Below are 109,600 nucleotides of genomic sequence, written 5' to 3'. Positions count from 1 at the left end.
GGGCTGTTGAAGGCGGCGACGTCGATCATCCAGCCGTCGGGGCTGCAGATCGCGGCCCAATTGCCCATGAAGCCGCTGGTGTCGGAGCCGTCGCCGCCGTCGCCGGAGCGCGGCCACAGCCAGGACCCGTCGGGGAGCTGACGGCCGTCGGGCCCACAGTCCCTCTTCGGCGAGTACGCCGTCCGCTCGGCCAGACAGACCGGGTCGACGGCGCACTTCTGCTCGCGCTTTCGAGAGACCCACGAGATGCAGGCCATCTCGGGGGTGACCTTGGGGCTCGGTGCCACGTTGCGGATGGCCTGGTTCCACGTCGCCTTGTCCGCGTCGACCAGGGACGCATCGCAGCCCTCGGGCTTCAGACCCGGATCCAGGGACCGCGCCCAGGCCTCGGGGTCGACGCTCCCGTCACTGATGCTGACCTGCACCGCCGCGCCGTCCAGGAGAAGGCTGATCTCCAGCCCGGGCTGGACGGGCGAGTCCGGCTCGTCGGCGCGCGGCATCGTCGTGACATCGGTGACCTCGCCGTCGGGCAGGTGGTCGAGCAGGCGCTGCACCAGCACGTCGTCAGGGGGGAGGGGGCGCTGGTTCTCCGGCGTGAGCGCGCCGGGCGACGTCGTCGCCACGGCCGGGTCACGACCGGTCCGGTCGCCGGTGCCGAGCCCGGACTGCCAGGCGAGGCCTCCCACGGTGAGGGCGGTGACGGTGCCGAGGGTCGCGGCGGTCAGCATGCGGCGCCGCCGCAGTCGTCGGTGGCCACGGCGCGCCCCGTCGGCGACCAGGGCGGCGGTGTCGGGGTCGAGCCGGTCGGCGGCTCGTTCCAGCACGGTCGTGAGGTCGTGCTCGTTCATCGCAGTGCCTCCTTCCGCATCCGCGCGAGTGCGCGCATGCTCCGATTGCGGACAGCTCCGGGGGTGAGGCCGAGGGCGTCGGCCACCTGCTCGACGGACAGGTCGTCGAGATAGCGCAGCACCACGACGGCCCGGTCGGTCGGCGACAGGTCTGCCAGCGCTTCGACGAGCGCGACCCTCAGGTCGGTCGTCGCGGCGTGGTCGCCGCCGGCCGCCTCGAGGCCCGGCAGGTCGGCGTACGGCGTCTCGGTGCTGCTGCGCCGCCGGCGCCCGCTGATGAAGGTGCGGGTCAGCACGGTCTGCGCGTACGCCGCCGGGTTGTCGAGGCGCGGCCCGATCCGGCGGTGCATCCGCACGTACACCTTCGCCAGCGTCTCCTGGACCAGGTCCTCGGCCTCCGCACGGTGGCCGCAGAGCAGCCACGCCGCGCGGTAGAGCGGCGCCGCCTCGGCGCGGGCGAAGGCGTCGAAGGACTCGGGCACGGGCTCGATCATGTCTCTCCCGGGGGAACGGTGTGCTTTCCCGGTACGACGCAGCCCGCGCTCGTCGTGTCACAGCCGCGACACGCGGGCCCGGCTCCGACCTCTCGGTCCGGCGTGGGTCAGACTTGCCGCGTGCGTCCTTCGATCCTCCGCAGTGCCCTGCCCGCCTCGCTCGTCGTGCTGAGCCTCGTGCTCGCCGGGTGCGGGGGCGGTGACGACGGCGAGAAGAAGTCGAGCGGGGAGCCGACGGCGGAGGTGACGCCGGAGGAGCCGGCGACCTGGCCGCTGACCGGGCTGGAGGCGGAGGACGGGCAGTCCGTCGCGCTGGACCACCCCGTGGTCGTGACCAAGATCGACAACTCGCCGGCGAGCTCGCCGCAGATCGGGCTCAGCAAGGCCGACCTCGTGGTCGAGGAGCTCGTGGAGGGCGGGATCACCCGCCTCGCGGCGTTCTACTACTCGCAGCTGCCCGGCGACATCGGACCGGTCCGATCGATGCGGGCCAGCGACATCGGCATCGTGTCGCCGGCGGGCGGCGTGATCGCGACGAGCGGCGCCGCGGCCCCGACGATCGAGCGGATCAACCGCAACAAGATCAAGTACTTCAGCGAGGGCGGCCCCGGCTTCTACCGCAAGAGCGGCCGGCACGCGCCGTACAACCTCTTCACCGACCTCGAGAAGGTCGGCAAGGCGGCCGAGGACGGCAAGGACGAGCGGCCGGTGGACTACCTGCCGTGGGGGACCGCGGAGGACTTCGCCGGGGGTACGCCGGCGCCGACCCTCTCGGCGCACTTCGGCAGCCGCACGACCAACTGGCGCTTCGAGAACGGCACGTACACCAACACCAACTCCAACGCCGCCGAGGGCGACCACTTCGTGCCCGACACCGTGCTGGTGCTGCGGGTCAAGGTCGTCGACGCGGGCTACCGCGACCCGGCGGGCAACTTCGTGCCGGAGAGCAAGTTCGAGGGCACGGGCGCGGCGCAGGTGTTCCACAACGGCGAGGTCGTCGAGGGCACCTGGTCCAAGGACAAGATCGACTCCCCACTGACCCTGGCCACCGCGGACGGCGCCGAGCTGAAGGTCCCCGCGGGCAAGGTCTGGATCGAGCTGGTGCCGGTCGACGCCGACAACGGCTCGGTCACCGTCGGCGAGTAGCCGCTACTCGCCCTCCTCGGCGGCGTCGGTCCCGTCGGCGCCGAGGAAGGCGCTCGGCATCGAGATGCCCTGCTCGACCAGGCTCTGGACGCCGGCGAGCAGGAAGCCGATCGCGCCCTCCACCCGGCGGGCGGCGGCCTCCGGGTCGTCGGCCGTGGCGACGGACTCGCCGGCCGACGACATGGCGCCGAAGAAGATCCGCGCGAAGGTCTGCAGCATGTCCTCGTCGAGGTCCCACGAGCCCGCGTCCAGCGTGGCGCGGACGATCTCGACGATATTGGCGAAGGTCGAGCGCTCCTCCTGCTCGCGGTACCGCTCGTAGCCGAGCACCGCCGGGCCGTCCTGGATCACGATCCGGCGGTACCGCACCTCCTGGACGACGTCGAGGAAGGAGCGCAGCCCCTCGAGGGCCTTGCGCCACGGGTCCTTCTCGCCGCGCAGCGACTTCTGGATCCGCTTGGCGGCCTCCTGCTCGACCCGCTCGAAGACCGACTCGAACAGCGCCTGCTTGCCCGAGAAGTGGTGGTAGAGCGCGCCCTTGGTGACGCGCGCACCGGACACGATCGCGTCGAGCGAGGTCGCGGCGTACCCCTTCTCGGCGAACAGCTGCTCGGCGACGTCGACGAGGGCTCGCTTGGTCGAGGCGGAGTACGCCGCCCGCCGGGACGCCCCGGGAACGCCGGGGACGGGGACCTTGGGGACGAGTTTCGACACCGATGCCTTCGCCACCGGTTCAGCATAGGCGCGCCGTGACACCGGTCACGTCGGCGGGTGGGCGGGATCACGGTGTCGCACCGTTGGGCATACCGCCGGTCTGGTCCATACTCGTAGTACGTACCAGCGGTATGTGGAATACCCCGAGTTCACAGCCGCCGATCGAACGAGGAGTGCTGACCATGACCTGGAAGGCCTTTCACAACCGGGGCGAGACCCTCCGCTCCGTCATCGCGACCTCCGCGGTCCGCCGCGACGGCATCCTGCCCATGGACGTCGACGGCGTGTCCGCGACGTTCCGCGACGAGCTCGACCTGCTCGCCGCCCTGATCCTGAAGTGGCACACCCGCCTGTCCGGCCAGATCGAGCGGATGCTCGCGCACCAGCCGATGGACCTCCACGAGGCCGTCGCGATCGCGTGGAGCAACACCGCCCACGAGCTGCCCGGCGTCCGGATGATCATCGACCACTACCGCGCCCACCCCGTCGACGACGCGATGGCGTCGGCGATGGCCGCCTCCAGCTTCAAGGAGCACTACCTGCTCGCCGTGATGGCCGGCCGCACCAGCCTCGGGGACGACGCCGCCGACCGGATCGGCGCCGAGATCGAGGAGCGGGCCCGCCTGCTCCACCGCGGCATCCCCGTCATCGCCCCCGACACGGCGTACGCCGAGCCCGAGGCGCCCCGCGGCTCGCTGCTCGAGCGGCTCCGCGCGGTCGTCGCCGCCTGATCCTCTCTGAGTGCGGCCCCGGCCCGACGCGACTCCCTCCCATCTCGCGTCGGGCGGGGGCCGCTTTGCCCTTTCAGGGGGATGATGGGGGCATGTCCAGCGAGCTGACCGCCGGACGCCTCCTGCTGGCGTCGCCCGACCTGCTCGACCCCAACTTCGTCGACACCGTCGTGCTCCTCCTCGACGTCAACGAGGAGGGTGCCCTCGGCGTCGTCCTCAACCGGCCCACGGCGCTGCCGGTCTCGGAGGTGCTGGGGGAGTGGGGCGAGGTGGTCGAGGAGCCCGAGGTGCTCTTCCAGGGCGGACCCGTCGCGACCGACGGCGCGCTGGCGGTCGCCCTCGCCGCGCCGGGCGGCGAGCAGGCCGCGGGCTTCCGGCCGGTCTGGGACCGGCTCGGCCTGCTCGACCTCGACACCCCACGCGAGCTCGTCGACGGCAGCGTCGACCGGCTGCGGATCTTCGCGGGGTACGCCGGCTGGGGTGCCGGCCAGCTCCAGGCGGAGATCGCGGAGGGCAGCTGGTACGTCGTGCCGGGGCGGGTCGAGGACGTCTTCGGCGAGGACAGCCGCGACCTGCGCCGCCAGGTGCTCCGCCGCCAGCCCGGCGATCTCGCGCTCCACGCCACCCGGCCGGCCGACCCGGAGCTGAACTGAGCCCGAGCCTGAAGCGCCTGAGCCTGAGGCCGGGGTGCCGCCACCGCCCCGGCGGTCCATGAAGGTTCTCTCATCTCGCTCTCACCGGCCTGTCATCCCTGCCCGGGAGCCTCGGTCCGTACCCGGATCAGGAAGGAGGGGAAGGACATGGCCCGTTCAGGACTCCTCAAGGCCGTCGCGCCGGCCAGGATCTCGGCCCGCCGCGGCAGCGACAGCTCCGACGACCGCCGCCGCCGTCGCAAGAAGCGCCGTCGCCGTCGTCGCAACCGGCGCACCAGCCGCAGCAGCTAGGGCGCGGGCCCGGAGCGCTCCCACACGCTCCGGGCCCGGCCCAGGTCCGCCCATCGTGAGAGAGGCGAGGGATGTCCGCGGGGAGCGAGCAGGCCGACATCGGCCTGAGGCGGCGCATCGGCGCGTCGTTGCGGCCGGAGGAGGACGCGGCGCCGCTGGTCGAGCACGCCCGGGGGATGACCCTGCGCCAGGTGGTCCGGCGGTTCTGGCCGCGCCTGCGGCCGCTGCGCGGGTGGCTGCTGCTCGGCGTGGTCCTGATGATGGTCGTCCCCCTCGTCGAGATCGCCGAGATCCTGCTGTTCGAGCGGCTGGTGGACGACGTGCTGGTGCCCGCCGAGTGGCGCCCGCTGCTCTGGCTCGCGGTCGTGTACGTCGGCCTCAACCTGGCGTCGGCGGTGGCCTCGGGTCTCGACGACATCGTCGCGACCTGGGTCTCGCAGCGCTTCCTGCTCGACCTGCGGACCGACTCCTTCCGCCACGTCCTCTCCCTCCCGCTCCACGTCCACGAGCGCCGCCGCCTCGGCGACGTCCTCTCGCGGCTGACCTCCGACGTCGCCGCGGTCGAGGCCTTCCTCGTGGGCAACCTGAGCGCCGCCCTCGACTCCGGGCTGCGCCTGGTCCTCTTCACCGGCGCCCTCGTCCACCTGCAGTGGGAGCTGGCACTGGCCTCGTTCGTGGTGGTCCCCGCCCTGTGGTGGATCTCGACCCGCTTCGCGGCCTTCGTACGACGTCTCGCCCGGGAGCGCCGCCGCCGCGCGGGCTCGCTCTCGGCGGTCACCGAGGAGCACCTCGCCCACGGCGCGCTGGTCCAGGCCTACAACCGCGAGGAGCAGACGGTCGCGGCGTACCACCGGCAGAACCGGGCCATCTTCGGCGCGGAGATGGCGGGCGCCCGGGTCCGCAGCCTCTTCCTGCCGCTCGTCGACCTGACCGAGCTCGCCGGGACCCTGGTCGTGGTCGCCCTCGGGTCTGGGCGCTGCACACCGACCGGCTCACCCTCGGCGGCCTGCTGGCGTTCCTGGCCCTGCTCGCCCAGTGCCACAAGCCGGTCCGCGAGCTCGCCGACCTGATCCCCTCCCTGTACGCCGCCTCGGCGGGCGTGGAGCGCATCGTGGAGCTGCTCGACGAGCCGCCGCCCACCGACCGTCCCGGCGCCCGGCCGCTCTCCGCGCCGGTCGGCCGGGTCCGGCTGGACCGGGTGAGCGTGACCTACCCGGGCGCGGCCGCGCCGGCGCTGCGCGAGGTCAGCCTGGACGTCGAGCCCGGCGAGATCGTCGCGCTGTCCGGCCCCAGCGGCGCGGGCAAGTCGACCGTCGTACGGCTGCTGACCCGGCACCTCGACGCCGACGAGGGGCAGGTGCTGCTGGACGGCCACCCGGTCGAGGAGCTCACCATCGCGTCGGTGCGCGACGCGATCACGGTCGTGCTCCAGGAGACCCTGCTGATGGACGCCACCATCCACGACAACGTCGCCTTCGGCCGTCCGGGTGCGAGTCGCGCGGAGGTGGAGGCCGCGGCGCGCGCGGCCGACGCCCACGAGTTCGTCTCGGCCCTTCCCGGCGGGTACGACGCCCGCGTGGGCCAGCGGGGGCGGTCGCTGTCCGGCGGTCAGCGCCAACGGGTCGCGTTGGCGCGGGCGCTGCTGCGGGGCTCGCCGGTCCTGGTGCTCGACGAGCCGACGACCGGACTGGACGCGGCGACCGCGCGGCGGGTGCTGGAGCCGGTGCGCGCCGCGGCGACGGGCCGCAGCGTGCTCCTGGTCAGCCACGACCCGGTGGCCCTGGCCTTCGCGGACCGGGTCGTGCATCTCGAGGGTGGCAAGGTTCTCGACGAGGAGGTGGCGCGATGAGCCGCTGGGGGAGCGGGCGTGGCCGGGGCTCGGCGGGCGTCGTACCGGTGGGCGAGGAGGTGCTGCCCGGCTACCCGGTCGTCGCCCTGCTCGCGCACGGGCGCCGGGTCGACACCTACGACGTGCACTCGCGGGAGCGGGACTGCCGGTGCGTGGTGAAGATCCTGCGCCCCGACCGACGCGGCGACCAGCGCGTGCGGGACGCGGTGATCCAGGAGGGCCGGCTGGTCTGCGCGCTGACCCATCCGCACCTGGTCCGCGGCTACGAGGTCCACGAGGAGCCGCCCGCCGTGGTCCTCGAGACCCTGGGCGGCGCGACCCTGGCGGCCCTGGTCGACGACGGACCGCTCACGGTCGGCGACGCCTCGCTCCTCGGGCTGCAGCTGATCTCCGCGCTGTCGTACCTCCACGGGAGGGGCTGGCTCCACCTCGACGTCAAGCCGGCCAACGTCGTGATCGACAACGGGCGCGCGGTCCTGATCGACCTCTCCCTGGCCGGGCGTCCCGGCGTCGGCCGCCGTGGTGCGGGCACGCGGGGCTACCTGGCCCCGGAGCAGGCGCGCGGCGTCGGCCTGGGGCCGGCCACCGACGTCTGGGGCTTGGGCATCACCCTGGTGGAGGCGCTCACCGAGCTGATGCCGTACGGCGACGAGGCGACCTGGGACTCCCGGCGCCGGATCCCGGTCCTGCACCGCCGCGCTGCCCGGCTCCCGCGCCGGCTCCTCGCGGACGTGCCCGGCCTGCCGGCGGAGACGGATGCGGCGCTGCGCGGCTGCCTCGCCGAGGACCCGGCCGACCGGCCGACGCTGGCGGAGCTCCGGGGCTGCCTCGCGGCGACGTCGCCAGTTTGAGACATTGATGTCTCATGTGAGACAGTGAAGTCTCACTCAAGGAGGCCTCATGTCCACCCGGGACACGGTGCTGGTCGCAGCCCAGCGCCTGCTCACCACCCAGCCCACCGCCTCGATGGCGGAGATCGCGGCGGCCGCCGGCGTCGGCCGGGCGACGGTGCACCGCCACTTCGCCAACCGCGAGGAGCTGCTGCACGAGATCGGCGCCCGCTCCCTCGACCGCTGGGCGGAGAGCCTGGTGGCGGCCGGCGTCGCCGAGGCCGCGGCCTCGGCCGACCCGGCGCGGATCCGCGCCGGCCTGGACGACGTCCTCGCGCGCTTCGTCGCCGACCTCGAGGACTTCGGCGTCGCGCTGACCGACCCGACCGTCGTCAACTCGCCCGCCCTGCAGGAGCGCTGCCAGGCGCTGTTCGCCGAGGAGGTCGCCCTGTACGCCGCCGCGCAGGCCGCGGGCGTGCTGCGCGCCGACGTGCCGGCCCGCTGGCTGGGCCACTCCGTCTACGGCCTGCTGGTCGCCGTCCGCGACGCCCTCCTCGCCGGGGACATCGCCCGCCGCGACGCCGAGGCCCTGGTCCGCTCCACCTTCCTCGACGGTGGTGCCGCGCGATGACCGCCACCCTGCCCACGCAGGCTGCCGTGACCGGCGGCGACCGCCGGCGCTGGGGCGGCCTGGCCGTGCTCGCGGCCAGCCTGCTCGTGGTCGTGATGGACATGACCGTCCTCAACGTCGCGCTGCCCGACCTCACCGAGGACCTCCACGCCGGGGCGCTGGCCCAGCTGTGGATCGTCGACGTCTACTCCCTGGTCCTCGCGGGCCTGCTCGTCCCCGTCGCGGCGCTCGCCGACCGCTGGGGCCGGCGCCGGATGCTGCTCACCGGCTTCGCCATCTTCGCCGTCGCCTCGCTCGCCGCGCTGATCGCGCAGAGCCCGGGCGACGTCATCGCGGTCCGCGCGCTGCTCGGCATCGGCGGCGCGATGATCATGCCGGCCACGCTCTCCCTGATCCGCGCGCTGTTCCCGGACGCCCGCGAGCGCGCCTTCGCGCTCGGCCTCTGGGCCGCGACCGCCGCGGTCGGCGGCGCCGTGGGCCCGATCGTCGGCGGCGCGCTGCTCAGCGCGTTCAGCTGGCACGCCGCCTTCCTCGTCAACGTGCCGCTGATGGTGGTCGCGCTCGTGGCCGGCGTCCTGTTGCTGCCGGAGAGCCGCTCGGATCGGCCCGGCCGGGTCGACGCGCTCGGCGTGCTGCTCTCGGTCGGCGGCATGGTGGCCGCGGTCTACGGCGTCAAGCACCTCGGCAAGGGCGACCTCGACGTCCCCACGCTGCTCGTGCTGGGCGCCGGCCTCGCGCTGCTCACCGGCTTCGTGCGGCGCTGCCTGGCGCAGGACGAGCCGATGCTCGCCGTACGCCTGTTCGCGAACCCGGTCTTCCGCTCCGGCGTCGCCACCGCACTGGTGAGCAGCACCGCGATGATCGCGCTGCTGTTCGTCGGCTCGCAGTGGCTGCAGCTGGTCCAGGGCTGGAGCCCGCTCCTCGCGGGCGTCGCGCTGCTCCCCATGGCCGTCGGCGGCCTGATCGGCCCGCCGCTGGCGCCCGCCGTCGCGGCCCGCCTCGGCGCGCGGAACGTCATCGTCGCCGGGCTCGTCGTGCTCGCCGCCGGCCTGCTCACGCTCTGGCTGCTCCCGCGCCCGATGCCGTACGCCGGCATCGCGCTCGCCCTGCTCCTCGTCGGCTTCGGCACGGCCGCCCTCGGCCTCGCCTCCGCCCTCATCATGGGCGCCGCCCCGGCCCACCACGCCGGCTCGGCGGCCGCGGTCGAGGAGATGTCGTACGAGATCGGCGGCGTGCTCGGCATCGCCGTGCTCGGCAGCCTCGCCGGCGTCGTCTACCGCCACGGCCTGCCCGCCGGTGCGCCGGACGCCGCCGTGGAGTCGATCGCCGGTGCCCTCGGCACCCCCGTCGAGCCGGCCGCGCTCGCGTCGTACACCGACGCGTTCGGGATGGTCGGCCTCGCCGGGGCCGTCGTCACCCTGCTCGTCGCGGTCCTGGTGTGGCGGGGGCTTCCTGCGGACGTCGACGTGTCGGGTGGGCACTGACGGACGCGGTAGCCTCCCGGGCGGCGGCCTCGGCCTCCTCCTTGGCGACCTCCTCTTCCTCGGTCACCACGGGCACCCCGAGCGACGCGGCGAGGTGGTCGACGACCCTCTGCTGTGCGGCGGGAGCGCCCTCGTGGTCGAGGGAGACCATGACCGAGTAGGCGGGCAGGAAGCGATGCGGGTAGACGTCGACCAGGACGTCGTCGCCGAGCTCGAGCGCGTCGAGAGCGGACTCGACGTCCGCCACGCTGGCGCCGCCTCCGACCAGGACGTACCGCTCGTTCAGGCTCATGCCCACCACGATATCGCGGTCGTGCCCGTGGCCGAGCCGACGAGGACGACCAGCTGGTCGAGGTCCACGCCGAGGCGCGTGACGACCAGTGTGATGTTCTCGGCGGCGTCGTCGGCCGTGAGGTCGGTTCGCCGGGCGTCTCGCTGCCGCCGACGAGCGCATCCGGGGCCTTGCGCTTCCTGAGCGGACGCAGCGAGACGACCGGGCCGGCGCCGCGCTCGACGAGCCAGTCGGCGATGGCGACCTCGTGCGGCTCGAAGAACTCGTAGGGGTCGCCCTCGGGGCGCAGCCGGAGCGTCGTGGCGTCCGCGGCCGTGATGAGCTCGCCCTGGACGGACTCTCCGCCCGGCGTGGCCAGGACGCGCCGGTCGAAGGGGAGGACCGGATGGTCCACGGGCTCGGCGGACGCCATGGCGCCACCCTGCCGGGAACGCCCGACTCGTGTCGGGCTCATCCACAGGCACCCGCACGCCGGGGCAGGCCGGAGCGAGGCCAGCGACTAGACTGCGCCACGTGACCACGATCGGCTTCTCGACAGAAACGGACGTCCGCGAGGACCGCCGTACCGTCCCGACCGACGAGGGCGACCACGAGCGTTTCTCCCACTACGTGGAGAAGGACAAGCTCACCGAGGCGATGGTCATGGGCACGCCGGTCGTGGCCCTGTGCGGGAAGGTCTGGGTGCCGAGCCGGGCGCCGGAGAAGTTCCCGGTCTGCCCGGAGTGCAAGGAGATCTGGGAGGGCCTCGGCGACGACAAGCCGGGCGACGGCTCGGGCGGCTCGGGCGGCTCCGGCGGAGGGTCCGGTCCCGACGCATGAGCTCGCTCGGTCCGGCGTGGCCGGAGCGGGCAGCCTGGGGCACGGCGCCGTCGCTGCGTGCCTGGCAGTCCGCTGCGCTCACCGACTACCTCGCCCGCAACCCGCGTGACTTCCTCACCGTGGCGACGCCCGGCGCGGGCAAGACCACCTTCGCGCTGACGGTCGCCGCGGAGCTGCTCGGGCGGCGGATGGTCGACCGGCTGATCATCGTCGCGCCCACCGAGCACCTCAAGCTGCAGTGGGCCGAGGCGGCGGCGCGCGCGGGCCTGCCGATCGACCCGACGTACTCCGCCGGCTCGGGCAAGATCTCCAGCGACTACGTCGGCGTCGCGGTGACCTACGCCGGCGTCGGCGTCAACCCGCTCGCGATGCGGATCCGCACCGAGCGGTTCAAGACCCTGGTGATCCTCGACGAGGTCCACCACGCCGGCGACTCGCTGAGCTGGGGCGAGGGGGTGCGGGAGGCCTTCGAGCCGGCGGCGCGCCGCCTGGCGCTGACGGGCACGCCGTTCCGCTCCGACATCAACCCGATCCCGTTCGTCACCTACGCGCCCGGCGAGGGCGGCGTGCCGACGTCGGTGGCCGACTACACCTACGGGTACGCCGAGGCGCTGGCCGACCACGTCGTGCGGCCGGTGCTCTTCCTCGCCTACTCCGGCCAGATGAGCTGGCGCACCCGCGCGGGCGACGAGGTCGCCGCGTCGCTGGGGGAGCCGCTCACCAAGGACATGACCTCGCAGGCGCTGCGCACCGCGCTCGACCCCAGCGGCTCGTGGATCCCGTCGGTCCTCGCCGCCGCCGACAAGCGGCTGGAGGAGGTGCGCCGCCACATCCCCGACGCGGGCGGGCTGGTGATCGCCTCCGACCAGGACGGCGCCCGCGCCTACGCCAAGCTGCTCAAGGCGATCACCGGCGAGCCCGCGACCGTCGTGCTCTCCGACGAGAAGGCGTCGTCGAAGAAGATCTCGGAGTTCAGCGAGAACGACCGGCGCTGGATGGTCGCGGTCCGGATGGTGTCCGAGGGCGTCGACGTCCCGCGGCTCGCGGTCGGGGTGTGGGCGACCACCACCTCGACGCCGCTGTTCTTCGCGCAGGCGGTCGGCCGCTTCGTGCGGGCCCGCAAGCGCGGCGAGATCGCGTCGGTGTTCCTGCCGTCGGTGCCGAACCTGCTCACCTTCGCCGCCGAGCTCGAGGCCCAGCGCGACCACGTGCTCAAGCGCAAGGTGAGCAGCGACGGCGACATCTTCGCGGCCGAGGACGACCTGCTCGCCCAGGCCAACGCCGGGGAGGCCGCGTCCGACGAGCTGGAGGCGCTGCCCTTCGAGGCGCTCGGCTCCGAGGCCCGCTTCGACCACGCCCTGTACGACGGCGCGCAGTTCGGCCACGAGGGCGAGGTCCACGTGGGCTCCGACGAGGAGATGGACTTCCTCGGCATCCCCGGCCTGCTCGAGCCGGACCAGGTCAGCGCGCTGCTCCAGCAGCGGCAGGCCGACCGTCGTCGTACCCGGCGCCCGGAGGCCGGAGCCGGCGAGCGGGCGGCCGACACGGTCGCCGAGGTGACCACCCACGAGCACCTCGGCCTGCTGCGGCGCGAGCTGAACTCGCTCGTCGCGTCCTGGCACCACCGCACCGGGCAGGCGCACGGCATCACCCATGCCGCCCTGCGCAAGGAGTGCGGGGGACCGGCCGCCGCGGTCGCGAACGCCGACCAGCTGCAGAAGCGGATCGACCGGATCCGCGAGTGGGCGGTGCGGAAGACGTCCTGACCCGACGGGTCTATGCGCCCGTCAGGCCGGTGGCCGCGAGCCGGTCGGCGAGCCAGGCCTCGACATCGTCGAGAGCCGCGCGGGCCATCGGCGTCGGATGGGCCGTGAAGCCGTGGGGCGAGGCCGGGTAGACGCGCAGGTCGACGTCGACCCCGGCACCCGAGAGGCGCGCGGCCATGGCGAGGTTGTCGTGCAGCAGGACGTCCTCGGCGCCGACGACCATGAGGAGCGGAGGCAGCCCGGCGAGCTCGGCGTAGACCGGGGAGAGGTCCGGGTGGGTGCGATCGGGAGCGGTCCCCGCGTAGGCCCGGAGGAAGTACTCGTCGGCGATCAGGCGGCCCGCGGGGGTCCGGGCGCTGAGGTCGTAGGTGCCGAACTGAAGGACGGCGCCGGCGACCGCGCGGACGCCTCGGTCGCGCAGGCGCAGCAGGGTGGTGACGGCCAGGGTCGCGCCGGCGGAGAAGCCGGACACGGCCAGCCGGGTGGTGCCGAACCGCTCCGCCGCGTGGTCGACCAGCCAGCGCGCCGCGGTCTCGCAGTCGTCGGGCGCGGCGGGCCAGGGATGCTCCGGGGCCAGGCGGTGGTCCACGCCGACGACCACGACGCCCAGTGCCTCGGCGAGGGCGCGAGCGCGGGCATCGTCGGCCTCGCCCGATCCCAGGTAGAAGCCGCCGCCATGGAGATGGAGGAGGACGCCCGCGGCCGGCCCGCCGCTGGGAACGTGCAGCCGCACCGGCACCTCGTGATCGTCCACCCGGACGACCTCCGTGACCGCGGCGTGCCGCGATGGTGCGGGTGCCGCACGGCCCGCGCGGAGCGCACGCAGCTCCTCCTCGCTGCGGGGACCGCGCCCGGGCTCCCGCTGGGCGTAGAAGGCGCGCGAGGCGTCGACGAGCGGCAGCAGGCGCGGGTCGATCAGGTGGGCGAGGCCGAGCCTCATGCCGGGCGGCCGGCCTCGAACGGCTTCACGCCCGGACCCGGTCGCGTGGCGACCCGGCGCGGGTCGTCGACGTGGTGGCCCGCGGCGCAGCGGACCTCGACGTGCACCGGCTCCTCGCAGTCGCGGTGGACGAACACCGTCGGCGGGCCGCCGGGGTCGGCGAGGTGGCGGTCGCCCCAGTGGCTGATGGCCAGCAGGACCGGCTGGAGCTCGAGGCCCTTCGCGGTGAGCCGGTACTCGTGGCGCGTCCGGGCGCCGTCCTCGCGGTAGGGCACCTTGCGCAGGATGCCCTGCTCGACCAGCGTCGCGAGCCGGTCGGCCAGCATCTGGCGGGGGATCGCGGCGTGCCGGCGGATGTCGTCGAAGCGTCGTACGCCGAGGAAGACCTCGCGCAGCACCACGACCGTCCACCGCTCGCCCAGGATCGCCATCGCCCGACCGAGGGTGCAGTTGTCGACCGACCAGGCGAGCGCCGACGGGGTGTCCATCGGACCAGCATAGGCGACCCAGGTCTCATTGACAGACCCAGCCTGGCGCTGGTCTGATGGCCCCATGACTGAGTCCGCGACCAAGACCCAGCCCGTCGACCCTGCTGCGCTCGACGGGTTCGAGCAGCTCCGGGCGATCCGCGACGGCCTGATCCCCGGGGCGCCGATCGCGGAGACGCTCGGCTTCGCCGCCATGGACGTCCCCGAGCGCGGGACGGCGGTCTTCGAGCTGGACCCCGAGCTGCGCCACTACAACCCGATCGGCAGCGTCCACGGCGGCGTCTACGCCACCCTGCTCGACTCCGCCTGCGGTTGCGCCGTCCACTCCACGCTCGCCGTGGGCGAGGGCTACACCTCCCTCGACCTCACGGTGAAGTTCCTCAAGGCGGTCACCGTCGACTCCGGCCGGCTGCGGGCGGTCGGGACGGTGCTGCAGCGCGGCCGCCGTACCGCCCTCGCCGAGGCGAAGCTGTACGACGGCCGCGGGACGCTGGTCGCCTACGCGTCCAGCAGCTGCATGATCTTCGCCTGACCCCGACCCGGCGCAAACTTCCCCCGAATCTACGCCGACCCGGCGCGTCCTTACCTCGGGCTAGGTAAGGACGCGACGGGTCGACGCGACTTACGGGTCAGGATGCGCCGGGTCGGTCAGGACAGGTCCCCGAGCGCCTCGGCCTCCGCCTCCTCGGGGGAGTGGGCGGCCGGGGTGCCGTGCAGGGCCCGGCCGATGGTCGCGGCGCCGGCGACCAGGATCGCGACGCCGACGACGACCGCGATCCCGCCGAACCAGAACGGCGCCGCGGAGCCCTGGTGCTCGGCGAGCTTGAGGGCGACGTACGGCCCGACGGCGCCGCCGGTGAACCGCACGAAGGAGTACGCCGCCGAGGCGACCGGCCGCTCCACCGGCGCCGCGCCCATCACGGCCTCGGTGACCAGGGTGTTGATGACGCCGAGGAAGGCGCCGGCGACGACGATCCCGACGATGACGACGGTCGAGGTGGAGGCGCCGATCGCCATCATGATCAGGTCGAGTGCGAACAGGGTGAGCGCGCCGATCAGCGCGGGCACGGTACCGACCTTGCGCTGCACCCACGGCGCGAGCGCGACCGACGCGACCGCGAGGAGCACGCCCCAGCCGAAGAAGATCCAGCCGATCTGCATGATCCCGGCCTCGGGCAGCGCGAACGGGCCCGCGGCGAGCAGCGAGAAGAAGCCGAGGTTGTAGCAGACCGCGACCGCCGCGATCACGGCGAGCGCGGGGTAGGCGAGGGCACGGAACGGGTCGGCGAGCGTCGTACGTCGCGGCGCGGGCGGCGTCGCGGGCAGGAAGACCGCCGTCGCGACGAGCGCCATCGTCATCAGCACCGAGACGCCGAAGAACGGGCCGCGCCAGGAGTGCTCGCCGAGCAGCCCGCCGACGAGCGGCCCGGACGCGATGCCGAGGCCGAGCGCCGCCTCGAACAGGATGATCGCCTGGGCGAGCGAGCCCTTCGAGGCGCTCACGATGGTCGACAGCGCGGTGGCGATGAAGAGTGCATTGCCGAGGCCCCAGCCGGCGCGGAAGCCGATCACGGCGCCGACCGAGCCGGACATGCCGGCGAGCCCGGCGAAGACGATGATCAGGACCAGGCCGGTGAGCAGGGTCCGTTTGGCGCCGATCCGCGTGGAGACGACGCCGGTGACCAGCATCGCCACGCCCATCACCGCCATGTAGCTGGTGAACAGCAGCGACACCTGGCTCGGCGTCGCCTCGAGCTTGGCCGCGATCTCCTTGAGGATCGGGTCGACCAGGCCGATGCCCATGAACGCGATGACGCAGGCGAAGGCGACGGCCCACACCGCGCGCGGCTGGCGCAGGAACGAGCCGCCCTCGGCGGCGTGGGAGGGGTGTGGGTGCCGGGATCGGCGGTGGCGGTCACGAGGTTCTTTCCGAGGTGGGTTCGAGGACGGCCTGGAGCACGGCCACGGCGGTCGCGAGGTCGTCGACGGAGAGATCGGTACGACGGGCGAGCCGCTCCGACACGAGGCCGGCGCTGAGGCGCCGTACCCGCGCGAGCTCGGTGCGCCCGGCATCGGTGAGCACGACCAGGCTGCTGCGCGCGTCGTCGGGGTTCGCCTGGCGCGCGACCCAGCCCTGGTCGACGAGCTGGTTGACCTGGCCGGTCATCGTCGGCTGCGAGCAGCGGTCGGCCTGGGCGAGGGCGGTCACGCCCTGCGGGCCCGACTCGTCGAGGATCGACAGCACGCGGACGCCCGCCGAGGAGGCATGCGAGCGGCGGATCAGCCGGACCAGCCGGGCGGCGTACACCGTGAGGTCGCCACTGAGGGCGTCGACATCGGGAGTGCTCACGTCCGACCAATTTACATCGGAAAACTATGCATGTCGCGCGACGGTGGCGCACGCCACACCGCCGCCATACTGGGGCCATGCCGACCTACGTCGCGTTCCTGCGCGCCATCAACCTCGGGCCGACCCGGAAGTTCCCCAAGGCCGAGATCGTCGCCGCGACCGAGGCCGCCGGCGGCCGCGACGTGCTGACCCACATCAACACCGGCAACGTCCGGCTCACCACCGGCATGCGCTCGCGCGCCAAGGTCGAGGCAGCGCTCGAGAGGGCCTACCTCGAGCAGACCGGGTTCGAGGTGCCGACGATCGCCTACACGCCGGCCGAGCTGGCCGCGATCGCCGCGGACGCCCGCGAGCTGAGCGCCGCCCGCCCCGACCGGCAGCGGCACTATGTCTACCTGCTCAAGGACGAGCCCGACGCCGAGGTGGTCGCCGAGGTCGAGGCGCGCAGCGACGACCTCAACGCGGTGGTCGTCCGTGGGCGTGCGGCGCACATCCTGATGGGGCCCGGCTACCAGGCGGGCAACGTCGACCCGTTCAAGACCGAGCGCTCGCTGGGCGTCGCGACCAACCGCAACTTCAATGTCGTCGTCACCCTGGCCGACAAGTGGTGCTCCTGACCGCCCTGAACCGCTGTGACACGATGGGGCTCGTGACGACCGCGAGCCCGGAGAAGGTCGATCCGGGAGTCCAGCAGGACCTCACCCCGGACGACATCACCCTCGCCGACACCCCCTGGGTGACGGTGGTGTGGAACGACCCCGTCAACCTCATGTCGTACGTCACCTTCGTCTTCCAGAAGCACTTCGGCTACGGCAGGAAGAAGGCCGAGAAGCTGATGATGGAGGTCCACGAGGACGGGAGGTCCGTCGTCAGCAGCGGCACCCGCGAGGAGATGGAGCGCGACGTGCAGGCGATGCACGAGTACGGCCTGTGGGCCACCCTGTCGAAGGCCGAGTGAGCGCCCACCGTCATGACCTCTGGATTCGTCCGGCACCGCCGGAGCAAGCGCGTCATCGCGACGTTCTCGGTCTTCGAGGCCGACCTGCTGCGCTCACTGGCCGCCCAGCTCGTCGAGCTGCTGCACAACGAGTCGGCCGTCGCCGCCACCGAGCGCGACCCGCTGGAGGCGCTGCTCGACTTCTCCGGCCCGACCACCGAGCCCGAGGACCCGGTGCTGCGGCGGCTCTTCCCCAACGCCTACCGCGACGACGCCGAGTCGGCTGGCGAGTTCCGCCGGTTCACCGAGGGCACCCTGCGCGACGGGAAGGCCCGGGCCGCGGCGACGGTCATCGACGTCCTGGAGGAGGCCGGGCTTCCGCCCGAGCCGACCGGCGAGGACCTCACCATCGACGTCGAGCTCGACCCCGAGACCGCGCTGGTCTGGATGCGCTCCTTCACCGACCTGCGGCTGGCCCTCGGCACCCGGCTCGAGGTCGCGGAGGGCGACGAGGGCTACTGGTACGGGCTGCCCGAGGACGACCCGCGCGCCCAGGCCCACCACATCTACGAGTGGCTCGGCTTCCTCCAGGAGACGCTGGTCAGCTCGGTGGCTTGACCGCCAGCACGGGGCAGTGCGCCTCGAGGATGATCCGCTGGGCGACGCTGCCGAGGAGGAGCTTGCCGACCGGGGTGCGGTGCCGGATGCCGACGACGACCAGGGAGGCCTGCTCCTCGTCGGCGGCGGCGATCACGGCGTCGGCGACGTCGCTCACCACGTCGTGCCGTACGACGACGTCGAGCCCCTCGCCCGTGAGCCGCTCCTGCAGCGCGGCGATGTCCGCGTCGTGCGCGAACCTGCTGTCGACCAGGCTGCTGCCGAGTGTCGCGTTGACGACGACCAGGCGGGCCCGGTCCTTGCGGGCGAGACCGGCGGCGTGCTCGAGGGCGGCCGCGCCGTACCGGTCCGCGCTGTAGGCGACCACGATGCTCCCGGTGTTGCTCATCGCTCGACCAGCTCCTTCTCGTCATCGGTGGGGGACTGCTCCGGGGTGGCGGGACGTCGCGCCGCGCCAACGGCCATGGCGACCAGCAGCAGCGCCATGACGGCGTACACGGCGACGGCGACCGGCTCGCTCCACAGCGTGCTGACGTCGCCTTGGGAGATCTTCAGCGCGGTGGTCAGCTGCTCCTCGAGCAGCGGGCCGAGGATGACGCCGATGATCAGCGGCAGCACCGGGACGCCGAAGCGCCGCATCGCGAAGCCCAGCACGCCGATCGCCAGCAGCAGGGCCAGGTCGAAGGCCTGGAAGTTGACGCTGTAGGCGCCCAGCGAGGCGAAGAAGAGGATGCCGGCGTACAGATAGGGCCGGGGGATCTGCAGCAGCTTGGCCCACAGCGGCGCCATCGGCAGGTTGAGGATCAGCAGCAGCGTGTTGGCCACGAACAGGCTGGCCAGCAGCGCCCACACCAGCTCGGGGTGGTCGTCCATCAGGGTCGGCCCGGTCTGGAAGCCGTAGCCCTGTAGGGCGACCAGCATGATCGCGGCGGTCGCGGTGGTCGGCAGGCCGAGCGCGAGCAGCGGCACCAGGGTGCCGGCGGCGGAGGCGTTGTTGGCGGCCTCCGGGCCGGCGACGCCCTCGATCGCGCCCTTGCCGAACTCCTCGGGGTGCTTGGAGAGCTTCCGCTCGGTGGCGTACGACAGGAAGGTCGGCAGCTCGGCGCCGCCGGCGGGCATCGCGCCGAACGGGAACCCGAAGGCGGTGCCGCGCAGCCACGGCTTCCACGAGCGGCGCCAGTCCTCCCTGCTCATCCACGGCTGGCCGACCGGGATGATCTCCAGGGGCTTGCGGCGCAGGTGGGCGGCGACCCAGAGCGCCTCGCCGATCGCGAACAGCGCCACCGCGACGACCACGATGTCGATGCCGTCGGCCAGCAGCGGCTCGCCGAAGGTGAGCCGGGCCTGCCCGGTGTTGGTGCCGACCAGGCCGATGGCCAGGCCGAGGAAGAGCGCGATGAACCCGCGCAGCTTGGAGGCGCCGAGGACCGCGGTGACCGCGAACAGGGCGAGCACCATCAGGGCGAAGTACGACGGCGAGCCGAGCGTCACGACCAGGTCGGCGACGTACGGCGTGACGATCCACAGCAGCACCGTGGCGATGGACCCGGCGACGAACGACCCGATCGCGGCGGTCGCCAGGGCCTGCGCGGCGCGCCCGGCCTTGGCCATCTTGTTGCCCTCGATCGCGGTGATGACCGAGGAGGACTCGCCGGGTGTGTTGAGCAGGATCGAGGTGGTCGACCCGCCGTACATGCCGCCGTAGTAGATGCCGGCGAACATGATGATCGCGCTGTCGGCGCCGACGCTGTAGGTCACCGGCAGCAGCAGGGCCAGGGTCATCGCGGGCCCGATGCCGGGCAGGACGCCGACGGCGGTGCCGAGCAGCACGCCGATGGTGGCGAAGAGCAGGTTCTGGGGGGAGAGGGCGGCCTGGAAGCCGTCGAGCAGCAGGTCCATCAGAGCACTCCGTCCAGGATGCCGGCCGGGATCGGCACGCCGAGCCCGACGTAGAAGCCGTACCAGCTGCCCACCGAGAGGGCGACGCCGACGGCGAGGTCGCGGACCCAGGTGCGGCTGCCGAGGGCGGCGGCCGAGCCGGCGAAGAGCAGCGCGCCGGTGATCGCCCAGCCCAGCAGGTCGATCAGCGCGATATTGGCCACCAGCACCGCGGCCAGGATGCCCACGGTGCGCACGTCGGTGCCCTGGGTGAGGTCGATGTCCTCGCCCTCCTCGGCCTCGGGCCGGTCGCCGCGTGCCGTGGCGACGGCGAGCAGGATGCCGAGCAGGACCAGGACCGCGCCGACGACGTACGGGAGGGTGTAGGGCTGGACCGGCTGGTCGGCGAAGCCGTCCTCCAGGCCGGCGGCGTCCAGCAGCACGTAGCCGCCGGCGACGACCAGGAAGCCGGCGAGGCCGTACTGCGCCCTGTCGATGGTCCGGGTCACGGTGGTGTCGTTCATGCGAGTCCCAGCTCCTTGAGGGTGTCGGCGACGCGGTCGTCCTGCTCGGCGAGGAAGTCCTCGAACTCCTTGCCGGTGGCGAAGTTGTCGGTCCAGCCGTTGGCGGCGAGCGCTTCCTTCCACTCCTCGGTCCCGTGCATCTCGGTGAGGAGGTCGGTCAGGTAGTCGCGCTGCTCGTCGGTGATGCCGGGCGGAGCGAGCACCCCGCGCCAGTTGGTGAAGACGAGGTCGACGCCGGACTCGGTGAGGGTGGGGGCGTCGATGCCCTCGAGGCGCTCGTCGCCGGACACCGCCAGCACGCGCAGCTTGCCCTCCTCGATCTGGCCCTCGAACTCGCCGAGACCGGACATGCCGACGTCGATCTTCGCGCCGAGGAGCGCGGTCGTGAGGGGGCCGCCGCCGTCGTACGAGATGTAGTTGACCTTCCTCGGGTCGATGCCGATGGTGTCGGCCAGCTGCATCGGGAAGAGGTGGTCGGGGCCGCCGTTGCCGGAGCCGCCGCCCACGGTGAGGCCGCTGGGGTCCCCGCGCCACGCCTCGACCAGGTCGCCGACCGTCTCGAACGGCGAGTCGGCGGGGACCAGGATGCCCTCCTGCTCCTCGACCAGCCGGGCGATCGGCGTCATCTTCAGCGGTGTGGCGCTGGACTTGTTCGTGTAGACCGCGCCCACGACGCCGAGCCCCATGAGCATCATGAGGTCGTCGGCGCCCTTCTCGTTGATCAGCCGCTGCATGGCGACGGTGCCGCTGGCGCCCTGCACGTTGGTGATCTCGAAGCGGCCGGTGAGGTCGTTGTCCTCCAGCGCCCGCGCGGCCGCGCGGCCGGTGAGGTCGTAGCCGCCGCCGACGCTGTTGGGGATCATCATCCGCAGCCGCCGGTTGCTGGGGTCGTCCGAGCCGCGGGTGACGCCGCAGCCGCTGACGAGTGCGCCGAGCGCCAGTGCGACGACGAGCGCCACGAGGCGATGCAGGCGATGCATGGGAACCTCCGGGGTTGGGTCGTGACCGCCGTCACGTGAGATCCGTGCCAGCATGTCGGTGGGCTGTGGCGGTCGTCACGCTTGCGGACGTAGAGGAGGTTGTGGTCGTTGTGGTCGCGACCGGGAGACTGCTGAGGTGGCGCCGCGGCGAGCTCACCCTCGCGGCGAAGGTGCTGCTGCTCCAGCTGGCCGTGATCGCGGTGCTGCTGACCGCCGTCGGTGTGCTCAGCATCCGGCAGTCCAACGCCGACTTCGCCGAGGAGCGGGGCGCGCAGATGCGCTCGGTGGCGGAGTACGTCGCCGTGCAGGACCTGGTCCGCACCGAGCTCGAGGACGTGCGCGGCGGTGCGGAGCTGTGGCAGGTGGCGGCCGACCTGACGTCGTACGCCGAGCGCGGGGTGCGCCTCTCCGGCGCGACCGACGTCCTCGTCGTCGGTCCCGAGGGCACCGTCCTCGCGGCGACCGATGCCGGCAGGGTGGGCGAGCGGGCCGATCTCGGGGGCGGCGAGGTCGGCAGCGGTCGCGGCGGCACGACCGACGTCCACGCGGGCGGGGAGCGGCGGGTGGCCGCCTACGCCCCGGTCATCGCGGACACGCCGGGGGACAACCGGGCCGTGGGCGCCGTCGTCGCCGAGGCCGCCTACCCCTCGCTGGCCGACCAGCTCGCCGAGGCGGTGCCCGACCTCGGCCTGTTCCTCGGCCTCGGCGCGCTGCTCGGCGTGGCCGGCACCTGGCTGGTCGCGCGCGTCGTACGCCGCTCCACCCGGGGCCTCGGCACCACCGAGCTCGCCAACCTCGCCGACCACCGGGAGGCGCTGCTGCACGCCATCCGCGAGGGCGTCGTGGGCGTCGGCACCGATGGCCGGGTGACCGCGATGAACGACGCCGCCCGCGCCACCCTCGGCCTGGACGGCGGTCCCGACCCGGTCGGCCGGCGGGTCGACGACCTCGGCCTGGACCCGCACGTCGTCGCGCTGCTGACCGGCGAGGGCGCCGACGTCCGCGACGCACTGGCGCTGGTCGGCACCCGGGTCGTGGTGTTCAACCGCGGCGACGCCTCCTCGGGCGGCCGCGGCATCGGCACCGTCACCACGCTCCGCGACCGCACCGAGCTGGTGTCGCTGCAGAGCCAGCTCAGCTCCAACCTCTCCATCACCGACACCCTGCGCGCGCAGACCCACGAGTTCGACAACCGGCTGCACACCATCTCCGGGCTGGTCCAGCTCGGGGAGTACGACGAGGTGGCCGCCCTCGTCGGCACGCTCACCCGGCACCGGGCCGAGGTGGGGGAGCAGGTCGCGAAGCGGCTCGCCGACCCGGCCGTCGCCGCGCTCGTCGTCGCCAAGCACGCCGTTGCCGAGGAGCGCGGCGTGACCCTCGAGCTCGACCCGGGCTCGCGGCTCCCCGCCCTCGCCTCCGACGAGAGCGCCGACCTCACCACGGTGCTCGGCAACCTGGTCGACAACGCCGTCGACGCCTGCGCCGGCCGGCCGGACGCGCTGGTCGAGCTGTGGGTGCTCGCCGACGACACGGCGGTCCACGTCCGGGTCCGCGACAACGGTCCGGGCATCCCCGGCGACCTGCGCGACGCCATCTTCGTGCGCGGCTTCTCCACCAAGCAGGAGGTGCTCGGCGGGCGGGGGATCGGGCTGCCGCTGGTCCGGCTGATCTGCGCCCAGCGCGGTGGCGAGGTGGTCGTCGACGACGCCCTCTCGGAGGGTGGCGGGGGAGCGGAGTTCCGCGTGGTGCTGCCCATCGGCGGCGATGTCGGCCAGGATGGGCGACCGTGAGCCGGAGCCTGCGCGTGCTGGTCGTCGACGACGATTTCATGGTCGCGCGCATCCACGGGCGGTTCGTCGAGCGGACCGACGGCTTCGAGGTCGCCGGCACCGCCCGTACCGGCGCCGAGGCGCTGGAGCTCGCCGCCGCCCTGCAGCCCGACCTGGTCCTCCTCGACGTCCACCTGCCCGACCTCTCCGGCCTCGAGGTGCTCGAGCGGCTGCGCGGCGGCGGCCGGGACGTCGCCGTCGTGATGGTCACCGCCGAGCGCGGCGCCGCCGCCGTCCGCGCCGCCCTCCACGGCGGCGCGATGCAGTACCTCGTCAAGCCCTTCGAGTACGACGATCTGGCCGACCGCCTGCGCCGGGTCGCCGCCACCCTCGCCACCCTGACCGGCCCCGGCGGCGACCGGGCCGAGGAGGCCGACCCGGAGGTCGACCAGGCCACGATCGACCGGGCCTTCGGCGCGGGCCGGCCTGTCGACGTACCGGCGTCGTTGCCGAAGGGGCTGAGCCCGGAGACCGCCGACCTCGTGCTCGACGCCGCGCGGGCCGCGGGCGAGATCTCCGCGTCGGAGACCGCGGAGGCGCTCGGCCTGTCCCGGGTGACCGCCCGCCGCTATCTCGAGCACTTCGTCGACACCGGCACGGCCGAGGTCCGGCTGCGGTATGGCGGCACCGGGCGTCCGGAACGGCGCTACCGGGTCGCTCCCTGACCGCCGTCCGCTTAGGCTTGCCTTCGTGACCGCGATCGAGGACCGCCCCGAACCGCAGGCCCCCAAGGCGACCATGGGTGACGACACCCAGGGATTCTGGGAACGGTTCGCGCTCGCGCTCTTCATCGCCGTCCCGTTCGTCGCCTTCCTCGCCGCGATCCCGGTGGCGTGGGGCGGCTGGCTCGGCTGGAGCGACGTGGCCATCACGTTCGTGATGTACGGGCTGACGCTGCACGGCGTGACGGTCGGCTACCACCGGCTCTTCACCCACAAGTCCTTCAAGCCCAACCGGGCGGTGAAGATCACCTTCGCGATCCTCGGCTCGATGGCGGTCGAGGGGCCGGTGATCCGCTGGGTCGCCGACCACCGCAAGCACCACAAGTTCTCCGACAAGGAGGGCGACCCGCACTCGCCGTGGCGCTACGGCAACAGCATGCGCGGGCTGACGAAGGGCTTCGTCTGGGCCCACGTCGGCTGGCTGTTCGACCCCGAGCAGACGCCGATCGACAAGTACGCGCCGGACCTCGCCAAGGACCGCGACCTGGTCCGGATCTCGCGGCTGTTCTGGCTGTGGGTGCTGACGTCGATCCTCCTCCCGCCGCTGCTCGGCCTGCTGCTCACCTGGTCGTGGCAGGGCGCGCTGACCGCGTTCTTCTGGGGCACCGTGGTCCGGATCGGCCTGATCCACCACGTCACCTGGTCGATCAACTCGATCTGCCACACCCTCGGCGAGCGGCCCTTCGCCTCCCGGGACTTCTCCGGCAACGTCTGGTGGCTGGCGATCCCGTCGGGCGGCGAGTCCTGGCACAACCTCCACCACGCCGACCCCACCTCCGCCCGGCACGGCGTGAAGCGCTTCCAGCTCGACACCTCGGCCCGGGTGATCTGGGTGCTGGAGAAGCTCGGCTGGGTGGGCGACGTCCGCTGGCCCACGCCCGAGCGGATCCGGGCCAAGTCGGTCACGCCCGCCGCTTGAGTCGCCCGCGCTCGGCCTCGTCCGGGGTTGGCGACGACTGCTGTAACACGTAGTTCGCTGACCTATCAGCCACAAGACCTCGCTGAATCGGGTCTGTATGAGGCTGCAACAGCAGGCGCGCGGCTGCCAGGTGGGCGATCAACGTGTTACAGCGGACGCCGGGCTGCCAGGTGGGCGATCAACGTGTTACAGCGTTCAGGCCCGCCCAGCCGCCCCGGCCCCGGCGGGCGTTTCCCGCCCTCGGGCCGATTCCGGACCACACCGCCCGACGCCCTACCCTGGACGCGTGTTGCGCATCGACCAGGCGACGTACGACGCCATCGTGGAGCACGCCAAGCGGGACCACCCGGTCGAGGCGTGCGGGATGGTCGCGGGCCCCCTCGGCAGCGATCGTCCCGCCCGGCTGATCGAGATGGTCAACGCCGCCGGCAGCCCGACGTTCTACGAGTACGACTCGACGGATCTGCTCCGCCTCTACCGGGAGCTGGACGACCGCGACGAGGAGCCGGTGGTGATCTACCACTCGCACTCCGCGACCGAGGCGTACCCCAGCGTCACCGACATCGACCTGGCGAGCGAGCCCGGCGCCCACTACGTGCTCGTCAGCACGCGTGAGCACGGGAATAACCCGGGGCCCGTGGAGTTCAGGTCGTACAGAATCGTCGACGGCGTCGTGACCGAGGAAGAGGTCGTCGTCGCCGCCCATGACACCGCAGAGGAGACCAGCTGACATGGCCATCGAGGTCCGGATCCCGACCATCCTGCGCACCTACACGGGTGGCGAGAAGGCGGTCACCGCCGACGGTGCCACGCTGAGCGCGCTGATCGACTCCCTCGAGGCCGGCCACCCCGGCATCAAGGACCGCCTGATCGAGGGCGGCGACCTGCGGCGGTTCGTCAACATCTACATCAACGACGAGGACGTGCGCTTCATCGGCAGCCTCGAGGCCGAGCTCTCCGACGGCGACCAGGTCGTCATCCTGCCGGCCGTCGCCGGCGGCGCGCGCTGATCCGATGACCCGCTACGACAGCCTGCTCGCCTCCGTCGGCAGTACGCCGCTGGTGGGCCTTCCGCGGCTGTCGGCGCCGTTCAACACCGCGGGCGCGCCGGAGGTGCGGATCTGGGCGAAGCTGGAGGACCGCAACCCCACCGGCTCGATCAAGGACCGCCCGGCCCTGAAGATGATCGAGGACGCCGAGAAGGACGGCGTGCTCCGTCCCGGCTGCACGATCCTCGAGCCGACGTCCGGCAACACCGGCATCTCGATCGCGATGGCGGCCAAGCTCAAGGGCTACCGCACCGTCTTCGTGATGCCGGAGAACACCTCCGAGGAGCGGCGCCAGCTGCTGCGGATGTGGGGCGCCGAGATCGTCTCCTCGCCCGCGGCCGGCGGCTCCAACGAGGCCGTCCGCGTCGCCAAGCAGATCGCCGCCGAGCATCCCGACTGGGTGATGCTCTACCAGTACGGCAACGCCGCCAACGCGCTCGCCCACGAGGAGGGCACCGGTCCCGAGATCCTCGCCGACCTGCCCTCGATCACCCACTTCGTCGCCGGTCTCGGCACGACCGGGACGCTGATGGGCGTCTCCCGCTTCTTCCGCCGCGCGAAGCCCGAGGTCCGCATCGTCGCCGCCGAGCCGCGCTACGGCGAGCTCGTCTACGGCCTGCGCAATCTCGACGAGGGCTTCGTCCCGGAGCTGTACGACGCCGAGCTGATCGACAGCCGCTTCTCGGTCGGCCCCCGCGACGCCGTACGCCGGGTGCGGGAGCTGCTCGAGCTCGAGGGCATCTTCGCCGGCATCTCCACCGGCGCGATCCTGCACGCCGCGCTCGGCCAGGCCGCGAAGGCGGCGAAGGCCGGCGAGAGCGCCGACATCGCGTTCGTGGTGGCCGACGGCGGCTGGAAGTATCTCTCCACCGGCGCCTACGAGGGCACCATCGACGAGGCCGAGGACCGGCTGGAAGGCCAGCTCTGGGCGTGAGGCTCCTCCTCGGTCTCCTGCTGGCGCTCACCGGCGTCCTCGCCGTCCCGGCGGCGGCCGACGAGCTGCCGCCGCTGACCCAGGTCCAGCCGCCGTCGTTCCAGGGGAAGCGGACGTACGGCAAGGTCCTCAAGGCGCGGCCCGGTGCGTGGGCGCCGGCGCCGGAGCGGGTGAGCTACCAGTGGCTGCGCGACGGCGTCCCCATCCCGGGGGAGGTCCGCCGCAAGCACGAGGTCGCGCCCGAGGACGTCGGGCACCGGCTCGACGTCGTGGTGGTCGTCGGCGCGACCGGGTACGCCGACACCGCGACCCAGGTGCGGGTCGGGAAGGTCAAGCACCGGGTGAAGGTGCGCCGGACCGTCCGCTACAGCGTCCGCACCCGCGGCGGCGTCGGCGGCGTGGACGTCGCCGACTTCCGGCGCCTCGCCCAGGAGACGTACGACGATCCGCGGGGCTGGCGCGCCAAGGGTGTGCGGTTCAAGCAGGTCAAGCACGGCGGCGCGTTCACGCTCTGGCTCAGCGAGGCGCGGCTGGTGCCGTCCTTCTCCCGCTCGTGCAGCACCCAGTGGTCGTGCCGGGTCGGCCGCAACGTCGTGATCAACGTCGACCGCTGGCGCGGCGCGTCACCGGCCTGGAACCGGGCCGACCGCTCGCTGCGGGACTACCGCCACATGGTCGTCAACCACGAGACCGGCCACTGGCTCGGCTACGGCCACGCTTCGTGCCCCCGCCGCGGCGCGCCCGCGCCGGTGATGATGCAGCAGTCGAAGGGCACCGGCGGCTGCCGCTTCAATCCCTGGCCGACGCCCGCGGAGCTCCGCCGCCGCTGACCTCGTCACTTCCAGGCGAGGTCCTGGGCGGCGTCCCACAGGCTGCCGGGGACGGCGTCGACGCCGAGGATGTCGAGGCTGACGTTGGCGACCTCGCCGTTGCGGATCGGCTGGGGGTCCGCCTTGGCGTTGGGGCGGCTGCGGCCGGGGGCGGCGCGGTGGGGGTTGATGGCGTACAGGTCGGCCCGGTCGACGCCCGCGCCCCAGATCGCGAACGGCACGCGGTAGTCCTCGCGGTTCTTCTTCCACACGTGGTTCTTCGTGCCGGGTACGCCGCCGTGGTCGGAGGTCAGCACGATCACGGTCGACGTGCGCAGCGACGGCGAGGACTCGACCTGGGCGATGATCGTGCCGATCAGCTTGTCCATCTTCGCCACGGCGCGCAGGTACTTCGGCGTCATCCAGCCGAACTTGTGGCCCATCTGGTCGGGTTTGCCGAGGTGGACGAACGAGAACGACGCGGGGCTGGTGGCGAGGTCGTCGCGCAGCGCCTTGACGACGGCGCCGTTCTTCTCGACCTGGATGACGTTCTTGTCGACCGCCTTGGGCCAGGACCGCTCGAACAGCCAGAACTTCGACTTGGTGGCGTACACGGCGGTCGTGCCGCCCGCGGCGTGGACCTGCGTGAACACCGAGTCGACGTCGTGGCCGGCGGCCTGCTGCACGGTCTTGGTCACCGTGTCGTCGTTCCAGGTCACGCCGTGCCCGCCCTTGCCGGCCTTGATCCGGCGGCCCGTGACCATGCTGGTGTGGTTGGGCAGGGTGATCGTCAGCTCCAGCTGGGCGCGGGCGTTGACCGTGCCGGCGCCCTCGTCCTTGATCAGCCGGTGCAGGTTCGGCGTACCCGCCCGGCCCAGCTTCTTCAGCGCGCGCGGGTTGAGCCCGTCGACCGAGATCGCGATCACGTGCTTGTCGTTGATCGTGCGGGCCGCGACGTCGGCCGAGACCGGACGGGTCGGGTCGGTCGGGGCCAGCAGGAAGCCGGCCAGCACCGCGGCGAGCACGACGACGGCGGCCAGGACGGGACGAACACGAAGCGAGGTCACCCGCTCACCCTACGACGTGATCTGGGTCCCGGAATGACGACCACGACCACCCCGACGCCGTACGCTGAGCGGGTGCGGCACCTGGACCACCCCGACCTCCGCGTCGACGTCGACGCCCCGATCGGGATCTTCGACTCGGGCTTCGGGGGTCTCACCGTGGCTCGCTCGGTCATCGACCAGCTGCCCCACGAGTCGATCACGTACGTCGGCGACACGGCCCGCCAGCCCTACGGCCCGAAGCCGATCGGCGAGGTCCGCGAGTACGCCCTCGAGTGCCTCGACCACCTCGTCCACCAGGGCGTGAAGGCCCTCGTCATCGCCTGCAACTCCGCGAGCGCGGCGATGCTCCGCGACGCCCGCGAGCGGTACGACGTCCCCGTGGTCGAGGTGATCTACCCGGCCACCCGGCGCGCCGTCGCCGCCACCCGCAACGGCCGGATCGGCGTCATCTGCACCCGCTCGACCGCCGAGTCGATGGCCTACGACGACGCCTTCGCCGCCGCTCCCCAGCTCTCCCTCACCACGCGGGCCTGCCCGCGCTTCGTCGACTTCGTGGAGGCGGGGGTGACCGGCGGCGACGAGCTCATCGCCGTCGCCCACGAGTACCTCGACCCGCTCACCGAGCTCGACGTCGACACCCTGATCCTCGGCTGCACCCACTACCCGCTGCTGACCGGCGTCATCTCCTACGTGATGGGCGACGACGTCACGCTGGTGAGCAGTGCGGAGGAGTGCGCCAAGGACGTGTACCGGATGCTGGCCGACACCGGCCTCATGCGGCCGACCGGCGTGCCGTCGTACTCCTTCGCGACGACGGGCTCGCCGGCGGAGTTCGAGACGATCGGGCGACGGTTCCTCGGGCCCGAGCTCGTGGCGGCAGGACAGTTCGCAGGGGGTGTGCGTTGACAGGTGACAGCATCGACGCCGGGGTCGCGCCGGCGACGACGGCGCTGCGGGTGCCGCCGGCGGAGCGCTCGGTGAAGGTGACGGTCGTCGGCTGCTCGGGCTCCTATCCCGGCCCCGACTCGCCCGCGAGCTGCTATCTGGTCCAGGCCACCGACGCGCTGCGCACCTGGAGCCTCGTGCTCGACATGGGCAACGGCGCGCTGGGCGCCCTGCAGCGCTACGTCGACCCGCTCCAGGTCGACGCCGTCTTCATCAGCCACCTGCACGCCGACCACTGTGTCGACATGACCAGCTACTACGTGCTCCGCAAGTACCATCCCACCGGCACCCAGCCGAAGATCCCCGTCTGGGGGCCCAAGGGCACCGCCAAGCGGCTCGCCAAGGCCTACGACCTGCCCCGCAAGCCCGGCATGCGCGAGGAGTTCTCGTTCCGCGTCTACGGCGACCCGATCGAGATCGGACCCTTCCGCGTCGAGCCTTACGAGGTCGACCACCCGGTGCCGGCGTACGGCCTGCGGGTCTCGGCCTTCGACAAGGTCCTCGCCTATAGCGGCGACACCGGCCCCACGCCGGCTCTGCTCGACATCGCCGCTGACGCCGACCTGTTCCTCTGCGAGGCGTCCTTCCGCTCCTGCGACGAGAACCCCCCGAGCCTCCACCTCACCGGCGCCGAGGCCGGCGAGGTCGCGACCAAGGCCGGCGTGAAGCGCCTCGTCGTCACCCACGTGCCGCCGTGGCACGACGCCCAGACCATGCTCACCGAGGCCGCCGCGGCGTACGACGGGCCGACCGAGCTCGCCGCGCAGGGGACGGTCTACGAGCTCTGAGGCTCGTCACGGTACGACGATGGTCGCGGTCGTGTGCCTCGTTGCGCCCTTGCGCAGACGGTCGTCGCAGGTCACCAGGGTGGCGTCGAGGCTCTCTGCCAAGGCCAGGTAGGTCGCGTCGTAGGCAGTCAGGTTGTCGCGGAGCGCCCACATCCGGGGCAGCAGGTCGTCGATCGCCCAGCGCCGCGCCGGGAACACCGCGAGATCCTCGAGCGCGGCGACAGCACGTTGCGGGTCAATCTGCTGGCTGCGTGCCCAGCCGCGCAGCACGGACGCCGTCTCGACTACGGCCAGATGGGGGAGATGCAGGTCGCCGGCATGCGGTGAGAGCTGGCCGTCGATCGCAGCCGCCCGTGGCGTGTTCGCGACCAGCTCGGCGAGAGCCGACGCATCGACGACAGCGGTCACCGGTCGCGGTCGGCCCGGACCAGGTCGGCTGCGCTCACGTCGGGTGACGTGGCGCCGCGCAGCCGGACGCGGTCGAGCCATTCCTCGTAGGTCGGCTGTGCGGCGGTCCGCGCGAGCTCCGACCGCACATAGTCGGACAGGCTCATTCCCTTCCGTGCGGCGCGCTCCTTGAGGATGCGGCGCAGGTCGTCGGACACATTGCGGACCTGAAGCGTCGACATGCGATTCAGTCTACCTGCATGTCGATTGCATGTGCTCCGCGGTCGGCAGCCGTACCGTCACGTGGAGTCCGCCGCCGGTTCGCGGCTCCAGCGCCAGCGTGCCGTCGTGCGCCTCGGCGATGCTGCGGACGATGGCCAGCCCGAGGCCGACGCCGGCGTGGTCGGCGCGGACCCGGCCGGTGCCGCGCTGGAAGGGCTCGACGAGCGTGGGGACCAGTTGCGGTGGGAGCTCCTTGCCAGTGTTCTCGACGATCACGGTGGGCGGGTCGACGCTGGTCGTAACCCGGACGGCACCGCCGGCGGGCAGGTTGTGGACGATCGCGTTGTGCACGAGGTTGGTGATCAGCTGCAGCAGGAGGGCGTACGAACCGGTGGCTACGGCCTGCTCGCCGGCGGTCTCGACGGTGGTGCCGCGCTTCTCGGCGAGGGGAAGGAGTGTCTCGGTGGCCTCCTCGGCGACCAGTGACAGGTCGACGGGCTCGCGGGCGAAGGAGCGCTGGTCCGCCTTGCTGAGCAGGAGCAGTGCCTCGGTGAGGTCGATAGCGCGGGTGTTGACGGCGTGGAGTCGCTCGATGAGCTCGCCGTCGTCGTGGTTCGGGTCGCTGCGCGCGACCTCGAGCAGGGTCTGCGTGACCGCGAGTGGGGTGCGCAGCTCGTGGGAGGCGTTGGCCGCGAACCGCTGCTGCTCGGCGACCTGCGCCTCGAGCTTTCCCAGCATGGTGTCGAAGGCGTCGGCGAGTTCGCGGAACTCGTCCTTGCGGCCCTCCAGGTGGATCCGATGGGCGAGGGATCCGCGGCCGGCTCGGCGGGTGGCGTCGGTGATCCGGGTCAGGGGAGCGAGCATCCGCCCGGCCAGCGCCCAGCCGCCGACCAGGCCGAACAGCAGCACGAAGCCCAGCATGAGGGCGGCCTTCGGCACGAAGGCGGCCTCGAGATCGGACCGGCTGGGGACGTTGGGACCGGGGCGGCCGTCCTGCCCGGGCAAGAAGACGTTCTCCGGCACATAGCGCAGGAGGAACACCCACACGACGGCCAGGAGCAGGAACGCGGCCACCACGAGGAAGCCGGCGTAGCTGAGGGTGAGCTTGAGGCGGACGCTCAGTCCGGGCGGCCTAGCCACGCCGGTCCTCGGCAGGCGGTCCGGCGTCGATGCGGTAGCCCACGCCCGGGACGGTCGCGATCACCCAGGGCTCGCCGAGCCGCTTGCGCAGCGCCGAGACGGTGATGCGGACGGCGTTCGTGAACGGGTCGGCGTTCTCGTCCCACGCCCGCTCCAGCAGCTCCTCGGCGCTGACGACCCCGCCCTCGGCGGCGACGAGGACCTCCAGGACGGCGAACTGCTTGCGGGTGAGAGCGACGTACCGGCCGTCGCGGTAGACCTCGCGACGGAACGGGTCGACGCGCAGCCCGGCGATCTCCCGCACCGGCGGCCTGCTGTGGGCGCGCCGGCGGTCCAGGGCGCGTAGCCGCAGCACGAGCTCGCGCAGCTCGAACGGCTTGGTGAGGTAGTCGTCGGCGCCGAGCTCGAACCCGGACTCCTTGTCGTCGAGGCGGTCGGCGGCGGTGAGCATGAGGATCGGCATGCCGCTGCCGGACGCCACGATCCGCTCGGCGACCTCGTCGCCGGACGGGCCGGGGATGTCACGGTCCAGGACCGCGATGTCGTAGACGTTGACGCCGAGCAGCTCCAGCGCCGTGTCCCGTCGCCGGCGATGTCGGCCGCGATCGCCTCGAGGCGCAGGCCGTCGCGGATGGCGTCGGCCAGGTAGGGCTCGTCCTCGACGATCAGCACACGCATGGTGACCACGATGCTAGGCGGCCGGCGCATATCGCGGACGTATCGAAAACCGCATACGGCCCGGCAACGCCGCGCTTCCTTGACTGGTCGCATGTCCCCGAGCACCGCGACCCGCACCGCCGTACGCCGACCGCGACCGTCGTCCCCACGGTCGTTCCCGTCGCTGTCCCCGCCGTCGGCGCTGGCGGTCCTGGCCGTCGTGGCCGTCGTGGCCGTCGTGGCCGTGCTGCTCGCCGCGGTGATCGGCCTGCAGTCCACGACGGGACACTCCGCCGGGTCCCCCTACGACGACGACCCCGCGATCGCCCGGCTCGACCCGGCCCTGCGCGACGCGCTGCGGCGGGCGACCACGGCCGCGGCCGGCGACGGCGTCGTGCTCCACGTCAACAGCGGCTGGCGGTCCCCGGAGCACCAGGCGCGGCTGCTACGCGAGGCCGTGAAGGAGTACGGCTCCGCGGAGGAGGCCGCGCGCTGGGTCGCCACGCCCGCGACCTCCCCGCACGTCGCGGGCGACGCGGTGGACATCGGCGGGAGCGGCGCCACGGCATGGCTGTCGGCCCACGGTGCGGCGTACGGGCTGTGCCAGATCTACGACAACGAGCCCTGGCACTACGAGCTGCGGCCCGCGGCCGTCGCCGGCGGCTGCCCCGAGCGGTACGCCGACCCCACCCACGACCCGCGGGTGACCTCGTGACGGGCGCCGCCATCACGGCGTACGGATGCGAGCCGGACGAGGCGGCGCTGTTCCGCCGGCTGGCGCCGCGCCACGGCCTGACCCCGACCATCACCGCCGCCGCGGTGTCCGAGGCGACGGCCGCGCTCGCGAAGGGGCGCCGCTGCGTCAGCGTCGGGCATCGCACGCCCGTCACACCGCCCGTGCTGCGCGCGCTGGAGCGGGCCGGCGTCCGGTACGTCTCGACGCGCAGCGTCGGATACGACCACATCGACGTCGACTACGCCGCGAGCCTCGGCATCACCGTCGGGAACGTCGACTACGCGCCCGACGGCGTGGCCGACTACACGCTGATGCTGATCCTGATGGTGCTGCGCCACGCGCGATCCACCGTCCGTCGTGCCGACGTCCACGACTACCGCCTCGCCGACGGGCGCGGCCGCGAGCTGCGCGACCTGACCGTCGGGGTGGTCGGGACCGGACGGATCGGGTCGGCCGTGATCACCCGGCTGCGCGGGTTCGGCTGCCGCGTGCTGACCCACGACCACCGCCCGGCGAGCGGCACCGAGCACACCTCGCTCGACGACCTGCTCCGCCGCAGCGACGTGGTCACCCTGCACACGCCGCTGGAGGCCGGCACCCACCACCTCCTGGACCGGCGTCGGATCGCCCGGCTCAAGGAGGGCGCCTGCGTCGTCAACACCGGGCGCGGGCCGCTCGTCGACACCGCCGCGCTCCTCGCCGCCCTGGAGGCCGGGCGCCTCGGCGGTGCCGCGCTGGACGTCCTCGAAGGGGAGCAGGGCGTCTTCTACGCGGACTGCCGGGACCGGGTCCTGGACGACGCGCTGGTGCGGCTCCAGCGCCTGCCGAACGTCCTCGTCACACCCCACACCGCCTACTACACCGATCGCGCGCTGAGCGACACGGTCGAGCACTCGCTCATCAACTGCAGGGAATTCGAGAGGCAGGAGTCAGCATGGATCGGCTGAAGGTCGGCATCCTCTTCGGGGACTGTCCGAGGAGCACCCCATCTCCGTGAAGTCCGCCCAGGAGGTGCTGGCCCACCTCGACCGGGAGCGGTACGAGCCGATCCTCGTCGGGATCACCGAGGACGGCGGCTGGCGGCTGTGCGAGAGCCCGGCAGGCGTCTGGGACGCGGGACCGTCCCGGCCCGTCGTGCTGTCCCCGGACCGGGACGTCCACGGCCTGCTGCTGCTCGAGGACGGACGCCACGAGGCGCTCCGGCTGGACGTCGTCCTGCCGGTGCTGCACGGCAGGTTCGGCGAGGACGGCGCGATCCAGGGCCTGCTCGAGCTCGCCGGCATCCCCTACGCCGGCTGCGACATCCAGAGCTCGGCGCTGTGCATGGACAAGTCGCTCGCCTACGTCGTCGCCGGCCACGCGGGGATCGCGACGCCGGCGTTCCGGGTCGTCGACGCGGGGGAGGAGATCGACCCGGACCTCCTCTCGTACCCGGTCTTCGTCAAGCCCGCCCGCTCGGGATCGTCCTTCGGCGTCAGCAAGGTCGAGGGTCGCGCGGAGCTGGCCGCCGCGATCGCCACGGCCCGGCGGTACGACGCGAAGGTGCTGGTCGAGGAGGCCGTCGCCGGCAGCGAGGTGGGCTGCGCGATCCTCGGCACCGGCACCGACCTGATCGCCGGCGAGATCGACCAGATCGGCCTGTCGCACGGCTTCTTCCGGATCCACCAGGAGAGCGAGCCGGAGCGCGGGTCCGACAACGCCACCGTCACCGTCCCCGCCGCTGTCCCCGCCGCGACCAGGCAGCGGATCCGGGACCGTGCGAAGGACGTGTACCGGGCCCTGGGCTGCCGCGGCCTGGCACGGGTGGACCTGTTCCTGCAGGACGACGGGACGATCGTGCTCAACGAGGTCAACACCTTCCCCGGGCTGACGTCGTACAGCCGCTACCCGCGGATGATGGCGGCCGCCGGGCTGTCCCTGTCCGAGGTGATCGACCGGACCATCGCGCTGGCCCTGGCCGGGAGCGGGCGATGACGGGCGAGTTCGTCTTCGTCGACGAGCACGTGCCCGGGATCCGCTGGGACGCCAAGTACGCCACCTGGGACAACTTCACCGGCCGCCCCGTCGACGGCTACCTGGTGAACCGGATCGTCGGCACCCGAGCGTTGTGCACCGCCCTCGGCCGCGCGCAGCGAGAGGCGGCACGCCTCGGGTTCGGCCTGCTCCTGTGGGACGGCTACCGCCCCCAGCGCGCCGTCGACCGCTTCCTGCGCTGGTCGACCGAGCCCGAGGACGGCCGCACCAAGGCGCGCCACTACCCGCGCCTGGACCGCGTCGCGATGTTCGAGCAGGGCTACGTCGCGACCCGGTCGGGGCACAGCCGCGGGAGCACCGTCGACCTCACCCTCTACGACCTGGCCACCGGCGAGCTCGCGCCCATGGGCGGTGGCCACGACCTGATGGACGCCGTCTCCCACCACGGGGCGAGCGGTGTCTCCGGGGTCGCGGCCGAGAACCGCCGGCACCTGCGCTCCGTCATGGAGTCCTGCGGGTTCGGCTCCTACGAGTGCGAGTGGTGGCACTACACGCTGACCGACGAGCCCTACCCGAGCACGTACTTCGACTTCCCGGTCGGCCGGCTCACTCCGCAGGGTGACCCGCGTCCCGGATCGTCAGCGCGATCTGGACCCGATTGGTGGTCTCCAGCTTCTCGAACAGCTTCGACACGTGCCCCTTGACCGTGGGGACCGACAGGTGGAGCTCGGCGGCGATCTCGGCGTTCGACAGCCCCCGGCCGACGGCGCCGGCGACGTCGAGCTCGCGCTCGGTCAGCCGGTCCAGGCGGCGCTGCGCCTCGGCGGCGCGGCCGTCGCCGGACTCGGTGCGGACCCGCTGGATCAGGGTGCGGGTGACCGACGGGGACAGCATCGGGTCGCCGGCGGCGACCTTGCGGAGGGCGGCGACGATCTCCGAGGGAGCGGTGTCCTTGAGCAGGAAGCCGTCGGCGCCGGCGGCGAGCGCGCCCACGACGTAGTCGTCGGCGTCGAAGGTGGTCAGCACGATCACCCGCGGGGGATGGGGGTCCGCGTGCAGCAGGCGGGTCGCGGCGAGGCCGTCGAGGACGGGCATCCGGATGTCCATCAGCACGACGTCCGGCGTCAGCTCGCGGGCGAGGGCGATGCCCGCGCGGCCGTCCGCCGCCTCGCCGACGACCGCGATGTCGGCCTGCCCGCCGAGCATGAGGGTCAGCGCGGAGCGCACCAGCGGGTCGTCGTCGACGACGATGACGCGGATCTGCTCGGTCATGAGGCCTCCTCCTGCTCGGTCGCCCACGGTAGCCAGGCGCGCAGCACGAACAGGTCGGCCCCCGAGCGGTCGGAGGCCTGCTCGATGCCGTGGGCCAGGGTGCCGCCGCGCAGCTCGGTCCGCTCGGCGAGGCCCACCAGGCCCAGGCCGGCGCCGGGCGTGCGGGTCGGGCCGAAGCCGAGGGCGTTGCGCAGCACGACGTCGACGCCGTCGTCGGGGGAGCCGCCGACCCGGATCCGCAGCGTGGCCGCGGGAGCGTGCTTGCCGGCGTTGGTGATGCCCTCCTGCACGATCCGGTACACCGTCCGGCCCACCGCGTCGGGGAGCTCCTCGCCGGCGGCCAGCGCATCGTCGTACTCGATCGCGGCGCCGGCCGCGCGGGCGTCGGCGACGAGCGCGCCGAGGTCGCGGTACGTCGGCTGCGGGCCCGTGAGCGGACCGGCTCCGTCGGCGTCCCGGAGCACCCCCAGCACCTCGCGCAGGTCGGTGAGCGCCTCGTGGGCCTTGGCCTGGATGACCGCGACGCTGCTGCGCATCTGGTCGGCGGAGAGGTCCTCGCGGAAGGTCAGGGCGCCGGCGTGCATGGAGATCTGGGAGATCCGGTGGGCGAGCACGTCGTGCATCTCGCGGGCGATCCGGGCCCGCTCGTTGGAGCGGGCCTGCGAGGCGCGCAGGTCGCGCTCGGCCTCGGCGTTCTCGGCGCGCTGGCGCAGCGTCCACAGCAGCTCGCGACGGGAGCCGATGTACATGCCCCACGCGAGGATCGCGGCGACGACGACGACGGTGAAGGTGGCGGTCAGCCACCAGGGGTCGACGTCCTGGCTCGGCTGGATGAGGTAGTAGAACCAGCTCAGGACGATATTGAGCAGGCCGATCGTGATGATCTGCCCCCAGCGGCGACGGGTGGCCAGGGACACCGTGGCGAGGGAGGCGGGACCGGCCGAGAGCGAGCTGAACGGGGCCATCAGGACGGTGACCACCGCGACCGCGAACGGCCATCGGCGGCGGAAGGCCACCAGGACGAAGGAGAGCAGGCCGAGCACGAGGTCGGCCCAGAACAGCGACGGGTGCCGCTCGATCTGGGCATCCATGATCGGGACCCACACCACCAGGCCGATGGCGGCGGCGAGGAGGTAGCGCCAGACCTGGCTGTACCAGCGCAGGCGCGGCTGGTAGTCGTCGGGCGTGGGCGCGTGCATGATCCGAGGCTAGGGCCTGGCGAGGAGGCCTCGGCAGCGCCCCGGGACCGGAGCGACACCTACTTTGGTCGGGTCGACTCGCGACGCGGGTTCGATGTGCGGAGGCGTCTCGTGGGGCAGGCTGGGGGTCATGATCACAGTCGATCGACTCACCGTCTCCTACGGCGCGTTCACCGCCGTCGACGACGTCAGCTTCGTCGCCCAGCCCGGCCGGGTCACCGGCTTCCTCGGGCCGAACGGCGCTGGCAAGTCGACCACCATGCGAGTCATGGTGGGGCTCACGCCGCCCACGCACGGCCGGGTCACCATCGGTGGCCTGGACTACCACGACATCCCCAACCCCGGGCGCCACGTCGGCGTACTGCTGGACGCCTCGGCGCAGCACGCCGGCCGCACCGGCCGGGAGATCCTCACCATCGGCGCGAAGACGATGGGCCTGCCGGACACCCGGGTCGACGAGCTCCTCGAGCTCGTCGGGCTGACCTCCTCGGAGGCCAAGCGCCGGCTGCGCAACTACTCCCTCGGCATGAAGCAGCGCCTCGGCATCGCCCACGCGCTGCTCGGCGACCCCTCCGTCCTCATCCTCGACGAGCCCGCCAACGGCCTGGACCCGGCCGGCATCCGCTGGATGCGCGGCCTGCTCAAGGGGTACGCCGACCGCGGCGGCACCGTGCTGCTGTCCAGCCACCTGCTGCACGAGGTGGAGCTGATCGCCGACGAGATGATCCTCATCGGCCACGGCCGGATCGTCGCCCAGGGCGACAAGAAGACGCTGCTGGCCGCGGCCGGCGACGGCGCCGCGATCACGATGGTGACCTCCCTCGACAACGCCACGCTCGGCGCCGCCCTCGAGCGGGCCGGTCACGTGGTCGAGGCCGCCGGGGACGGACTCAAGGTGAACGCCACGACCGAGCAGGTCGGCCGGGCCTCGCTCGAGGCGGGGGTCGTGCTGACCGACCTCCGCTCCGGCGGCGCCGGCCTGGAGGATCTCTTCCTCGAGCTGACCTCCGCCACGGCCCGCGAGGGCGTGGCGGCTTCCACGACGACCCAGGAGGTGCAGTGATGACTGCTCCCGCCCAGCCCGCCCTCACCCTGGACGTCAGCGACACGCCCCGGACCCCGTTCCTGCGCCTGGTCGGCGTCGAGGTCCGCAAGACCTGGGACACCCGGGCCGGCGTCTGGCTGCTCGGCACCATCGTCGCCATCACCGCGATCGCCATGGTGATCTTCTTCGCCATCGCGGACGCCGACGACCGGATCTTCGGCAACTTCGTCGGCTTCTCCGCGACGCCGCAGAGCTTCCTGCTCCCGGTGCTCGGCATCCTCCTGGTGACCACCGAGTGGTCGCAGCGCACCGCGATGGTCACCTTCGCCCTGGAGCCGTCGCGCACCCGGGTGATCGCCTCCAAGGTGGTGGCCGCGCTCATCTGGGGGACCGGAGCCTTCGTGGCGGCGATCGTGATCGCGACCCTCTTCACCCTGGTGGGAGGGGCCGACGACAAGTTCGCCGACGCGACGCTGACCGTCTTCCTGCTCTTCTTCGTCCTCCAGCTGATGACCATCCTGCAGGGCCTCGCCTACGGCCTGATCCTGCTGAACACGCCCGCGGCCATCGTGGTGTTCTTCGTGCTCCCGATCGCGTCGTCGATCATCTTCGGATCGATCAGCGGTCTGCACGACGCCGCTCCCTGGCTCGACCTGGGGACCGCGCAGAGCCCGCTGCTCGAGGGTGACTTCGACCTGAGCGGGCAGGACTACGCGCAGCTCGGCACCGCGATGCTGATCTGGATCGTGCTGCCGTTCGTCGCCGGCTGGTTCCGGGTGATGCGCGCCGAGGTGAAGTAGCACCCACCCCGGCCGTAGAACGCACGCCCACAGGTGGTGCCTGCTGTGCGCGCACGTTCTTCACCGAAGGTTGCCGGACACGTCACCGTGGCGGAGCCTGCCCGTAGCCGGCTCCGCCACGGTTGCGTCGTGGGCAACGGATACCTGCGGTTCGCCGCCCTCGGCGACAGCACCACCGTCGGCCTCGGGGACCCGGTCCCCGGAGGCGGCTGGCGGGGGTGGGCCCGGCTGCTGGCCGAGTCGCTGCGGGCGTCGTACGACGTCTCCTTCTGCAATGTCGCCAGCTCCGGCGCGACCGCGACGGTCGTCCGCGAGCGGCAGCTCGACGAGGCCCTGGCCCACCGGCCGGACCTCGCGTCCCTGCTCGTCGGCGTCAACGACACGCTCCGCTCCACCTGGGACCCCGACCGGCTGCACGCCGACCTCGACCGGGTCGCCGGCGCCCTGGTCGCCGGCGGCGCCACGCTGATGACCGTCCGCTGGCACGACCACGCCGCCCTGCTCGGGCTGCCGCGGGTGCTCGTCCGGCCGATGGCGGAGCGGATCGCCGTCGTCAACGAGGTGTACGACGACCTCCACACGGCGTACGGCGGTCTCCGGCTCGACCTCGCGCTGATGCCCGAGGTGCTGGACCGCGCCTGCTGGTCCATCGACCGCTTCCACCCCTCCGAGGTCGGGCACCGCGCGCTGGCCCGCGCGTGGGGGGAGCGGCTGCAGGCGGCCGGCCTCGACTTCCCGCTGCCGAGCCTCGAGCCAGGCGGCGGCTGCCCGCCGAGCTGGCGCCGCGACGTCGCCTGGATGGTCACTGAGGGCGCGCCGTGGTTCGGGCGCCGGGCCCGCGACCTGGGCCCGTGGGCGGTACGGCGGGCGTGGGCGGTCGCTCGGTAGGTTGCTCCCCATGAACACCCGTGAGGACGGCCGCGCCGACGACGACCTGCGCCCGATCAAGATCACCCGCCACTGGCTCGACCACCCCGCCGGCTCGGTGCTGGTGGAGTTCGGCCGGACCCGCGTGCTGTGCGCGGCGTCGGCCTCCGAGGGGGTGCCGCGGTGGCGCAAGGGCTCCGGGCTCGGCTGGGTCACCGCCGAGTACGCCATGCTCCCCGCCTCCACCAACACCCGCTCCGACCGCGAGTCGGTCAAGGGCCGGATCGGCGGCCGCACCCACGAGATCAGCCGCCTGATCGGCCGCTCGCTGCGCGCGATCATCGACGACAAGGCGCTCGGCGAGAACACCATCCAGATCGACTGCGACGTCCTCCAGGCCGACGGCGGCACCCGCACCGCCGCCATCACCGGCGCCTACGTCGCCCTCGCCGACGCGTGCGCCAAGCTCGGCGTCCCCCGCGCGCTCACCGGCTCGGTGGCCGCCGTCAGCGTCGGCATCATCGACGGCGTACCCCGCCTCGACCTGCCCTACGTCGAGGACGTGCGCGCCGAGACCGACATGAACGTCGTGATGACCGGCGAGGGCACGTTCGTCGAGGTCCAGGGCACCGCCGAGGGCGCCGCCTTCGACCGGGCCGAGCTCGACGCGCTGCTCGCGCTCGCCGAGAAGGGCTGCGCCGACCTCACCCGCCTGCAGCGGGAGGCCCTGTCCTCGTGAGGGTGCTCGTCGCGTCCCGCAACGCCAAGAAGCTGGAGGAGATGCGCCGGATCCTCGCCGAGCACCTGTCCTCGGTCGAGGTGGTCGGCCTCGACGACGTCACGCCCTTCGACGAGCCGGTCGAGGACCAGCCGACCTTCGAGGGCAACGCCCTGCTCAAGGCCCGGGCCGGCGTCGCCGCCACCGGCCTGCCCACCCTCGCCGACGACTCCGGCCTGTGCGTCGACGCCCTCAACGGCATGCCCGGCGTGCTCTCCGCCCGCTGGTCCGGCCCACCACTGGGCTCGAAAGAGGGGCAGGACGAGCGCAACAACGAGCTGCTGCTCGCCCAGCTGCACGACGTCCCCGACGAGCGCCGTACCGCCCACTTCGCCTGCGCCGTCGCCGTCGTCCACCCCGACGGCCGTGAGCTCGTCGTCGAGGGCCGGATGGACGGCCGCGTCATCCGCGAGGTGCGGGGCACCGGCGGCTTCGGGTACGACGTCCTCTTCGTCGCCGACGAGCGCCCCGGGCTCACGACCGCCGAGCTGACCCGCGAGGACAAGGACGCGATCTCCCACCGCGGCCGGGCGCTGCGCGAGGTGGCGCCGCTGGTCGCGCAGCTGCTGGGCTGAGTGCAGCAGACATCGGTGCGCCCGGCGGGATTCGAACTCGCACTGAACAGGACCTAAACCTGCCGCCTCTACCGTTGGGCTACGGGCGCTCGGCCGTGAGTCTAGTGACCGCGCTCCCCGGGCCGTTGCCCAAGACCGCCGGCAGCGCGAGGATGCGCTCATGTCCCTGACCCTCGACGAGCTGGTCCCGATCTACGAGGACCTCCACCGCCACCCCGAGCTCGGCCGCCAGGAGCACCGCACGGCCGGCATCGTCGCCGACCACCTCCGCGCCCTCGGGTACGACGTCACGACCGGCGTGGGCGGGACGGGTGTCGTGGCCACGCTCGAGCGGGGCGCGGGGCCGACGGTGCTGCTGCGGGCCGACATGGACGCACTGCCCGTGGAGGAGGCGACCGGGCTGCCGTACGCCAGCACCGCCACGGCGACCGGCGCCGACGGGACCGAGACGCCGGTGATGCACGCGTGCGGCCACGACATGCACACGACCTGCCTGCTCGGCGCGGCGGCCGCGCTCGCCGGGGACGGCCGTTGGGAGGGCCGGCTGCTGCTGGTGTTCCAGCCCGACGAGGAGGGCGGGGGCGGTGCTCGCGAGATGGTCGCGGACGGGCTGTTCGAGCGGTTCGGGACGCCGGACGTCGTGCTCGGCCAGCATGTCGCGCCGGTGCCGGTCGGGGTCCTCGGCGTCCGCCCGGGGGCCGCGTTCGCGGCGTCGGACACGCTGCGGGTCACGCTCCACGGCGCGGGCGGCCACGGGTCGCGGCCGGAGGCCACGGTCGACCCGGTGGTGCTGGGCGCCGCGGTGGTCCAGCGCCTGCAGACCGTGGTGTCCCGCGAGGTGGCCGCCGCCGAGACCGTGGTCGTCACCGTCGGCTCCTTCCACGCCGGCACGGCCGCCAACGTCATCCCGGACCGCGCGGTCCTCGGCCTGAGCATCCGCACGGCCGACCCGGACGTGCGGGCGAAGGTGCTGGCCGCCGTCGAGCGGATCGTCCGCGGGGAGGCCGCGGCCGCCGGGGCGCCGAGGGAGCCGGAGATCGAGGTCGTCAACACCTTCCCGGCCGTCGTCAACGACGCCGCCGCGTGCGAGCGGATCCGCGAGGCGTTCGCGGAGGAGGGCCGCTGGGTCGTGGTCGACCCGGGACCGGTCACCGGCAGCGAGGACGTCGGCATCCTGGCCGAGGCGGCCGGCGCGCCGTGCGCCTACTGGCTGCTCGGCGGCGCCGACCCGGCGCTGTTCGCGAGCGCCACCTCGGTCGAGGAGATCCGCCGCGTGGTCGACGACCTGCCGTCGAACCACTCGCCCCGCTACGCGCCGCTCGCCGGCCCCACGCTGGAGTCGGGGGTGGCGGCGCTGGTCGCGGCCGCGCGCTCGTTCCTCGCCGCCGACCGCTCGACCGCCCCGGCGTAGGCGTAGACGCACAGCAGCGCCACGAGCGGCCACACGAAGCCGAGCACGACCGAGGGCACCACGTTCAGCACCACGAACGGCAGCGGCACGACGACGAACAGCAGCGCCGCGACCACGGCGCCGATCGTGGTCAGCAGGAGCAGTCCGAGCGCCAGGACCGGGACCAGCGTGCCGAGGGAGTGCCGGACCAGCCGGATGCTGCGGGGGAGGCCGGCGAGGCCGGCCCGCTGCTCGAGCACCACCACCGGCACCAGCAGCACCGCGGCGGCCAGCACGACCAGCGCGAGCGGGGCCAGCACGATCGAGCCGCTGAGCAGGACGATCAGCACGGCGGCCACCACCACCGCGGGCGCGCCGGCCGCGAGCCGCCGCACGCTCTCGGCGTACGCCGACCGGAGGTCGACGCGCGCCTCGAGCCCCTCGGCGTCGAGGGTCCGCAGCAGCACCGCCAGCGCGCCCGCCGAGACCGGCAGGGACAGCACGCCGAGCAGCAGCGCGATGCCCCCGACCCAGCCCGGCACGGCCGTGGCGACGGTGACGCCCTGCAGCACCGCGGCCAGGACGTTCAGCACGGCGGGTGGCGCGATCGCCCGCGCGAGGAGGGCGGGCCGCTCCCGCAGCAGCGCCAGCGACGCGGCCACGACCTGGCCGCTGGACCGCTGCCTCCGCAGGGGAAGGCTGGTCGTCGCCCAGGACGTGCGCCGGACCAGCCAGCCCACCACCAGCAGCGCCGCGACCAGGACGGCGATGCCGCGCCACGGGTTGTCGACGTAGCGGCGGAACAGGTCGCTGCCGTCGCCGACCAGGCCGCAGTAGGTCTCGGCGACCGCACTGCCGCTGACCGCGGCACCGGGCACGGTGATCGAGGACGCGCGGGCCGTCGCCGACCAGGTGAACGGCTTGGTCCACGCCTGCTTGCGGTTGGGCCCCGTGGGGCCGTCGTAGAACCGCTTCGCGCCGAGCTCGCCGTAGTGGCCCTCGTAGGCGATCCAGGGGTAGGCCTCGCGCGCCAGCGCCGGGTCGGAGGGGATCGACCGGACCTGCGGCCGTACGACGTCGTGCGGGCCGACGGTCGTGTCGCAGCCGAAGCCGGTGGCGGCGCTGTTGCCCATGAAGACGCCGGCCGAGAACTGGCTGGCGTGCGAGCCCGCGGACACGTACACGCGCGGGTGCGTCTCGTCCTCGAGCTCCAGCTTGGCGCTGCCCCAGGCCGCCTTCTCGGCGCCGTAGTGCTGGGAGTAGACGGCGAGGTCCGGTTCCATCCCCTCGGCCAGCGCGGTCGCCGCGTCGGGCGCCTCGAACTCGAGCTGGATCCGCTCCCAGTCGCCCTCGTGCTTGTTGTTGTAGTCGTTGAACGCGTAGAAGAAGAAGTACATGAGGGCGATCCGGTCGCCCACGCCCCGCTCGGTGGCGACGTGCGCGTAGATCACCGGCTCGCTGCCCCGCCACTGGCGCTTGGCCCAGCGCTCGTAGTCGCACCCGGGCGCGAGCGGGTTGCCGGGCAGGTCGAGCTGGTAGCCCGGCAGGCCGGCGGCGATGTCGTCGGCGGACGGCGCGACCCGCACCAGGTCCCGCGGGGTCCACGGCCCGCGCAGCGCGACCGTGGGGTTGTCGAAGAGCACCTCGACGTCGCTGGGCGGGTACGGCTCGCCGGGGCCGCAGGCCTCCTCCTGGTGCACCAGCATGAGGACCGGCGCGAACCGCTCGGCGAGCGTCGCCTCCGCCGCCGCGGCGGCAGCCGGGTCGTCGCCGGGGTCGTCCCCTGGCTCGTCGGCGCGCGCCGGCGCGCCGCCGAGCAGGCAGAGCACGAGCGCGGCGAGCAGCAGCCCGAGGGCCCGCCCGCCCACTCAGCTCACTCCGTCCACTGCCAGGTGCTGAGGATGTCCTTGAACTTGTCGAGCACGTCGTCGTCGCCGTCCTTGAGCGACACGGTGATCGAGTAGCCCTTGTCGCCGCTGATCACGAGGTACGAGCGCTGCGCGACGTCGATGCCGTTGTCGTTGGTGCGGCTGATGTCGACGCCGAGCGCGGTCTGGCCGCCGATCCGGGTGTCGGCGATGTCGACGGTGGAGGCGGACGTGTCGCCCGAGGTGAGCGCCGTCTTCCAGTCGTCCTTCAGGTCGTTCGGGTCCTCGCTGCCGTACGACGACTGGGTCTCCACGATCACGTTGCCGCGCGCGGTGTTGAAGGTCGTGCCCCAGATGAAGACCCGGTCGAGGGTGGACAGGCCGGGGTTCTGCTCGGTGAACTCGTCGGTGCCGTCGGTCCAGCCCTTCGGCAGCTGGGCGGTGTAGCCGTTGCCCTCGACGTCCGGGCCGCCGAGGTCGGGGACCTTGCTGCCGTCGTCGGTCGGGCCGTCGGTGCTGTCGGTGCCGCCGGTATCGCCGGTCGTGGTCTCCGACGACGGGTCGTCCGCCTTCTTGTCCTTGCCGCTGTTGGCCACGGCGATGATGCCGATGATGCCCGCCACGACCACGACCAGCGCGACGGCGATCGCGCCGACGATGAAGCCGGTGTTGCCCTTGCGCGGCGGGGTCGGCTGGGTCCACCCCGGTCCCGGAGCGGAGTACGACGGCGGTCCCGGCTGGTGCGGCGGCGACATGATCGGCTGCTGCGGCGAGACGGCGGCCGACGGGACGGGGGACTGCAGGGGCGGCTGGATCGGCGACTGGATCGGCGACTGGATCGGCGACTGGATCGGCGACTGCAGCGGCGGCTGGGTGGGGGCGGTGCCGCCGGGACCGTACGCCGGCGGGGCCGCCGTACCCGCGTCGGGGTCGAGCCCGGCGACGAGGGAGTCGGGCACCTTGCCGAGGGCGAACCCGAGCACGGCGACCGCCCACTGGCAGCCGCGGACGTCGGCGCTGCCCCGGTCGCGCGCCAGCCGCTGTCCCGCCGACTCGACGGCGTCGGCCGGGTTGGCGCCGCTGTCGAGCATCGTGACGAGCCCGTCGAGCGCACCCAGCCGCACCGCGTCGGTCAGCAGATTGATCGTGCCGCTGGAGGCCTGGCCCTCGTCGAGGTAGTCGTCGAGGGAGCCGCGGAACGCCGCCGCGTCGCGGAACAGCTCATGGCCGTGGTCGCGGGCGAGCTCGGCGAGCGACTGGTGCAGCTTCATCGGGTGTCCTTCGGGTCCGGAGGAGGGTCAGGCGGACGGAGCGGCGAGGCCCAGGTCCTTGCGGAGCTTCGCCACGTGCCCGGTCGCTTTGACGTTGTACTGCGCCAGCTCGATCCCTCCGTCGGTGCCGACGACGAAGGTGGAGCGGATGACGCCCTCGACGACCTTGCCGTAGAGCTTCTTCTCGCCGTAGGCGCCGTAGGCCCGGTGCACCGCCAGCTCGGGGTCGGAGAGCAGCGTGATGGTGAGACCGTCGCGCTCGCGGAACTTCGCGAGCTTCGTCGTGATGTCCTTGGAGATGCCGACGACGGTGTAGCCCGCCGCCTGGAGCGAGTCGAGGGAGTCGGTGAAGTCGCATGCCTGCTTCGTGCACCCCGGTGTCATCGCCGCCGGGTAGAAGTAGACGATCACCTTCCGGCCCTGCTCCAGGAGGTCGTAGAGGTCGACCTCGCCGCCCTGGTCGGAGGCGAGGGAGAAGTCCGGCGCGCGGTCGCCGGGGGACAGCCTGGCCTGGTCGCTCATGAAAAGAGTTCTCTCCTGGTCACATGGTGTTGTTGCAACGGCAATGCAATAAGGTGATGGTTGCTCGTGACCATCTAACTACCCCGGTGCCGGGCGACCGAACACTGGACCGAGTACAGGAGCAACCATGCACGTTCCTGACGGCTTCCTCGACGCTCCGACGTCCGTGGCGACCGGCGTCGTCGCCGCGGTGGGCGTCGGCGTCGCGCTGCGGAAGGCGCGGGCCGAGCTCGACGACCGGACCGCCCCGATGGCCGGCCTGGTGGCCGCCTTCGTCTTCGCGGGCCAGATGATCAACTTCCCGGTCGGCGCCGGCACCAGCGGCCACCTGCTCGGCGGCGCGCTCGCCGCCGTGCTCGTCGGCCCGTGGACGGGAGCGCTGTGCATCAGCGTCGTGCTCCTGGTGCAGGGCCTCTTCATGGCCGACGGCGGGCTGACCGCGCTCGGCACCAACATCACGCTGATGGCGCTGGTCGGCGCCTTCGTCGGGTACGGCGTCTTCCGGCTCGTGCTCGCCGTGCTGCCCCGCCGGCTCGGCTCGGTGCCGGTCGCCGCGGCGGTCGGCGCCCTCGTCTCGGTGCCGGTCGCCGCCACGGCGTTCACCCTCCTGTTCGCGATCGGCGGCACCGCCGACGTCGCCGTCGGCAAGGTGCTCACCGCGATGGTCGGCTGGCACCTCGTCATCGGCGTCGGCGAGGCGATCGTCACCGGCCTGGTGGTCAGCGCGGTCGTCGCCTCGCGGCCCGACCTCGTCTACGGCGCCCGCGGGCTCGCGCGTCGTACCTCCCTGCGCACCGAGGAGGTCGCAGCATGAGCACCCGTCGCCTCCTCCTCGCCGGGCTCCTGGTCGCGCTGCTCGTGGCCGGCGTCGGCAGCTACTACGCCAGCAGCCACCCCGACGGCCTGGAGTACGTCGCCGGCAAGACCGGCTTCATGGACTCGGCGGAGGACCCGGTCGACACCGGCAGCCCGTTCGCCGACTACGGCACCAAAGGTGTCGACAACGAGCGACTCAGCGGGGGGATCGCGGGCGTGGCGGGCGTGGCGCTGACCCTGCTGATCGGTGGAGGGCTCTTCTGGGTCCTCCGGCGTCGCGGTGGCTCCGTGGGCGATGTCGCGTCCACGGAGCCACCGGTGACCGCCGACCTGGGCTGAGGAGACATGGGAGCCGGGCACGGGCACCGACTGCACTACCACGGTCACTCCGTGGTGCACCGCGCGCCGGCGCACCTGAAGATCCTGCTCCTGCTCGGCTTCGTCCTGACCGTCGTCGCGACGCCGCGCGAGTGGTATCCCGTCTTCGGCGGCTACCTCGCCCTGCTGCTCGGGGTCGTCCTGCTGTCCCGGGTGCCGCTGACCTACCTGCTGCCGCGGATGGTCGTCGAGGTCCCCTTCCTGGTCTTCGCGGCGCTGATGCCGTTCGTCGCCGAGGGGCCGCGGGTGGCCGTGCCGATCGGCGGGTGGGAGCTCAGCCTGTCGGAGTCCGGGCTGACGGCCGCCTGGGGCCTGGCCGTCAAGGGCACCCTCGGCGTGCTGGCCTCGCTCACCCTCGCCGCGACGACGGAGCCGGCCGACGTGCTCCGCGGCCTGCAGCGGCTGCGGATGCCCGACCTGCTCGTGCAGATCATGGGCTTCATGATCCGCTACCTCGACGTCGTCACCGGCGACCTCGGGCGGATGGTCACGGCCATGCGCTCGCGCGGGGTCGACCCCCGGTCGCCGCGGCACTGGCCGGCGCTGGCGCGTACGCTCGGAGCGCTGTTCGTGCGGTCCTACGAGAGGGGGGAGCGGGTGCATCTGGCCATGCTGTCCCGGGGGTACGACGGAAAGCTCCCGGAGGCCGTGCAGTGACCCCGGTCCTCGAGGTCCGCGACCTCGCCTTCGCCTATCCCGACGGCCACCAGGCCCTGTTCGGCGTCGACCTCCACGTCCACCAGGGCGAGCGGGTCGCGCTGCTCGGCCCCAACGGCGCCGGCAAGACCACCCTGGTGCTGCACCTCAACGGGATCCTGTCCGGCGAGACCGGCCACGGCGAGGGGAGCGTCGCGGTCAGCGGGCTGCCGGTCACCAAGAGGAACCTGCTGGAGATCCGGCGCCGGGTCGGGGTCGTCTTCCAGGACCCCGACGACCAGCTGTTCATGGGCTCGGTGCGCGCCGACGTCGGCTTCGGCCCCGCCAACCTCGGCCTCAAGGGGCCGCGCTCGAGAGGCGGGTGATGGACGCGCTGGAGCAGGTCGGCATGGCCGCCTTCGCCGACCGGCCGCCCCACCACCTCTCCTTCGGCCAGCGGCGCCGGGTCGCGGTCGCCACCGTGCTCGCCATGGAGCCGGAGATCCTCGTGCTCGACGAGCCCAGCTCGAACCTCGACCCCGCCTCGCGCCGCGAGCTCGCCGACATCCTGCGCAGCCTCGACGTGACCCTGCTGATGGTCACCCACGACCTGCCCTACGCGCTCGAGCTGTGCCCCCGGTCGGTGGTGCTCAGTGCCGGGCGCGTCGTCGCCGACGGGTCGACGTACGAGATCCTGACCGACGACGCCCTGATGCATGCCCACCGGCTGGAACTCCCGTGGGGATTCGATCCCCGCACGATCAGCATTGATAGCCTGCCCGGGTGAGTGAGACTCCCTCTGACATCGAGCGCGAGATCGAGGAGGCCCGTGAGCGCCTCGCGGGCACGATCGACCAGTTGCTGTACCGCTCGCACCCCAAGACCATCGTCAGCCGCGAGGTCGCCCAGGTGAAGGCGTACTACGTCGACCCCGCCACCGGCGAGCCGCGCACCGACAACATCCTCAAGACGGTCGGTGGCGTCGTCGGCGTGATCGCCCTGTTCGTCGTCCTGCGCAAGATCACCCACTGAGCCTGCGTCGAGGTTGAGCCCGCCCGTGTCCGACAAGACCCCCATCAAGATGCTGCACGACCGCATCCTCTGCGAGGCCGACACCGACGCCGGCGAGCGCCGGTCCTCCGGCGGCATCGTCATCCCCGCCACCGCCGCCATGGGCGCCCGCCGGCTGGCCTGGTCGCGCGTGGTCGCCGTCGGCCCGCACTGCCGCACCGTGGTGACCGGCGACAAGGTGCTCTACGACCCCGAGGACAAGGCCGAGGTCGAGGTCTCCGGCGAGGTCTACGTCGTCATGCGCGAGCGCGACATCCACGCGGTCGCGGCCGACCGGCTCGGCGACGAGGCAGCCGGCCTCTACCTCTGACATTTCGCCGAGCGTGTCGGATACCGAGCTCGCCGCACGGTCGTCGCTGGTCGATGGTCGCGGCCGTCCGGCGGCCAGCCGCGGCAGGGGCGAGCGTGGCGTAACACAGCTCACACCCACGGCGTTGGACACGTGTGCGCTCCCCACGTGTCCTGAGCCTGCTCGCCGCCGCCCTGGTCGTCCCCGCCCTCGCCGCCGCGGGACCTGCGGACGCCCGCCGGGCGCCTGAGGTCCGGGCCGCGGCCCACCCGGCGTACCACGCCACGATCGCGATCACCGAGCACGGCATCCCGCACATCACCGCCGACGACTGGGGCTCGCTCGGCTACGGCAGCGGGTACGCCACGGCCCGCTCGTCGATCTGCAATCTCGCCGACACCGTGCTCACCGCCCGCGGCCAGCGCTCCCGCTACCTCGGCGGCGACGGGCGCTACCTCGACGGCGTCTCCCTGGACGCGTCCAACCTGCAGGTCGACGCCTTCGTCACGGACCTGCGCAACCGCAAGGTCGTCGAGGGCCTGCTGGCCTCGCCGGCCGGCCCCAGCGCCCGGGCGCGGGCGATGGTCGAGGGCTACACCGCCGGCATCAACCGGTGGCTGCGCGACAACACGATCACCGACCCGGCATGCAAGGACGCGACCTGGCTGAAGCCCGACGCCACCGAGCTCGACCTCTGGTACGGCGTCTACCTGGCGAACCTGATCGCCTCCTCGGGCAACTTCGTCGAGGAGATCGTCGAGGCGGACCCGCCCACCCTGCAGGACCCCGGCCTGCCGGACCTCGGCCTGAAGCTGCCGCTGCCGACCACCGAGGCCGAGGTGCCGGCGTACGCCGCCCAGCTCGACGACGACCGGCGGGAGGCGCTGCGGCGCTCCCTCGGCCAGGAGAGCGAGTTCGGGTCCAACGCCACCGCGATCGGCGGCGACGCCAGCTCGACCGGCCGCGGCCTGCTGCTCGGCAACCCCCACTTCCCGTGGGTGGGGCGCTACAAGTTCACCCAGCAGCACCTCACCATCCCCGGCCGGTACGACGTCGCCGGCGCCTCGCTGATCGGGTCGCCGGTCGTCAACATCGGCTGGAACAAGGACGTCGCGTGGAGCCACACCGTCTCCACCGCCTACCGGTTCACGCCCTACGAGTACCTCACCCTCGGCCCCGGCCCGCTCTACCTCAGCGCCAACGGCGTGCTCCGCAAGGCCGAGCGGCGCTGGGTCGACGTGGCCGTCAAGCAGGCCGACGGGTCCGTCAAGACCGTCCGCGAGGACCTCTGGCGCACGCCGCAGGGCTACGTCATCGACAGCCCGTCGCAGTTCATGGGCTGGTCGCCGATCAGCTTCTGGGCGATCCGCGACGCCAACGCCGAGCACCTGCGCACCATCGACACCTTCCTCGGCATGGGCGAGGCCACCAGCAGCCGCGACCTGCTGCGCCGCCAGGACGCCGGCGGCGGGATGCCGTGGGTCAACACCACCGCCGCCGACCGCGACGGCGAGGTCCTGTACGCCGACCACAGCGTGGTCCCGCACGTCACCGACGCGATGGCGACCCGGTGCCTGACGCCGGTCGGCCTGCTGCTCGAGACGGTCGCCGGCCTGCCCGGCCTCAACGGCCTGCTCGCCGACGGCGCCTGCGCGTGGGGCTCGGACGCCGACGCGCAGCGGCCGGGGATCCTGGGGCCGGCGAAGCTGCCCGCCGTCGTACGCCGGGACTGGGTGATGAACGCCAACGACTCCTACTGGACGCCCAACGACAGGGTCCGGCTCGAGGGCTACGCGTCGATCATCGGCTGCGAGAAGTGCCCGCGGACGATGCGGACCCGGATGGTGCAGCAGTACGTCGTCGACCAGCTCGCGGGCGGCGGCAGGGAGACCCCGGAGTCCCTGCGCGGGCACGAGCACGAGAACCGGGTCCGCGCGGCCGAGGTGATGCGCGAGGACGGCAGGCTGGACCAGGTCTGCGCCCAGACGGGGGAGACCGAGGCGTGCGCGGTGCTGGCGGCCTGGGACGGTCACTCCGACGTCGACTCGGTCGGCACCCACCTCTTCGAGGCGTTCGTCGAGCGCGCTCCGACCGGCGCCAACCTGTGGACGGTGCCGTTCAACGCGGCCGACCCGCTCAACACCCCCCGGGGCCTGCGGACCGGGCCGGCGGTGGTCAAGGCGATGAAGGCGGCGATCGAGTCCGTGCGCGCAGCGGGCGTCCCGTTCGACGCGCCGTGGGGCTCGCTGCAGGTCGCGGGCGACCGCGGGGCGCCGGCGTACCCGCTCGGCGGCGGCGACGGCGACCTCGCCGGCAACGCCAACGCCCTGGCCTCGCGGAACCCGGCGGCCAACACCGGCGCCTACAAGGCGATCAGCTACGGCTCCTCGCACATCCAGGCGACCTCCTACCTCGCCGACGGCAGCGTGGACGCCCGGACGATCCTGACCTACGGCCAGGACGAGGACCCCGCCTCGCCGTGGTCGTCGGACCAGACGAGGCTGTTCTCGCAGGAGCGGTGGGTGCGCTTCGCCTGGACGCCGGCCCAGATCGCGCAGGACCTGGTGGAGAAGATCGACCTGTCCGGCTCCTGACGTGCTCATCTAGTCTCGGGGCCATGTCCGTCGAGGTGGAGAGGCGCGGGCCGGTCACCGTCGTGACGTTGTCCCGGCCGGAGGTGCGCAACGCGGTCGACGCCGAGCACGCCCGGCTGCTGACCGAGGCGTTCACGGCGTTCGACGCCGACGAGAGCGCCTCCGTCGCCGTGCTGCACGGCGCCGGCGGGGTGTTCTGCGCGGGCGCCGACCTCAGGGCCGTGGCCGAGGGCCGAGTGGACGTGGGCGCGCCCGGCGCCGGCCCGGACGCCGGCCCGGCCGGCATGGGACCGACGAGGATGCTGCTGTCGAAGCCGGTGATCGCCGCCGTCGAGGGGTACGCCGTCGCCGGCGGGCTCGAGCTCGCCCTCTGGTGCGACCTGCGGGTCGCCGATCCCGCCGCCGCGTTCGGGGTCTTCTGCCGGCGCTGGGGCGTCCCGCTGATCGACGGCGGCACCGTCCGGCTGCCGCGGCTGATCGGCCACTCCCATGCCCTCGACCTGATCCTCACCGGGCGCGAGGTCGGCGCCGACGAGGCGCTGCGGATGGGCCTGGCCAACCGGGTCTCCGCCCCGGGCGCGGCGCTCGACGAGGCCCTCGCCCTCGCCGCGCAGCTCGCGGGCTTCCCGCAGACCTGCCTGCGCGAGGACCGCCTGTCGTCGTACGAGCAGCACGGGCTCGGGCTCGAGGACGCGCTGGCGCTGGAGTGGGGACACGGCCTGCGCTCGCTCGACGCGGATACGCTCGCCGGAGCGACGCGCTTCGCCGGCGGAGCCGGCCGGCACGGCAGCTTCGAGGACTGACGGACAGCAGCGGACAGCAGGGGACAGGAGGACGACGGTGGCCAACGGCCCGGGACGGGACCAGCGCGGACCGATGGAGCGGCTGGTGCGCATCGCCGCCATGCTCCAGGCCCATCCGGAGGGCGGCGTGCCGGCCACCAAGCTGGACCGGGTGGCCGGGTTCCCGGAGTCGCAGGGGCACGACCAGCTCAAGCGGGAGATCCGCCACCTCGAGCGCCAGGGCTGGCGGATCGAGAACATCGCCGATCCCGGCGCGCCCGCCGTCTACCGGATGACGACCGTCGACAACCGGCTGCGGGTCCGCCTCTCCCTCGACCAGCAGGCCGCCCTGCGGCGAGCGGTGCTGCTCGCCGACCGCGGCGACCTGGCCCAGCGGCTCGGCCTCACCGACGGCGCCGCCACCACGCCCGACGCGATCGTCCCGGCGGCGGTGCCGGCCGCCGAGCCCGACTCCCTGCGCCTGGTGGTCGACGCCGTGCGCGAGCAGCGGGTCCTGCGGTTCGGCTACAAGGGCTCGCCGCGGACGGTGCATCCCGAGTCGGTCCGCAGCCAGAACAGCGTCTGGTACCTCCGCGGCGTCGAGGAGGCCGACCTCGCCGAGCCCGTCGTGAAGACGTTCGTCGTCTCCCGGATGCTCGACGTCGAGGCCGGCGAGCCGGGCACCGCCCAGCGGCTGCCCCAGGTGCGGCACGCCGGGCTGCACCCGATGTCCTGGGAGATCGACCCCCCGGTCGAGGTCACCCTGCGGGCGCCGGCCGACTTCGCCCCCGACGTACGCCGCTGGCTCGGCGAGCCCGTCGCCGTCGAGCCCGACGGCGACGACGTGCTCCTGCGCTACCGGGTCACCCATCGCGCCGCGCTCCATGCGCGGCTGGTCGAGCTCGACGACCGGGTCCGGATCGTCGGCCCGCCGCAGGCGCAGGCGGAGCTGGTCGCCTTCGTGGCGGCCGCCCGAGGCGAGGAGGCGCCGGCATGACCGCCGTCCCCCGGTACGTCTCCCGCATCGCCCGGCTGCCCGAGGTGTTCGCCCGCCTCGCCGCCAGTCCCGACGGGCTCGCGCTGCAGGCGCTGGCCGAGGAGTTCGGGACGACCGTGGCCGAGCTCCGCGAGGACCTGCTGGCCTTCTACACCGCCGACATCGGCGGCGAGTGGCTGCTCTCCCGGCCGGAGGTCCTGGAGTTCCTCGGGCCCGACGGCGACACCGAGGACCCGGGCACGGCCGACGTCGTCCGGCTCGTCTCGGAGAGCCCGATCGACCTGGGCGTGGAGTACGTCGACGCCGGCGAGCTCGGCCGCGTCCACGCCGCCGCCCGGGCGCTGCTCGAGATCGAGCCCGACAACGCCGAGCTCGCCGAGGCGCTCGACGTGCTCGCCGAGACCATGTTCGGCCCGGCGACGGCCGGGGCGGTCGGCGACGACGCCGGCGACGACGCCGGCGACGACGAGCGGGCCGCGGCCCGGAGCCGGCTGCTGCCCGAGCTGCGCCGGGCGCAGGGCGAGCGGCGCGGCCTCCGCATCGTCTACTCGCGGGCCTGGGAGCCGGGCGTCACCGAGCGCGAGATCGAGCCCTACCGCCTGGTGCAGACCCGCCGCGGCTGGGAGGTCGACGCGGGCCCGGTCGACGACCGGGGCCGGATCCGCACCTACCTGCTCTCCAACATCCGCTCGGTCGAGGTGCTCGACCGCACGTTCGCCGTCCCCGACGACCTCGCCGGGCTGCTCGCCCGCCAGCGTGCCACGACCCGGGTCCGGGTGCTGCTGCCCCAGGAGGCGCGCTGGGTGGCGGACTTCTACGCCGAGCAGGTCAGGTTCGTCGAGGACGACGAGCAGGACGTCGTGGTGGACCTGGAGCTGCTCCCGCCGGTCGAGGAGCGGGTCGGGCGGCTGCTCGTGACAGCGGGCCCGACCGCGACCGTGCTCGACCCGCCGGCGCTCGACAGCGCGGGCGTGGTGCTCGCCGAGGAGCTGCTCCTCCACCACACGTCCTGACCCGGCGTCGTCCTGTCGGTGGCGGGCGCTACATTTTCCCTGCAGCTCAGGACGCGGGCTGCCACCGGGGTCTGCCGACCCCGCCGGCAGCAGGAGCCCGCATGTCCGAGCAGGTCCATGTCCACGTCAGCACCGACGACCCGGCCGTCCCGGGGCTGGTCCTGAAGTGGGACCGTCTCCGCCTCAAGGCGTTGGTCACCTACGAGGCCGACGGCCACGTCCACACCCAGTGGTTCCCGGCCGAGCAGGTGCGGCCGGCCGAGGGCTGAGCACCGCCCGAACCGCCTGAGCCTCGAGGCTGAGCAGCGGGGCGCCGAGCCCGGGGCTCAGCCGTCCGTGGCCGGCGCGGCGGAGAACTCCCGGTTGGCCGTGTCCACGACCTCCTGGGCGATGGCGCGGAGCTTGACGTTGCCCGTGCTGCTGGCGCGGACCAGGAACTGGAACGCCCGGTCCTCGGGGATCCGGTAGCGCTCCATGATGAGGCCGACCGCCGTGCCGATCGCCTGGCGTGTGGTCACCGACTCGTTGAGCTGGTGCTCGTGGCGGGCCCGCCCGAGGGCGATCGAGGCGTGCGCGGCGAACAGCTCGGCGAGCTGGATCGCGTCCGGGTCGATCCCCGGCTCCCACGAGTAGAAGTTGAGCCCGCCGAGGGTGTTGTCCTCCTCGTAGAGCTGGAGCCCCATCTGGGCGTGCAGGCCGTGCTGGACCGCTTCCTCGACGTACTGCGGCCAGCGCTGTTCGGTCGCGATGTCCTCCATGATGGTCACGCCGCCGGTGCGGATCGCGTCGTAGCACGGGCCCTCGCCCAGCTTGTACTGCAGCTCGTCGATGTCCCACACCAGCTGCCCGGTCCCCGCCCGGGTCTCGATCCGGCGGTCGCCGTGGGTGATCGAGATCCCGACGTGCTCGAAGCCGGGCACGGTCTGCTGGGCCGCGCGGACGATGGCGTCGAGGGTGTCGTCGAGCGAGCGGTGGCTGTTGATCGCCTGGGCCGCCTCGGCGAGCGCCGCAGCGACCTCACTGTCGTGCAGGGACAAGGGGGTACCTCCTGGGGGTCGGCCCCGGCAGTACCCGAACCGGCGCGGCGCACCCGCGCCGGGCTCAGGAGGCCGGCCGCGCCAGGCAGGCGAACCAGCGCTGTCCCTGCACGAAGGCCGTCCCGCTCGGGGGCAGCACGAACACGTCGTACTCGCCCTTCGGGTGCTCCCCGCCGGTGCCGGCGTTGTAGGCCCGCAGGCTGTCGGAGGTGCAGGTGGCCCGGACCCGGTCGTCGGCGTCGACCGCGTCGGAGGTGACGTCGGTGGTCGTGTCGGCGAGCTGCTCGACGGCGAAGACGAACCAGGGGCCGTCGGGACAGGTGCCCTTGGTCGCGCTCAGGGTCTGGCCGATGCTCTGGACCCCGGCGTAGCACGCGCCGAGCTCCGGGGCGCCGGCCATGGTGTCGCCGTCGCCGGTGCCGTCGCCGGTGCCGTCACCGGTGTCGTCGCCGGTCTCCGCGGTCACCTCGACGGGCGTGGTGGTGTCGCCCGTCGCGACCCGGGCGGTGGGCTGGGGATCGCCCGAGGTGAGCAGCGCCCCGCCCAGCCCGCCGACGCCGAGCCCGACGACGGCTGCGGCGGCCGCCAGCGGCCAGCGCCGCCGGGCGGTCGGTGCCGGTTGCAGGGCCGGCCGCGGGGGTGGCCGGAGCTGGGTGAAGCTGGCCTCGGGGCCGCCCACGACCACGCCGCCGCCGGTCGTGGCGCGGATCGCGCGGAGGGCGTCGTGCAGCTCGCGCGCGGTGGGGTAGCGGTGCGCGGCGTCGTACGCCGTGGCGGTCCGGATCACCCGCATCAGCTGCTCGCTGCCCGGCACCCCCGGGTCGGGGAACTCCGCGCGCAGGTTGGCCAGCACCTGGTCGATCGGGACCGGGCTCCCGTCCGCGGTGCGGCGCGGCGAGCTGCCCGAGATCATCGCGTGCAGGGTCGCGCCCATCGAGAACACGTCGGACTGCGGCGTGGGCGCCGAGAAGGAGAACGCCTCCGGCGACGCGTACGCCGGCGTGAGGGCCTCCAGGCTCACCGACGGGTCCCGGCCCGGCTGGGGGAGGGCGGCCAGGCCGAAGTCGGACAGCCGCGGCGTGCCCCACGCGTCGATGAGGATGTTGCCGGGCTTGATGTCGCGGTGCAGGATCCCCGCCTCGTGCGCGGCGGCCAGCGCGCTGGTCACCGCCAGCCCGACCTCGACCGCCTCCTCGACCCGCATCGGGCCGTTGCGCGTCAGGTACGACGCCAGGCTGCCGTTGGCGCACAGCTCCATCACCAGGTACGGCCGGTTGTCGCTCGTCACGCCCACGTCGATCAGCGACACCACGTGCGGGTGGCCGCTGATCCGGCTCACCGCCGTCGCCTCCCGCACGAACCGGCGCCGGTTGGTGTCCTCGTCGAGCACCCGGTCGTCGATCTTCACCGCGACGTCGCGGTCCACCGCCAGCTGCCGGCCCCGCCAGACCCGGGCGAACCCGCCGCGCCCGATCTCCTCGACCAGCTCCACGCCGGGCAGCAGCAGGGCGCGCTGGGTCGGGTCCACGTCCGGCATCGTAATGAAGCCTCACGCCCGGATGGATGTCAGGTCAGTCCGCGACGGCCTGACGCCTGTGCCACCACCTGACCAGGTCGGCCGTGCGGTCGGTGCTGCCGCCGTCGACGCCCGCGCGCAGGTAGCGCTGCCAGGCGGCACGCCGGTTGGACACCTGGCCGAGGACGAGGAGCCCGCGCCTCCGCAGCTGCTTGACCAGGCGAGGTGTCACGAAGCGCGCGTCGAGCGAGACGCCGTCGGCGATCTTCGCGACCTGCCGGGCGCTCGGCCGGAAGCGGTGCGCGATCCAGACCGTGCGTACGTCGGGGAGCGCCTTCGCGGCCCGGTGCAGCAGCGCCGGGCTGAACGACAGCAGCCGGGCCCGGTCGGAGCGGCCGAGCACGTCGAGGGAGTCGCGCAGGTGCCGCCAGGTCTTGCGGCGCCAGCCGGGCGCCTGCTTGAGCTCGATGAGCAGGCCGACCTCGAGCCGGTGGGCTTCGGCGACGTAGGACTCCAGCGAGGGGACGTCGCTGCCGTCGCGGAGTCGGCAGGACCGTTGGATCCGCGCCAGGGTCCAGGTGTTCACCCGACCGCGGCAGTTGGTCGTCCGGTCGAGGCGGGGGTCGTGCATCACGACCAGGCGGCCGTCCGCCGTCGGCCGTACGTCGAGTTCCACCCGGTCCGCGCCGACGGCGACGGCGTGGCGGAGCGCGCGCAGGCCGTTCTCCGTGCGGTGGCGTCCGGTCGCACCCCGGTGGGCCACCACCTCGAAGGTGTGGACAGCGCCCCGCGAATGACCCGCTGGGTTCCGCGTCCCGTCGGCCCGGGCCGCGGTCGGGACGGACACGAGCGCGCCGAGAGCCAGCAGTGCGGCGACGAGCAGGGACGGGGCGCGCACGGGTTCCTTCGGCGGTTGGCTGGAGCGGACATGCAGGAGGGGCCCGGTCATCCGACCGGGCCCCTCCTGTGCGGTACGCCATCAGGGACTCGAACCCCGAACCCGCTGATTAAGAGTCAGCTGCTCTGCCAATTGAGCTAATGGCGCATGCGGTGAACGCGAGAGGAAACATTACCAGCGTAGGCCGATCCGGACGAAATCGGGAGGGCCGTGGTGGCCGTCACCGGGCCTCCAGGACCGCCTGTGCGGCGTTGTGGCCGCCGAGGCCGGAGACGGCGCCGCCGCGCCGGGCGCCCGAGCCGCACAGGAGCACCCCGGGGTGGCCGGTCTGGACGCCCCAGCGCTCGGCGGGGGACTCCAGCCGGGCCCGGGCGGGGGCCCAGGGCCAGTCGAGGTCGCCGTGGAAGATGTGCCCGCCGGGCATGGCCAGGTCCGCCTCGACGTCCTGCGGGATCCGGGCCTCGATGCACGGCGTGCCGTCGGGGGCGCGCAGCACGACCGAGTCGATCGGGTCCTCCAGGACGGCGTCGAGCGAGGCGATCGCGCGGCGTACCGCCTCCTCGCGCACGCCGTCGGGATCGGCCGCGAAGAGCCGTGCCGGGGTGTGGAGGCCGAAGTACGTCAGCGTGTGGGTGCCGGCCGGCACGTCCCCGAGGATCGAGGGGTCGGTGAGCGAGTGGCAGTAGACCTCGCCGGGCAGCGGGTCCGGCAGCTCACCGCGGTGCGCGGCCGCCCAGGCGACCTCGAGGTCCGCGGCGGTCTCGGCGAGGTGGAGGGTGCCGGCGAAGGCGACCTCCGGGTCGATGCCGGACCGCAGCCGGGGCAGCCGGGAGAGCAGGAGGTTGATCTTGAGCTGGGCGCCCTCCGGCTTCGTGGCCGGGTCCTCGTCCTCGCCGAGCAGGATCCGCAGCACCCAGGGCGCCACGTTCGCCAGCACGTACGACGCCTCGACCGTGTGCTCCCGGCCGCCGTCGTGCCAGTGCACCTCCACCGGGTCGCCCGCCGCGTCGCCGGTCGGCCGGATCGCGCTCACCCCGGCGCCGGTGACGATCTCGGCGCCGGCCTCGGTCGCCGCCCGGGCGAGGGCGTCGGTGACCGCGCCCATCCCGCCGACGGGGACCCGCCACTCCCCGGTCCCGTTGCCGATCAGGTGGTAGAGGAAGCAGCGGTTCTGGACCAGGGACCGGTCGTGGAGGGATGCGAAGGTCCCGATCAGCGCGTCGGTGCCGACCACGCCGCGCACCAGGTCGTCGCGGAACCGCCGGCCGATCGCCACGCCGATCGGCTGCTCGACGACGTCGCGCCAGATCTGCGGGTCGACCTGCGCACGGATCGCGGCGCCGGTGACCAGCGGCCGGGTCAGGGTCGGGGCCACGGCCCGGGCCAGCCCGGCCACGCCGTCGTAGAACGCCCGCCAGGCGTCGTACTCCTCGTCGCCGCCGGTCAGCTCCCGGAACGACGCCCGCGTGGCCTCGCCTTCCTCGCGCTCGACGAGCAGCCCGGTCGGGCGGCCGCCGCGCACCGTGGGGGAGTACGACGCCGTCGGCCGGCTCACCAGCCGCAGGTCGAGCCCCAGGTCGGCCACGACCTGGTCGGGCAGGAGCGAGACCAGGTAGGAGTACCGCGAGAGCCGGGTCGAGAAGCCGGGGAACGCCTGGGCCGACACCGCAGCGCCGCCGACCCGGTCGAGCCGCTCGAGCACGAGCACCGAGAGCCCGGCGCGCGCCAGGTAGGCCGCCGCGGTCAGGCCGTTGTGGCCGGCGCCGACGACCACGGCGTCGTACGTCCCCCTGGTCATGGCCTGAGCCTAGGGGCCCGGGAATGCTCCGCCACGCACTATGGTTGACACGGCAACCAGTCCCCTTCCCTGTCACCTGGAGTTGCGATGCCCGCGATCACCGTCGACGACCTGACCGTTCTGCCGCGCCTGAAGGCGCCGGGGCTCGGCGACCAGCCGCGTCCCGTGCGGCAGGTGACGTCCGCCCCGCAGGGCTACGAGGGGGAGGGCTTCCCGGTCCGCCGGGCGTTCGCCGGCATCGACCTGCGGGACCTCGACCCGTTCATCATGATGGACCAGATGGGCGAGGTGGAGTACGCGCCCGGTGAGCCCAAGGGCACGCCGTGGCACCCGCACCGCGGCTTCGAGACCGTCACGTACATCATCGACGGCGTCTTCGACCACCAGGACAGCCACGGCGGGGGCGGCACCATCACCAACGGCGACACCCAGTGGATGACCGCCGGCAGCGGGCTGCTCCACATCGAGGCCCCGCCCGAGTGGCTGGTCCAGGCCGGCGGGCTCTTCCACGGCGTCCAGCTCTGGGTGAACCTGCCGAGGACCGACAAGCTGAACGACCCGCGCTACCAGGACATCCGCTCCGGCGAGGTCGCGCTGCTCGCGAGCGAGGACGCCGGCACGCTGGTCCGGGTGATCGCCGGCGGCGTCGCCGGGTACGCCGGCCCCGGGTCGACGTACACGCCGATGACCCTGGTGCACGCCACCCTCGAGCCCGGCGCCCGCCTCGACCTGCCGTGGCAGGTCGAGCACAACGCGCTCGTCTACGTCCTCAACGGGTCCGGGAGCGTCGGTGCCACCGAGCCGAGTCCCGTACGCACCGGCCAGACCGCCGTCCTCGGCGCCGGCGACTACCTGACGATCGCCGCCGATGCTCGGCAGGAGAGCCGCTCCCCGAGGCTCGACGTCATCGTCGTCGGCGGGCAGCCGATCCGCGAGCCCATCGCCTGGGCCGGGCCGTTCGTGATGAACACCAAGGCCGAGGTGCTGGCGGCCTACGAGGACTTCCAGAAGGGGCGGTTCGGGCTCCCGATCGGCGGCTGAGGCTCAGAGGCGCTTCTCGAAGAACGCCTCGGCGTACGGGTTGTCGTTGTAGCGCTCGATCCGCTCGTAGCCGGCGCGCTCGTACATCGCGATCGCCTCGCGCAGGGTGCCGTTCGTGTCGAGCACGACCCGGCGGTGGCCCTGCGCGGCGGCGAGCGCCTCGAGGTGGCGCAGCATCCGCGCGCCCAGCCCGGCGCCGCGCCAGTCGCCGTGCACCCACATCCGCTTGATCTCGGCGGTCGCCGCCCCGGCCTCGGGGACCGGCCGGATCCCGCCGTAGGCCACCGGCTCGCCGTCCGAGCTCGCGACGACATACGTCGACCCGGGCTCCGGCGCGTCCGGCCCGCCGGGATCGAAGCCGTCCGGGAACCGCGCGTCGAGCTCCGCCACGTAGCGCCGGGTCGCCTCCCGCGCGACGGCTGCGTCCGCGGCCACCTCCGTCAGCCGGACCGTCGCCGCCCGCACCAGCAGGTCGGCGGTCCGCAGCGCCTCGGCCAGCCGTTCCTGCTGCCGCGCGGTCAGCGGCTCGACGAGGCGTCCGGCGAGCTCCTCGGAGCGGCGCTCGAGGTCGTCGTACGCCGTCCGGCCGGCGGGGGTGAGGCGGACCAGCCGCCGCCGGCGGTCGGTCTCGTCGGGCACGGTGGCGACCAGGCCGTCGGCCTCGAGCCGGCGCAGCATCCGGGAGACGTGCCCGGAGTCGAGGTCGAGCCGGTCGCGCAGCTCGCGCACCCCCGTCCCGCCGGCGGCGTCGGCGGTGCCGATCTCGAACAGCAGCCGGGAGACGGCCAGCGGCCGGCCGGTGCCGAGGAAGGACTCGTCGAGCACGCCGATGCGCTGGGTGTAGGTGCGGTTGAAGCGGCGCAGGGTCTCGGTCAGGTGCATTCTCTGACTATAGTCAGATAATAGGCGCCGGGGTCATCCGGCGACGGCGCGGGCGACGCCCCGCGAGGCGGCGGCGCCGGCGAGGACCAGTCCGGCGGCGACCACGACGCAGAGCAGGTACTGCACGATCACCCCCGGGTCGGTGGCGGCGCCGAGGCCGACCAGCGGGATCATCACCATCAGCACCGTGCCGCTGGCGACGCCGACGCTGACCAGCAGCGGGACGAGGGTCTCCCGCAGCCGGGCGGCATCGAGGGTGCGGGGATCGGTGCCGGCGAGGGCGAGGGCGCGGTACTCCCGCTGCTGCTCGATCACCCGACCGGCCTGCATCACCCCGGTCGACACCGCGGCGAGGACGCCGACGATCGCGAGGGTCAGGAACCCGCCGGTCTTCAGGTCGGCGACGAACGCCACCTCCTCGCGGGGCGCGCCGTCCGCGACGTCGACGAGGGAGAAGGTCGCGGTGAGCCCGGCGATGAAGGTCGCCAGCCCGACCCCGCCGACCGAGCGCCACGCCGCCTTGGGCGCGTCCGCGATCCGGCGGCCCGCCAGCAGCGTCGGGACCGAGCGGGCGAGCGTCGCGGTGAGCTGCCCGACCAGCCAGATCGTGAACGGGCCCACTACGTTCATCGTCGCGAAGGCCGCGAGCACGAAGCCGGTCACCAGCGCGATCGTCACGCCGAGCGAGCCGAACGAGACCTTCGAGACGACGACCAGCCCGACGACGGCGGCCGCGGTCGACAGCAGTCGCACGGCGCGCATCCCGGGCGGTGTGACCCGGTTGGCGACCCCGAGTGGCGTGATCGCCACTCGGCGCAGGCTCACCGCCGCCGACAGCACGGCGACCACGACCACCGCCGCCACGGCACCCAGCAGCGCGGGTACGCCGACCCACAGCTCCGACCAGTCGAAGGCCCGCCCCTGGAACCGGGTCAGGGCGACCAGCGGCACCAGCGCGGCGTACCCGACGACGCCCGCGGCCGCGCCGACGACGGCCTGGGCGGCGGCGTCGAGGAGGGTGATCCCGCCGACCTGCGCGCGCGTCGCGCCGCACAGCCGGAGCGCGGCCAGCCGGGCGTCGCGGCGCGCGGCGGCCAGGCGGGCCGCCGCCGCGCCGAGGGTCCCGAGCGGCACCAGGATGAGCAGCACCGCGATGCCGGCGAGGATCGGGTACTGCGCGGCGAACGAGACCTCGCCGCCCGCCTCCATCCCGTCGGCGATCCCGTCGGCGCCGCCGGCGCGGGCCCAGAACGCCCGGAACCCGCCGACGACCACCAGCAGGACCGCGGTCGTGGTGGCGAACGCGACGACCGCGAGGACCTCGGTCAGGCGCCGGCGCTCGCCCGCGCTCGCCGTACGCCGCCGCAGCAGGGTCCACAGCGCCACGGTGCCGCTCATCGCGCCGCCCCCAGGGCCGCCGTGATCCGTCCGTCGCGCATGGTGACCACCCGCGAGCAGTGGGTGGCGACGGCCTCGTCGTGCGTCACCACGACGAGCGCGGCGCCGGTGGCCCGGGTCGCCGAGGTCAGCACGCGGAGCACGTCGCCCCCGGTCGCCTGGTCGAGCGCGCCGGTCGGCTCGTCGGCGAAGACCACGCCCGGAGCGCCCACCAGCGCCCGCGCGATCGCCACCCGCTGCGCCTGGCCGCCGGACAGCTCGCCGGGACGGCGCCGCTCCATCCCCGCCAGCCCGAGGTGGGCCAGCCACGCCGCCGCCGCGCGCGTCGCCTCGGCGCGCGGCGTCCCGGCGAGCATCAGCGGGAGGGCGGCGTTCTCGACCGCCGGCAGCTCCGGCAGCAGCTGGCCGGACTGGAAGACGAAGCCGAAGTCGGTACGGCGCAGTGCCGTCCGGCGCCGGTCGCCCGCGCGGGCGAGGTCCTCGTCCCGCCACACCACCGACCCCGAGGTCGGCCGGATCACCCCGGCGAGGCAGTGCAGCAGCGTCGTCTTCCCCGACCCGGACGGCCCCATGATCGCGACCGTCTCGCCGGGTGCGATCGTCAGGCTCACCCCGGCGAGGGCGTGGGTCGCGCCCGGGCCCGTGCCATAGGTCTGGACCAGGTCGGTCGCGACGAGCGGGGACGGTGCGTGCGTGGTGGTCGGCATGCCGCCGACGCTACGAAGCCGGCGCCTTCCGCACGTCAGCCCGCGGTCTGGTCCTCCGGCGCCCGGGTCATACCGGGGGATGAAATGACCTCAGCTTGGATTCACCGATCTCCCGCTGCTGTCCGCCACCATCCGGGCGCGCTGGCGGCGTTAGCGACGCTCGATGGCGCAACCAGACCGTCGTCGCGCCGCTGCCTTGCCATCACACCCGCCTGGTGACGCTCGCGACGCGGCCCATCGGTGAATCCAAGCTCGGCCGGACTCCGAGGAGTCCGGCCGAGGCTGTCGGGGTGAGTAACGGGACTTGAACCCGCGACATCCGCGACCACAACGCGGCGCTCTACCAGCTGAGCTATACCCACCATGGCTCTCACGAGCCGGAGACGAGTGTAGAGGCTAGCCGCCCGGAACTAGGAATCGGTACCCGTCTCCGGTGCGCCGAGGCCGGTGAGCGCGCCGCCGTGCCGGGCCGCGGCCTCCTTGGCGACCTCGGAGTCCGGGCCGGGGAGGGGCACGAAGACGGTGTCGCGGTAGTAGCGCAGCTCCTCGATGCTCTCCTGGATGTCGGCCAGCGCGCGGTGGTTGCCACGCTTGGTCGGGGCGTTGAAGTAGGCGCGTGGGAACCAGCGCTTCGACAGCTCCTTGATCGAGGAGACGTCGACGATCCGGTAGTGCAGGAAGGCGTCGAGGACGGGCATGTCGCGCGCCACGAAGCCGCGGTCGGTCGCGACCGAGTTGCCGGCGAGCGGCGGGCGGCTGTCGGCGGGGCAGTGCTCGCGCAGGTAGGCCATCACCTGCTCCTCGGCCTCCTGCAGCGTCACGCCGTTCTCGAGCTCGGCGAGCAGGCCGGACGACTCGTGCATGGTGCGGACGAACTCGATCATCTGGTCCAGCGCCTCGGCGGGCGGCTTGATGATGACGTCGACGCCGTCGCCGAGGACGTTGAGGTCGAAGTCCGTCACCAGCGCCGCGACCTCGATGAGGGCGTCGGCCCCGAGGTCGAGCCCGGTCATCTCGCAGTCGATCCAGACCAGTCGTTCGTTCACGAGGGTGCACCCTACGCCGTACGGCGGCACGGCGCGGGGTTCTCAGCCGGCGCTCAGCGGGGCCGGTTAGCCTCACCGGCATGAGAGGGACGCTGGCCTGGGCGGGTCTGGCCGCCCGGCTGGTGACCGGCGGTGTGTGGATCGTCGCCGGTGCCCTGAAGATCACCGAGCCGGACGCCAGCATCGCCGCCGTCCGCGCCTACCAGCTGCTGCCCTCCTCGGTCGCCGAGGCGGTCGGGCTGGCGCTGCCCGCGGTCGAGCTGGCCGTCGGGTTGGCGCTGGTGCTGGGTGTCCTCACCCGGGGCGCGGCCGTCGTGTCGGCGCTGCTGTTCGCGGCCTTCATCATCGGCATCGCCTCGGTCTGGGCGCGCGGGATCGAGATCGACTGCGGCTGCTTCGGGGGTGGCGGGACGAAGCCGGGCGCCGCGTCGGCGTACCCCTGGGAGATCGCCCGCGACGCCGCGCTGCTCGCCGCGTCCCTCCTGGTCGCGTCGGTACGACGGACCCGGCTCGCGCTGGATTCCCTACTGTTCGAACGGGCGCCCGACGACCGGGCCGCCGATACCGACGTCGCCGACGTCACCGAAGGAGCCGTGAACTGATGTCCTCGAACTCGAAGGCCGCTGCCCGGGCGCAGAAGGCCGCCGAGATGCGCGCCGCCCAGAAGCAGCGGGAGGCGCGCCGCCGGATCCTCACCATCGCCGCCGTGATCGCGGTGATGGTGCTCATCGTGGGCGGCTCGATCGGCATCAGCCTCCTCAACAAGAAGGAGGTCAAGGCCGTCGGCGCCGGCTCCAGCGACTACGGCGTGACCATCGGCAGCGCGGACGCGCCGCACACCGTCATCATCTACGAGGACTTCCTGTGCCCCTACTGCGGCCAGCTCGAGTCCGCGACCCGCGAGGACCTCGAGGAGCTCGCCGCCGACGGCAAGGTGTTCGTGGAGTACCGCCCCTTCGACCTGCTCAGCCAGGCGTTCGGCGACTACCCGATCCGCGCGGCCAACGCGTTCGCGCTCGTGCTGGAGAAGTCGGGGCCCGAGGCCGCCAAGAGGCTCCACGACCTGCTGTACGAGAACCAGCCGTCCGAGGAGGACCCGGACGCGGTCAGCAACGACGACCTGGTCGACCTCGCCGTCGAGGCGGGCGCGAGCGAGGGCGACGTCCGGGACGGCATCGAGGGCCTCTCCCACCAGGACTGGGTGACCCAGGCGACCGCCGAGGCCGACAAGGCCGGCATCACCGGCACCCCGACCATCCTGCTCGACGGCAAGGTCTACCAGGACGGCCGCTCGATCCAGGACGTGGCGAAGAACCTGATCGCGGAGCTGGAGTGAGGGACTTCGTCGCGGGCCTGCCCAAGGCCGAGCTCCACGTCCACCACGTCGGCTCCGCGTCGCCGCGGATCGTCTCCGAGCTGGCCGAGCGCCACCCCGGCACGGTCCCGTCGGACCCGGCGCTGCTGCGCGACTTCTTCGCGTTCCGCGACTTCGCGCACTTCATCGAGGTCTACCTCGCGGTCGTCGACCTGGTCCGCACGCCCGAGGACGTCCGCTACCTCACCTACGAGATCGCCCGCGAGCTCCACGAGGGCCAGTCCGTGCGGTACGCCGAGCTCACCTGCACGCCGTACACCTCCGTGCTGCCCCACGACCCCGACCGGGGGATGCCGATCGAGGCCTACACCGAGGCGATCGAGGACGCCCGGATCGCCGCCGAGCGCGACTTCGGGACGGTGCTGCGCTTCATCTACGACATCCCCGGCGAGTCGGGGATCCCGGCGGCCGACGCGACGCTGCGGTTCGCCCTCGACCACCCGCCCGAGGGGCTGGTCGGCTTCGGGCTGGGCGGTCCGGAGATCGGGGTGCCGCGCGAGTGGTTCGTCCCGCACTTCTCCGCGGCTCGCGCGGCCGGCCTGCGCTCGGTCCCGCACGCCGGCGAGACGACCGGGCCCGAGACGATCTGGACGTCCCTGCGCGAGCTCGGCGCGGAGCGGATCGGACACGGTACGTCGGCCGCCACCGACCCGGCCCTCCTGGCGCACCTGGCCGAGCACCGGATCCCGCTCGAGGTCTGCCCGTCCTCCAATGTCGCGACCCGTGCGGTCGCCTCGCTCGCCGAGCACCCGCTGCCGCTCTTCGTCGAGGCGGGCGTCGTGGTGACGATCAACTCCGACGACCCGCCGATGTTCGGGACCACCCTCAACCGGGAGTACGAGATCGCGGCCGACCTGCTCGGGCTCGACGAGGGCGGCGTGGCCGATCTCGCCCGGGCGGGCGTGGACGCCTCCTTCGCCCCGACGACGTGAAGGCCCGGCTCCGCGCCGAGATCGCGGCGTACACCTCGGCAGAGGGGGAGACCTCCCGATGACCCGCACCCCGTTGGAGCTCTTCGACATCGACTCCCTCCTGTCCGAGGAGGAGATCGCGATGCGCGACACCGTCCGGTCCTTCGTCGACGCGCGGCTGCGGCCGGGGCTGGCCGACTGGTACGAGGAGGCCTCGATCCCGGCCCGCGAGCTGACCCGCGAGCTCGGCGGCCTCGGCGTGCTGGGGATGCACCTCGAGGGGTACGGCTGCGCGGGGACCAGCGCGACGGCGTACGGCCTGGCCTGTCTGGAGCTGGAGGCCGCCGACTCCGGGCTGCGCTCGCTGGTGTCGGTGCAGGGCTCGCTGGCGATGTATGCGATCCACCGGTGGGGAGCGAGGAGCACAAGGACGCCTGGCTGCCGCGGATGGCCGCGGGCGAGGCGATCGGCTGCTTCGGCCTCACCGAGCCCGACTTCGGCTCCAACCCCGCCGGCATGCGCACCCGCGCGGTCCGCGACGGCGACGCATGGGTGCTCACCGGCACCAAGATGTGGATCACCAACGGCTCGGTCGCCGACGTCGCCGTGGTGTGGGCCCAGACCGACGACGGGATCCGGGGCTTCGTGGTCCCGACCGACAGCGCCGGGTTCGCGGCGCCGGAGATCAAGCGGAAGATGTCGCTGCGGGCCTCGGTCACCAGCGAGCTGGTCCTCGACGGCGTGCGGCTGCCCGCGTCGGCGGCCTTCCCCGAGGTCCGCGGCCTGCGCGGCCCGCTGTCGTGCCTGAGCGAGGCGCGGTTCGGGATCGTGTTCGGCGCGCTCGGCGCGGCCCGCGACTGCCTGGAGACCGCGATCGCCTACGCGCGGGAGCGGGAGATCTTCGACCAGCCGCTGGCGGCGTACCAGCTCACCCAGGCCAAGCTCGCCGACATGTCCCTGGAGCTCGGCAAGGGCATGCTGCTGGCGCTGCATCTCGGCCGGCTCAAGGACGCCGGCCGGCTGGAGCCCGACCAGGTCAGCCTCGGCAAGCTCAACAACGTCCGGGAGGCGATCGCGATCGCCCGGGAGTGCCGGACCATCCTCGGCGCGGCCGGGATCACGCTGGAGTACCCGATCATGAGGCACGCCAACAACCTCGAGTCGGTGCTGACCTACGAGGGCACCTCCGAGGTGCACCAGCTCGTCATCGGCCGGGCGCTCACCGGCGAGTCGGCGTTCCGGTAGAGCATTCAGCCCCACGGGGCTCATACCTCCCGCGGGGCTGCTTCCCTTTGTACGGCGTGCGCGGGCTCAGCCGCGGGAGGCGCGCCGCAGCCGGCGGGCGGCGGCGTACGACTGCTCCCGCAGCCGCTCGACCCAGGCATACTGCTGCAGCCCCGGCAGCGGGTTGACCACCGGGTCGAAGGACACCTCGGTCTCCTCCGGCAGCGGCATCTCCAAGGTGAGCTCGCCGAGCGGGTGCCACTCGCGGCCCACCGTCGCCCAGCACAGCTCGTAGCCGCGGACGTCGACCGGGCGGGCGCCGATGACCAGCGGGCCGATCGGGCTGCGGTAGGGGAGCAGGGTGGTCAGTGGCCAGTGCGTGTTCCAGGCGGGCATGAGCAGGTGCCGGGTCAGCGGGTCCCAGCCGGTGCTGGCGAGCAGCAGGTCGCCGTACCGGGTCTGGCCCTTGCGCAGGCGCAGGGCGAGGCCCTGGACGTCGGGGAGCGGGCCGGGCAGCCCGATCGCGCGGGAGATCCGGACGGTGACCTCGTCCTCGCCGTTCTGGTCGATCCACGGCACCCCGATCGGGGAGTCCGATCCGGGCCGGATCAGCCGCCCGGCGTACATCTCGCCGTCGGGGTGGAGCGGCTTGTCGGAGGGCCGGAGCGCGGCGACGCCACTGGTGATCGTCGACAGGGCGCGTCCGGCGAGGTCGGCTGCGGTGGTGATCACGGGGTTGGGCATGACCCCGCGGTACCCGGGTCAGGCGCTGTGCAGCCGGGCCGGCGGCAGGGCGCGGGCCCGCCAGCGGCCGCCGTCGCGGTCGACCTCGATCGGGTGCTCGAAGGTGCGCGTGATCGCCTCGGTCGTCACGGCCTCCGCGACCGGCCCGGCGACCACGACCCGGCCGTGGGCGAGCAGCAGCGCGTGGGTCGTGGTCGTGGGCAGCTCCTCGAGATGATGGGTGACCAGGACCGAGGCCACCTCGGGCGCGGTGTGGGCCAGGCGGTCCAGCACCGTCAGCAGCTGCTCGCGCGCGGCGACGTCGAGGCCCGTGGTCGGCTCGTCGAGGAGCAGCAGCTCCGGCTGCGCGGTGAGGGCGCGGGCGATGAGCGCCCGGCCGCGCTCGCCCTGGGAGAGGCTAGGCCAGCGCGCGTCCCGACGGGCGCCGAGGCCGACCTCGTCGATCAGCGCGTCGGCGCGCTCGACCTCCTCGGCGGAGGGCGTCCAGCGCATCGGGAGCTCGATGGTGCCGGTGATCCCGGTCAGCACGACCTCGTGGACGCTCAGCCCGGACTGGAGCGGGTGGCGGGGGTTGACGTGTCCGATGTGGCGGCGCAGCTCCTGCAGCTCGACCCGCCCGAGGCGCCGCCCGAGGACGTCGACCGTGCCGGAGGTGGGGTGCACCTGCGCGCTGCAGAACCCGAGCATCGTGCTCTTCCCGGCGCCGTTGGGGCCGAGCAGCGCCCAGTGCTCGCCGGCCCGGACGGTCAGGTCCACGCCGTGGAGGATCTCGTTGCCGCCGCGGCGGAAGACGACGTCGCGCAGGTCGAGGACGGTGGGGCTCATGTCAGGCTCTCCTTGAGCGAGGTGAGGTGGGTGCGGCTCAGTCGCGCCGCGGTCCCGGGGTCGTGGTCCGCGATCGCCCTGGCCAGCAGGTCGTGGGCCTCGTGGTCGGTCGCGTGGTCGAAGGCCGGGTGCAGGCGCAGCATCTCGACCATCGCGGCCCGGCTGCGCGGCACGAATCCGTCGAACAGCTCGACGAGGACGGGGTTGTGGGCCGCCACCACGACGGCCCGGTGGAAGGCCATGTCGGCGTCGACGTGGGCCTCGACGTCGGTACGACGCTCCGCCCGGTCCGCGAGCGCGCGGCGGATCGCCCGCAGCTCCGTCGGGGTGCGCCGCTCCGCGGCCAGCGCGGCGGCCTCGGCCTCGATCGCCGTCCGGGCCTCGATCACCGTGACGATGTCCGCCCGGCGCAGCACCAGGTCCCAGTCCTCGCGCACGTCGAGCGCGGTCACGAACACGCCCGCTCCCTGGCGGGAGCTGAGCACCCCGCGCCCGGCCAGCTGCCGGATCGCCTCGCGCACCGTGGACCGTCCGACGCCGAGCTGCGGCGCCAGCGTGGTCTCCCCGGGCAGTCGCTGGCCCAGCCGCCACTCGCCCGCGCGGACCCGGTCGAGCAGCAGCTCGGCCGCCTGATCGGCGAGCGGCGCGCGTCGTACCTGGGCGGGCATGGGGGCCTCTCTTGTCTACTTGTCTGAGGAGTGAGTCTACGACATCGCGTCGCCGAGGAGCACGCGCCGGAATGGGCCGGGCCGGGCCGTCGCGCCGGTCCTCCTGGTCGCCGCGCTCGCCGTCGCCCTCGCCCAGACCATCGTGGTGGCGGTGCTCGCCGGGTTCGCCCGTGAGCTCGGCACCGACGCGGTCGGGGCGTCGTCGCCGGCACCACCCACGCCGGCACCAGCCCGCCGACCGAGGCCCGCTACACCTCGGCCCTCGTCGTCTCGGCCCTGGTCGCGCTGACCGCCGCCGCCGCGATGACGGCGGTGTCCCCGCGACGTTGGCGCCCCCGGCAGGACTCGAACCTGCAACTGCCAACTTAGAAGGATGGTGCTCTATCCATTGAGCTACGGGGGCCGGGGCCTGAGGGTATCGCTTGCTCGCGGTGCGGATCTGATGCGGCCTGTGGAGAACTGTGCGTGATGTCGGACCCGATCGCCACCATGGTCGGGACAGGGACAACCGGCTCAGGAGGCGGCATGGCGCATCACACCAAGGACAAGGGCGACCTCGGCGTCGCGAAGGCTTTCGCCGATCTGGTCGGGAAGGGCTACCAGGTGCTCGTGCCGATGACCGAGCATGCGCCCTTCGATCTGGTCGCCTACAAGGGCGGGTCCTTTCTCCGCGTCCAAGTGAAGTTCCGTGCAGCACGGAGCAGCGGCTCGCTCCTCGTTGAGTTCAAGTCCAACTGGACGGATCGCCACTGAACGCACAAGCGGGAGATCGACAAGTCGGAGGTCGACCTGTTCTGTGTGTACTGCCCGGACACCGACGAGTGCTACTACCTGCGTCCGCAGGATCACTCCGCCACCGTGACCCTTCGGATCGCGCCGAGTCGCAACAACCAGCGCGCTCGGGTCTGGCTCGCCGCCGACCTTCGCGAGATCCCCGATCCGCGTGGTCTCAGCCCCCGCGATCGCCGCCGCCACCGCGTGGTGCACCTCGGGGTGGAACACCGAGGGCATGATGAAGCTGGCGTTCAGCTCGTCGTCGCGGACGACGAGGGCGATCGCCTCGGCGGCGCGGAGCATCATCTCCATCGTCACCTCGGTGGCGCGGGCGTCGAGCAGGCCGCGGAACACGCCGGGGAACGCGAGCACGTTGTTGATCTGGTTGGGGAAGTCGGAGCGGCCGGAGGCGACGACCGCGGCGAACCGGGCGGCCGCGGCGGGGTCGACCTCGGGGTCGGGGTTGGCGAGGGCGAAGACGACCGGTTCGGGGGCCATGGTCCGGATCCACTCGGGCCGGAGGATGCCGGGCGCGCTGACGCCGATGAAGACGTCAGCGCCCTCGAGCACCTGCTCCAGGCCGCCGGTGCGTCGCTCGCTGTTGGTGAGCCCGGCCAGCTCCTCGTGGGCGGCCGACAGCCCCCCGGCGCCGGCGACGAGCGCGCCGTTGCGGTCGACGACCACGACGTCCCGGACGCCGGCGGCGAGCAGCAGCTTCACGATCGCGGTGCCGGCGGCGCCGCCGCCGGAGACGACGACGCGGGCCGTGCCGAGCTGCTTCTTCACCACGCGCAGGGCGTTGGTGAGGGCGGCGAGCACCACGATCGCCGTACCGTGCTGGTCGTCGTGGAAGACCGGGATGTCGAGCCGCTCGCGCAGCCGGGCCTCGATCTCGAAGCAGCGCGGGGCGGCGATGTCCTCGAGGTTGATGCCGCCGAACCCGGGCGCGATCAGCTCGACCGCGCGGACGATCTCGTCGGTGTCCTGGGTGTCGAGGCAGATCGGCCAGGCGTCGATCTCGCCGAACCGCTTGAACAGCGCGGCCTTGCCCTCCATGACCGGCAGCGCGGCGCCGGGGCCGATGTTGCCGAGCCCGAGCACGGCCGAGCCGTCGGTGACGACCGCGACGGCGTTGCCCTTGATCGTCAGTCGGCGGACGTCGTCGGGGTTCTCCGCGATCGCCATCGAGACCCGCCCGACGCCGGGGGTGTAGGCGAGCGACAGGTCGTCGCGGGTCTTGAGCGGGACCTTGGAGGCGACCTCGATCTTGCCGCCGAGATGGATGAGGAAGGTCCGGTCGGAGACCTTGTGGACCTCGACGCCCTCGACCGCGGCGACCGACTCCTGGAGCTCGGCGGCGTGCTCGGCGTCGGCCGCCGAGCAGGTGACGTCGACGGTCAGCCGGTGCGCGCTGGAGTCCGCGACGTCGATCGCGGTCACCATCCCGCCGGCTCCGGCGATCGCGGTCGCGACCTCGCCCACGACTCCGTGGTCGACGGTCGTGTGGAGGCGCATCGTGATCGAGTACGACGAGGCAGTGGCAGTCTTCGTGGGCACGGGCCCAGTGTCGTCCCGCCCCGGGGTTACTCGGAAGTCGGCGCCGCTACCTCCGCTCGTGCGTGTGCGCGACGTACACGTCGCACGACGCGTGCGCGGCGACGTCGCGCGCGATGCTGCCGAGCACCCGGCCGGCGATGCCCTGGACCCGCTTGTTGCCGACCACGATCAGCTCGGCGTCCAGCGCCTCGGCCGTCGCGACCAGGGCCTCGCCGGGCTTGCCCTCCGCTGCGCCGCTGGTGATCTCGATGTCCGGGTACGCCGCGCGCAGCGTCGCGGTGACCTTCGCGGCGACGTCCTCGGCGTCCTTCTCGGAGCTGAGGATCAGCGTGTCGCTGCCGATCTGCACGGTCTCCGACTCGTACTTCCCGAATGCGGACACCACGTGCAGGCGGGCGCCCAGCGCCCCGGCCAGCACGGCCGCCCGCTCGGCGGCCGCCGTCGCGGTCGCGCTGCCGTCCACCCCGGTCACGATCGTCCTGCTGTCGGCCATCGCTGTCTCCTGTCGTTCTGCCTGTCGTCCTGTGGCGTCCAGGAGAGCAACGTAGCGTGACCGGTGTCACATCACCCGCGCAGGGCGGCCATCCACTCCTCGATCGCCTCGGGCGTGCGGGGGAGCGCGGCGGACAGGTTCTCGATCCCGTCGGCGGTGACGCGCACGTCGTCCTCGATCCGGATGCCGATGCCGCGCAGCTCCTCGGGGACCAGCAGGTCGTCGGCCTGGAAGTACAGGCCGGGCTCGACGGTCAGCACCATGCCCTCGACGAGGTCGGCCTCGCGGTAGGACTCGGGGGCGGCGTGGCCGCAGTCGTGGACGTCCATGCCGAGCATGTGGCTCACCCCGTGGAGGGTCCAGCGGGCGTAGACGCGCGAGTCGGGGGAGAGCGCCTCGTCGACGCTCACCGGCAGCAGCCCGAGGTCGTCGAGCCCGTGGGCGAGGACGTCCATCGCGGCGTCGTGGCCGGCGAGGAACCTGGCACCGGGCCGCAGCGCGGCCATCGCGGCGTCCTGGGCGTGCAGCACCAGCGTGTAGAGGTCGCGCTGGAGCGGCGAGAAGGTCCCGGACACCGGCAGCGTGCGGGTGATGTCGGCGGTGTAGAGGTTGGCGTTCTCGACGCCCATGTCGAGCAGGATCAGCTCGCCGGGGACGACGGCGCCGGAGTTCTCGATCCAGTGCAGGGTCGTCGCGTGCGGGCCGCCGGCCACGATCGAGTCGTACCCGAGGTCGTTGCCCATGGTCCGGGCGCGGCGGAAGAAGGTGCCCTCGAGCCAGCGCTCGCCGTGCTCGATCACCCGGTCCCACTCGCGCACGCAGTCCTCGAAGCCCAGCGTGGTCGCGTCGACGGCGGCCTGCAGCTCGGCGACCTCCCACGCGTCCTTGACCAGGCGCATCTCCGAGGCGACCCGGGCCAGCTCGCCGTCGCGGGCCTCGTCGCCGGGCACCAGGCCGTCGACCCGCGCCGACACGCCGCGGTGCACCCGGGTCTTCGCGCTCCGGGCCAGGTCGGCCTCGAGCTCGTCGACGTGCTTGACGCTCAGGCCGAGGGCAGCCTCCAGCTCGCCGGCCGAGGGGCGCTTGCCGGCCCACAGGGCGCCGTACTGCCGGTCGCGGAAGAACTCGTCGGTGTCGCGTCCCGAGCGCGGCCGGGCGTAGAGGACCGCGGAGCCGTCCGGCTCGACCACGAGCACGGCGTCGGAGGTCTGGTTGCCGGAGAAGTAGGTGTGGGCGGTGTCGGCGCGGAACCGGTAGTCGGTGTCGTAGGCGCGCACCTTGTAGCCGCCGCCGGGCAGGACCAGGCGCTCGCCGGGGAATGCCTCGGCGAGGCGGGTACGACGGGCGGCGGCCAGGTCCGCGACCGGGTGCCGGGCCACGTCGGTCTCGCGCTCGTCCCAGCCGGTGCGCATGAACGCGGCGTAGGCCTCGGGCACGGCGGGGTCGTGCTGCTCGGTCTTGGGCGCCTGCTGGGGGGTGTCCGCACTCACCCCTCTTACTGTACGCGGCGATCAGAGTGGCAGAAGCCGCTCCCGATAGGGTTCCCCCATGCCTGCAGCCCGCCGCGACAGCGTCGCCTTCACGGTCGTCGTGACCGTGGCGGTGGTGCTCGGCGCGCTGCTCACCCTGATGATCCTCGCCCTGTCCGGCGCTCCGCGCATCACGCTGCTCGCGACGGCGCTCGCGGCGCTGCCGGTGGGCCCCGTGCTGGCGGCGTACCTCTGGCTGGACCGCTACGAGCCCGAGCCGCGCCTGCTGCTCGCCTCCGGGCTCGCCTGGGGCGCGTTCGTCGCGACCATGGCCGCGATCGTGGTGCAGGGCCTGGGTGGCCTGCTCGTCGGCTTCACCGACACCTTCTCCCTGGCCGTGCTCGCGCCGGTGATCGAGGAGGCGAGCAAGGGCCTCTTCCTGGTCCTGCTGCTGTGGTGGCGGCGCGCCGAGATCGACGGCATCCTCGACGGCATCGTCTACGCCGGCATGGTCGGCGTCGGTTTCGCCTTCACCGAGAACATTCTCTACCTCGCCGCGGCCTACAACGGCACCGACGGCATGGGCCCCGGCGGCATCGAGGCCGTCACGGGCACCTTCGTGGTCCGCTGCGTCTTCAGCCCCTTCGCCCACCCGCTCTTCACCGCGTTCACCGGCCTCGGCATCGGCCTCGCCGTCGCGTCCCGCAGCACCGCGGTCCGCTGGCTGGCCCCGGTCGGCGGCTACGTCCTCGCGGTGCTCGCCCACGCCACCTGGAACGGCTCGACGGTCTTCGGGTTCGGCAGCTTCGCCGTCGTGTACGTCGTCATCATGGCGCCGGCCTTCATCGGCATGATCGCGCTGGCGTGGTGGGCCCGCGAGACCGAGGCCCACGTGCTGCGGATGGCGCTCACCGACGCCGCCCGGCGCGGCCTGCTCCCGGCCACCGACATCGGCTGGGTCGTCGACCTGCGGGCGCGCCGCGACGCCCGCCGCCACGCCCGGCTCCAGGGCGGGCCCGAGGCGGAGCGCGCGATGCGCGACTACCAGCAGGCCGCGATCGAGCTCGGCTACCTGCACCACCGGCTGTTGCGGGGCACGCCGCCGGCGGATTGGCAGGTGCGTGGACAGGACTTCCTCGGCCGGATCCAGGTGGCCCGGCCGCGGTTCGCATTCCCCGGACAGGTGGTACCCCAGCGATGACCCTCGGCGCTGACCTCAGCGACAACCTCCTCGGCAGCAGGATGCTCACCGAGGTGGTCCGCCTGCACGGATCCCTCCTCAACGCGCCGCTGCCGCTCGACCTGCCCGGCGTCGACGCGCTGCGGGTGGGGCGCGAGCACATCATCGAGCAGCTCGAGGACTACATCATCCCGCGGCTGACCGAGATCGACGCGCCGCTGCTCGTGGTCGTCGGCGGCTCGACCGGGGCCGGCAAGTCCACCCTGGTCAACACCCTCGTCGGCAGCCACGTCACCGTCCCCGGCCTGCTGCGCCCCACCACCCGCTCGCCCGTCCTGGTCCACCACCCCGAGGACGGCCGCTGGTTCGGCGCCGACCGGCTGCTCCCCGAGCTGGCCCGGGTCCACCAGGCCACCAACGACCAGTTCGCGATCCAGCTCGTGCCCAGCCCCGCGGTGCCGCGGGGGCTAGCCGTCCTCGACGCCCCCGACGTCGACTCCGTCGACGAGCGCAACCGCGAGCTCGCCGGACAGCTGCTCGCGGCCGCCGACCTGTGGCTCTTCGTCACCTCGGCGGCGCGCTACTCCGACCAGGTCCCGTGGGAGCACCTGAAGAACGCCGTCGACCGCAACACGGCCGTCGCGCTCGTGCTCAGCCGCACCCCGGCCGAGGACGTGGCGACCGTGTCGGTCCACCTGGCCCGGATGATGGCCGCCCGCGGTCTCAAGGACAGCCCGCTGTTCGCCGTACCCCAGGGCGAGGTGAGCGAGGAGGGGCTGCTCCCCGCGTCGTACGCCTCCGAGATCAAGGGCTGGCTCGACGCGCTCGCCGCCGACGCCGCCGCCAAGCGCGAGGTCGTCAACCAGACCGTCGCCGGCGCCGTGCGCACCGTCACCCGCAAGGCGTTCCCGATCGCCGACGCCGTCGCCCTCCAGGTCGAGGCCGTCGGCGAGCTGCTGACCGTCGCCGACCAGGTGTACGACGACGCGCAGGCCGCGCTGCTCTCCGCGGGCGGCGACGGGACGCTGCTGCGCGGCGACCTGCTCGCGCGCTGGCAGGAGTTCGTCGGCAGCGGCGAGCTGGTCCGCACCCTCGAGGCCAAGGTCGGCTTCGTGCGGGAGCGGCTCGTCAACGCGATCAAGGGCAAGCCGCAGCAGGCCGAGCGGGTCGGCGTCGCGATCGAGATGGGCCTGGAGGCCCTGGTCGCCGACCACGCCGAGCGCGCCGCCGCCACGGCCGCCGCGGCCTGGCGGGAGCGGTCCTACGGCGAGGCGCTGCTGAGGTCCACCAACGACGATCTCACCCGCGCCGGGCGCGGCCTGCGTGCACAGGCCGAGCAGGAGATCCGGGCCTGGCACGACGAGCTCCAGGAGTTCGTCAAGCACGAGGCCGGCGACGCGCGCCACAGCGCCCGCTTCCTCGCCCTCGGCGCCCGCGGGCTCGCGGTCACGCTGGGCGTCGTCGCGCTCGCCGGGCCGGACGCCCCCGCGCCGCCGTCGAGTCGGTGCGCCTGGGCCGGGGCCTGCTCGAGAGCACGCTCGGCGAGGCCGGCGCCGCCCGGGTGGTCGACCAGGCCCGCGGCACGCTGGCCCGCCGGCTCACGACGCTGATGGGCGCCGAGCGCGCCCGGTACCTCGCGCCGGCCGCGCAGTGGGAGCTCAAGCCCGACGCGCCGGATCAGCTCCGCCAGGCGGCGCGACGAGTGGACGACCTGCGGTTCGCCGCGGCGAAGAAGGGAACGGGTGGACACCTGTGACGGACGGGCTCGACGACCAGACACAGGTCCCCGGCGACCTCGCGACCCGGGGCACGCCCATCGGCGACCGCGTGGCCGGGCTGGGCCAGGCCGTGGAGGCGGCGCGCGGGCGGGTGGCCGACGCGCTGCTCGACGACGTCGCCGCGGCGGTCGACAAGTCCACCGGCCGGCTGCGCCTCTCGGCCCGTCACACCGTGGTGGCCATCGCCGGAGCGACCGGGTCCGGCAAGTCCTCGACCTACAACGCCCTGACCGGCCTGGAGCTGTCCTCGGTCGGCATCCGCCGGCCCACGACCTCGTGGGCGACCGCCGTGGTGTGGGGGAGCGAGGGCGCCGGGGAGCTGCTGGAGTGGCTCGGCATCCCGCCGCGGCACCAGACCATGCGCGACTCGATGCTCGACACCCGCTCGGAGTCGGAGTTCGACGGCGTCGTACTGCTGGACCTGCCGGACCACGACTCCACCGAGGTCGCCCACCATCTCGAGGTCGACCGGCTGGTGGCCGTCGCCGACCTGATGGTGTGGATCCTCGACCCGCAGAAGTACGCCGACGCGGCCGTCCACGACCGCTACTTCAAGCCGATGGGCACCCACCAGGACGTCATCCTGGTCGCGCTCAACCACATCGACACCGTCCCGGTCGAGCGCCGGCAGGCGATGGTCGACGACGTGCGGCGGCTGCTCGCCGAGGACGGCCTGCCGGGCGTCCAGGTGCTGCCGATCTCGGCCAAGGAGGGCATCGGCATGGCCGAGCTCCGGGCCGAGATCCTGCGCCGGGTCAACGACAAGCGCAGCACCAGCCTGCGGGTCGAGGCCGACATCGCCGCGGCCGCGGGGCGCCTCGAGCAGGCCGGCGGCACCACCCCGCCCGCGAGCTCCCCGGCCGCCGCGTGGAGGAGGTCGAGGACCGCCTCGCCGACGCCGCCGGCATCTCCGCGGTGGTGGAGGGCATCGAGCGCACCGTGGGCGAGCGGGCGCGCCGGGCGGTCGCCTGGCCGCCGTTCGCGCTCCTGCGCCGGGGCGAGGACGACGCTCCCGGCCGCGCACCCGAGGTCGCCCCCCTCGACCGGGCGGCGGTCGACACCACGATCCGTGCGCTCGCCGACGAGGTCTCCGAGGGCGTCGGGCCCGCCTGGGCGCCCCGGGTCCGCGATGCCGCCACGACGCGCCTGGCCGCCACCGGCGACCGGTTGGAGAGGGGCCTGCACGACGTCGATCTCGGCAGCCGGCTGCCCGCCTGGGTGACCCTGGTCCGCCTGCTCCACTGGCTGCTCCTGCTCGCCGCCGTCGGCGGGCTCGTCTGGTGGGGGGTCGCGGCGGTGCAGGGCACGCGCGAGGACCTGTCGGAGGTGGCGGGCCTCCCGCTGCCGGCGGTCCTCGGTGTCGGGGGCCTCGTGCTCGGGCTGCTGCTCGCCGTGGTCGGTCGGCTGCTCGTCCGCGGACTGGCCCGCAAGCGCGCCGACCAGGCCGACGAGCGCCTGCGCGGCGTCGTCCACCAGGTGCTGGACGGCGAGATCGTGCAGCCGTTCGGCACCGAGCTGTCGTCGTACGCCGCGTTCCGGCGGGGCGTCGAGGCCGCCCGCGCCTGAGACGTCGCCGTCTGAGGTATCGCTGCCTGAGGTATCGCCGCCTCACGCGTCCCGTTCGTCCCAGCGGGCGCCCTCGCCCGTCCACAGGCGCCGCCCGGACGGGCGCTGTCCACAGCCGGGCGCCGGGCCGTGGCGTCGTGTCGGCACCGTGGCGTGGACTCGTCGTCGACCGGTCGCCCCCCGCGGCCGGCGACGACGAGAGGAAGCAAGATGTCCAATCAGACGATGGTGACCGTGCAGGGCTGGATCGGCAACGCGCCGGTCCTGCGGGAGGTCGGCGGCGTGCCGGTCCTCAACTTCCGCCTGGGCTGCACCCCGCGCCACTTCCACCGGGCCTCGGGCGCCTGGGTCGACGGCCAGACCCAGTGGTACGGCGTGAGCGCGTGGCGCCGGCTCGCCACCCACGGCGGGCCGTCGCTCCACCAGGGCGACCCGGTCGTCGTGCACGGACGGCTCGACCACCGCACCTACGTCAACAAGTCCGGCGTCGAGGTGGTCGCGCTCGAGATCGACGCGGTCACGATCGGCCACGACCTCACCCGGGGCGTGGCGACCTTCGTCAAGGCCGCCACCGCCGGCCCGGCCGGCGACCCCGACCGCGAGCGGGAGGCCACCGCTGCGTAGATTGGGCCCGTGGCTGAATACGTCCTCTCCCTGCGCAACGTTCGCAAGGCCCACGGCGACAAGGTGGTCCTCGACAACGTCACGCTGTCGTTCCTGCACGGCGCGAAGATCGGTGTCGTCGGCCCCAACGGCATGGGCAAGTCCTCGCTGCTCAAGCTGATGGCCGGGCTCGACCAGCCCAACAACGGCGACATCGTCCGCGACCCCGACGCGACGGTCGGCATGCTCCAGCAGGAGCCGCCGCTCACCGAGGGCAAGACGGTGCTGGAGAACGTCGAGGAGGCGGTCGCCGACATCAAGGCGAAGATGAAGCGCCTCGAGGACGCCTACATGGAGATGGGCGATCCCGACGCCGACCAGGATGCCCTCATGGCCGAGACCGGCGAGCTCCAGACCGAGCTCGACAACGCCAACGCCTGGGACCTGGACAGCCGCCTGGAGCAGGCCATGGACGCACTGCGCTGCCCGCCGTCCGACGCCCTGGTCGACAACCTGTCCGGTGGTGAGCGCCGCCGGGTCGCGCTGTGCAAGCTGCTGCTCCAGCAGCCCGACCTGCTGCTCCTCGACGAGCCCACCAACCACCTCGACGCGGAGTCCGTGCAGTGGCTCGAGGGCCACCTCAAGTCCTACCCGGGCGCCGTCCTGGCGGTCACCCACGACCGCTACTTCCTCGACAACGTCGCCCAGTGGATCGCCGAGGTCGACCGCGGCCAGATCCACGGCTACGAGGGCAACTACTCGACGTACCTGGAGACCAAGAAGGAGCGGCTCAAGGTCGAGGGCGCGAAGGACGCCAAGCGCGCCAAGATGCTGGAGAAGGAGCTCGAGTGGGTCCGCTCCAACGCCAAGGCGCGTCAGACCAAGTCCAAGTCGCGGCTGGCCCGCTACGAGGAGATGGCGGCCGAGGCCGATCGCGCCCGCAAGATCGACACCGCCGACATCAACATCCCGCCGGGCCCGCGCCTCGGTGACGTCGTGCTCGAGGCCAAGAGCCTCACCAAGGGCTTCGACGGCCGGATCCTGTGGAACGACATCTCCTTCACGCTGCCGCGCGCCGGCATCGTCGGCATCGTCGGCCCCAACGGCGTCGGCAAGACCACGCTGTTCCGGATGATCACCGGCAGCGAGACCCCCGACTCCGGCACGCTCACAGTCGGCCAGACGGTGAAGATCTCCTATGTCGACCAGAGCCGCGGCGGCATCGACCCCAACAAGAACGTCTGGGAGGTCGTCTCCGACGGCCTGGACTTCATCAAGGTCGCCAACTTCGAGATGAACAGCCGCGCCTACGTCGCCTCCTTCGGCTTCAAGGGCCCGGACCAGCAGAAGAAGGCCGGCGTGCTGTCCGGTGGCGAGCGCAACCGCCTCAACCTGGCGCTCACCCTCAAGCAGGGCGGCAACATGCTGCTCCTCGACGAGCCCACCAACGACCTCGACGTCGAGACGCTGTCCTCGCTCGAGGACGCGCTGCTCGACTTCCCGGGCTGCGCGGTCGTGACGTCCCACGACCGGTGGTTCCTCGACCGGGTCGCCACCCACATCCTCGCGTGGGAGGGGACCGAGGAGGACGAGGGCGCCTGGTTCTGGTTCGAGGGCAACTTCGCGTCGTACGAGGAGAACAAGATCGAGCGCCTCGGCATCGACGCCGCCCGCCCGCACCGGGTCACCCACCGCAGGCTGACGCGCGACTGACCTCGGCTTTGCTAGATTCGACCCTGATGGCGATGGGGCTCGCCGACAACCGCAGGATCCGCTGCTGACAGTCCCTACCTTCCCAACCACCCCCTGCCCAGGGGACCGACGGAGGTAGGCGAGCCATGGACCATCCCATGACCCGCGACCCACAGCCCGACCGGACGCAGGCCGGTCGCGCGCAGGCCGGTGTCGAGCCGATCGACCCCGATGTCGACCTGCAGGCGCCGGGCCAGCGCTTCGAGCTGGCGGCGCACCGCGCGACGCTGGCGGTGATCGCCCTCGGCGGGATGCTGGGTGCGATGGCCCGGCACCGCCTGGAGCTGGCCTGGCCGATGGAGGCGAGCGGGTTCCCGTGGGCGACGTTCGCGACCAATGTCGCGGGCTCGTTCCTGCTGGGCGCGCTGATGGTCGTCGTACAGGAGACCCGAGCCGCCCATCCGCTGCTCCGCCCGTTCGCCGGCGTCGGGGTCCTCGGCGGCTTCACCACGTTCTCGACCTACGCCGTGCAGGGCAGGGACCTGCTCGCCGGCGCCGCCCCGCACCCCGGGACCGCCCTGGCCTACCTCTTCGGCAGCGTCGTCGCCGCCCTCGTCGCCGTCGCGGCGGGGCTGGCTCTGGCCCGGCTGGTGGTGCGGCGATGACGGGCTGGCTCCTGGTGTGCGTCGGGGCGGCGGCCGGTGCGCCCGCGCGCTACCTGGTCGACCGGTTCGTCCAGGTCCGCCACTCCTCCCGGATCCCCTGGGGGACCCTGGCGATCAACCTGTCGGGCTCGCTGCTCCTCGGCTGCCTGTACGGCGGCGCGGCGGGCTCCGAGCTGCTCCTGCTGGTGGGGACCGGGTTCTGCGGCGCCTTCACGACCTTCAGCACCTTCGCGTTCGAGTCGGTCCGGCTGCTCGAGGAGCGCGCGAGCTGGGCAGCCCTCGCGAACCTGTCGGTCACCCTGCTGGGCGGCCTCGGCGCCGCCTTCGTCGGGTTCGCGCTCACCGCCTCGTGGTGAGCTCAGCCTGAATCCACCGATTTCCGACTGCTGCGCGCCACCACACGGGCGCGCTCGCTGCGTTGCAGACGCTCGATGGTGCAACCAGACCGCCGTCGCGTCTGCGCCTTGCGATCGCACCCGTCTGGTGACGCTCGCGACGCGACGAGTCGGTGGATTCAGGCTGTGAGAGCTGCTTGTGGCTGGCCCGGGGCTGGCTGGCAGGGTGAGACCCGGCTGGTTCTCCTTCGTGATCGTGACCCCGATTGAGGCTGACCCGACGGCTCATGGCGTTGGTGTCTTGTCTGAGACTTGTCCGATCACGGTGGTGAACCGGCCGGCCACCCGGCCCACCACGTTGGCCTGATCAGAAGCCTGTCCCACACCTCGTTTGCGCGGGGCGTGGTGACCCATCACAGTAGTGCCGCGTAGTGACTTCTCCCCGGGATGGTCCGGCCGGTTCGACCGGTCGAGGACAGTCCATCTACCTGGAGGAACACATCGCTCATGACCGGCATCCCCATCGTCGCAGACGCCTACGAGTTCGTCGTCGGGGTCGACACTCACGCCGCGACGCACCACTACGCGATCATCGACACCCGCACCGGTGGTCTCCTCGACGACGCCGAGTTCCCCACCCACAACAAGGGACTGCTGCGGGCCGCGGCCTGGATCAGCCGCCGTACCGGCGAGCCCACCGGCGGGCCCACCGGCGGGGACCTGGACCGGATACTGGTCAGTATCGAGGGAACTCGCAGCTACGGCGCCCAGATCACCGCGCTCCTGGCCCAAGCCGGCTACCGGGTCGTCGACGCGCCCTCGCCGAAGCGGGAACGCGGCACCGGCAAGAACGACCACGTCGACCACGTCGACGCCGTCGTCGCGGCCCGAGGCAGCCTCCACAAGCCCCTGGACCAGCTCGCCGACGCCCGCGCCGGGCAGACCTCGACCGTCCTGCAGATCCTGCTCACCGCCCGGGACGCGATGACCAGCGAGCGGACCCGAGCAGTCAACGCCCTCAACGCGCTGCTGCGCACTCACGGGCTCACTATCGATGCTCGGAAGAAGGTCAGCCGGCCCATCATCCGTGTCATCACTGCTTGGCGGACCCGCACGTCCGACACCCTCGCTCAGGCCACCGCACGTGCCGAAGCGATCCGGCTCGCGACCCGGGTCCTGGCCCTCGACATCGAGGTCGACACCAACGAGCAGGCCCTGCTCGACCTCGTCACCGACACCCACGCCCCGCTGCTCGACCTGCCCGGCGTCGGGCCGACCACCGCGGCGGTCGTGCTGGCCGCCTGGTCCCACCCAGGCCGGGTCCGTGACGAGGCCGCGTTCGCGAAACTCGGCGGCGTCAGCCCGCTCGAGGTCGCCTCCGGCAACCGCCACGAACACCGTCATGAACACCGCCTCAACCGCACCGGCGACCGACAGCTCAACAGCGCACTCCACACCATCGCCAACTCTCGCATGCGACACGACGAACGCACCCGCGACTACGTCGCCCGCCGCACCGAGCAAGGACTCAGCAAACGACGCATCCGCCGCTGCCTCAAGCGCTACATCGCCCGCGAGATCTACCGACACCTCGCCGCACAGGGGGTTGACAACCCATAGAAGCGTCTCAGCCCCGGATCTCGCGCTCCGGGTGCGCGCAGATGAGCTGGTCGCAGACGGCGTTCATCACGCGGCCGAGGGCCATCAGGTCCGCGTGGTCGACGAGGTCGATCAGGGAGTCGCGCACGGTCTCGACATGGCTCGGCGCGGCCGTGCGCAGCATGGCCGCGCCCGCGTCGGTGAGCCGGCAGTCGACGCCGCGGCCGTCGTCGGGGGACTCCTCGCGCTCCACGAGGCGCGCTGCCTCCATCCGCTTGACCGTGTGGGTCACCCGGCTGCGGCTGTGGGCGAGCGCCGCGGCGAGCTGCGCCATCCGGAGCGTCCCGCCGGCCTCGGAGAGCCGGACCAGGATCTCGTACTCGACCGCCGAGAGGCCGTGCTCACGGCGCAGGTCCTCGTCGATGCGGTCGAGGAGCAGCGTGGTGCCGAGCACGAACGAGCGCCACGCGGACTGCTGGTCGGGATCGAGCCACCGCGGCTCGTGGCCGGCCGCCGCGGGCGCAGCGCTCTCGTCGGTCACCGCGTCAGTCTAAGGCGATCCTCATCAGCACCCGCGGGTGCCCGCTGAGCACGGACGAGGTGTCGGCGACGTACCGGAACCCGGCGGCCTCGAAGTTCTTCCGCAGGCCGGGATAGGCCATCGTCAGGTCGACCTTCGCGCCCTTGTTGTCGAGCGGGTAGGCCTCCAGCGCGGGGGCGCCGTGCTCGCGCGCGAAGCCGACCGCTCCGCGGATGAGGGCGTGCGAGATGCCCTTCCGGCGGTGACCGGGGCGCACCCGGATGCACCACACCGACCACACCGGCAGGTCGTCGACGTGGGGGATCCTCCGGTTGGTCGCGAAGGTCGTGTCGGCCCGCGGCGCCACCGCCGCCCAGCCGACCGGCTCGTCGCCGTCGTAGGCCAGCACGCCCAGTGGCCCGTCCTCGAGCAGCCGGGCGACGTAATCCCCGCGCTCCGGGCCGTGCAGCGTGGTGTTGAGCTTGGAGGGGATCCGGTAGCTCAGGCACCAGCACACATTGGACTCCGGGCGCTTCGGCCCCACCAGCGCCCGCACGTCCTCGAAGACGGTGGCGGGCCGCACCTCGATGCTCATGTCATCGAAAGGTACGGCCCACCACCGACAGGGTCAGGAGAGGCGCTCGAGGATCATGGCCATGCCCTGGCCGCCGCCGACGCACATGGTGATCAGGCCGGTGGTCTTGTCGTGCCAGTCGAGCGAGTTGAGCATGGTGTTCTGCAGGCGGGCGCCGGTCATGCCGAAGGGGTGGCCGACGGCGATGGCGCCGCCGTTGACGTTGAGCTTCTCGATCGGGATGCCGAGGTCCTCGGCCGACGGCAGCACCTGGGCGGCGAAGGCCTCGTTGATCTCGGCCAGGTCGATGTCGTCGATGGTCATGCCGGCGTACTTGAGGGCGTTGCGGGTGGCCTCGACCGGACCCAGGCCCATGATCTCGGGGGAGAGGCCGGAGACGCCGGTGGACACGATCCGGGCGAGCGGGGTGAGGCCGAGCTCGGCGGCCTTGGTGTCGGACATGATCACGACGGCGGCGGCGCCGTCGTTGAGCGGGCAGCAGTTGCCGGCGGTGACCACGCCGTCGGGCCGGAACACCGGCTGCAGCTGGGAGATCGCGTCGTAGGTGACGCCGGCGCGCGGGCCGTCGTCCTGGGTGACGACGGTGCCGTCGGCGAGGGTGACGGGAGTGATCTCCCGCTCCCAGAAGCCGTCGGCGATGGCCTTCTCGGCGAGGTTCTGCGAGCGGACGCCGAAGCGGTCGAGGTCCTCGCGCCGGAGCCCGCGCAGCCGCGCGACGTTCTCGGCGGTCTGGCCCATGGCGATGTAGATGTCGGGCAGCAGGCCGTCCTCGCGCGGGTCGTGCCAGTCCTTGCCTCCCGCGGCGTACTCCTCGGTGCGCTTCTCCGCGTCGGCGAAGAGCGGGTTCTTGGTGTTCGGGATGTGGTCGGAGGTCCCGAACTGGAAGCGCGACACGGTCTCGACGCCGGCGGAGATGAAGACGTCGCCCTCGCCGGCCTTGATGGCGTGGAAGGCCATCCGGGAGGTCTGCACCGAGGAGGAGCAGTAGCGGGTGATGGTGGCGCCGGGGATCTCGTAGCCCATCAGGGTGGTGACGACGCGCGCCATGTTGTTGCCGGCCTCGCCGCCGGGCAGGCCGCAGCCGAGCAGCAGGTCGTCGACGTCGCCCGGGTCGAGCGCCGGGATCTTGTCGAGCGCGGCCTGGGCGATGAACGCGGTCAGGTCGTCGGGACGGAAGTCCTTGAGCGAGCCCTTGTTGGCCCGTCCGATGGGGGTGCGGGCGGCGGAAACGATCACGGCCTCGGGCATGGACACTCCTCGGTCTGGAAGGCAGGTGGAGACCAGCACAGCGTAGTGTGCGCCGCGTGCGGCACCGCTACGACTGCCCCCTCCGCTGGGGTGACATCGACCAGCTGAACCACGTCAACAACGTGAAGTACGTCGACTACCTCCAGGAGGCGCGCGGTGCCCTGCTCCACGCCTGCCGGACCGCCGCGGGCGTCGAGCACCACCACAACGACGCGTACGTCGTGCGCCGGCACGAGGTCACCTTCCGGGCGCCGCTGCGCTTCCGGTTCCAGTCCGTGGCGATCGAGTCGTGGGTCAGCGAGATCAGGACGGCGAGCTTCACGCTCGACCACGAGATCTTCGAGGAGCAGCCCGACGGGACGCGCACGGTCTACCTGCGGGCCCGCACCGTGCTCGCGCCCTTCGTCCTCGAGACCGGGATGCCCCGGCGCCTCGACGAGCAGGAGCGGAACGCGCTGGCGCCGTACGCCGAGCCCGGCGAGGAGCGCTCGCGACCGGTGCTGGTGGACGTGCCGCGCGACCGGGCCGCGCACTACCCGGTGCAGGTTCGCTTCTCCGACCTCGACATCTACCGCCACGTCAACAACGTGAAGTACTTCGAGTACTTCCAGGAGGCGCGGATCGGCAGCATCGGGCGCCTGCGGGAGGCGCTGCGGGACTTCCCGCGGATGATGAGCGTGCTGGCCCGCTCCGACGTGGAGTACGTCGGACCGATCGTGCTGCGGCCGCGGCCCTACGACTGCTGGTCGGTGATCTCGCACGTCGGCACGAAGTCCATGGTGATCGAGTCCGAGATCACCGACGGCACCGACCGGTCGCCGGAGGGCAGGGTGCTCGCCCGCTCGCGGGTGGTCCTGGTGTTCTTCGATCCCGAGACGCAGCGTGCCGTCGCCCCGGTGGCGGGCTTCCGCGAGGCCCTCGTCGAGGCGCTCGGCGACATGGTCACCAGCCCGGCGGCAGCCGGGTGAAGTCCGGCTCGCGGCCCTCGGCGAAGGCTGCGAGCGCCTCCAGGTTGGCCGGCCCGCCCATCAGCTCGGCGAAGGCGGCGTTCTCCCGGTCCCGCGCCTCCCGGATCGCCGCGCGGTGCGGCGCGGTCATGGTGTGCTTGACGGCGACGAGCGAGGAGATCGGCTTCGCGGCGAGCACCTCGGCGTGTCGGCGCGCGGTCGCCATCAGCTCCTCGGCCGGGCACACCTCCTTGACCAGCCCCATCCGCTGCGCCTCCTCCGCGCCGATCCACTCCGAGGACAGCAGCGCCCATGCGGCGTGCTGACGGCCCACCAGCGCCGGGAACAGGTACGACGACGCCGCCTCCGGTGCGACCCCGAGTGCGGTGAAGGGGCACTTGAGCCGGGCCTCGGCCGCCATGAAGCCGAGGTCCGCGAAGCCCAGGATCGTCGCGCCGATGCCGAGCCCGAGCCCGTTGACCGCGACGACGAGCGGCTTCGGGAAGTCCACGAGCGCGTCGACGAGGCCGATGAACCCGTGCTTGCCGCGCGGGACGTCGGGATCCGTCGCCAGCTGGTGCATCTCCAGCAGGTCGGTGCCGGCGCTGAACGCCCGGCCGGCGCCGGTCAGCAGCACCACGGCGATCCCCGGGTCCTCGGCCGCCGCGAGGAGCGCGTCCGCCGTGGCGTCGTACAGCTCCTCGTTGAAGGCGTTGAGCGCCTCGGGGCGGTCCAGGGTGAGGGTGCGGACCCGGCGGTCGTCGGACACCTGCAGCGTCATGGGACCACAATAGAACCTGTTCTAGGCCGGGTCGGGAGGTGTCCCGAGATGCGCGCGGAGCCGCTTGAGGCCGCGGTGCCGGGCGACCCGGACCGCGACCGCGGTCATGCCGAGCGCCGCGGCCGTCGCGCTCGCGTCGAGGTCGAGCACCTCGGTGCAGGCGATCACGTCACGCTCCCGCGGCGGGAGGGCGGCGAGCGCCTGGCGCACCCACTCGTCGGCCAGGATGCCGGTCTCCGCGGGCGCGACGGTCCGGGTGGCGTCCGCGGCGAGGACGTCGAGCCCCCGGACCCGGGTGGCGGTACGACGCGAGGCGTTCGCCGCGTGCTTGCGTGCGATGCCGAACAGCCACCCGCCGAAGTCCGACGAGCTGCCGGAGAAGTCCGCGATCCGCTCGGCGGCGACCAGCCACGCCGCGGCCGCCAGGTCGTCGGGGGCCTCGCCGCCGGGCGTGGAGCGGGCCTCCAGCCAGAGCAGCAGCCGGCCGGCGTGCGCGCGATAGAGCTCGCGCCATGCCGCGGCGTCACCGCGCTTGGCTGCAGTGACGAGCTCGTCGTCGGCCCGCACCGGACGTGTCCCCACCCCTGTTGTCCTGCCCTGCCGGGTGCTCCCGGCCGGTGTCGCCCATTGTCCCGCGAACGGCCCGCGACGCGAGCATTCCGGGATCGGGCGGCCTAGCGCGTCGGGCCTCCGCGGTGGCCGGAGTAGCCGTTGCCCCAGCGCGGGCCGTTGCCGCGGTCGCCGTCGCGGTGGTCGCGGCCGCCGTTCCGGCCGCCGTTCGAGCCGCCGTCGGCGCCGCCGTTCCGGCCGCCCTTGCCGTTGCGGTCGCCGTTCCACGGCCAGCCCTGCGACCCGCCGCCCTTCCAGCCGTGCGGCCCGCGGACGTCGTCGCCGGTGCCGCGCGGTCCGCGCTTCCCGTCGCGGGTCCCGTGCTGGGTGCCCTTGGCGGTGTCCTGGGGCTTGGCCTTCTTGCCCTTGGCCTTGGACTTCTTCGCGTCCCGGTCGTCCGCGGACCGTCCGGGCTCCGCCTCGGCGTCGCTGCCCGGGTCGGTCGCGTGCTCCGCCGTCGAGGCGGGGGGAGAGGAGCCCGGCAGCCCCGGGGACAGGGGGCTGCCGGGCGGGGTGGTCACGTCGGAGTGTGGGGTTCCGACGTCGACCGGACTCGGTGTGGCCGTGGGTCCGATCCGGGGCGGGCCGTCGGCGGGGGAGTGTGGGGTACCTCCGCCGGTGGGAACGCCCGCTGCCCAGGTGGCGGCCGCGATGACGGCGACGGAGCCGGTCGCGACGACCATCCGGAAGCCGGCCGACCGAGTCGATCGGGGGCTCGCCGCCTGCGAGGTCGCACTCAGCTCGGCGAGCATGCCGAGGAACGCCGGATCCGGCTCCAGCGTCGGTACGTCGACGCGAAGCCGCTCGGTGGGGCGCTCGTGGGTCATGGCCTGCTCTGCTGGGACGACGATGGCGGCGATCTCGGGGCGGGCTCAGTCCCCACCCGAGAGGGGGACTGCCCTCACCCGGAACATGTCGCGGCCGCCACCGGGTGTTACATCGGCGCGGAGAAACCGTCAGGCTCAGCCGGGCGTGTTCACCATGAAGGTGGCGGCGTGGGTGACGTACTCCCAGAACCGGGCGTCCTGCTCCGGGGTGAGGTCCACGCTGTCGAGCCCGGCCCGGAAGTGCCGCAGCCAGCGGTCCCGTGCGTCGAGGTCGACGGCGAACGGCGCGTGCCGCATCCGCAGCCGCGGGTGCCCGCGGGCATCGGAGTAGGTCGTCGGGCCGCCCCAGTACTGCACGAGGAAGAGCAGGAAGCGCTCCTCCGCGGGGCCGAGGTCCTCCTCGGGATACATCGGGCGGAGCACCTCGTCGGCGGCCACGCCCTCGTAGAAGGTCGCCACGATCCGCCGGAAGGTCTCGAACCCGCCGATCTCCTCGTAGAAGCTCGTCTCCTCGCTCGCCCGCGGGGTGGTCATGACTCCATCATCCCTCGCCGCCCGAGGCGGCCGGCGCCGCCCCCGTCTCGTCCTCGAGATGGGCCTCCTCGTCGCGGTGGCGGCGGTCCTCGCGGTGCCACACGACGCGCTGCGCGAACGGGATCTCGATGCCCTCGTGGTCGAAGCGGGCCTTGATCCGCTGCCGCAGCGCGCGGGCGACGCCCCACTGCTCGAGCGGCGCGGTCTTGACCATCACCCGCAGCGTCACCGAGTCGGGTGCGAGCATCTCGACGCCGGTGACCTCCGGCGCCTCGATGATGACGTGGCTGAAGTCCTCGTCCTCCCACAGGTCGTGGGCGACCTCCCGGAGCACGCGCTGGACACGGGCCAGGTCCTCGCCGTACCCGACGCCGATGTCGACGACGGCACGCGACCAGTTCTGGCTCTTGTTGCCGACCCGCAGGATCTCGCCGTTGGGGACGTACCAGACCGTGCCCTCGACGTCGCGGAGCCGGGTCATCCGCAGCGTGACGACCTCGACCGTGCCGCTCGCGTCGCCCACGTCGACGACGTCGCCGACGCCGTACTGGTCCTCGATGAAGATGAAGATGCCGGCGAGGAAGTCCTTGACGAGGGACTGCGCGCCGAAGCCGAGCGCGATGCCGATGATGCCGGCGCTGGCGATGATGGGCGCGATGTCGACGCCGACCTCGCTGAGCACCATCGTGCCGACGATCGCGACGACGATGAAGGTGATGATGCTCTTCAGGACGCCGGCCATGGTCGCCGCCCGCTGCTTGCGGCGCGCGGTCACGGCGCTCTCGACCCGCTCGGGCAGGACGCCGCGCTCGGCGCGGCGCGCGATCCGGTCGACCAGTCGCTGGAGCAGCCAGCGGATCGCCAGGCCGAACAGGATCAGGCCGATGATCGCCAGCGGCTTGCCGATGATCACGTCGGACCACTCCGCCAGCCGACGGTTCCCGGTCACCTCCCAGGTGAGGTCGCAGACCGTCTCGCCGTCGGCGCAGGGGCTGGCCGGCTCAGGGGCAAGGAGCAGGAGTGCGGACATCCCCCCAGTGTCCCAAAGGGTGGTGAGGACCCGGGGCGACACCACCGCGCCGCGCGGGAGCGGGAGCCGATAGCATCCTCCCGTGACCAGCACTGCCGTACGCCGCCTGATCGCCGTGTGCTCCCTCGTCGGGGTGAGTGCCCTGCTCGTCGTCGCCGGAGCGGGCTCCGCGTCGGCCGACACCCCCGAGCCGCGCCCGGGCAACGGCGCGGCCAGCTGGGAGGCCAAGCCCGACGTCGACGTGCTCCACGCGTGGCTCTACCTCGGCGGCGTGCCGCTGCTGGTCTTCGTGATCATCACGCTGCTCTTCGTGGCCCCCGCCCTGGCGCGGGGCGAGGACCTGAGCATCAACGCCCTCGAGCCGGAGAACCAGTGGCTCGGCGGTCCCCGCAAGGCGACCGGCGAGCTGGCCGCCCCCGACTCCGACGACTCGAAGGCCGGCGGCGCCGGCGGCAGCTGGTAGTCGCCGGTCATGAGCACCACGGCCCTGAGCCTCGATCCGTGGATGGCCGCCTGCTACGCGACCCCACAGCGGCGCGCTGGCGGCGTTGCCGACGCTCGAAAGACGCCCAGTCTGCCTTCGCGACGGCGCCTTGCCATCACACCCCTGTGGTGCCGCTCGTGACGGCGTCCATCCAAGGATCGAGGCTCAGCGCCACCGAGCGCGCCGCTCTCGACGTCACCATCCGCACGGCCGAGCAGGCCTGCCGGGCGGAGATCTCGGTCTTCGTGGGTGCCGCCAGCGGCAACCCGCGCGACTTCGCGACCAGCCTGCACAACACGCTCGTGCTGCCCTCGCGCAGCATCCTGATCATGGTCGACCCCGACCGCCGCGTCGTGGAGATCGTCACCGGCGGTCACACCCGGGAGCGGCTCACCGACGACGAGTCCCAGCAGGCCGTCGCCGCGATGACCGAGAGGTTCGCCGCCGGCGACCTCGCCGGCGGCCTCACCCGCGGCATCGAGCTGCTGGGCGAGCTCGCCAAGGACTGACCCGGCGTCAGGGCCGGGCGTCGCGGGACTGGGCGGCCAGCGCGCGGGCGACGTCGGCGCGGCCCTCGCGGACGTAGCGCACCGCGCCGGGGTTGACGCTCGCCGCATGGGCGTCGAGCCAGGCGTCGACGGCGTCGAGCGTGGCCTGCGTGGCGAGCAGCCGCGGGAAGATGAACTCCAGCGCGACCGACGCCTTGTGGCTGCCCAGCCGCTCCCAGGTGCCGGCGACCTCGGCGAGGTAGCGCTCGACGTACGGCGCGAGCAGGTCCTCCTGGCCGGGCTGCCAGAACGCGAGGACGACGCTGCGCTGGGTCTCGTTGGGCACCGACGGGTCGAGCAGGGCCTGGGTCCAGGCGCGCTCCTTGGCCTCGGCGGTGGGCTGGGCCGCGCGGGCGGCGGCGGACTTCTCCTGGCCGGAGATGGTGTTGTCGCCGGCCAGCTCGCCGTCGATCCGTCCGTTGTCGGCCCGGCCGAGGCGCGCGAGGGCGGTCAGCAGCGACCACCGCAGGTCCTGGTCGACCGCGAGGCCGTCGAAGGCGAGCGAGCCGTCCAGCAGTCCCTCCAGGTCGGCGATCGCGCCCTCGCTGGTGGCGGCCGCGGCGTAGGCGCGGGCGAACGTCAGCTGATGGTCGGTGCCGGGCTCGGCGGCGGCGAGCAGCGTGCGCAGGCCCTGCTCCCAGCGCCCGGCGAGCTCGCTACGGCGAGCGGGGTCGCTGTAGAGCGTGACCGCCTGGGCGGCGTACACCGGGATCCGGCTGACGCCCCAGGCGTCGGTCTCCTGCCCGATGTTGCCGAGCACCAGCTCGACGTAGTCGGTGGCGGAGAGCTCGGCGTCGCGCGTCATGTCCCACGCTGCGCTCCAGATCAGCGCGCGGGCGAGCGAGTCGTCGAGGTCGGAGAGGCGGGCCACCGCGGTCGCGCGGGAGCGCTCGTCGAGGCGGATCTTCGCGAAGGCGAGGTCCTGGTCGTTGAGCAGCAGCAGCTCGGGCTGGGCCCGGCCGACCAGCTCGGCCAGCTCGGTGCGCGCGCCCTCGACGTCGACCTCGACGGAGTCGGTGCGGGTCAGCCGGCCGTCGACGGTGTTGTAGAACCCGATGCCGATCCGGTGGCGCCGCAGCGTCGGGTGGTCGGCCGGTGCGGTCTGCGTCACCGCGAAGGACGCGTAGCTGCCGTCCTCGGCCAGCTCGAACACGGGGGAGAGGGTGTTGGTGCCGGCCGTCTGGAGCCACTCCTGGGCCCAGCCGGTGAGCTCGCGGCCGGAGGACTTCTCGAGCGCGGTCAGCAGGTCGGAGAACTCCGTGTTGCCGAACGCGTGGTCGTGGAAGTACTGGCGCAGGCCGGAGAGGAACGGGTCCAGCCCGACCCAGGCGACGAGCTGCTTGAGCACCGACGCGCCCTTGGCGTAGGTGATCATGTCGAAGTTGACCTCGACGGCGTGCAGGTCGACGTTGTCGGCCGCGATCGGGTGGGTCGAGGGCAGCGAGTCGGCGCGGTAGCCGGTCTGCTTGCGGGCGTTGGTGAAGCCGGTCCACGCGTCGACGTACGACGTGGCGAGGGCCTCGGCGTGGTAACAGGCCCACTCGGCGAACGACTCGTTGAGCCACAGGTCGTCCCACCACTTCATGGTCACGAGGTCGCCGAACCACATGTGCGCCATCTCGTGCAGGATCACCGAGGCGCGGAACTCGTAGAACGAGCGCGGCTGGCGGGAGCGGGGGAGGTACTCGTCGCGCAGGGTCACCGCGCCGGCGTTCTCCATCGCGCCCATGTTGTACTCCGGCACGTAGAGCTGGTCGTACTTGCCGAACGGGTACGGATAGCCGAAGGCCTCCTCGAAGAACGCGAAGCCCTGCTTCGTGAGGGTGACGATCTCCTCGCGGTCGCGCTCGAGGTACTCCTTGAGCGACTGGCGGCAGTAGTGGCCCAGCGGGATGGTGCCGTGCTCGCCCTCGTAGACGTCCTGCACCTCGTGGTAGTCGCCGGCGACGACCGCGGTGATGTACGTCGACAACGGCGCGGTCGGCGGGAAGGCCCACAGCGCGACGCCGTCGCGCACCGGCGTCGGCTCCGGCGTGGCCGCGTTGGAGACGACCTTCCAGTGCGCCGGTGCGGTCACGTTGAAGGTGAACGGCGCCTTGAGGTCGGGCTGCTCGAAGGTGGTGAACACGCGGCGGGCGTCGGGGACCTCGAACTGGGAGTAGAGGTAGACGTTGCCGTCGGCGGGGTCGACGAAGTGGTGCAGGCCCTCGCCGGTGTGGGAGTAGGTGCAGTCGGCCCGGACGACCAGGACGTTCTCGGCCCGGAGGTCGGGCAGCGCGATCCGGCTGTCGGCGTACGCCGTGGCGGGGTCGAGCGCGACGCCGTTGAGGGTGATCTCGTGGACCGTCGCGCCGACCAGGTCGGCGAAGGTGGCCGAGCCCGGCTGACGGCAGGTGAAGGTCAGCGTGGTGGTCGACCCGAAGGTCTCCACGCCCTCCTCCGTCGCGCCGGAGAGGTCGAGATCGATCACGGAGGACGTCACGTCGACGAGCGCGGCGCGGGTGGCCGCCTCGTCGCGGGTGAGGTTGGTGCCGGGCATGGCAGCCATCCTTGCACCCGGCCGGAGTTGTCCGACAATCGGAGCGAGGGCGGCGAACTACAACCATGTAACTCCCGATTGTCAACGCGACACGCCAGTGAACGATGGGATTTTCGGGGTTTTTGTTGCGTTCTGGGGCTGTTGTGTCCGATGGTGTTCGGCATGCGCACACCAGGCCGGGCCGCGCGCTGGGGGACCACGACCACCGCCAGCGCCCTCTTGGCGTCCTATCTCGTCCTCGCCGGACCACCGCCGACCTCGGTCGAGCCACTCCTCCCATCGGCAGGGACCACCTACCTCTGCAGTGGTTACAAGGCGTGCAAGGACGCGGGCTACCCGCACTGGGGCTACAAGGCGAACAGCTCGACCATGTACTGGCAGATGTACGCCGGGCACAACTGCACGAACTACGTCGCCTACCGGCTGGTCGGCGCCGGCATGCCCAACAAGCGGCCCTGGACCGGCGGCGGCAACGCCAGCGAGTGGGGCCTGTACATGGCCTCGATCACCGACCAGACGCCCAACGAGCACGCCATCGCCTGGTGGGGGCGCTACTCGAACGGCTCCGGCTCGGCCGGTCACGTCGCGTACGTCGAGAAGGTCGTCTCGGCGGACGAGATCATCGTCTCCGAGGACTCCTGGGGCGGTGACTTCCACTGGCGGTCCATCACCCGCTCCAGCGGCCGGTGGCCCACCGGGTTCATCCACTTCATCGACACGCCCCCGGCACCCCCGCCGCCTCCGACGACCCCCACCGAGCCCGTCTTCACCCAGACCGGTGCTCCGGTCGTGAGCACTCCCCTCGTCGTCGACACCACCGTCACCGCGACGGCCGGGACCTGGTCGCCGACCCCGGCGGAGAACCGCTGGCGCTGGTTCGCCGACGGCGTCCGGATCGCCGACAACATCACGCCCAACCTGGCCCTGACGCCCGACCTCCTCGGGAAGCAGATCAGCCTGCGGGTGGTGGCGAAGCAGGCCGGCTACACGACCTATGTGTCGCCCTTCTACGACCTCGGCCCCGTCCTCGCCGGCGTGATCAACCCGACCGCGCCGCCCACCATGACCGGCACCCCCGCCCTCGGCGAGGTGCTGACCGCGACCCCGGGCGCCTACGACCAGGCCGACGCCGCCGTCACCTACCAGTGGACGCGTAACGGCGCACCCATCGCCGGCGCCACGGCGCCGTCGTACCAGCTCACGGCGGAGGACGTCGGCACGTCGGTCGCGGTCCAGGTGACCGCCGCCAAGCCGCAGTTCCTGGCGCGCACCGAGACCCTCGCCACCGCCCAGCTGGTGACCAGCCCGGCGCTCGTCACCCTCAAGACCAAGTCCAAGAAGGGGCGGGCGATCGCCAAGGTGCGCGTGACCGCAGCGGGGAAGCTGCCGGTCACGGGCAAGGTGCTCGTCCGGATCGGGTCGTGGAAGCGCGAGGTCCGGCTCGAGAACGGGGTCGTCAAGGTGAAGGTGCCGATGGCGCGGGGCACGAAGAAGGTGCGCGCGCGCTATCTCGGCTCGACCGTGGTCCCGAAGGCGCCGAAGGTGACCGGGACCGTCCGCGTGCGCTGAGCCTGCGCTGAGCCTGCGGGAATGCCGGCGCGGGTCGCCGGGTTGGCCGAGACATGGCTGACAACTCCACGCCCGCGTCGGCACCGCACCGGGCCGACTTCTGGTTCGACCCGCTGTGCCCCTTCGCCTGGATCACCTCCCGCTGGATACTCGAGGTCGAGAAGGTCCGCGACATCGAGGTCGCCTGGCACGTCATGAGCCTCGCGTACCTCAACAAGGACCGGGACATCCCCGACGAGTACCGCACCCTGCTCGCCCCCGCCTGGGGCCCGGTCCGGGTCCTCATCGCCGCTCAGCAGCGCCACGGCGACCAGGTCCTCCGCCCCCTGTACGACGCCTTCGGCCAGCGCATCCACCTCGGCGGCCGGCGTCTCCACGAGGAGCCGGACGGCGCCCTCGGCCTGATCTCCGAGGTGCTGGCCGAGGTCGGGCTCGAGGCCGACCTCGTCGAGGCGGCCGGCGACGCGTCGTACGACGAGGCCGTGGCGCGCTCGCACCACGAGGGCATGGACGCGGTCGGCGACGACGTCGGCACGCCCACCATCCACATCGACGGCGCCGCCTTCTTCGGCCCGGTGCTCTCGAAGATCCCGCGTGGCGAGGACGCCGGCCGGCTCTGGGACGGCGCCGTCGCCGTCGCCTCGTTCCCGTACTTCTACGAGCTCAAGCGGACGCGTACCGGCGAGCTCGACTTCTCCTGAGCGGGCGGCTGCATGGATCCCCGGACATCCGGGGATCCATGCGGTTGTCAGGGGTTGCAACGCCTGACAACCGCATGAATCGCACCCCCGCAGTGACGCGTGGGGCGGATGTGACCACGGGTGGCGATGTGCGACACGCGGGGTGCGCCGCTTCCCTCTCTTCCGGTCGATGACGCATGCTCGATGGTCATGACCCTCTCGGACCCGTCCCTGCGCCGCCGTGACCTCGCCGCCCTCGGAGCGGCGGTGGTCGCCGTACCGCTCGTCGCGCTGTCGTCCGGACCGGCGGGGGCCGCCCCGGGCCTCGCCGGTCCGGGCCTCGCGCCGGGCGCCGCGCGGGCCGGGGGAGCACCACGGCTGCGACTGCGCCGTGACGACGACGGCGTGGGGTCAGCGGTCGACGTCGCGCTGACCCAGGACCCGCAGGTCGCGGCGCGCGGTGCGGTGCTGCGGACCGCGGCGCAGCGCACCGACCGCTTCGCGCTACTGGGCGTCACCTGGGCCACGGCCACGGCCACGGCCCCGGCCGCGGGCACCGGCCAGGTCCGGGTGCGGGTACGGCGTGCGGGTGGCGCCTGGGGGCCGTGGCGCGCCGTCCCGGCGCTGCACGACCTGCCGGACCGCGGCACCGGCGAGGGCCGCACGGGCCGGGTGGCGACCGAGCCGCTCTGGGTCGGCGACAGCGATGGGGTGCAGGTCGAGGTGACCGGGGCGGTGCACGACCCGGTGCTGACCCTGATCGACCCCGGCAGGCACGCCCAGGACGACGTCGACGTCGACGTCGCCGCACGGCCGCGCCGCAAGGCCCGGCGACCGAAGATCCGCAGCCGCCGCGCGTGGGGCGCCAAGGAGCGCTGGGCGACGGGGAGGCCGAAGAAGGTCAAGACCGTCGAGCAGGTCCACGTCCACCACACGGCGACCGGCAACGACTACCGCAAGCGCGACGTGCCGCGCATCCTGCGCGCGATCTACCGCTACCACACCAAGACGCTCGGCTGGTCCGACGTCGGCTACAACTTCTTCGTCGACCGCTTCGGCCGGATCTGGGCCGGTCGGCGCGACCCCGACCGCGAGATCCGCGGCGCGCACACCCTCGGCTTCAACCACACCTCGGTCGGGATCGCCGTGCTCGGCAGCTACCAGGAGGTCGCGCCGACGCCGAAGGTGCTGGCCGGCATCGCGAAGGTGGCCGCCTGGAAGCTGCGGAAGTACCGCCGCGACCCGCTCGGCACGACGCCGGTCAAGTCGCACGGCAGCGACCGCTACCCGAAGGGCACCTGGGTGACGCTGCCCGTCATCGACGGCCACCGCGACACCAACGACACCGAGTGCCCCGGCCAGTACCTGTACGACGCCCTCCCGGAGATCCGGCTGCGGACCGCCCGCCGGATGAAGAAGCGCCGCTGAGCGGGGCCGAGGGCCGCGACCCTAGGATTCAGGGCATGACGCACGTCCTCTCCGCTGTCGCCTGGCCCTACGCGAACGGCCCCCGCCACATCGGCCACGTGGCCGGCTTCGGGGTGCCCTCCGACGTCTTCAGCCGGTACCAGCGGATGGCGGGCAACGACGTCCTCATGGTCTCCGGCTCCGACGAGCACGGCACGCCGATCCTGATCGCCGCCGACGAGGCCGGGATGACCCCGCAGGAGCTGGCCGACAAGAACCACCGGCTCATCGTGGAGGACCTGGTCGGCCTCGGCATCAGCTACGACCTCTACACCCGCACCACCACCCGCAACCACCACGCCGTCGTGCAGGAGATGTTCCTGGGCGTCTACGAGAACGGCTACTTCGTCGAGCAGACGACGTACGGCGCGATCTCGCCCTCGACCGGACGCACCCTGCCGGACCGCTACATCGAGGGCACCTGCCCGAACTGCGGGTACGACGGCGCGCGCGGCGACCAGTGCGACAACTGCGGCAAGCAGCTGGACCCCCAGGATCTGAAGAACCCGCGCTCACGGATCAACGGCGAGACGCCGGAGTTCGTCGAGACCCAGCACTTCTTCCTCGACCTGCCGGCCCTCGCCGACGCGCTGACCGAGTGGCTCGACGAGCGGGAGGCGACCGGGCTGTGGCGGCCCAACGTGATCCGGTTCTCGCAGAACATCCTCGAGGAGATCCGCCCGCGCGCGATGACCCGCGACATCGACTGGGGCATCGCCGTCCCCCTCGACGGGTGGCGGGAGAACCCCACCAAGAAGCTCTACGTGTGGTTCGACGCGGTGATCGGCTACCTGTCGGCGTCCATCGAGTGGGCCCGCCGCTCCGGCGACCCCGACGCGTGGCGGGCCTGGTGGAACGACCCGGACGCGCTCTCCTACTACTTCATGGGCAAGGACAACATCACCTTCCACTCCCAGATCTGGCCGGCCGAGCTGCTGGCCTACTCCGGCAAGGGGTCGAAGGGCGGCGAGCCCCGGGAGTACGGCGTCCTCGACCTGCCGACCGAGGTCGTCTCCAGTGAGTTCCTCACCATGGAGGGCAGGAAGTTCTCCTCGTCCAAGAAGGTCGTCATCTACGTCCGCGACCTGCTCGCCCGCTACCAGCCCGACGCCTTCCGCTACTTCGTCGCCGCGGCCGGCCCGGAGAGCCAGGACTCCGACTTCACCTGGGCGGAGTTCGTGCGTCGTACCAACGACGAGCTGGTCGCCGGCTGGGGCAACCTGGTCAATCGCACCGCCACCCTGATCGCGAAGAACTTCGGCGAGATCCCCGCCGCCGGCCCCCTCACGCCCGAGGACGAGGCGGTCCTCGCCGCCGCCGAGACCGCGTTCGACACGGTCGGCGAGCTGATCGGCCGACACCGGCAGAAGCAGGCGATCGGCGAGGCGATGCGCGCGGTCGCCGACGTCAACAAGTACGTCTCCGACTCCGAGCCGTGGAAGCTCAAGGGCGAGGACCAGCGTGAGCGCCTCGGCACGATCCTGCACGTGATGGCCCAGTGCGTCGCCGACCTCAACCTGCTGCTCAGCCCGTTCCTGCCGTTCTCCGCCAACGAGGTCGACCGGGCGCTCGGCGGCGCGGGCGAGGTCGCGCCGATGCCCGGGATCGAGGAGGTCACCGACCTCGACGACCCCGCGCGGGCGTACCCGATCATCACCGGCGACTACGCCGTGGCGCCGGCCTGGCGGCGGCACCCGGTCGAGGTCGGCCGCCCGGTCGCCAAGCCGACGCCGGTCTTCACCAAGCTCGACCCCTCGCTGGTCGAGGAGGAGCTGGCCCGGCTGGATGCGTGAGCGACGAGCCGCCGGTCGCCCTCCCGGGCACCGGGCAGTTCGCGTCGTCGAGGTTTCCAGCATCGCTTCCCCGGGCATCCGCCGATCACCATGTTCCCCTCGGGCAGGACTGATCGATGAGCAGCTACGACGACCTGAAGACCACCGTCGGCAAGATCAAACGGGCTGCGATCGACGCCTTCATGTGCGAGGACACCTGGGGCGGCAGCGACGGGGTCGGGATCTCGGGCTGGACCATCCACGGCGACCTGTACTACTACGTCCACCCGAGCACGGGGATGTTCGGCCCGACCACGGAGGAGGTCACCCGTCCCGGGGAGGACGGCGAGGGCGGGGGCCGATGGAAGATGCGCATCCCCCTGGCCCCGGACCCCGACGAGGAGGACAAGTACGTCGGCGACTTCAACAAGATCCGTGAGCGCATCGACGCGGTGTTCGAGCCGTGGACGGCCAAGGAGGTGCCGGATCCGGACGACTTCGACAACCCGATCGGCCACCTCCACAACGCGATCGCCGACCTGACGCTGACCGGCGACGGCGACTACTTCGCCGCCGGTGACATCCGCGACCTCATCCTCACCCAGCTCGGGCGGGTCAACGGCGGGGACTACAGCGGCTGGTCGGGGCAGACGGTCCGCGCGTTCGAGAACAGCTACGGCAAGGTGCGCTGTGAGACGGTCACCCAGAACCAGCGCGCTCTGCTGATCCGGCTCGCCCAGGGGCTGTGCGCCGAGCAGGAGATCTGGTTCAAGGCGCGGCCGGCGATCGCGGAGATCGCGGACAGCGCGCTCGCGGCCTTCACCGGCGTCGCCGAGTCCGGGGACACCGAGAGCGCGGCGCTGGCGTGGAAGATCGTCACCGGCGTGACGGGCATCGTCGCGGACTACGTGCCGGGCGGGAAGGTGATCCAGAAGAGCATCGCGGCCGCCGGCGTCGCCATGGATGTCGCCAAGCTCTTCGGCACCCCCGAGGCGCCGCCGGAGGCGCCGTCGGGATCGGTGTCGGGCGGCAGCCTCGAGGAGGTGATGACCAGCCTCGAGAAGGCAGCGAAGAACCTCGACGACGACATCTACCACTCCGAGTACTACATCTGGGAGGCCCTCGAGAAGGCCACCGACTTCGTCAGCCGGGACGATCAGATCGACAACTTCCACATCCACCGTGGCCGCGGGATCCGCGGGCACGACGACCAGACCGGCGTCGACTGGAACGGGCCCAACTCGCTCGCCTTCAAGCCCGAGCTGTTCGAGGAGATCGGCCGCTACACCCTCCCCAGCCTGGGCGCCGTCGTGGTCGGCTCCGCCGACGAGGCGGCGCTGAGCAAGGCGTCGATCTGGGAGCGCGACTACCGGATCGGCTGGGGATCGTACGGCCCGCGGTCCGGATACGACGCCACCTTGGAGTGGGTCCACAAGCTGATGCGGAGCACCGGTCTCGACATGGTCGAGGCCGGCGAGCAGTGCAGGATCGCGGCGGGCTACATCCGGGACGCCGACGCAGCGACGGACGCGGCGTTCAAGGCGCAGTACGACAAGCTCGATGTGGGCGTCGTCGACCCGGGTGACCAGGAGCAGGCGGCTCCCGACCCCGACTCCGGATCGCGCGCCGGGCCGGGCGCGCCGGTCGACCCCTACTACGTCCCGCCCCGGCCCGGCCACGGCGGCGGCCCGACCCCGTACTGACGGCACAGATGAGCTCGCACACCCCCCGGGCGCCGGTGGCGCGGCACAGGATCGTCGCGTTCGCGGTCGCAGCCGTGGTGGTCGTCGCCGCGGTGGTCGTCATCGCGTGGGTGCGGGCGTCGTCCTCCCACGACGACGCCGCCCGTGCGGCGCAGCGCTATGTCGACCTGATCGCCTCGGGAGACGGCGATCTCTCGGAGCTGACGACGATGACGGCGGAGGACACCCGTGCGCTGGACGACGCGGCCCGCCTCCTCGCCGCTGCCGACGAGCGGATCGAGGTCCTCTCGCTCGGCGACCCCCGGTCGGTGGACCCCCCGGCGGATCTGCCCGCCGCGTCCACGCTGGAGGATCCGGTCGAGGTCGAGGTGCGCTACCGGCTCGCGGGCGAGGAGCACACCTGGCCGCTGGTGCTCGGCCGGGACGAGGACGGCTGGCGGGTCGCCTCCCCGATGGTGGGATCGGTCGACTGGGACGAGCCGGGCCTGCTGAACGTCGACACCGACATCCGACTGGGCGACATCCTGCTCGAGCGCAGGCCCCGGGTCAGCGCCGCCGGTGACGGCGACGGCGACGTCCAGCCCCTCTACCCGGCCGTCTACCGCGCCGAGAAGCGGATCGATCCCTACTTCGCGTCGGTGCCGACGCCCGTCGTCGTCCTGCCCGGAAGCGCGACCGCCGAGCCCGTCCCGACCCTGGCGGCCACGGCCGACACCCGGGCTGTCATCGCCGAGGCCTTCACGACGAGAGCCGACTCGTGCGGCGGACCGGACGCCTTCGGCCAGTGCCCGTTCCTCGACCTCGTGCAGACGGTCCGCGCCGACGGGGATCCCTCCGCGCCGGGGTGGTGGAAGGGGCTCGCGGGGAGGCCCACGATCACCGTCGACGCCGTCGACGACGGGGTCGCCGTCTCGGGCGCGTTCCGGTACGTCGCCCGACAGGGTGTGCGCACCATGAGGTTCACCGGCAGGGGAGAGATCGGCTTCGACACCGCGACCCGAACGCCGACGCTGACCGGCCTCGAGGTCGAGCAGGCGGGCTGATCCCGGGCCGAGCCCGAGCACTCCCTACCGCCCGGGAAGCCGGGCGGGGCAGCGTCCTCTCGTCGTCCCACGAGAGGAACCCGTCATGACACTCGTCACCGAAGCGACCCGTCGCTCGCTCACCCGGCCGGCCTGGCTGCTGGTGGCCTCGCTGCCCGCCTTCGTCGCCTATCTCGTCGCCGCCATCACCCTCCTCGCGGGGAAGGTCGAGTCCAGCGCCGAGCTGACCACCGCGCAGATGTCCGACCTCGGCGTCGGCTGGTTCGCGGTCAACCTGCTCTGGGTGCTGCCGTCGGTCCTGGCCGCGGCCGGGCTGGCCGTGCTCGGGCCCCGGCTGCCGGAGCGGTTCCCGGCGCTGTCGCTGGTCCCGGTGCTCGCCGCCGTCGCGGTCGCGCTCTGCACGGCGTACGTCGTCGTGTCGTCGATCGGCTTCGGCTTCGACCACGCGACGTACGGCGAGAGCTGGACCTATCCGGCGTCCGGGCTGCTCAGCCTCGGCGCCGGCTGGATCGGCACCTACCCGGCGACCCTCCTGGTGGCGGTCGCGCTCGTCCGGGCGGGGATCGCCCGGCGGACGGCCGTCGCGATCGCGGCGATCCTGGCGCTGTACTGGATCGTCGAGCTGCTGGTGTACCTGCCGATCATCGTCGGGCCGGACGAGTTCGCCGACCTGAGGGGCGGGCTGCCGCCGTTCCTGCTCGGCATCTTCTGGGCCGTCCTCGGTGGCGGGGTGCTGCGCAGCCGCGTACCGTCCGAGGAATGACCGCAGCCCCGGTCGCAGGCGGGGTCGGCCTGTCCTGGTGGCGGGTCGGCCAGGCCTGCGCCCGCGCCTGGGTCGCCGCCTGCGCCGCGCTGTTCCTCGGCGGGCTGGTGCTCTGGGCGCACGGCAGCCGCTCCGCCGCCGCCGTCTGGGCGATGCCCGACAGCTGGACCGAGGACGCCTTCCGCTCCGTCGTCGCGGACGCGGGCATCCCGTTCGGCCTGGCCGCGGCGTACCCGATGCTGCTCGAGGTGCTGGTCGCCGCGGCCGGGCTCACCGCGGCCGTGCTGGTGCTGCGCGGCGCGGACACCTGGTTCCGGCTGTACGTCGCCGCGGCCCTCTCCCTGTGGTCGACGATGGGCGGCGCGATGTCGGTCGTCTACCGCGACGCGCTCGGCGGCAGCACCGGCGAGGCGGTCCAGCTGCTGCAGGGACTCGGCTGGGCGGCCTGGATCCTGATCGCCTACCTGTTCCCCGACGGCCGCGTCGTGCCGCGCTGGTCGCGCTGGGCGATGGCCGGCTGGCCGGCGTACTTCGGCTACGTGCTGCTGCTCCCGGTCGCCGGGCACGAGCCGGACCCGGACAGCCTCGTGGAGACCTGGCCGCTGCCGCTGCTGTTCGGCTCGGCGGCCTGGGCCGCGATCCACCGCTACCGGAGGGTGTCGACGCCCGAGCAGCGGCGGCAGACCCGCGGCGTCGTGGTCGCTCTGGCGCTGTGGGCGGTGCTCGCCCTGGTGGCGGTGCTGACGCCGCTGCGGGGGCTGCTCGACGACGTCGGCGTCGGCGCGCTGGTCGGCAACGCGGCGGTCCAGCTGGTCAGCTACCTGATCGCCGGCCTGCTGCTGGCGTCGATCACGGTCGCCGTGCTCCGCCACGGGCTGTACGACGTCGACCTCTGGGTCAACCGTGCGCTCGTGTACGCCGTGCTCACGGGGCTCGTCGTCGCGGCGTACGCCGTGCTCGCCGGGATCGGCGGCCTGATCTGGCCGGCCAACGACCTGGCCGGGCCGCTCGCCGCGACGGTCGTCGTGGCGGTCGCGTTCCACCCGCTCCGGCTGCGGGTGCAGCGGGTCGTCGACCGGTTCGTCTACGGGCGGAGCCTCGACCCGCTCGCCCTGCTCACCGAGCTCCGGGAGTCCCGTGAGCGGATCCTGGTCGCGCGCGAGGACGAGCGCCGCCGGCTGCAGCGGGACCTCCACGACGGGCTCGGGCCGACCCTGGCCTCGCTCTACCAGCGGATGGACGCCGCGCGCTCGCTGATGCGGCAGGACCCCGACACCGCGGACCGGCTGCTGGCCGACGTGGCCGAGCAGACCCGCGGCGTGATCGGCGACATCCGGGCGCTCGTGCGCGACCTCCGCCCACCCGAGCTGGAGCAGCTCGGGCTGGTCGGTGCGCTCCAGGCGGCCGGCGACCGCTTCGAGGGGCTGGCCGTGGAGGTGGACGCCGACGGGCTGGGGTCGATGCCGCCGGTGGTCGAGACCGCGGCGTACCGGATCGCCACGGAGGCCGTCACCAACGCCGCCCGCCACGCCGCGGCGCGCACGATCCGGGTGCGGCTCGCCTCCGACGGGCGCACCCTGTGGCTGACGGTGCGCGACGACGGCGTCGGCCTCGGTGCGGCGCCGCCCGGCACCGGGCTGCACTCGATGCGCGACCGGGCCGAGGAGCTCGGCGGGGCCTGCGAGATCGCCACGCCGCCCGGCGGCGGCACCGAGGTCACCGCCCGCCTCCCGCTCGGCGCCGCCACCGCGAGGAGGCAGCGGTGACCGGCCCGGTCCGCGTCCTGGTCGCCGACGACCACGTGTTCTACCGCGAGGGCATCCAGACCCTGCTCGCCGCCCACGCCCACCGGGTGGAGCTGGTCGGCGCGGCCGAGTCGGGGGAGCAGGCGGTCGAGCTCGCCCTGTCCCTGGCGCCGGACGTGGTGCTGATGGACGTGAAGATGCCGGGCGGGGGCGGCATCGCGGCCACCCGCCGGCTCGCCGAGGCCCGCCCGGAGATCGCCGTCCTCATGCTGACGATGGCCGACGACGACTCGGTGCTCCCCGCCCTGCGCGCGGGCGCTCGCGGCTACCTGCTCAAGGACGCCGGCGTCGACGACCTGGTCCGCGCGATCGAGTCGACGTACGCCGGCCAGGCGGTGCTCGCGCCGCAGGCGGCCGAGCGCGTGCACCGTCAGCTGGCCCGGCCCGCGCCCGCGCGGCCGTTCCCCCAGCTCACCGACCGCGAGCACGACCTGCTGGCCGAGCTCCTGCGCGGCCGGAGCAACCGGCAGATCGCCGCCGCGCTCGGCCTGAGCGAGAAGACCGTCAGCAACTACCTGTCCAACATCCTCGCCAAGCTGGACGCCCGCGACCGCGCCCACCTCGTCGAGCTGGCCACGGCCGCCGACTATCCGGCGGGCTGAGTCTCTCGTCGGGAATACGCTTCTCGACGTACGACGAATCCCGGCGGCTCGCCTAGTCTCCCTGTGCATGAGCACCGCCTTCCTCCTCACCTCGCTGGTGATCGTCGCGACCCCGGGAACGGGCGCGCTCTACGCGATCGCCGCCGGCCTGACCCGCGGCACCCGCGCCGGCGTCCTCGCCGCCTTCGCCGGCACCCTCGGCACGGTGCCGCACATGCTGGCCGCCATCACCGGGCTCGCGGCCCTGCTCCACGCCAGCGGCGTGGCCTTCGCGGCCATCAAGTACGCCGGCGTCGCCTACCTGCTGTACATGGCCTGGTCGACCTGGCGCGACCGCGGCGTGCTGACCGTGGACGAGGACGCCGCCCGCACCGGCTCGGTCCGTGCGGTGCTCGTCTCCGGCGTCACGCTCAACCTGCTCAACCCGAAGCTGACCATCTTCTTCTTCGCCTTCCTGCCGCAGTTCGTCCCCGCCGGCTCCGGCGCAGTGCCCGCGATGCTCGGCCTGAGTGCGGTCTTCATGGCGATGACCTTCGCCGTCTTCGCGCTGTACGGCGTCTGCGCGGCCGCCGTCCGCGACCAGGTCCTGTCACGACCGAAGGTCGTCGACCGGATGCGCAAGGCGTTCGCCGCGAGCTTCGCGCTGCTGGCCGGCCGGCTGGCGGTCGAGTCCCGCTGATGCTGCGACCCATCGCCGACGGTCTTGCCGCCAGATCAGCCCAGCCCGTCGCCGAGCCGACCGCGAGCGCGGCAGCGCGGCGCGAGGAACGAGCGACGCGCTCGCGCCATCTCGATCAGTAGAGGTTGCGGCGGTAGTCGGCGGCCAGCCCGGCCCGCAGCGCCCGCTCGGAGACCGCGACCCGGGCCACCCGGGCGGCGAGCCCGGAGTCCTCGTTGAGCTTGACGTGGTCGGTCCAGATCCGGCTGGCCCGGGGCAGGACGCCCTTCGCGACATGGTGGACGGTGTCCCACAGCGCCGCGTCGGCCAGCGCGGGCTCGTGCCGCAGCTCGGCGGACGCGACGTCGACCACGAGGACGACCTTCGGGACGTTGCCCTGCACCACGAACCGGGCCCGCAGGTCCTCGTCGTCGCTGATCCGGGCCCGGCCGCGGACGTGCAGCGCCCGCAGATCGCCGGGTGTCAGCGCGACCAGCGCGATCCGGTCGTGCTCGAGGAGGTTGTGCCAGGAGTCCGTACGCCGGTTGCCCGGCCGGTCCGGCAGGGCCAGGGTCCGGGCGTCGACGGCCGCCAGGAAGCCCGCCGGGTCGCCCTTGGGGCTGACGTCGGTGTGGCCGGCGCCGTCGGTGGTGGTCAGCGTCACGAACCGCGCCCGGGCGAGGAACGCGGCGACGGCCGGCGTCGCGAGATCGCCCTCCGCCTCGGTGCCGGTGCCGGTCTCGGTGCCGGCACCGGGCAGGTCCGGCTCGGCCCAGAGCTCGGACCGGATCATGCACTTCGCGCAGTGCAGGAACGCCTCCTCCACGCGCACCTCGGCTCCCAGGTCGGCTCCCGCGCCGGTGACCGCGAGCCGCCCGTTGACGCGGAGCGTCTCGCCGTACCCGGGCACCAGCGCCACCAGGCCCACCGGCGCGCCGTCGCCGGCCGCCGCGATCTCGGCCGGGACCTCCGCCCAGTCGAGCCGGAGCCGATCGGGCGCGACGGGGGTGAGCACGCCCGGCGTGCCGCCGAGCAGGGTCGTGGACTGGGACCCGTCGCGGTGCTGGAGGCCGACGACGGCCAGCGGGGAGTGCCGGAGGAAGGCGACGCAGTGCTCGTCCAGGGCCGGGATCGACTTCAGGTGCCCGGCGGGCGTGCGGCCGCCCACGGCGCGCTCGAGCCGCTCGATCGTGGTGAGGTGGCCGGTCGTGACGATGTCGCCCACGGGAGAAGGTTAGGTCGACCTAACAAATGTGAGCAGTCTCAGCCCGGCCCGTCGAGCCACGCGCGGAGATAGACCTGCTCGGTCTCCGGCGCGGCCTCGACCAGCTCCCTCGCGCCGGCCAGGTGGGCGGCGGCGGCCGCGTCGTCGCCGGCGGCGGCCGCGGTGTCGGCGAGCCCGCGGCGGGCGCGGACCTGCTCGGGCAGCAGACCGGCCGCGACCGCGATCTCCTCGGCGCGGGCGAAGCCGTCCCGGGCGGCGGCGTGCTC

General features: G+C 73.0%; 117 protein-coding genes, 4 tRNA genes, 5 pseudogenes and 1 riboswitch (2 of these 127 only partly in view). Of the genes and pseudogenes, 75 read left to right on the top strand and 51 right to left on the bottom strand.

Annotation, left to right across the window (positions count from 1 at the left end):
- Both FIV44_RS05775 and FIV44_RS05770 read right to left on the bottom strand, forming a co-directional pair.
- Positions 1-848, bottom strand: partial view of a hypothetical protein gene (locus FIV44_RS05775; RefSeq protein ID WP_141003621.1) — the 5' portion only. It extends 100 nt beyond the left edge of the window; only the first 848 of its 948 coding nucleotides appear in the window; the start codon lies at positions 846-848; its stop codon lies off the left edge, out of view.
- Positions 845-1,330 (bottom strand): SigE family RNA polymerase sigma factor, encoded by a 486-nt coding sequence (locus FIV44_RS05770; protein WP_342778879.1) that lies wholly within the window; start codon positions 1,328-1,330, stop codon positions 845-847. Before FIV44_RS05770 ends, FIV44_RS05775 begins: the two co-directional genes overlap by 4 nt.
- Before the next feature lie 132 nt (positions 1,331-1,462).
- Between FIV44_RS05770 and FIV44_RS05765 the strand changes: the two genes are divergently transcribed.
- Entirely contained in the window at positions 1,463-2,488 is a 1,026-nt protein-coding gene (locus FIV44_RS05765; RefSeq protein ID WP_181411015.1) for a DUF3048 domain-containing protein, read from the top strand.
- Between the two features lie 3 nt (positions 2,489-2,491).
- Here FIV44_RS05765 and FIV44_RS05760 read toward each other — a convergent pair whose 3' ends face one another.
- Complete coding sequence (locus FIV44_RS05760; RefSeq protein WP_141003618.1) at positions 2,492-3,217, bottom strand: TetR/AcrR family transcriptional regulator; 726 nt, start codon at positions 3,215-3,217, stop codon at positions 2,492-2,494.
- 167 nt (positions 3,218-3,384) lie between these two features.
- Between FIV44_RS05760 and FIV44_RS05755 the strand changes: the two genes are divergently transcribed.
- The 8 genes from FIV44_RS05755 (at position 3,385) to FIV44_RS05725 (ending at position 9,671) form a co-directional block, all read left to right on the top strand.
- Entirely contained in the window at positions 3,385-3,933 is a 549-nt protein-coding gene (locus tag FIV44_RS05755; RefSeq protein WP_141003617.1) for a hypothetical protein, read from the top strand.
- Positions 3,934-4,025: 92 nt separating this feature from the next.
- Positions 4,026-4,586 carry a YqgE/AlgH family protein gene (locus tag FIV44_RS05750; protein ID WP_141003616.1) on the top strand — a complete coding sequence of 187 codons (561 nt, stop codon included), beginning with the start codon at positions 4,026-4,028 and terminating at the stop codon, positions 4,584-4,586.
- 147 nt (positions 4,587-4,733) lie between these two features.
- Positions 4,734-4,877 carry a hypothetical protein gene (locus FIV44_RS30285; RefSeq protein ID WP_181411014.1) on the top strand — a complete coding sequence of 48 codons (144 nt, stop codon included), beginning with the start codon at positions 4,734-4,736 and terminating at the stop codon, positions 4,875-4,877.
- Positions 4,878-4,948: 71 nt separating this feature from the next.
- On the top strand, positions 4,949-5,947 hold the full coding sequence (locus tag FIV44_RS05745) for an ABC transporter transmembrane domain-containing protein (RefSeq protein ID WP_141003615.1): 999 nt from the start codon (positions 4,949-4,951) through the stop codon (positions 5,945-5,947).
- A gap of 29 nt (positions 5,948-5,976) precedes the next feature.
- Positions 5,977-6,726 carry an ATP-binding cassette domain-containing protein gene (locus FIV44_RS30280; RefSeq protein WP_181411013.1) on the top strand — a complete coding sequence of 250 codons (750 nt, stop codon included), beginning with the start codon at positions 5,977-5,979 and terminating at the stop codon, positions 6,724-6,726.
- Positions 6,723-7,577: a serine/threonine-protein kinase gene (locus tag FIV44_RS05735; RefSeq protein WP_141003613.1), complete on the top strand. Its 855-nt coding sequence runs from the start codon at positions 6,723-6,725 to the stop codon at positions 7,575-7,577. The genes FIV44_RS30280 and FIV44_RS05735 overlap by 4 nt, the downstream gene beginning before the upstream one ends.
- A gap of 49 nt (positions 7,578-7,626) precedes the next feature.
- Positions 7,627-8,187 (top strand): TetR/AcrR family transcriptional regulator, encoded by a 561-nt coding sequence (locus FIV44_RS05730; RefSeq protein ID WP_141003612.1) that lies wholly within the window; start codon positions 7,627-7,629, stop codon positions 8,185-8,187.
- Positions 8,184-9,671 carry an MFS transporter gene (locus FIV44_RS05725; RefSeq protein WP_141003611.1) on the top strand — a complete coding sequence of 496 codons (1,488 nt, stop codon included), beginning with the start codon at positions 8,184-8,186 and terminating at the stop codon, positions 9,669-9,671. The genes FIV44_RS05730 and FIV44_RS05725 overlap by 4 nt, the downstream gene beginning before the upstream one ends.
- Here the strand turns inward: FIV44_RS05725 and FIV44_RS05720 are convergent.
- On the bottom strand, positions 9,601-9,963 hold the full coding sequence (locus FIV44_RS05720; protein ID WP_141003610.1) for a hypothetical protein: 363 nt from the start codon (positions 9,961-9,963) through the stop codon (positions 9,601-9,603). The two genes, FIV44_RS05725 and FIV44_RS05720, sit on opposite strands and share 71 nt — an antisense overlap.
- Before the next feature lie 513 nt (positions 9,964-10,476).
- Here FIV44_RS05720 and FIV44_RS05715 point away from each other — a divergent pair.
- Positions 10,477-10,782: a DUF3039 domain-containing protein gene (locus FIV44_RS05715; protein ID WP_141003609.1), complete on the top strand. Its 306-nt coding sequence runs from the start codon at positions 10,477-10,479 to the stop codon at positions 10,780-10,782.
- On the top strand, positions 10,779-12,548 hold the full coding sequence (locus tag FIV44_RS05710) for a DEAD/DEAH box helicase (protein ID WP_141003608.1): 1,770 nt from the start codon (positions 10,779-10,781) through the stop codon (positions 12,546-12,548). Before FIV44_RS05715 ends, FIV44_RS05710 begins: the two co-directional genes overlap by 4 nt.
- A 10-nt stretch (positions 12,549-12,558) precedes the next feature.
- Here the strand turns inward: FIV44_RS05710 and FIV44_RS05705 are convergent, their stop codons facing one another.
- On the bottom strand, positions 12,559-13,488 hold the full coding sequence (locus FIV44_RS05705) for an alpha/beta hydrolase (protein WP_141003607.1): 930 nt from the start codon (positions 13,486-13,488) through the stop codon (positions 12,559-12,561).
- Positions 13,485-13,976 carry a winged helix-turn-helix transcriptional regulator gene (locus FIV44_RS05700; protein WP_141003606.1) on the bottom strand — a complete coding sequence of 164 codons (492 nt, stop codon included), beginning with the start codon at positions 13,974-13,976 and terminating at the stop codon, positions 13,485-13,487. The genes FIV44_RS05705 and FIV44_RS05700 overlap by 4 nt, the downstream gene beginning before the upstream one ends.
- Before the next feature lie 64 nt (positions 13,977-14,040).
- Between FIV44_RS05700 and FIV44_RS05695 the strand changes: the two genes are divergently transcribed.
- Entirely contained in the window at positions 14,041-14,508 is a 468-nt protein-coding gene (locus FIV44_RS05695; RefSeq protein ID WP_141003605.1) for a PaaI family thioesterase, read from the top strand.
- Positions 14,509-14,624: 116 nt separating this feature from the next.
- On the opposite strand, the gene FIV44_RS05690 is transcribed toward FIV44_RS05695, so the two are convergent.
- Together FIV44_RS05690 and FIV44_RS31880 are read right to left on the bottom strand one after the other, a co-directional pair.
- Positions 14,625-15,815, bottom strand: coding sequence for an MFS transporter (locus tag FIV44_RS05690; protein WP_246086832.1), 1,191 nt, complete (start codon positions 15,813-15,815; stop codon positions 14,625-14,627).
- Between the two features lie 76 nt (positions 15,816-15,891).
- Positions 15,892-16,326: a MarR family winged helix-turn-helix transcriptional regulator gene (locus tag FIV44_RS31880; protein ID WP_141003604.1), complete on the bottom strand. Its 435-nt coding sequence runs from the start codon at positions 16,324-16,326 to the stop codon at positions 15,892-15,894.
- Between the two features lie 77 nt (positions 16,327-16,403).
- Here FIV44_RS31880 and FIV44_RS05680 point away from each other — a divergent pair, with 77 nt between their 5' ends.
- From FIV44_RS05680 to FIV44_RS05670, 3 genes are read left to right on the top strand one after another with little or no spacing between them, the layout of a single operon-like run.
- On the top strand, positions 16,404-16,943 hold the full coding sequence (locus FIV44_RS05680; RefSeq protein ID WP_141003603.1) for a DUF1697 domain-containing protein: 540 nt from the start codon (positions 16,404-16,406) through the stop codon (positions 16,941-16,943).
- 32 nt (positions 16,944-16,975) lie between these two features.
- Complete coding sequence (clpS, locus tag FIV44_RS05675; RefSeq protein WP_425465156.1) at positions 16,976-17,284, top strand: ATP-dependent Clp protease adapter ClpS; 309 nt, start codon at positions 16,976-16,978, stop codon at positions 17,282-17,284.
- A gap of 12 nt (positions 17,285-17,296) precedes the next feature.
- Positions 17,297-17,881 (top strand): DUF2017 domain-containing protein, encoded by a 585-nt coding sequence (locus FIV44_RS05670; RefSeq protein ID WP_141003601.1) that lies wholly within the window; start codon positions 17,297-17,299, stop codon positions 17,879-17,881.
- Here FIV44_RS05670 and FIV44_RS05665 read toward each other — a convergent pair.
- Genes FIV44_RS05665 through FIV44_RS05650 form a run of 4 tightly spaced genes read right to left on the bottom strand, consistent with a single transcriptional unit; the run spans position 17,865 to position 21,263 of the window.
- Positions 17,865-18,269, bottom strand: a complete 405-nt coding sequence (locus FIV44_RS05665; protein WP_141003600.1) for a universal stress protein — start codon at positions 18,267-18,269, stop codon at positions 17,865-17,867. The two genes, FIV44_RS05670 and FIV44_RS05665, sit on opposite strands and share 17 nt — an antisense overlap.
- Positions 18,266-19,780: a tripartite tricarboxylate transporter permease gene (locus FIV44_RS05660; RefSeq protein ID WP_141003599.1), complete on the bottom strand. Its 1,515-nt coding sequence runs from the start codon at positions 19,778-19,780 to the stop codon at positions 18,266-18,268. The genes FIV44_RS05665 and FIV44_RS05660 overlap by 4 nt, the downstream gene beginning before the upstream one ends.
- Entirely contained in the window at positions 19,780-20,283 is a 504-nt protein-coding gene (locus FIV44_RS05655; RefSeq protein WP_141003598.1) for a tripartite tricarboxylate transporter TctB family protein, read from the bottom strand. Before FIV44_RS05655 ends, FIV44_RS05660 begins: the two co-directional genes overlap by 1 nt.
- Positions 20,280-21,263: a Bug family tripartite tricarboxylate transporter substrate binding protein gene (locus FIV44_RS05650; RefSeq protein ID WP_141003597.1), complete on the bottom strand. Its 984-nt coding sequence runs from the start codon at positions 21,261-21,263 to the stop codon at positions 20,280-20,282. Before FIV44_RS05650 ends, FIV44_RS05655 begins: the two co-directional genes overlap by 4 nt.
- Positions 21,264-21,364: 101 nt before the next feature.
- On the opposite strand from FIV44_RS05650, the gene FIV44_RS05645 reads away from it, so the two are divergent.
- The 7 genes from FIV44_RS05645 (at position 21,365) to FIV44_RS05615 (ending at position 27,546) form a co-directional block, all read left to right on the top strand.
- Positions 21,365-23,053, top strand: coding sequence for a sensor histidine kinase (locus FIV44_RS05645; RefSeq protein WP_141003596.1), 1,689 nt, complete (start codon positions 21,365-21,367; stop codon positions 23,051-23,053).
- Positions 23,050-23,757 carry a response regulator gene (locus FIV44_RS05640; protein ID WP_246086831.1) on the top strand — a complete coding sequence of 236 codons (708 nt, stop codon included), beginning with the start codon at positions 23,050-23,052 and terminating at the stop codon, positions 23,755-23,757. Before FIV44_RS05645 ends, FIV44_RS05640 begins: the two co-directional genes overlap by 4 nt.
- Positions 23,758-23,782: 25 nt before the next feature.
- The gene (locus FIV44_RS05635; protein WP_246086830.1) at positions 23,783-24,733 is read left to right on the top strand and encodes an acyl-CoA desaturase; all 951 of its coding nucleotides are present in this window, start codon (positions 23,783-23,785) and stop codon (positions 24,731-24,733) included.
- Between the two features lie 286 nt (positions 24,734-25,019).
- Complete coding sequence (locus FIV44_RS05630) at positions 25,020-25,463, top strand: M67 family metallopeptidase (protein ID WP_141003594.1); 444 nt, start codon at positions 25,020-25,022, stop codon at positions 25,461-25,463.
- A gap of 1 nt (position 25,464) precedes the next feature.
- Entirely contained in the window at positions 25,465-25,743 is a 279-nt protein-coding gene (locus tag FIV44_RS05625; RefSeq protein ID WP_141003593.1) for a MoaD/ThiS family protein, read from the top strand.
- Positions 25,744-25,747: 4 nt separating this feature from the next.
- Positions 25,748-26,716, top strand: a complete 969-nt coding sequence (locus tag FIV44_RS05620) for a PLP-dependent cysteine synthase family protein (RefSeq protein ID WP_141003592.1) — start codon at positions 25,748-25,750, stop codon at positions 26,714-26,716.
- Complete coding sequence (locus FIV44_RS05615) at positions 26,713-27,546, top strand: DUF3152 domain-containing protein (RefSeq protein ID WP_181411012.1); 834 nt, start codon at positions 26,713-26,715, stop codon at positions 27,544-27,546. Before FIV44_RS05620 ends, FIV44_RS05615 begins: the two co-directional genes overlap by 4 nt.
- 5 nt (positions 27,547-27,551) lie before the next feature.
- Here FIV44_RS05615 and FIV44_RS05610 read toward each other — a convergent pair whose 3' ends face one another.
- Positions 27,552-28,592, bottom strand: coding sequence for an alkaline phosphatase family protein (locus tag FIV44_RS05610; protein WP_141003591.1), 1,041 nt, complete (start codon positions 28,590-28,592; stop codon positions 27,552-27,554).
- A 33-nt stretch (positions 28,593-28,625) separates the two neighbouring features.
- On the opposite strand from FIV44_RS05610, the gene murI reads away from it, so the two are divergent.
- Both murI and FIV44_RS05600 read left to right on the top strand, forming a co-directional pair.
- Positions 28,626-29,498: a glutamate racemase gene (gene murI, locus FIV44_RS05605; RefSeq protein WP_141003590.1), complete on the top strand. Its 873-nt coding sequence runs from the start codon at positions 28,626-28,628 to the stop codon at positions 29,496-29,498.
- A complete protein-coding gene (locus FIV44_RS05600) occupies positions 29,495-30,325 on the top strand; it encodes an MBL fold metallo-hydrolase (protein ID WP_246086829.1) in 831 nt (276 codons plus the stop codon). The genes murI and FIV44_RS05600 overlap by 4 nt, the downstream gene beginning before the upstream one ends.
- Before the next feature lie 6 nt (positions 30,326-30,331).
- Here the strand turns inward: FIV44_RS05600 and FIV44_RS05595 are convergent, their stop codons facing one another.
- The 4 genes and pseudogenes from FIV44_RS05595 to FIV44_RS05580 all read right to left on the bottom strand — a co-directional run bounded on the left by FIV44_RS05595 (position 30,332) and on the right by FIV44_RS05580 (position 32,752).
- On the bottom strand, positions 30,332-30,733 hold the full coding sequence (locus tag FIV44_RS05595; protein ID WP_219996308.1) for a type II toxin-antitoxin system VapC family toxin: 402 nt from the start codon (positions 30,731-30,733) through the stop codon (positions 30,332-30,334).
- Positions 30,730-30,954 (bottom strand): FitA-like ribbon-helix-helix domain-containing protein, encoded by a 225-nt coding sequence (locus FIV44_RS05590; protein ID WP_141003588.1) that lies wholly within the window; start codon positions 30,952-30,954, stop codon positions 30,730-30,732. The genes FIV44_RS05595 and FIV44_RS05590 overlap by 4 nt, the downstream gene beginning before the upstream one ends.
- A gap of 10 nt (positions 30,955-30,964) precedes the next feature.
- The gene (locus FIV44_RS05585) at positions 30,965-32,074 is read right to left on the bottom strand and encodes a sensor histidine kinase (protein WP_141003587.1); all 1,110 of its coding nucleotides are present in this window, start codon (positions 32,072-32,074) and stop codon (positions 30,965-30,967) included.
- Positions 32,067-32,752, bottom strand: a pseudogene (locus FIV44_RS05580) (response regulator transcription factor). Before FIV44_RS05580 ends, FIV44_RS05585 begins: the two are co-directional and overlap by 8 nt.
- A gap of 91 nt (positions 32,753-32,843) precedes the next feature.
- Between FIV44_RS05580 and FIV44_RS31135 the strand changes: the two are divergent.
- The 4 genes and pseudogenes from FIV44_RS31135 (at position 32,844) to vanX (ending at position 36,145) form a co-directional block, all read left to right on the top strand.
- Positions 32,844-33,446 carry a M15 family metallopeptidase gene (locus FIV44_RS31135; protein ID WP_219996307.1) on the top strand — a complete coding sequence of 201 codons (603 nt, stop codon included), beginning with the start codon at positions 32,844-32,846 and terminating at the stop codon, positions 33,444-33,446.
- Complete coding sequence (locus FIV44_RS05570) at positions 33,443-34,414, top strand: NAD(P)-dependent oxidoreductase (protein WP_246086828.1); 972 nt, start codon at positions 33,443-33,445, stop codon at positions 34,412-34,414. The genes FIV44_RS31135 and FIV44_RS05570 overlap by 4 nt, the downstream gene beginning before the upstream one ends.
- Positions 34,402-35,441: pseudogene (gene vanA, locus FIV44_RS05565) on the top strand (D-alanine--(R)-lactate ligase). The gene FIV44_RS05570 and the pseudogene vanA overlap by 13 nt, the downstream one beginning before the upstream one ends.
- On the top strand, positions 35,438-36,145 hold the full coding sequence (gene vanX / locus FIV44_RS05560; protein ID WP_141003584.1) for a D-Ala-D-Ala dipeptidase VanX: 708 nt from the start codon (positions 35,438-35,440) through the stop codon (positions 36,143-36,145). Before vanA ends, vanX begins: the two are co-directional and overlap by 4 nt.
- On the opposite strand, the gene FIV44_RS05555 is transcribed toward vanX, so the two are convergent.
- Both FIV44_RS05555 and FIV44_RS05550 read right to left on the bottom strand, forming a co-directional pair.
- Positions 36,048-36,713, bottom strand: coding sequence for a response regulator (locus FIV44_RS05555; RefSeq protein ID WP_141003583.1), 666 nt, complete (start codon positions 36,711-36,713; stop codon positions 36,048-36,050). The genes vanX and FIV44_RS05555 overlap by 98 nt on opposite strands.
- Positions 36,710-37,912 (bottom strand): sensor histidine kinase, encoded by a 1,203-nt coding sequence (locus FIV44_RS05550; RefSeq protein WP_141003582.1) that lies wholly within the window; start codon positions 37,910-37,912, stop codon positions 36,710-36,712. Before FIV44_RS05550 ends, FIV44_RS05555 begins: the two co-directional genes overlap by 4 nt.
- A 130-nt stretch (positions 37,913-38,042) precedes the next feature.
- Here FIV44_RS05550 and FIV44_RS05545 point away from each other — a divergent pair, with 130 nt between their 5' ends.
- The 5 genes from FIV44_RS05545 (at position 38,043) to rdgB (ending at position 41,977) form a co-directional block, all read left to right on the top strand.
- Entirely contained in the window at positions 38,043-38,975 is a 933-nt protein-coding gene (locus FIV44_RS05545) for an ABC transporter ATP-binding protein (protein WP_141003581.1), read from the top strand.
- Positions 38,975-39,757, top strand: coding sequence for an ABC transporter permease (locus FIV44_RS05540; RefSeq protein ID WP_141003580.1), 783 nt, complete (start codon positions 38,975-38,977; stop codon positions 39,755-39,757). Before FIV44_RS05545 ends, FIV44_RS05540 begins: the two co-directional genes overlap by 1 nt.
- A gap of 129 nt (positions 39,758-39,886) precedes the next feature.
- On the top strand, positions 39,887-40,645 hold the full coding sequence (locus FIV44_RS05535; RefSeq protein WP_141003579.1) for an SGNH/GDSL hydrolase family protein: 759 nt from the start codon (positions 39,887-39,889) through the stop codon (positions 40,643-40,645).
- Positions 40,646-40,655: 10 nt separating this feature from the next.
- Positions 40,656-41,363 (top strand): ribonuclease PH, encoded by a 708-nt coding sequence (rph, locus tag FIV44_RS05530; protein ID WP_141003578.1) that lies wholly within the window; start codon positions 40,656-40,658, stop codon positions 41,361-41,363.
- Positions 41,360-41,977: an RdgB/HAM1 family non-canonical purine NTP pyrophosphatase gene (rdgB, locus tag FIV44_RS05525; protein WP_141003577.1), complete on the top strand. Its 618-nt coding sequence runs from the start codon at positions 41,360-41,362 to the stop codon at positions 41,975-41,977. Before rph ends, rdgB begins: the two co-directional genes overlap by 4 nt.
- 16 nt (positions 41,978-41,993) lie before the next feature.
- On the opposite strand, the gene FIV44_RS05520 is transcribed toward rdgB, so the two are convergent.
- Positions 41,994-42,066, bottom strand: a tRNA-Leu gene (locus tag FIV44_RS05520).
- A 71-nt stretch (positions 42,067-42,137) separates the two neighbouring features.
- Between FIV44_RS05520 and FIV44_RS05515 the strand changes: the two genes are divergently transcribed.
- On the top strand, positions 42,138-43,388 hold the full coding sequence (locus FIV44_RS05515) for an amidohydrolase (RefSeq protein ID WP_141003576.1): 1,251 nt from the start codon (positions 42,138-42,140) through the stop codon (positions 43,386-43,388).
- Here the strand turns inward: FIV44_RS05515 and FIV44_RS05510 are convergent.
- From FIV44_RS05510 to bcp, 3 genes are read right to left on the bottom strand one after another with little or no spacing between them, the layout of a single operon-like run.
- Positions 43,286-45,235 (bottom strand): hypothetical protein, encoded by a 1,950-nt coding sequence (locus tag FIV44_RS05510; RefSeq protein ID WP_141003575.1) that lies wholly within the window; start codon positions 45,233-45,235, stop codon positions 43,286-43,288. The two genes, FIV44_RS05515 and FIV44_RS05510, sit on opposite strands and share 103 nt — an antisense overlap.
- 5 nt (positions 45,236-45,240) lie before the next feature.
- Positions 45,241-46,506: a hypothetical protein gene (locus tag FIV44_RS05505; protein WP_141003574.1), complete on the bottom strand. Its 1,266-nt coding sequence runs from the start codon at positions 46,504-46,506 to the stop codon at positions 45,241-45,243.
- A 27-nt stretch (positions 46,507-46,533) separates the two neighbouring features.
- Positions 46,534-47,028 (bottom strand): thioredoxin-dependent thiol peroxidase, encoded by a 495-nt coding sequence (gene bcp / locus FIV44_RS05500; RefSeq protein WP_141003573.1) that lies wholly within the window; start codon positions 47,026-47,028, stop codon positions 46,534-46,536.
- A gap of 127 nt (positions 47,029-47,155) precedes the next feature.
- On the opposite strand from bcp, the gene FIV44_RS05495 reads away from it, so the two are divergent.
- From FIV44_RS05495 to FIV44_RS30275, 12 genes are all read left to right on the top strand, one after another.
- The gene (locus FIV44_RS05495) at positions 47,156-47,842 is read left to right on the top strand and encodes an energy-coupling factor ABC transporter permease (RefSeq protein ID WP_219996306.1); all 687 of its coding nucleotides are present in this window, start codon (positions 47,156-47,158) and stop codon (positions 47,840-47,842) included.
- Positions 47,839-48,183, top strand: a complete 345-nt coding sequence (locus tag FIV44_RS31130) for a PDGLE domain-containing protein (protein WP_219996305.1) — start codon at positions 47,839-47,841, stop codon at positions 48,181-48,183. Before FIV44_RS05495 ends, FIV44_RS31130 begins: the two co-directional genes overlap by 4 nt.
- 6 nt (positions 48,184-48,189) lie before the next feature.
- Entirely contained in the window at positions 48,190-48,879 is a 690-nt protein-coding gene (gene cbiQ / locus FIV44_RS05490; protein WP_141003572.1) for a cobalt ECF transporter T component CbiQ, read from the top strand.
- Complete coding sequence (locus FIV44_RS31875) at positions 48,876-49,244, top strand: energy-coupling factor ABC transporter ATP-binding protein (RefSeq protein WP_246086827.1); 369 nt, start codon at positions 48,876-48,878, stop codon at positions 49,242-49,244. Before cbiQ ends, FIV44_RS31875 begins: the two co-directional genes overlap by 4 nt.
- Positions 49,244-49,645, top strand: a complete 402-nt coding sequence (locus FIV44_RS31870; RefSeq protein WP_246086826.1) for an energy-coupling factor ABC transporter ATP-binding protein — start codon at positions 49,244-49,246, stop codon at positions 49,643-49,645. Before FIV44_RS31875 ends, FIV44_RS31870 begins: the two co-directional genes overlap by 1 nt.
- Positions 49,642-49,890, top strand: coding sequence for a DUF3618 domain-containing protein (locus tag FIV44_RS05480; protein ID WP_141003571.1), 249 nt, complete (start codon positions 49,642-49,644; stop codon positions 49,888-49,890). The genes FIV44_RS31870 and FIV44_RS05480 overlap by 4 nt, the downstream gene beginning before the upstream one ends.
- 25 nt (positions 49,891-49,915) lie before the next feature.
- Positions 49,916-50,239, top strand: coding sequence for a GroES family chaperonin (locus tag FIV44_RS05475; RefSeq protein ID WP_246086825.1), 324 nt, complete (start codon positions 49,916-49,918; stop codon positions 50,237-50,239).
- Between the two features lie 134 nt (positions 50,240-50,373).
- Positions 50,374-52,812: a penicillin acylase family protein gene (locus FIV44_RS05470; RefSeq protein WP_246086824.1), complete on the top strand. Its 2,439-nt coding sequence runs from the start codon at positions 50,374-50,376 to the stop codon at positions 52,810-52,812.
- A 23-nt stretch (positions 52,813-52,835) separates the two neighbouring features.
- Positions 52,836-53,615 (top strand): crotonase/enoyl-CoA hydratase family protein, encoded by a 780-nt coding sequence (locus FIV44_RS05465; RefSeq protein ID WP_141003570.1) that lies wholly within the window; start codon positions 52,836-52,838, stop codon positions 53,613-53,615.
- Positions 53,616-53,652: 37 nt separating this feature from the next.
- Positions 53,653-54,591, top strand: coding sequence for a helix-turn-helix transcriptional regulator (locus FIV44_RS05460; RefSeq protein ID WP_141003569.1), 939 nt, complete (start codon positions 53,653-53,655; stop codon positions 54,589-54,591).
- Positions 54,588-55,604 (top strand): helix-turn-helix transcriptional regulator, encoded by a 1,017-nt coding sequence (locus FIV44_RS05455; protein ID WP_141003568.1) that lies wholly within the window; start codon positions 54,588-54,590, stop codon positions 55,602-55,604. The genes FIV44_RS05460 and FIV44_RS05455 overlap by 4 nt, the downstream gene beginning before the upstream one ends.
- A gap of 101 nt (positions 55,605-55,705) precedes the next feature.
- Positions 55,706-55,873, top strand: a complete 168-nt coding sequence (locus tag FIV44_RS30275; protein WP_181411011.1) for a hypothetical protein — start codon at positions 55,706-55,708, stop codon at positions 55,871-55,873.
- 57 nt (positions 55,874-55,930) lie between these two features.
- On the opposite strand, the gene FIV44_RS05450 is transcribed toward FIV44_RS30275, so the two are convergent.
- From FIV44_RS05450 to FIV44_RS05430, 5 genes are all read right to left on the bottom strand, one after another.
- Positions 55,931-56,641, bottom strand: coding sequence for a GAF and ANTAR domain-containing protein (locus FIV44_RS05450; protein WP_141003567.1), 711 nt, complete (start codon positions 56,639-56,641; stop codon positions 55,931-55,933).
- Between the two features lie 64 nt (positions 56,642-56,705).
- On the bottom strand, positions 56,706-58,169 hold the full coding sequence (locus FIV44_RS05445; RefSeq protein ID WP_181411010.1) for a serine/threonine-protein kinase: 1,464 nt from the start codon (positions 58,167-58,169) through the stop codon (positions 56,706-56,708).
- 43 nt (positions 58,170-58,212) lie between these two features.
- A complete protein-coding gene (locus FIV44_RS05440; RefSeq protein ID WP_181411009.1) occupies positions 58,213-59,055 on the bottom strand; it encodes a glycerophosphodiester phosphodiesterase in 843 nt (280 codons plus the stop codon).
- A 74-nt stretch (positions 59,056-59,129) separates the two neighbouring features.
- Positions 59,130-59,202 (bottom strand) — tRNA-Lys (locus tag FIV44_RS05435).
- Between the two features lie 73 nt (positions 59,203-59,275).
- Complete coding sequence (locus FIV44_RS05430) at positions 59,276-60,853, bottom strand: phytoene desaturase family protein (protein ID WP_141003564.1); 1,578 nt, start codon at positions 60,851-60,853, stop codon at positions 59,276-59,278.
- A gap of 87 nt (positions 60,854-60,940) precedes the next feature.
- On the opposite strand from FIV44_RS05430, the gene FIV44_RS05425 reads away from it, so the two are divergent.
- On the top strand, positions 60,941-61,894 hold the full coding sequence (locus FIV44_RS05425; protein ID WP_141003563.1) for a pirin family protein: 954 nt from the start codon (positions 60,941-60,943) through the stop codon (positions 61,892-61,894).
- Positions 61,895-61,897: 3 nt separating this feature from the next.
- On the opposite strand, the gene FIV44_RS05420 is transcribed toward FIV44_RS05425, so the two are convergent.
- From FIV44_RS05420 to orn, 5 genes are all read right to left on the bottom strand, one after another.
- Positions 61,898-62,776, bottom strand: a complete 879-nt coding sequence (locus FIV44_RS05420) for a bifunctional helix-turn-helix transcriptional regulator/GNAT family N-acetyltransferase (protein WP_141003562.1) — start codon at positions 62,774-62,776, stop codon at positions 61,898-61,900.
- A 33-nt stretch (positions 62,777-62,809) separates the two neighbouring features.
- Positions 62,810-64,174, bottom strand: a complete 1,365-nt coding sequence (locus FIV44_RS05415) for an FtsX-like permease family protein (protein WP_141003561.1) — start codon at positions 64,172-64,174, stop codon at positions 62,810-62,812.
- Positions 64,171-64,881, bottom strand: a complete 711-nt coding sequence (locus tag FIV44_RS05410; protein WP_141003560.1) for an ABC transporter ATP-binding protein — start codon at positions 64,879-64,881, stop codon at positions 64,171-64,173. Before FIV44_RS05410 ends, FIV44_RS05415 begins: the two co-directional genes overlap by 4 nt.
- A gap of 289 nt (positions 64,882-65,170) precedes the next feature.
- A tRNA-His gene (locus FIV44_RS05405) sits at positions 65,171-65,243 on the bottom strand.
- A 48-nt stretch (positions 65,244-65,291) separates the two neighbouring features.
- Complete coding sequence (gene orn, locus FIV44_RS05400) at positions 65,292-65,927, bottom strand: oligoribonuclease (RefSeq protein WP_141003559.1); 636 nt, start codon at positions 65,925-65,927, stop codon at positions 65,292-65,294.
- 80 nt (positions 65,928-66,007) lie between these two features.
- Here orn and FIV44_RS05395 point away from each other — a divergent pair, with 80 nt between their 5' ends.
- The 4 genes and pseudogenes from FIV44_RS05395 to FIV44_RS05380 all read left to right on the top strand — a co-directional run bounded on the left by FIV44_RS05395 (position 66,008) and on the right by FIV44_RS05380 (position 69,458).
- On the top strand, positions 66,008-66,529 hold the full coding sequence (locus FIV44_RS05395; protein ID WP_141003558.1) for a MauE/DoxX family redox-associated membrane protein: 522 nt from the start codon (positions 66,008-66,010) through the stop codon (positions 66,527-66,529).
- Positions 66,529-67,263, top strand: coding sequence for a DsbA family protein (locus FIV44_RS05390; protein WP_141003557.1), 735 nt, complete (start codon positions 66,529-66,531; stop codon positions 67,261-67,263). The genes FIV44_RS05395 and FIV44_RS05390 overlap by 1 nt, the downstream gene beginning before the upstream one ends.
- Entirely contained in the window at positions 67,260-68,234 is a 975-nt protein-coding gene (locus FIV44_RS05385) for an adenosine deaminase (protein ID WP_246086823.1), read from the top strand. Before FIV44_RS05390 ends, FIV44_RS05385 begins: the two co-directional genes overlap by 4 nt.
- 58 nt (positions 68,235-68,292) lie before the next feature.
- Positions 68,293-69,458: pseudogene (locus FIV44_RS05380) on the top strand (acyl-CoA dehydrogenase family protein).
- Positions 69,459-69,524: 66 nt separating this feature from the next.
- Here FIV44_RS05380 and FIV44_RS05375 read toward each other — a convergent pair.
- From FIV44_RS05375 to FIV44_RS05360, 4 genes are all read right to left on the bottom strand, one after another.
- A complete protein-coding gene (locus tag FIV44_RS05375; RefSeq protein WP_141003556.1) occupies positions 69,525-70,181 on the bottom strand; it encodes a hypothetical protein in 657 nt (218 codons plus the stop codon).
- Positions 70,182-70,199: 18 nt separating this feature from the next.
- Complete coding sequence (locus FIV44_RS05370; RefSeq protein WP_141003555.1) at positions 70,200-71,006, bottom strand: ABC transporter ATP-binding protein; 807 nt, start codon at positions 71,004-71,006, stop codon at positions 70,200-70,202.
- A complete protein-coding gene (locus FIV44_RS05365) occupies positions 71,003-71,674 on the bottom strand; it encodes a FadR/GntR family transcriptional regulator (RefSeq protein ID WP_141003554.1) in 672 nt (223 codons plus the stop codon). Before FIV44_RS05365 ends, FIV44_RS05370 begins: the two co-directional genes overlap by 4 nt.
- A gap of 327 nt (positions 71,675-72,001) precedes the next feature.
- Positions 72,002-72,077, bottom strand: a tRNA-Arg gene (locus FIV44_RS05360).
- Positions 72,078-72,142: 65 nt separating this feature from the next.
- On the opposite strand from FIV44_RS05360, the pseudogene FIV44_RS33900 reads away from it, so the two are divergent.
- Positions 72,143-72,535: pseudogene (locus FIV44_RS33900) on the top strand (group I intron-associated PD-(D/E)XK endonuclease); the annotation flags it as partial.
- Positions 72,536-72,625: 90 nt separating this feature from the next.
- Here the strand turns inward: FIV44_RS33900 and FIV44_RS05350 are convergent.
- The 3 genes and pseudogenes from FIV44_RS05350 to FIV44_RS05340 all read right to left on the bottom strand — a co-directional run.
- Positions 72,626-73,963, bottom strand: a pseudogene (locus tag FIV44_RS05350) (NAD-dependent malic enzyme); the annotation flags it as partial.
- Between the two features lie 88 nt (positions 73,964-74,051).
- On the bottom strand, positions 74,052-74,498 hold the full coding sequence (locus tag FIV44_RS05345) for a universal stress protein (RefSeq protein ID WP_141003553.1): 447 nt from the start codon (positions 74,496-74,498) through the stop codon (positions 74,052-74,054).
- Positions 74,499-74,569: 71 nt separating this feature from the next.
- The gene (locus FIV44_RS05340; protein ID WP_246086822.1) at positions 74,570-75,988 is read right to left on the bottom strand and encodes an aminopeptidase P family protein; all 1,419 of its coding nucleotides are present in this window, start codon (positions 75,986-75,988) and stop codon (positions 74,570-74,572) included.
- A gap of 58 nt (positions 75,989-76,046) precedes the next feature.
- On the opposite strand from FIV44_RS05340, the gene FIV44_RS05335 reads away from it, so the two are divergent.
- The 10 genes from FIV44_RS05335 (at position 76,047) to FIV44_RS05300 (ending at position 85,406) form a co-directional block, all read left to right on the top strand.
- The gene (locus FIV44_RS05335; protein ID WP_141003552.1) at positions 76,047-77,168 is read left to right on the top strand and encodes a PrsW family intramembrane metalloprotease; all 1,122 of its coding nucleotides are present in this window, start codon (positions 76,047-76,049) and stop codon (positions 77,166-77,168) included.
- The gene (locus FIV44_RS05330; protein ID WP_246086821.1) at positions 77,165-78,757 is read left to right on the top strand and encodes a dynamin family protein; all 1,593 of its coding nucleotides are present in this window, start codon (positions 77,165-77,167) and stop codon (positions 78,755-78,757) included. The genes FIV44_RS05335 and FIV44_RS05330 overlap by 4 nt, the downstream gene beginning before the upstream one ends.
- Positions 78,709-78,903, top strand: coding sequence for a hypothetical protein (locus tag FIV44_RS31865; RefSeq protein ID WP_246086820.1), 195 nt, complete (start codon positions 78,709-78,711; stop codon positions 78,901-78,903). Before FIV44_RS05330 ends, FIV44_RS31865 begins: the two co-directional genes overlap by 49 nt.
- On the top strand, positions 78,900-80,147 hold the full coding sequence (locus tag FIV44_RS05325) for a GTPase (protein WP_246086819.1): 1,248 nt from the start codon (positions 78,900-78,902) through the stop codon (positions 80,145-80,147). Before FIV44_RS31865 ends, FIV44_RS05325 begins: the two co-directional genes overlap by 4 nt.
- Positions 80,093-80,491: a hypothetical protein gene (locus FIV44_RS31860; protein WP_246086818.1), complete on the top strand. Its 399-nt coding sequence runs from the start codon at positions 80,093-80,095 to the stop codon at positions 80,489-80,491. Before FIV44_RS05325 ends, FIV44_RS31860 begins: the two co-directional genes overlap by 55 nt.
- Positions 80,492-80,701: 210 nt before the next feature.
- Entirely contained in the window at positions 80,702-81,115 is a 414-nt protein-coding gene (locus FIV44_RS05320; protein WP_141003551.1) for a single-stranded DNA-binding protein, read from the top strand.
- 9 nt (positions 81,116-81,124) lie between these two features.
- A complete protein-coding gene (gene ettA, locus FIV44_RS05315) occupies positions 81,125-82,807 on the top strand; it encodes an energy-dependent translational throttle protein EttA (RefSeq protein WP_141003550.1) in 1,683 nt (560 codons plus the stop codon).
- Between the two features lie 19 nt (positions 82,808-82,826).
- A riboswitch (Fluoride riboswitch) is annotated at positions 82,827-82,891 on the top strand.
- Between the two features lie 53 nt (positions 82,892-82,944).
- Positions 82,945-83,451 (top strand): fluoride efflux transporter FluC, encoded by a 507-nt coding sequence (locus tag FIV44_RS05310; protein ID WP_141003549.1) that lies wholly within the window; start codon positions 82,945-82,947, stop codon positions 83,449-83,451.
- On the top strand, positions 83,448-83,807 hold the full coding sequence (gene crcB, locus FIV44_RS05305; protein ID WP_141003548.1) for a fluoride efflux transporter CrcB: 360 nt from the start codon (positions 83,448-83,450) through the stop codon (positions 83,805-83,807). The genes FIV44_RS05310 and crcB overlap by 4 nt, the downstream gene beginning before the upstream one ends.
- A 486-nt stretch (positions 83,808-84,293) precedes the next feature.
- Complete coding sequence (locus FIV44_RS05300) at positions 84,294-85,406, top strand: transposase (protein WP_219996303.1); 1,113 nt, start codon at positions 84,294-84,296, stop codon at positions 85,404-85,406.
- Positions 85,407-85,413: 7 nt separating this feature from the next.
- Here FIV44_RS05300 and FIV44_RS05295 read toward each other — a convergent pair whose 3' ends face one another.
- The 3 genes from FIV44_RS05295 to FIV44_RS05285 are packed head-to-tail and all read right to left on the bottom strand — an operon-like array spanning position 85,414 to position 87,748.
- Complete coding sequence (locus tag FIV44_RS05295; protein WP_141003547.1) at positions 85,414-85,926, bottom strand: MarR family winged helix-turn-helix transcriptional regulator; 513 nt, start codon at positions 85,924-85,926, stop codon at positions 85,414-85,416.
- Positions 85,927-85,930: 4 nt separating this feature from the next.
- Positions 85,931-86,500 (bottom strand): GNAT family N-acetyltransferase, encoded by a 570-nt coding sequence (locus tag FIV44_RS05290; protein WP_141003546.1) that lies wholly within the window; start codon positions 86,498-86,500, stop codon positions 85,931-85,933.
- A 33-nt stretch (positions 86,501-86,533) separates the two neighbouring features.
- A complete protein-coding gene (locus FIV44_RS05285) occupies positions 86,534-87,748 on the bottom strand; it encodes an acetyl-CoA C-acetyltransferase (RefSeq protein ID WP_141003545.1) in 1,215 nt (404 codons plus the stop codon).
- Positions 87,749-87,804: 56 nt separating this feature from the next.
- On the opposite strand from FIV44_RS05285, the gene FIV44_RS05280 reads away from it, so the two are divergent.
- Positions 87,805-88,716 (top strand): acyl-CoA thioesterase, encoded by a 912-nt coding sequence (locus tag FIV44_RS05280; RefSeq protein WP_141003544.1) that lies wholly within the window; start codon positions 87,805-87,807, stop codon positions 88,714-88,716.
- Here FIV44_RS05280 and FIV44_RS05275 read toward each other — a convergent pair.
- The 5 genes from FIV44_RS05275 to FIV44_RS05260 all read right to left on the bottom strand — a co-directional run bounded on the left by FIV44_RS05275 (position 88,691) and on the right by FIV44_RS05260 (position 92,476).
- Complete coding sequence (locus FIV44_RS05275; protein WP_141003543.1) at positions 88,691-89,476, bottom strand: enoyl-CoA hydratase/isomerase family protein; 786 nt, start codon at positions 89,474-89,476, stop codon at positions 88,691-88,693. The two genes, FIV44_RS05280 and FIV44_RS05275, sit on opposite strands and share 26 nt — an antisense overlap.
- A gap of 21 nt (positions 89,477-89,497) precedes the next feature.
- Entirely contained in the window at positions 89,498-90,058 is a 561-nt protein-coding gene (locus FIV44_RS05270) for an RNA polymerase sigma factor (RefSeq protein ID WP_181411008.1), read from the bottom strand.
- 92 nt (positions 90,059-90,150) lie between these two features.
- On the bottom strand, positions 90,151-90,912 hold the full coding sequence (locus FIV44_RS30270) for a hypothetical protein (RefSeq protein WP_181411007.1): 762 nt from the start codon (positions 90,910-90,912) through the stop codon (positions 90,151-90,153).
- Positions 90,913-91,047: 135 nt separating this feature from the next.
- Positions 91,048-91,446 (bottom strand): globin, encoded by a 399-nt coding sequence (locus tag FIV44_RS05265; RefSeq protein ID WP_141003541.1) that lies wholly within the window; start codon positions 91,444-91,446, stop codon positions 91,048-91,050.
- 7 nt (positions 91,447-91,453) lie between these two features.
- A complete protein-coding gene (locus tag FIV44_RS05260) occupies positions 91,454-92,476 on the bottom strand; it encodes a mechanosensitive ion channel family protein (RefSeq protein WP_141003540.1) in 1,023 nt (340 codons plus the stop codon).
- An 82-nt stretch (positions 92,477-92,558) separates the two neighbouring features.
- On the opposite strand from FIV44_RS05260, the gene FIV44_RS05255 reads away from it, so the two are divergent.
- Entirely contained in the window at positions 92,559-92,939 is a 381-nt protein-coding gene (locus FIV44_RS05255; RefSeq protein ID WP_141003539.1) for a hypothetical protein, read from the top strand.
- A gap of 158 nt (positions 92,940-93,097) precedes the next feature.
- Entirely contained in the window at positions 93,098-93,469 is a 372-nt protein-coding gene (locus FIV44_RS30265) for a DUF5130 family protein (protein WP_181411006.1), read from the top strand.
- 7 nt (positions 93,470-93,476) lie between these two features.
- On the opposite strand, the gene pepN is transcribed toward FIV44_RS30265, so the two are convergent.
- A complete protein-coding gene (gene pepN, locus FIV44_RS05245) occupies positions 93,477-96,047 on the bottom strand; it encodes an aminopeptidase N (RefSeq protein ID WP_141003537.1) in 2,571 nt (856 codons plus the stop codon).
- A gap of 162 nt (positions 96,048-96,209) precedes the next feature.
- Here pepN and FIV44_RS05240 point away from each other — a divergent pair, with 162 nt between their 5' ends.
- From FIV44_RS05240 to FIV44_RS05195, 10 genes are all read left to right on the top strand, one after another.
- On the top strand, positions 96,210-97,616 hold the full coding sequence (locus FIV44_RS05240; protein ID WP_181411005.1) for a CHAP domain-containing protein: 1,407 nt from the start codon (positions 96,210-96,212) through the stop codon (positions 97,614-97,616).
- Between the two features lie 53 nt (positions 97,617-97,669).
- Positions 97,670-98,317 carry a mycothiol-dependent nitroreductase Rv2466c family protein gene (locus tag FIV44_RS05235; RefSeq protein ID WP_141003535.1) on the top strand — a complete coding sequence of 216 codons (648 nt, stop codon included), beginning with the start codon at positions 97,670-97,672 and terminating at the stop codon, positions 98,315-98,317.
- A 189-nt stretch (positions 98,318-98,506) separates the two neighbouring features.
- Entirely contained in the window at positions 98,507-99,724 is a 1,218-nt protein-coding gene (locus FIV44_RS05230) for an N-acetylmuramoyl-L-alanine amidase (RefSeq protein ID WP_141003534.1), read from the top strand.
- Positions 99,725-99,759: 35 nt separating this feature from the next.
- Entirely contained in the window at positions 99,760-101,556 is a 1,797-nt protein-coding gene (gene metG / locus FIV44_RS05225; RefSeq protein WP_141003533.1) for a methionine--tRNA ligase, read from the top strand.
- A 116-nt stretch (positions 101,557-101,672) separates the two neighbouring features.
- Entirely contained in the window at positions 101,673-103,238 is a 1,566-nt protein-coding gene (locus tag FIV44_RS05220; RefSeq protein ID WP_141003532.1) for a hypothetical protein, read from the top strand.
- Positions 103,239-103,246: 8 nt separating this feature from the next.
- Positions 103,247-104,281, top strand: a complete 1,035-nt coding sequence (locus FIV44_RS05215; RefSeq protein WP_141003531.1) for a hypothetical protein — start codon at positions 103,247-103,249, stop codon at positions 104,279-104,281.
- Positions 104,282-104,366: 85 nt separating this feature from the next.
- Positions 104,367-105,044 (top strand): hypothetical protein, encoded by a 678-nt coding sequence (locus tag FIV44_RS05210; RefSeq protein WP_141003530.1) that lies wholly within the window; start codon positions 104,367-104,369, stop codon positions 105,042-105,044.
- Positions 105,041-106,810 carry a sensor histidine kinase gene (locus tag FIV44_RS05205; protein WP_141003529.1) on the top strand — a complete coding sequence of 590 codons (1,770 nt, stop codon included), beginning with the start codon at positions 105,041-105,043 and terminating at the stop codon, positions 106,808-106,810. The genes FIV44_RS05210 and FIV44_RS05205 overlap by 4 nt, the downstream gene beginning before the upstream one ends.
- On the top strand, positions 106,807-107,451 hold the full coding sequence (locus FIV44_RS05200; protein ID WP_141003528.1) for a response regulator: 645 nt from the start codon (positions 106,807-106,809) through the stop codon (positions 107,449-107,451). The genes FIV44_RS05205 and FIV44_RS05200 overlap by 4 nt, the downstream gene beginning before the upstream one ends.
- Before the next feature lie 67 nt (positions 107,452-107,518).
- Entirely contained in the window at positions 107,519-108,130 is a 612-nt protein-coding gene (locus FIV44_RS05195) for a LysE family translocator (protein ID WP_141003527.1), read from the top strand.
- 115 nt (positions 108,131-108,245) lie between these two features.
- Here the strand turns inward: FIV44_RS05195 and FIV44_RS05190 are convergent, their stop codons facing one another.
- Positions 108,246-109,334: a pyridoxamine 5'-phosphate oxidase family protein gene (locus FIV44_RS05190; RefSeq protein WP_219996302.1), complete on the bottom strand. Its 1,089-nt coding sequence runs from the start codon at positions 109,332-109,334 to the stop codon at positions 108,246-108,248.
- 38 nt (positions 109,335-109,372) lie between these two features.
- A protein-coding gene (locus tag FIV44_RS31855; RefSeq protein WP_281285852.1) for a tetratricopeptide repeat protein crosses the window boundary here: on the bottom strand, positions 109,373-109,600 show its 3' portion. Its footprint extends 534 nt past the window's final position; the window shows 228 of its 762 coding nt (coding positions 535-762); its start codon lies beyond the right edge, outside the window; it ends in the stop codon at positions 109,373-109,375.

This window comes from Nocardioides humi (genome assembly GCF_006494775.1).
Taxonomy (GTDB): domain Bacteria; phylum Actinomycetota; class Actinomycetes; order Propionibacteriales; family Nocardioidaceae; genus Nocardioides; species Nocardioides humi.
Note: the sequence above shows the minus strand (reverse complement) of the source record. Positions and strands in the feature narration are given on the sequence as shown.

What these genes read in the sequence shown, in the direction of transcription:
- FIV44_RS05755 (WP_141003617.1), top strand. Translation starts at nt 3,385, where the DNA reads ATGACCTGGAAGGCCTTTCACAACCGGGGCGAGACCCTCCGCTCCGTC.
- FIV44_RS05750 (WP_141003616.1), top strand. Translation starts at nt 4,026, where the DNA reads ATGTCCAGCGAGCTGACCGCCGGACGCCTCCTGCTGGCGTCGCCCGAC.
- FIV44_RS30285 (WP_181411014.1), top strand. Translation starts at nt 4,734, where the DNA reads ATGGCCCGTTCAGGACTCCTCAAGGCCGTCGCGCCGGCCAGGATCTCG.
- FIV44_RS05745 (WP_141003615.1), top strand. Translation starts at nt 4,949, where the DNA reads ATGTCCGCGGGGAGCGAGCAGGCCGACATCGGCCTGAGGCGGCGCATC.
- FIV44_RS05735 (WP_141003613.1), top strand. Translation starts at nt 6,723, where the DNA reads ATGAGCCGCTGGGGGAGCGGGCGTGGCCGGGGCTCGGCGGGCGTCGTA.
- FIV44_RS05730 (WP_141003612.1), top strand. Translation starts at nt 7,627, where the DNA reads ATGTCCACCCGGGACACGGTGCTGGTCGCAGCCCAGCGCCTGCTCACC.
- FIV44_RS05725 (WP_141003611.1), top strand. Translation starts at nt 8,184, where the DNA reads ATGACCGCCACCCTGCCCACGCAGGCTGCCGTGACCGGCGGCGACCGC.
- FIV44_RS05720 (WP_141003610.1), bottom strand. Translation starts at nt 9,963, where the DNA reads ATGAGCCTGAACGAGCGGTACGTCCTGGTCGGAGGCGGCGCCAGCGTG.
- FIV44_RS05710 (WP_141003608.1), top strand. Translation starts at nt 10,779, where the DNA reads ATGAGCTCGCTCGGTCCGGCGTGGCCGGAGCGGGCAGCCTGGGGCACG.
- FIV44_RS05705 (WP_141003607.1), bottom strand. Translation starts at nt 13,488, where the DNA reads ATGAGGCTCGGCCTCGCCCACCTGATCGACCCGCGCCTGCTGCCGCTC.
- FIV44_RS05700 (WP_141003606.1), bottom strand. Translation starts at nt 13,976, where the DNA reads ATGGACACCCCGTCGGCGCTCGCCTGGTCGGTCGACAACTGCACCCTC.
- FIV44_RS05695 (WP_141003605.1), top strand. Translation starts at nt 14,041, where the DNA reads ATGACTGAGTCCGCGACCAAGACCCAGCCCGTCGACCCTGCTGCGCTC.
- FIV44_RS05680 (WP_141003603.1), top strand. Translation starts at nt 16,404, where the DNA reads ATGCCGACCTACGTCGCGTTCCTGCGCGCCATCAACCTCGGGCCGACC.
- FIV44_RS05670 (WP_141003601.1), top strand. Translation starts at nt 17,297, where the DNA reads ATGACCTCTGGATTCGTCCGGCACCGCCGGAGCAAGCGCGTCATCGCG.
- FIV44_RS05665 (WP_141003600.1), bottom strand. Translation starts at nt 18,269, where the DNA reads ATGAGCAACACCGGGAGCATCGTGGTCGCCTACAGCGCGGACCGGTAC.
- FIV44_RS05660 (WP_141003599.1), bottom strand. Translation starts at nt 19,780, where the DNA reads ATGGACCTGCTGCTCGACGGCTTCCAGGCCGCCCTCTCCCCCCAGAAC.
- FIV44_RS05655 (WP_141003598.1), bottom strand. Translation starts at nt 20,283, where the DNA reads ATGAACGACACCACCGTGACCCGGACCATCGACAGGGCGCAGTACGGC.
- FIV44_RS05650 (WP_141003597.1), bottom strand. Translation starts at nt 21,263, where the DNA reads ATGCATCGCCTGCATCGCCTCGTGGCGCTCGTCGTCGCACTGGCGCTC.
- FIV44_RS05625 (WP_141003593.1), top strand. Translation starts at nt 25,465, where the DNA reads ATGGCCATCGAGGTCCGGATCCCGACCATCCTGCGCACCTACACGGGT.
- FIV44_RS05620 (WP_141003592.1), top strand. Translation starts at nt 25,748, where the DNA reads ATGACCCGCTACGACAGCCTGCTCGCCTCCGTCGGCAGTACGCCGCTG.
- murI (WP_141003590.1), top strand. Translation starts at nt 28,626, where the DNA reads ATGACGACCACGACCACCCCGACGCCGTACGCTGAGCGGGTGCGGCAC.
- FIV44_RS05590 (WP_141003588.1), bottom strand. Translation starts at nt 30,954, where the DNA reads ATGTCGACGCTTCAGGTCCGCAATGTGTCCGACGACCTGCGCCGCATC.
- FIV44_RS31135 (WP_219996307.1), top strand. Translation starts at nt 32,844, where the DNA reads ATGTCCCCGAGCACCGCGACCCGCACCGCCGTACGCCGACCGCGACCG.
- vanX (WP_141003584.1), top strand. Translation starts at nt 35,438, where the DNA reads ATGACGGGCGAGTTCGTCTTCGTCGACGAGCACGTGCCCGGGATCCGC.
- FIV44_RS05555 (WP_141003583.1), bottom strand. Translation starts at nt 36,713, where the DNA reads ATGACCGAGCAGATCCGCGTCATCGTCGTCGACGACGACCCGCTGGTG.
- FIV44_RS05550 (WP_141003582.1), bottom strand. Translation starts at nt 37,912, where the DNA reads ATGCACGCGCCCACGCCCGACGACTACCAGCCGCGCCTGCGCTGGTAC.
- FIV44_RS05545 (WP_141003581.1), top strand. Translation starts at nt 38,043, where the DNA reads ATGATCACAGTCGATCGACTCACCGTCTCCTACGGCGCGTTCACCGCC.
- FIV44_RS05540 (WP_141003580.1), top strand. Translation starts at nt 38,975, where the DNA reads ATGACTGCTCCCGCCCAGCCCGCCCTCACCCTGGACGTCAGCGACACG.
- rph (WP_141003578.1), top strand. Translation starts at nt 40,656, where the DNA reads ATGAACACCCGTGAGGACGGCCGCGCCGACGACGACCTGCGCCCGATC.
- FIV44_RS05515 (WP_141003576.1), top strand. Translation starts at nt 42,138, where the DNA reads ATGTCCCTGACCCTCGACGAGCTGGTCCCGATCTACGAGGACCTCCAC.
- FIV44_RS05505 (WP_141003574.1), bottom strand. Translation starts at nt 46,506, where the DNA reads ATGAAGCTGCACCAGTCGCTCGCCGAGCTCGCCCGCGACCACGGCCAT.
- bcp (WP_141003573.1), bottom strand. Translation starts at nt 47,028, where the DNA reads ATGAGCGACCAGGCCAGGCTGTCCCCCGGCGACCGCGCGCCGGACTTC.
- FIV44_RS05495 (WP_219996306.1), top strand. Translation starts at nt 47,156, where the DNA reads ATGCACGTTCCTGACGGCTTCCTCGACGCTCCGACGTCCGTGGCGACC.
- FIV44_RS31130 (WP_219996305.1), top strand. Translation starts at nt 47,839, where the DNA reads ATGAGCACCCGTCGCCTCCTCCTCGCCGGGCTCCTGGTCGCGCTGCTC.
- cbiQ (WP_141003572.1), top strand. Translation starts at nt 48,190, where the DNA reads ATGGGAGCCGGGCACGGGCACCGACTGCACTACCACGGTCACTCCGTG.
- FIV44_RS31870 (WP_246086826.1), top strand. Translation starts at nt 49,244, where the DNA reads ATGGACGCGCTGGAGCAGGTCGGCATGGCCGCCTTCGCCGACCGGCCG.
- FIV44_RS05465 (WP_141003570.1), top strand. Translation starts at nt 52,836, where the DNA reads ATGTCCGTCGAGGTGGAGAGGCGCGGGCCGGTCACCGTCGTGACGTTG.
- FIV44_RS05455 (WP_141003568.1), top strand. Translation starts at nt 54,588, where the DNA reads ATGACCGCCGTCCCCCGGTACGTCTCCCGCATCGCCCGGCTGCCCGAG.
- FIV44_RS30275 (WP_181411011.1), top strand. Translation starts at nt 55,706, where the DNA reads ATGTCCGAGCAGGTCCATGTCCACGTCAGCACCGACGACCCGGCCGTC.
- FIV44_RS05430 (WP_141003564.1), bottom strand. Translation starts at nt 60,853, where the DNA reads ATGACCAGGGGGACGTACGACGCCGTGGTCGTCGGCGCCGGCCACAAC.
- FIV44_RS05425 (WP_141003563.1), top strand. Translation starts at nt 60,941, where the DNA reads ATGCCCGCGATCACCGTCGACGACCTGACCGTTCTGCCGCGCCTGAAG.
- FIV44_RS05420 (WP_141003562.1), bottom strand. Translation starts at nt 62,776, where the DNA reads ATGCACCTGACCGAGACCCTGCGCCGCTTCAACCGCACCTACACCCAG.
- FIV44_RS05415 (WP_141003561.1), bottom strand. Translation starts at nt 64,174, where the DNA reads ATGAGCGGCACCGTGGCGCTGTGGACCCTGCTGCGGCGGCGTACGGCG.
- FIV44_RS05410 (WP_141003560.1), bottom strand. Translation starts at nt 64,881, where the DNA reads ATGCCGACCACCACGCACGCACCGTCCCCGCTCGTCGCGACCGACCTG.
- FIV44_RS05395 (WP_141003558.1), top strand. Translation starts at nt 66,008, where the DNA reads ATGAGAGGGACGCTGGCCTGGGCGGGTCTGGCCGCCCGGCTGGTGACC.
- FIV44_RS05390 (WP_141003557.1), top strand. Translation starts at nt 66,529, where the DNA reads ATGTCCTCGAACTCGAAGGCCGCTGCCCGGGCGCAGAAGGCCGCCGAG.
- FIV44_RS05375 (WP_141003556.1), bottom strand. Translation starts at nt 70,181, where the DNA reads ATGCCCAACCCCGTGATCACCACCGCAGCCGACCTCGCCGGACGCGCC.
- FIV44_RS05370 (WP_141003555.1), bottom strand. Translation starts at nt 71,006, where the DNA reads ATGAGCCCCACCGTCCTCGACCTGCGCGACGTCGTCTTCCGCCGCGGC.
- FIV44_RS05365 (WP_141003554.1), bottom strand. Translation starts at nt 71,674, where the DNA reads ATGCCCGCCCAGGTACGACGCGCGCCGCTCGCCGATCAGGCGGCCGAG.
- FIV44_RS05345 (WP_141003553.1), bottom strand. Translation starts at nt 74,498, where the DNA reads ATGGCCGACAGCAGGACGATCGTGACCGGGGTGGACGGCAGCGCGACC.
- FIV44_RS05335 (WP_141003552.1), top strand. Translation starts at nt 76,047, where the DNA reads ATGCCTGCAGCCCGCCGCGACAGCGTCGCCTTCACGGTCGTCGTGACC.
- FIV44_RS05330 (WP_246086821.1), top strand. Translation starts at nt 77,165, where the DNA reads ATGACCCTCGGCGCTGACCTCAGCGACAACCTCCTCGGCAGCAGGATG.
- FIV44_RS05320 (WP_141003551.1), top strand. Translation starts at nt 80,702, where the DNA reads ATGTCCAATCAGACGATGGTGACCGTGCAGGGCTGGATCGGCAACGCG.
- FIV44_RS05310 (WP_141003549.1), top strand. Translation starts at nt 82,945, where the DNA reads ATGACCCGCGACCCACAGCCCGACCGGACGCAGGCCGGTCGCGCGCAG.
- crcB (WP_141003548.1), top strand. Translation starts at nt 83,448, where the DNA reads ATGACGGGCTGGCTCCTGGTGTGCGTCGGGGCGGCGGCCGGTGCGCCC.
- FIV44_RS05300 (WP_219996303.1), top strand. Translation starts at nt 84,294, where the DNA reads ATGACCGGCATCCCCATCGTCGCAGACGCCTACGAGTTCGTCGTCGGG.
- FIV44_RS05290 (WP_141003546.1), bottom strand. Translation starts at nt 86,500, where the DNA reads ATGAGCATCGAGGTGCGGCCCGCCACCGTCTTCGAGGACGTGCGGGCG.
- FIV44_RS05285 (WP_141003545.1), bottom strand. Translation starts at nt 87,748, where the DNA reads ATGCCCGAGGCCGTGATCGTTTCCGCCGCCCGCACCCCCATCGGACGG.
- FIV44_RS05275 (WP_141003543.1), bottom strand. Translation starts at nt 89,476, where the DNA reads ATGACGCTGCAGGTGTCCGACGACCGCCGGGTCCGCACCCTCACCCTG.
- FIV44_RS30270 (WP_181411007.1), bottom strand. Translation starts at nt 90,912, where the DNA reads ATGACCCACGAGCGCCCCACCGAGCGGCTTCGCGTCGACGTACCGACG.
- FIV44_RS05265 (WP_141003541.1), bottom strand. Translation starts at nt 91,446, where the DNA reads ATGACCACCCCGCGGGCGAGCGAGGAGACGAGCTTCTACGAGGAGATC.
- FIV44_RS05260 (WP_141003540.1), bottom strand. Translation starts at nt 92,476, where the DNA reads ATGTCCGCACTCCTGCTCCTTGCCCCTGAGCCGGCCAGCCCCTGCGCC.
- pepN (WP_141003537.1), bottom strand. Translation starts at nt 96,047, where the DNA reads ATGCCCGGCACCAACCTCACCCGCGACGAGGCGGCCACCCGCGCCGCG.
- FIV44_RS05240 (WP_181411005.1), top strand. Translation starts at nt 96,210, where the DNA reads ATGCGCACACCAGGCCGGGCCGCGCGCTGGGGGACCACGACCACCGCC.
- FIV44_RS05235 (WP_141003535.1), top strand. Translation starts at nt 97,670, where the DNA reads ATGGCTGACAACTCCACGCCCGCGTCGGCACCGCACCGGGCCGACTTC.
- FIV44_RS05230 (WP_141003534.1), top strand. Translation starts at nt 98,507, where the DNA reads ATGACCCTCTCGGACCCGTCCCTGCGCCGCCGTGACCTCGCCGCCCTC.
- metG (WP_141003533.1), top strand. Translation starts at nt 99,760, where the DNA reads ATGACGCACGTCCTCTCCGCTGTCGCCTGGCCCTACGCGAACGGCCCC.
- FIV44_RS05220 (WP_141003532.1), top strand. Translation starts at nt 101,673, where the DNA reads ATGAGCAGCTACGACGACCTGAAGACCACCGTCGGCAAGATCAAACGG.
- FIV44_RS05215 (WP_141003531.1), top strand. Translation starts at nt 103,247, where the DNA reads ATGAGCTCGCACACCCCCCGGGCGCCGGTGGCGCGGCACAGGATCGTC.
- FIV44_RS05210 (WP_141003530.1), top strand. Translation starts at nt 104,367, where the DNA reads ATGACACTCGTCACCGAAGCGACCCGTCGCTCGCTCACCCGGCCGGCC.
- FIV44_RS05205 (WP_141003529.1), top strand. Translation starts at nt 105,041, where the DNA reads ATGACCGCAGCCCCGGTCGCAGGCGGGGTCGGCCTGTCCTGGTGGCGG.
- FIV44_RS05195 (WP_141003527.1), top strand. Translation starts at nt 107,519, where the DNA reads ATGAGCACCGCCTTCCTCCTCACCTCGCTGGTGATCGTCGCGACCCCG.